The organism is Actinophytocola oryzae (genome assembly GCF_004364325.1).
Taxonomy (GTDB): domain Bacteria; phylum Actinomycetota; class Actinomycetes; order Mycobacteriales; family Pseudonocardiaceae; genus Actinophytocola; species Actinophytocola oryzae.
Genome location: NZ_SOCP01000011.1, coordinates 110,746 through 226,088, shown reverse-complemented (window position 1 = coordinate 226,088; position 115,343 = coordinate 110,746). Strand labels below are relative to the sequence as shown.

Here is a 115,343-nt window from a genome sequence, read left to right as displayed (position 1 = left end):
TCGGTGCCCGGAGGTACGACGAGCCCATGCACAGGCCCGAGGAGACACGCCATGAACCGGTCGTTCAACCCCGCGTCGCCTCGTCGTAGGGTGGTGCCTCGTGGCGGCTGACTCGTTCGTTCATCTCCATGTGCACACCGAGTACTCGATGCTCGACGGCGCCGCCAAGGTCGCGCCGCTGATCACGGAGGCCGCGCGCCTCGGCATGCCCGCGGTCGGCATGACCGACCACGGCAACATGTACGGCGCCGACGAGTTCTACCAGTCCGCCAAGAAGATCGGCGTCAAGCCGATCATCGGCATCGAGGCGTACATCGCCCCCAACAGCCGCTACCACAAGAAGCCGGTCTTCTGGGGCGAGGCCCGCCAGCGCAGCTCCGACGACGAGGGCGTCGGCGGCGACGTCTCGGGCGGCGGCGCCTACACCCACATGACCATGCTCGCCGCCAACGCGACGGGCCTGCGCAACCTGTTCACGCTGTCCTCGCTCGCCTCCATACAGGGTTATTACAGGAAGCCACGCTGCCTCCTGCCTGGTCAGGAGATCATGACCAGGGGCGGCATGAAGCCGATCGAGGACGTCCGGGTCGGCGACGAGGTGCTCACCCACCGTGGTCGTTTCCGGCCCGTCGTCGAGGTGATGCGCAACGACCACGACGGCGACGTCTACGGCATCGAACTCAACAACCACTACCGCCGGGTCACCTGGATGACCGGGGAGCACCCGGTCCTGATCCGTCAGCGCGACGGCGGCAAGTCCTGGGTGGAGGCGCGGGACGTCGTCGCCGGCCGGCCGGGCACTGCCGAGTCAGTGGACGAGTGGAACAGCTGGGTCTGTCTGCCACGGGTGCGTTCGGACACCGAGCCGGTGACATCGATCCGGACGGCCGAGCATGTCGACTGGCTCCCCGTCGATGGTGAACCCGACCGGTTCTTCCGCGTCGCCGCCCGCCGCGACACAGGGCCGACCAAGCACTACGCGACCCTGCAGGGCGAGATCGAACTCGACTACGACTTCGGTTTCTTCCTCGGCTTGTATGTCGCGGAAGGTGGTGTCGACCGCGGTCACACCGTCTCGTGGTACCTCCACGAGGACGAGCATCACCTCGCTGCCCTGTGCGCGAAGATGGTCGAGAAGTACACCGGCGAGGAGGCGGTGGTCCGCGGGCGGGCAGACCGTCCCGACTATCGCGGAACCTCGGTCTCCGTCGGCTCCACACTCTTGGCGCAGCTGCTCGGCTCCCTCTGCGGCAGGGGCGCCGGGAACAAGCACATGCCCGAGTTCGTCTTCGAGGCTCCCGCGGAGTTCATGCGTGGGATGTTCGAGGGTGTGCTTGCCGGTGACGGGTCGCAGACCAGGCCCGAGGTCATCAACCTCCAGCAGGCCTCGGTTCAGCTCCACTGGCAGATGCGCACTCTGGCCGCACGCCTCAACGCCGACTTCGCCACCACGTACTGCCAACCGGACGACAACGAGAACCGTGCGCCGAGCTACCGGGCCGACTTCTCACCGACGCTCGAGCCGAGCCACCGGCGGACGCTGTCGGACGACGAGTTCGTCTACAAGCCCGTGCGAGAGGTGCTGCGCAAGACCTACACCGGCACGACGTACAACATCGAGGTCGAGGAAGACCACAGCTACGTCACCGACTTCGCGGTGCACAACTGCGACCGCGAGCTGATCGCGGAGCATCACGAGGGCATCATCGCGACCACCGGGTGCCCGTCCGGTGAGGTCCAGACCCGGCTGCGGCTGGGGCAGACGGCCGAGGCACTACAGGCCGCGGCGGACTACCGGGACATCTTCGGGCAGGAGAACTTCTTCCTCGAGCTGATGGACCACGGCCTGCCGATCGAACGCTCGGTCCGTGAGGGCCTGCTCGAGGTGGGCAGGAAGCTCGACCTGCGTCCTCTCGCCACCAACGACTCGCACTACGTCACCAAGGACCAGGCCGCCGACCACGCTGCGTTGCTGTGCGTGCAGTCCGGCAAGACGCTGTCCGACCCGAACCGCTTCAAGTTCGACGGGGACGGCTACTACCTGAAGTCCGCCGAGGACATGCGTGAGTACTGGGACAAGGAAGTCCCCGGCGCGGCCGACTCGACCCTGCTGATCGCCGAGCGGGTGGAGTCGTACGAGGAGGTCTGGGCGTACGCCGACCGGATTCCGGCGTTCGAGGTGCCCGAGGGGGAGGACCAGGCCAGCTGGCTGGCCAAGGAGGTCCAGCGCGGCCTCGACTGGCGTTTCCCGGCCGGTATCCCCGACGGGTACACCGAGCGTGCCGAGTTCGAGCTGGGCGTGATCGTCCAGAAGGGCTTCCCCGCGTACTTCCTGGTGGTCGCCGACCTCGTGGCCCACGCGCGGAAGGTGGGCATCCGGGTCGGGCCCGGCCGTGGTTCCGCAGCGGGCTCGCTCGTCGCGTACGCGCTGGGCATCACGAACCTGGACCCGATCCCGCACGGCCTGCTGTTCGAGCGGTTCCTCAACCCGGAGCGCGCGTCGATGCCCGACATCGACATCGACTTCGACGACCGCAGGCGTGGCGAGATGATCACCTACGCCACGGACAAGTACGGGCACGACAAGGTCGCCCAGGTCATCACCTTCGGCACGATCAAGACCAAGGCCGCGCTCAAGGACTCGGCCCGGGTCCTGCACGGCCAGCCGGGCTTCGCGATCGCCGACCGGATCTCCAAGGCACTGCCGCCGCCGATCATGGCGAAGGACATCCCGCTGAAGGGCATCGTCGACCCGAAGCACGAGCGCTACGCCGAGGCAGCCGAGGTCCGCACGCTGATCGAGACGGACGCCGAGGTCGGCAAGATCTTCGAGACCGCGCGTGGCCTCGAGGGCCTGATCCGCAACGCGGGTGTGCACGCCTGCGCGGTGATTCTCTCCTCGCAGCCGCTGATGCAGTCGATCCCGCTGTGGCGGCGCGACGACGGCTCGATCATCACCGGCTGGGACTACCCGTCGTGCGAGGCCATCGGCCTGCTGAAGATGGACTTCCTCGGTCTGCGGAACCTGACGGTCATCGGCGACGCGATCGACAACATCAAGGCCAACCGCGGCGAGGACATCGACCTCGACACCCTCGCGCTGGAGGACAAGGAAACCTACAAGCTGCTGTCCCGTGGTGACACGCTCGGCGTGTTCCAGCTGGACGGTGGCCCCATGCGTGACCTGCTGCGGCGCATGCAGCCGACGGGCTTCGAGGACATCGTGGCGGTCGGCGCGCTGTACCGCCCGGGTCCGATGGGCATGAACGCCCACAACGACTACGCGGACCGCAAGAACAAGCGTCAGCAGATCAAGCCGATCCACCCTGAGCTGCTGGAGCCGCTCAAGGACATCCTGAGCGAGACGTACGGTCTGATCGTCTACCAAGAGCAGATCATGTTCATCGCCCAGAAGGTCGCGGGCTACTCCATGGGACAGGCGGACGTGCTCCGCAAGGCCATGGGTAAGAAGAAGCAGGAGGTGCTGGACGCGGAGTTCGAGCGCTTCCAGGCGGGTATGAAGGCGAGCGACCTTCGCCCGGGCGGCTTCTCGGACGCGGCGATCAAGGCGTTGTGGGACACGATTCTCCCGTTCGCGGGCTACGCGTTCAACAAGTCGCACGCAGCCGCCTACGGCCTGGTGTCGTACTGGACCGCGTTCCTGAAGGCGAACTACCGCGCCGAGTACATGGCCGCGCTGCTCACCTCGGTGGGTGACAACAAGGACAAGTCGGCGGTGTACCTGTCGGAGTGTCGCAGGCTGGGCATCAAGGTGCTGCCGCCGGATGTCAACGAGTCGGGCCTGCGCTTCGCCGCGGTCGGCACCGACATCCGCTTCGGCATGGGTGCGGTCCGCAACGTGGGTGCGCACGTGGTCGAGTCGATCATCAAGACCCGTACGGAGAAGGGCGCGTACACGAGTTTCACCGACTTCCTGGACAAGGCGGAGTTGGTGGTGTGCAACAAGCGGGTGATCGAGTCGCTGGTCAAGGCGGGCGCGTTCGACTCGATGGCCCACACCAGGCTGTCGCTGGTCCAGGCGCACGAGGAGGCGGTGGAGGCGGTCGTCGGCCTGAAGCGCCAGGAGGCGATGGGCCAGTTCGACCTGTTCGGTTTCGGCGACGACGACTCGTCCACCCCGTCGAGTGACTCGAGCCCGTTGGCGCACCTCAAGTTCACCGACGAGGAGTGGCCACGCAAGCAGCTGCTCGCCTACGAGCGGGAGATGCTGGGTCTGTACGTGTCGGCGCACCCGCTGGACGGCGCGGAACGCCTGTTGCGCAAGCACGCCCCGAAGGCGATCGCGGAGATCCTGGACAACCCGCCGAAGGAGGGCGAGATCGTCCTGTCGGGAATGATCTCCGCGATGGAACGCCGGGTGAACAAGCAGGGCGAGCCGTGGTGTATCTGCACGATCGAGGACCTGGACGCCTCGATCGAGGTGCTGTTCTTCGCGAAGAGTTACTCCGTGCTGTCGCAGGACCTGATCGAGGACGCGGCCGTCGCGGTGAAGGGCCGGGTGAACTGGCGCGAGGACAAGATGTCCGTCTTCGGGTCGGGCCTGATCCCGTTGGAGTTCTCGGAGGCCGACCTGTCGGCGGCGGACGAGGAAGTCCCTTTCGTGCTGCTGTGCAACCCGGGCAAGCTGAACGACGAGGTGGTGGGGGAGCTGAAGAACACCCTGACCGCGCACCGCGGTGACACTCCCGTGCACCTGAAGTTCGCCCACAAGGAGAACGGCGTCACGCTCGCGCTGGACGACTACCCGATCAAGGTGTCGCCGGCGTTCCTGGGTGAGATCAAGGCGATCCCGGGCGTCACGGTCGACGCCTGAGCCCTGTTCCCGGATCGACCCCTGTCCGTCGGGTCGCCGCCATGTCTCCGTCGGTGACTTTGTCGGTGCCCTGTGGTTGGGTTGGCCCGACCGCGAACCAGGACGGGGTGTGTCGCATGCGGACTCGGAAGTTGGGTGTGCTCGTAGGGGCGTTGGCGCTCGCCGCTGGTCTGACCACGCCCGCCGTAGCCGATCACGGGCAGGGCCACGGCCTCCCTCTCGGCCCACGCGATCTGGTCGAGACAAGGACCTCCCAGGCCCTGCAACCAGGGGTCACGCTCACGACGATCGTGCGTGGTGAACCCGACCCCGCCGACGTCTGGACCGTGGAGGTCGCGGTGCCCGGCGGCAGCGGTTCTCCGGACCCGGACGCCCCACCGACGGCCATCTCCGCCCGAGAACCCGCCGACCAGCTGGCGGCCAGCCTCGAGGCCGATGGCTTCCAGCCGCGCGTGGAGGACGTCACCACGCCGCGTCTGGCGGACTTCGCGGGCGGCTCACTCGGCTTCCGAGTCCGGACAGGCGCCCACCCCACGAAGGCCGCCGCCGACGCACAGCTCACCCAGGTCCGCGCCGCGGGCTTCACCGCGTCGACCGTCTTCACCGGATGGGACGGCGCCCCGACAGACCGCGGGCCGTGGGTCGTCCGGGTGATCACCATCGACCCGCAGCGGTTCCGGGGGAGCCTGGTCGGCGACTTCGGCGCGGACATCGAACGCCGGGAGACCACGAGTGCCCTGGCGGCGGCACGAGGTGCGACCGCCGGTGTCAACGCGGGGTTCTTCGTACTGGACCCTGCCGCGGGCGCGCCCGGTGATCCCGCCGGCGTGGGCGTCTACAATGGACGCTTACTGAGCGAGGCCGTCAACGGCAGGCCGTCCTTCGTCTTCGCCGCCAACGGCCGGCACGCCGGGGTCACGCGCAACACGTGGACCGGCACAGTCTCGAGCGGACGCCACACGCTGCGACTCGACGGGCTCAACCGCGTGCCCGGGCTAATCCGCAACTGCGGCGGCACAGGAGACGCCCCCACCAACCGGCCGTTGCACGACACCACCTGCACCGACCCGGACGAGCTGATCGTCTTCACCGCCGACTACGGTGCGTCCACACCGGCAGGCCCGGGCGCAGAGGCGATAGTCGACGGCCACGGTCGGGTAACCCAGGTCCGCACGCCACGCGGCGGACCGCTCCCGGCAGGGACGCGGTCGATCCAGGCCACGGGCGCAAGGGCGACAGACCTGGCGACCGTGGCTCAACCAGGCCGAAAACTCACGATCACCAGTCACCTGACAGGCCTGGACGCGGACTACGTGATCAACGGCGGCCCGGAGCTGGTCCGCGACGGACGCCAGCACGCCACCCCGAACCGCGACGGCATGGTCCGCCCGGGAGACCCAAGCTTCTACTATGGCTGGGCCGCAAAACGTAACCCCCGCACCATCGCCGGTGTGGACGACCGCGGACGCGTCCTCCTGGTCACGGTCGACGGCCGCGCCACGACGAGCCTCGGCCTGTCCATCGCGGAGTCCGCGGCACTGGCGCAAGCGCTTGGCATGCACGAGGCCCTGAACCTCGACGGCGGCGGCTCCACCACCATGGTCGCCAACAACAAGCTGCTCAACACCCCGTCCGACGCCACCGGCGAACGCCCCGTCGGCGACGCGCTCCTGGTACTACCCCACCCGGCGCACTGAGGAACGCCTTCCCACGCCGGAGCAGACGGGGGCACGCCGTTGCACCCGGCCCACTCCGCGCCCCGAGCGCAACGCGCCCGGTGCCCTCCGCAGAATGCGTTGGCGTGTGGGCCATGCACTGAAGGACGCCTTCGTAACGCTGGGCGTACTGAAGGAGTCCTTCGTTACGGTGGGTTGGTGGGGGCACGCTGTTGGTGGGTGTGCCTTGCGTGCCGGGTGCGACGTGCCAGGCCGTCCGCAGGATCCGTCGGCGGGGTCGGCATGCACTGAAGGACGCCTTCGTAACGCTGGGCGTACTGAAGGACGCCTTCATAACGTTGGCCTGCGGGGTCGAGCGCGAAAGGTCAGCTCGCGCGGAACGTCCTGCGGTAGGTCATCGGCGAGGTGCCCAACGCGGCTCGAAGGTGGTGGCGCATGGCCGCGGCAGTCCCGAACCCGGCTCGACGGGCCACGGCCTCCGTCGCCAGCTCGGTCGTCTCCAGCAGGTCCCGTGCCAGCTCGACCCGCTGCCGGATGAGCCACTGCCCAGGACTCACCCCCACCTCGTCACGAAAACGCCTGGTGAACGTCCGCCTGCTCATCCCGGCCTTCGACGCCAGCTCGTCCAGTCCCACCGGCTCGTCCAGCCGCGTCAACGCCCACGCACGAGCGGCCGCCGTGCTCGCCTCGGCCGGCTCCCGCACCGCCCGCTCCACGTACTGAGCCTGCCCGCCATCCCGCCACGGCGGTACCACGCAGCGGCGCGCCACCAGGTTCGCGACCGCGCTCCCGTGGTCCCGGCGCACCATGTGCAGACACAGGTCGACCCCGGCGGCGGCACCCGCCGACGTCAGCACGTCCCCGTCGTCGACGAACAACACGTCCGGCCGCACCAGCACGCGCGGGAACTTCTCCCGCAGGTGCTCTGCGTGCATCCAGTGGGTGGTCGCGGGGCGCCCGTCGAGCAGTCCCAGGGACGCCAGCACGTACGCCCCGAGGCAGATCGACACGAGGCGAGTCCCCGGACGCACCGTCGCGAGCGCGGCGGCCACCTCGTCCGGCAGCTCACCGTGGACACCGACCGTCGTCGAGGGGATCACCACGGTGTCGGCACCGGCCAGCACCCGGGCGTCGTGTGCGACGGTGATCGCGAAGTCGGCCTGCGTGTGTACGGGCCGCCCGTCGACCGTGCAGGTGACGATCTCGTAGAACGGTGTGCCGTCCTCGTCGGTGGCTGTCCCGAAGATCCGCGCCGGGATGCCCAGCTCGAACGGGATGACCTCGTCCAGCGCCAGAACCACGATCCGATGCATGGCCCGATCTTGACACACCATGACCTCCGGGCCACTGGCAGACGCCTGCCATCGGCGTCAGGATGGGCGGCATGGCGAACACGATGCGGGCGATGAGCGTCCAGGGCCCCGGCGGCCCCGAGGTGCTGACCGAGGTGGAGCTGCCCAAGCCCGAACCGGGCGCGGTCGAGATCCTGGTGCGCGTCCACGCGGCAGGCGTGAACCCGACCGACTGGAAGGCCCGCGCCCGGGGGCGGACGATGGCGACCTCGGCCCCGTACGTCCCCGGCTACGACGTGTCCGGCGTGGTCGAGGCGGTCGGAACCGGTGTGCGGATGTTCGCCCCGGGCGACGAGGTCTTCGGCATGCCCCTGTTCCCCAACCCACCGGGCGCCTACGCCGAGTACGTGGTGGCCCCACCACGCCACTTCGCCCGCAAGCCCGCGTCCCTGGACCACGTGACCGCGGCAGGCCTCCCGCTGGCGGGCCTGACCGCGTGGCAGTCCCTTGTGGACCACGCGAACGTCCAGCCGGGCCAACGAGTGCTGATCCACGCGGCGGCGGGCGGCGTCGGTCACCTCGCGGTGCAGATCGCGAAGTCGAGGGGCGCGCACGTGATCGCCACGGCGAGCGCGGCGAAACACGACTTCGTCCGCGGCCTTGGCGCCGACGAGGTGATCGACTACCGCACGAAGGACTTCACCGAGGAGACCGGTGAGCTGGACGTGGTGCTCGACACCATCGCGGGCGACTACGCGGCGAAGTCCCGTTCGCTGCTGCGCCCGGGTGGCACCTACATCTCGCTGGCCGACCCGACGGACGAGGCCTTCCTGCTGGTGGAACCCGACCACGCCGGCATGCTGGCCCTGGTCGACCTGGTGGAGCACAAGCAGCTGACGGTCACGCTGGACTCCGTGTTCCCCCTGGCCGACGCCGCCAAGGCCCACGAGCACGGCGAGAAGGGCGGCTCGACGGGCAAGATCGTCCTGAAGGTGGCGGACTAGCTAGCCTGCCTGACGTGACCGTGGATCTCCTCGCGCTCGACCGGGCGCACGTCTGGCATCCCTACGGACCCATGCCGGGACTCGTCGACCCCCTCGTCGTCGAGTCCGCGGCAGGCGTCCGGCTGCGGCTCGACGACGGTCGTGAGCTGGTCGACGGGATGTCCTCCTGGTGGGCGGCCATCCACGGCTACCGCAACCCGGTCCTGGACAGGGCACTCGCCGACCAGGCCGGCCGGATGAGCCACGTGATGTTCGGCGGCCTCACCCACGAACCCGCCGTCACCCTGGCCGCCAAGCTGGTCGAGATCACCCCCGAACCGCTCCAGCACGTGTTCCTCTGCGACTCCGGCTCCGTCTCCGTCGAGGTCGCCGTCAAGATGGCGCTCCAGTACTGGCGCTCCCTCGACCGCCCCGAGAAACGCCGTCTCCTGACCTGGCGCGGCGGCTACCACGGCGACACCTTCCACCCGATGAGCGTCTGCGACCCCGACGGCGGCATGCACAGCCTCTGGCGCGGCGTCCTGCCCACCCAGGTCTTCGCCGACCAGCCGCCCACCGGCTTCGAACACGACTACGTGGCCCACCTCGCCGACACCGTCGAACGGCACGCCGACGAGCTCGCCGCCGTCATCGTCGAGCCCGTCGTCCAGGGTGCGGGCGGCATGACGTTCCACGACCCCCGCTACCTGCACGTCCTGCGCGAGCTGACCCTCGCCAACGACGTCCTCCTGATCTTCGACGAGATCGCCACCGGCTTCGGGCGAACCGGCACGCTCTTCGCCGCCGACCAGGCCGGGATCTCGCCGGACATCATGTGCGTCGGCAAGGCGTTGACCGGCGGCTACCTCTCGATGGGGGCGACGCTCTGCGCCACCCGGGTCGCGGACGGCATCTCCCGGGGCTCGGTCCCGGTGCTCGCCCACGGCCCGACCTTCATGGGCAACCCGCTGTCCTGCGCCGTCGCGAACGCCTCCGTCGACCTGCTGCTGTCGCAGGACTGGCAGGGCACCGTCAAGCGGATCGAGCACACCCTGGGGACCGGTCTCGAGCCTGCGCGTGGTCTGCCGGGCGTCGTGGACGTCCGGGTGCGGGGCGCCATCGGGGTCGTGCAGCTCGACCACGAGGTCGACATGGCGGCGGCGACGCGTGCGGCCGTCGACAGCGGCGTCTGGCTGCGTCCCTTCCGCGACCTGATCTACACGATGCCGCCCTACGTCACCGGACCCGAGGACCTCGAGCGGATCACCTCGGGCGTGCTCGCGGCGGCGCGAGCCGCGTGACCTAGCGGCAGCCGGACCGGCCCCGGCGGGCGCCGTGCGTGGACAGGACCGACGCCAGCTCCACGCTCGTCGGCTCCACCAGCACGGTGCCGTCGGGGGTGAGTACCACCGGGATGTTCGTCCTGCCGCCCGCCAGCTCCTCGGCCCTGGACCGCACGTCCGGGTCGGCGTCGGTGTCGTACTCGACGAACGGGACCTCGTGGCGCCGCAACCAGGACCTCGTCCGCCTGCAGTCGCCGCACCACTCGGCGCCGAACAGCTGCGTCCGGTCCGTCACAGGCCCTCTGTCGCGGACGATCACGCCGCCGACCCTACCGATCACGGGGCGGCCTGGGTTGCGACAAACGGGTGGGACTAATCTGACCGGCCGTGAGTTTCATGGTGCTCACAGGTACCGGAACGGGCGTCGGCAAGACGGTCGTCGTCGCGGCTGTCGCGGCGCTCGGCCTGCACGCACGGCGCAGTGTCGCGGTCCTCAAGCCGGCCCAGACAGGGCTCCAACCGGGTGAGCCCGGCGACGTCGACGAGGTCACCCGCCTCGCCGGCGCCGACGTCACGACCTGGGAGCTGGCGCGCTTCCCCGAGCCGCTCGCCCCGGCCACGGCTGCCAGGCGCGCGGGCATCATGCCCGTGACACCCAAGCAGGCCGCCGCGGCGGCCGTCGAGCTGTCCCGTGGCCACGACCTCGTGCTCGTCGAGGGCGCGGGCGGGCTGCTCGTGCGGATGGACGACAACGGCGGCACGCTCGCCGACGTCGCCTGGTCCGCGGGCGCGCCGGTGCTGATCGTCGCCAACGCCGGGCTCGGCACCCTCAACGAGACCGCGCTCACCGCCGAGGCGCTGCGCAGGCGCGGCATCGAGTGCGCCGGTGTGGTCGTCGGCTCCTGGCCGGACGAACCCGATCTCGCGGCTCGCTGCAACCTCGACGACCTGCCGATAGTGGCCGGCGCGCCACTGGTCGGCGCCATCCCGGCGGGGGCGGGGGAGCTGAGCAGGCCGAAGTTCCTCGACATGGCCATCCACTCGCTCGCGCCGAGCCTGGGCGGCGAGTTCGACGCCAGTGGTTTCGCCGCCGCGAACGCCGCCTAGAGCCCGGCTCGTCCGCGTGACAAACATCGCGTGTCCCTGTCGGCGTCGTGCGGCAGACTGGGCCGGAGCGACCCGATCAAGATGGAGGAGCACGTGACCGCAGCTGCCGAACGGACGACGACCGACCCCATCGCCGCCGCCCGGGAGCAGGTCCTCGAACGCGGTGTCGGACTGGGCGAGGAGCAGATCCTCGAGATCCTGCGGCTCGACGACGACCGCGTCCCGGAGCTGCTCGCGCTCGCACACGACGTGCGGATGCGCTGGTGCGGTCCCGAGGTCGAGGTCGAGGGCATCGTCAGCCTCAAGACCGGCGGCTGCCCCGAGGACTGCCACTTCTGTTCGCAATCCGGCCAGTTCCCCTCGCCGGTGCGCTCGGCGTGGCTGGACATCCCCGGCCTCGTCAGGGCGGCACGGGAGACCGCGGCCACCGGCGCGTCCGAGTTCTGCATCGTCGCCGCCGTGCGTGGCCCGGACCGGCGGCTGCTCTCCCAGGTCCGCGACGGCATCAGGGCCATCCGCGAGGACGGCAACGACATCCAGATCGCCTGCTCGCTCGGCATGCTCACCCAGGAGCAGGTCGACGAGCTCGTCGAGATGGGCGTGCACCGCTACAACCACAACCTCGAGACCGCGCGCTCGCACTTCCCCGAGGTGGTCACCACGCACTCGTGGGAGGAGCGCTGGGACACGCTGAAGATGGTGCACGCGGCGGGCATGGAGGTCTGCTGCGGCGGCATCATCGGCATGGGGGAGACGGTCGAGCAGCGCGCGGAGTTCGCCGCGCAGCTCGGCGAGCTGAACCCGCACGAGGTGCCGATGAACTTCCTCATCCCGCAGCCCGGCACGCCGTACGAGAACTACGAGATCGTCGAGGGCAAGGACGCGCTGCGCACCATCGCCGCGTTCCGGCTCGCGCTCCCACGCACGATCCTGCGTTTCGCGGGCGGCCGTGAGCTGACGCTCGGTGACCTCGGTGCCGAGCAGGGCATGCTGGGCGGCATCAACGCGATCATCGTCGGCAACTACCTGACGAACCTCGGCAGGCCCGCGCAGCAGGACCTGGACATGTTGGCGGAGCTGAAGATGCCGGTCAAGGCACTGAGTGAGCACCTGTGAGCTACTGCGTCCACTGCGGTGTCCAGGAAGGTGAGGGCGACCACGCACGGTGCACCAGCCCCCAGGCGGCACTGGACCCGCCGAGGTACTGCCCCGACTGCGCACGGCGGATGGTCGTGCAGGTGACACCGTCGGGCTGGACCGCCCGGTGCAGCCGCCACGGCGCACGTACTAGCCCGCCTCCCCGAACTTCTCTGCGTGGGTCGCGTCCCGACGAAGGCTCGCCCTCCGAGGTGGATCGTGGCTGGGCGCCGTCACGTTCCCCTGAGGTAGCTGTTGGTCAGCCGCGGACTTCGCACGAAGACCCACGGGACAGGCGCTAGGCTCTACCGTCACGGGCCGTGTTCGGCGGCCGCGGAGCAGTGGGAGGTCGGCGTGTCGGAACAACCGGTCGGGGAACAGGCTTCACCGCACCGGGAGTCCGAGTACCCGATCTTCCCGCCGCCGCAGGTCACGTGGAAACCGCCCACTCCCCGGGTGGTCGTCAAGCGTGACCTCCTGCCCGCGATCAGCATCCTGTCGACGGTCGCGCTGCTGGGGCTGGCCGTCGGCTGGCTGTGGTCGCGGCTCGCGCCGCCGCAGCGCAAGGTGATCACCCAGGACGGTCAGGCCGCGTCGCTCACCGACGAGAGCTACCACCGCTTCGACGACCTCGTGATCTTCATGCTCCTGTGCCTCGCGGCCGGGATCGTGGCAGGCGTGGCGGTCTGGTACCTGCGTGAACGCCGCGGCCCGGTGGTCATGCTCGCCGCGGTGGCGGGCGGCGCACTCGGCGGCTGGCTCGCGATGGCGGTCGGCCGCGCCTGGGCCGACGGCCGCTGGCCCATGCCGAAGAGCGTGAAGCCGCTGGACATCGTGTCGGTGTCGCCGGTGCTCGAGTCGTCGTGGGGCCTGCTGCTGTGGCCGCTGATGACCGCGCTCGCGTACGGCGTGCTGGCCGCGATGAACGGCATGGACGACCTGGGCCGCCGCCTCGGCTAGTTCTCCGTCTGCTGGTGGAGTTCCGCCGGGGGCGCGGGGACCGCGTGCAGGGTGGCCAGGATGCCTGCCTCCCGGCTGATCAGGCTCGTCACCAGCCGTAGGCGGTGCAGGGGCCGGGTCTCCTCGAGGATGTGCTGGCGGTCCTCCAGCGGGAGGATGCAGTCCGTGGCCAGGAGGTGGGCCAGGGCCGAGACCTCGACGTCCTCGGCGGGCTCGGTCCAGTCACCCTGTTTCCAGGCCGCCCGGCAGTAGCGGCGGTACGCGGCCCTGGCGACGGCGACGAGCGACCCGACCGTGTCGGAGACGGCGCGCTGGCCGGGGATCACCGCGGGGATGTCCGGGAGCCACTCGACCATGCCCATCAGGTACGGGGCCGCCGCGCAGTCCAGCTCCAGCAGCCGGAACCGCTGCTCGCCCATCGTGACGATGTCGTAGCGGCCGTCCGGGAGCCGGGCCGCCTGACGAAGTACGGCCGTACACCCGATCGGTTGTAACTGGTCGAGTGACGTGACCTCGATGTCGGCCGACGGGGTCAGAGCGACGACGCCGAAGCGTTTCTCCGGGACCGTTCCGGTCATCAGATCCACGGTGAGCTGCCGGTACCGCGGCTCGAAGATGTGCAGTGGCAGCGGCACCCCCGGCAGCAGCACCGTGCGCAACGGGAAGAGCGGCAGCGGTGATGGCACGGACCAAGGCTAGGTCGACACGCCGCCTCTCGCTTGGTTCGGCGGTCGCAATACTGCGAATGGGTCTGTCACCTCTATGCCTCGTTGGGTGAAACGGAACAGTGCGGCCGGGCGACCGCCGGCCTTGCCCGGTGGCGCTGTGTCACCAGTGGGCTCCAGCAGACCGCGCCTGGACAGCACCCGCTGCAGGTTGGTCGCCGACACCCGGTAACCCAGCGCGGCGGAGTACAGGGCACGCAGCGCGGAGATCGTGAACGTCGGCGGCGCCAGTGCGAAACCCAGGTTCGTGTACGACAGCTTCGCGCGCAGCCGGTCCCTGGCTCGACGCACGATCGACTCGTGGTCGAACGCCGTGCGGGGGAGTGCCGCCACGGCGTGCCACGCCGTGTCGGACGGCAGCTCCGGGTCGACGTCCGACGGCACGAGCCCGAGGAACGCCGAGGCGACCACCCGCTCGCCGGGCACCCGGTCCGGCGCGCTGAACACCGCGAGCTGTTCGACGTGGGACAGCTGCCTGACGTCGACCTTCTCCTCCAACTGGCGCCGGATCGAGGTCTCGACGTCCTCGGTGGCACCGAGGCGTCCGCCGGGCAGTGACCAGCGGTGTGCGTGTGGTTCCTGTGCGCGTTCCCAGAGCAGCACCTGGAGTGATCCCGCTCGCACCTGGAGCACCGCGGCCAGAACTTCGTGGTCGGCCACGGTTAACACGGTGGTAGCATTGCGCATGTTTTCGATCCTAAGGCGAAAACCTCGGGATGGGAAACCGACAGGCGGACCGTGACCCAGGGAGGGAATTGTGGCCGCAACGTTGGCGGACGACCTGACGCCGTTCTCCGGTGTGCAACCGGACGGGGCGTGGCGCGACGAGGTGCGCAGGCTCGCGAGGGAACGCGACGCCGTGCTGCTCGCGCACAACTACCAGCTGCCGGCGATCCAGGACATCGCCGACCACACGGGCGACTCGCTCGCACTGAGCCGCATCGCCGCCGCCAGTGACGCGTCCACGATCATCTTCTGCGGCGTCCACTTCATGGCCGAGACCGCGAAGATCCTCGCCCCGGACAAGACCGTCCTCATCCCGGACGCGCGGGCGGGCTGCTCGCTCGCCGACTCCATCGACGCCGCGCAGCTGCGCGCGTGGAAGGCCGAGCACCCGGGCGCGGTCGTCGTCTCCTACGTGAACACGACCGCGGAGGTGAAGGCCGAGACCGACATCTGCTGCACGTCCTCGAACGCGGTCGACGTCGTCCGCTCGATCCCCGAGGACCGGGAGGTCCTGTTCCTGCCCGACCAGTTCCTCGGCGCGCACGTCAAGCGCGAGACCGGCCGCGACAACCTGCACGTCTGGGCGGGCGAGTGCCACGTCCACGCGGGCATCAACGGCCCGGAGCTTGCCGCGCGTGCCGCCGCGAACCCGGACGCCGACCTGTTCGTCCACCCCGAGTGCGGCTGCGCGACCTCCGCGCTCTACCTCGCGGGCGAGGGCGTCGTCCCGGAGACGCAGGTCAAGATCCTTTCGACGGGCGACATGGTCACCGAGGCCCGCAACACCAGGGCCACCACGGTCCTCGTGGCGACCGAGATCGGCATGCTGCACCAGCTCCGCCTCGCCGCCCCGGAGATCGACTTCCGGGCCGTCAACGAACGCGCGTCGTGCCGCTACATGAAGATGATCACGCCCGCCGCGTTGCTGCGGTCCTTACGCGAGGGCCGCGACGAGGTCCACGTGGACGCGACGACGGCGGCCCGCGCCCGAGGCGCCGTCCAGCGCATGATCGAGATCGGCAAACCCGGAGGCGCGGAGTGACCACCCCGTGCTGGGAGGCGAACGCCGACCTGGTGGTCGTCGGGACCGGGGTCGCCGGGCTGACCGCGGCCCTGCGGGCCCGTGAGCTGGGCCTCGACGTCCTGGTCGTGACCAAGGAGGCCGCGGACGGCGGCAACACCCGCTGGGCACAGGGCGGTGTCGCGGTCGTGCTCGGCGACATCGAGGCCGACTCGGTCGCCCGCCACGTCGACGACACCCTCGTCGCGGGCGTCGGCCTGTGCGACGAGGTTGCGACGTCGCGGATCATCGGCGCCGGACCGGCCGCGGTCGACCGGCTGCGCACGCTCGGCGCGGAGTTCGACCGCGACGGCGACCGGCTGGCCCGCACCCGCGAGGGCGGCCACACGGCGTTCCGCGTCGTGCACGCGGGCGGCGACGCCACCGGAGCCGAGGTCGAACGTGCCCTCCTCGCCGCCTCCCGCGACGACCGGGTGCCGATGCTGGAACACCACACCGCCGTCGACACGCTGCGCACCCCGGCAGGCGAGGTCGCCGGGCTGCTCGTGCTCGACGCGGACGGCGTGCCGGGCATCCTCGTGGCACCCGCGGTCCTGCTCGCGACCGGTGGCCTCGGCCAGCTGTACCAGGCGACCTCGAACCCGGCGGTCGCCACCGCCGACGGGGTGGCCATCGCGTTGCGCTCGGGCGCGCCCGTCGCCGACCTGGAGTTCGTCCAGTTCCACCCGACCGTGCTGTACACCGGCTCCGGCGCGCGGGGTCGCTGCCCGCTGGTCACCGAGGCCGTGCGCGGCGAGGGCGCGGTGCTGGTCGACGCACGCGGCGACCGCGTGATGGCGGGCGTGCACCCGCAGGAGGACCTCGCGCCCCGCGACGTCGTGTCCGCGGCGATCACCCGCCGGATGGCGGCGCTGGGCGACGACCACGTGTACCTCGACGCGACGCACCTGTCCCCGGCCGAGTTCCGGCGGCGCTTCCCGACCGTGCTGGCCGCGTGCCTGCGGGTGGGTGTCGACCCGTCGGAGGCGCCGATCCCCGTCGCCCCCGCGGCACACTTCTCGTGCGGCGGCGTGGTGTCCACAGTGGATGGACGGACCGCCGTGCCCGGCCTGTACGCGGCGGGCGAGGTCGCCAGGACCGGCCTGCACGGCGCGAACCGGTTGGCCTCCAACAGTCTTCTCGAGGGCCTTGTCGTCGGGGCGCGGGCGGCGGAGTCCGTGGCGGCCGACCTCGCGCTGGGCCTGCCGCCCGAGCGACGGCTGGCCGCGTGCCAGCCGGTCCCGGTCCTGCCGGTCGCCGACCGCGACACGCTGCAGCGGGTGATGAGCCGCTATGCCGCGATCGGCCGCGACGCCGAGGGCCTCGCGGTCGTCGGCTCGGTGCTCGACGTGTCGGCCGTCGACCGCCCGCTCGAGACGCGGGCACGGGTGGAGGACGCCGCGCTGACGCTGACGGCCCGCGCGGTCATCGCCGCGGCGGCGGCCCGCGAGGAGTCCCGCGGCTGCCACGTCAGAGACGACTTCCCCGGCACGGCGAGGAGCTGGGCCAGGAGCCTGACGGTGCGCCTCACCCCGTCCGGCCAACCGATGATCGCGGAACCCGCGATGGCGAAGGGAGCAGCGTGACCAGTCTGGATCTCGAGGACCTCCACCGCGTGGTGACCACGGCCCTGGCCGAGGACCTGCGCTACGGCCCCGACGCGACGACCGCGGCCACGGTGCCAGAGGACGCCGTGGCCACCGCGACGATCGCCCCGCGCGCGTTCGGCACGGTGGCGGGCCTGCCGGCCGTGCGGGCGGTGTTCGACGAGGTCATCGGCACCTACGAGGTGCTGTCCACAATGGAGGACGGCACGAAGGTCCGGCCCGGCGACGACGTGCTCGTGGTCCGCGCGCCGGTCCGCGCCCTGCTGACGGCCGAACGCACCGCGCTGAACCTCCTGTGCCACCTGTCCGGCGTCGCCACGGCGACGGCGGCCTGGGTGGACGCGGTGGCAGGCACCGGGGTGGCCATCCGCGACTCCAGGAAGACGCTGCCCGGCCTGCGCCTGCTGGAGAAGTACGCGGTCCGCCAGGGCGGCGGCGTCAACCACCGCCTCGGCCTCGGCGACGCGATCCTCATCAAGGACAACCACGTGGCGGCGGCAGGCTCGGTCGCCGCCGCCCTGCGCGCGGCCCGCGCCCAGGCACCGGAGCTGCCGTGCGAGGTGGAGGTCGACACCCTCGACCAGCTCGACGAGGCGCTGGCGGAGAAGGCGGAACTGGTGCTGCTGGACAACTTCACGCCGGAGAACTGCGTGACCGCGGTCCGGCGCGTCGCAGACCTGGGGGCGCCGACCCGGCTCGAGGTGTCCGGCGGCCTGAGGATCGCCGAGGCCCGCGCCTACGCCGAGACGGGCGTCGACTACCTGTCCGTCGGCGCCCTGACCCACTCGGCACCCGCCCTGGACCTGGGTCTGGACCTGACGTGACGCCCGGCCCAGCGTTATGAAGGCGTCCTTCAGTGCGCCGGGCGTTACGAAGGCGTCCTTCAGTGCGGTCCCGGCACCAGGTCACGCGGTATCCACACGGCGTATAAAGCTGGCATGGCCATGGTCGAGGCAACGCCAGCTCTCCCACCCGGCTCGAACCTGCCGCCGCTCGTGCAGACCGTGCTGTTCATCGCACGGCGCAGGCAGGTCCACGCCCACTGGCGCCGCAAGTACGGGGACGTCTTCACCGCGCGCGTAGCGGCCGGCCGCACGATCGTCACGATCAGCAGGCCCGAGCACATCAGGCAGGTCTTCGCGGGCACGCCGAAGGTCTTCCACGCCGGCGAGGGCAACGGCCTGCTCGCGCCGGTGATGGGCAGGCACTCCCTGCTGACCACCGACGAGGACGAGCACCTCCGTGCCCGCAAGCTCCTCATGCCCGCCTTCAACGGCGCGGCACTGCGCGGCTACCGCGACATGATGACCGAGCTTGCCGTCGAGAACGTCGAGCGCTGGCCGAAGAACACACCGTTCGCCGTGCACCCGCGCATGAACGCCGTGACACTGGAGATCATCCTGCGTGTCGTGTTCGGCATGGCCGACGGCCCGCGACTCGCGGAGCTGCGGCCACGGCTGCGCCGCATCTCCGACATCGGCCCGTTCACCGTCCTCGGCTGGAGCTACCCGAAGCTGCGCAGGTTCGGCGTGTGGCGACGCAACTGGGAGAACCTGCACGCCGTGGACCGCCTGCTGTACGCGGAGATCACCGACCGGCGCACCGCGGGCGACCTGTCCGAGCGCGGTGACGTGCTGTCCCGCCTGCTCACCGCGGCAGGCGACGAGCTGACCGACCTCGAGCTGCGTGACCACATGGTCACGCTCCTGCTCGCGGGCCACGAGACGACCGCGACCGCCCTCGCCTGGTCCTTCCACGAGCTGGCCCGCCGCCCGGCACTTCAACGCACGGCGCAGGAAGGCGACGACGCCTACCTGGAGGCCGTCGCGAAGGAGGCCATGCGCCGTCGCCCGGTCATCCAGAACGTGGCACGCAAGCTCACCGAGCCGACCGAGCTGGCCGGCTACCTGCTGCCCGCGGGCACGGTCGTCGCGCCGAGCATCTCGCTCGTGCACCGCGACGCGTCCGCCCACCCCGACCCGAGGGACTTCCGCCCGGAGCGCTTCCTCGGCAGGTCACCGGAGACCGGCACGTGGATCCCGTTCGGCGGGGGAGTGCGCCGCTGCATCGGCGCGGGCTTCTCACTGCAGGAGGCCGTCGTGGTGCTGCGGGAGGCCCTGTCCCGCTACGACATCCACCCCGAGCACGAACGCGAGGAGCCCGCGAAGGTCCGCAACATCACGCTGATCCCGGCCAGCGGCGGCCGCATCGTCGTCACACCACGCTAGATCCGGCCCGCACTGAAGGACGCCTTCGTAACGCTGGGCGCACTGAAGGACGCCTTCGTAACGGCGGGCGTGCGTGAGGTCGGGTGTGCGTGAGGTCGGGCGTACTGAAGGGCCCCTTCGTAACGCTGGGCGCACTGAAGGACGCCTTCGTAACGGCGGGCGTGCGTGAGGTCGGGTGTGCGTGAGGTCGCGCGTACTGAAGGACGCCTTCGTAACGCTGGCCGTACTGAAGGACGCCTTCGTAACGCTGGCCGTACTGAAGGACGCCTTCGTAACGCTGGCCGTACTGAAGGACGCCTTCATTACGTCAGAGCCGCCGGACGTCAGAGCCGCCGGTTCGCGAGCACCGGGATGTTCGCGCGGGTCTTCTCGACGAGGTCGAGGTCGAGGTCCACGACCAGCAGTTCCGGGCTCGAGCCCGCCGCGGCGACCACCGACCCGTCCGGCGCGGCCACGAGGCTGTGGCCCACCCCCGTCGGCGCCTTGGTAGGCCGACCGGGGTCGGCCTGACCACACGCCACCACGAAGCACGTCGAGTCCAGCGCCCGCGCCCGCACGAGCAGCTCCCACTGCTCGACCTTGCCCGGCCCCGCACCCCAGGACGCGCCGAGCAGGACCACCGACGCCCCCTTGTCCGCCAAACCGGTGAACACGCCCGGGAACCGCACGTCGTAACAGGTGGCGATCCCGACATCGCCCAACACGACCAGCTCCTCACCGGGAGCCACCGTCCGTGACTCCTGGAAGCCGAACGCGTCGTACAGGTGGATCTTGTCGTAGCCGACGTGCCGGTCACGCCCCGTCGCCAGCAGCGTGTTGAACACCCGTCCGTCGGGTGCCGGCGTGAACATCCCGGCTACCACCAGTACGTCGTGGTCGGCCGCGATCTCACGCACCCCCGACGCCCACGGGCCGTCCAGCTGCTCCGCCAGGGGGCCCAGCGACGTGCCGAAACACGCCATCATGGCCTCGGGGAACAGGACGACCGACGCGCCGTCGGCGGCCGCGGTCTTCACCTGCTCGGCGACCGTCGACAGGTTCTCGTCCGGAGACGGGGTGGACGTGATCTGGCTCAGGGCGACACGCACGGCGACCGACCTCCGGGGGTGAGAATCGTTGATCCCTGTCCGCGAGGATATGTCGCCCGACTAGGGTCGGGCCTCGTGCCCACCTGGGAGCAGAGCGAAGGAGCCCTTCGCCGCACTGACCGAGGAGCGTGCTCGGGAGCGAGGTACGAGCGTCGAGCTCGCGACGAGGAAAGGAGGCGAGGCGGATGAGCGGAGCGACCTCATCGACTCGGGCGCGTCTTGTCGTGCCGCTGCTCGCGGTGGCGCTCGTGGGCGCCTGCACCGGCGATCCGGCTCCACCCGCCTCCGGCGACCCCGACGGGACCTCTCTGGTGATCGCCGTCGCGGACGAGCCGACGGACCTCAGCCCTATCGCGGGCTACGGCGAGCACGGCGCCGCGAAGCTCTACGACGGGCTCGTCGAGTACCAGCCCAACCTCGGGCTCCGCCCCGCGCTCGCCACCGACCCGCCGGAGGTCTCGGCCGACGGCCTGTCGTGGACCGTGCCGCTGCGCCCGAAGGTCACGTTCACCGACGGGTCGCCGTTCGAGGCGCAGGACGTCGTGGCCACCTACCGCGCGCTGCTCGACCCGGCGCGGAACTCCCCGCTGCGCCAGCGGTTCTCGATGCTCGAGAACGTGACCGCGGTCAACGTGGCGACCGTGCGTTTCGACCTGTCCGCCCCCTACGCGCCGTTCCCGGAGCTGCTGACGCTCGGCATCGTGTCCAGCGAGTCGGTCGGCACGGACAAGCCCGTCGGCACCGGCCCGTACAAGCTCGAGTCGTGGATCAAGGGCGGCAAGATGGTGTTGAAGGCCAACACCGCCTACTGGGACGACGCCCCCGCGGTCACGAAGGTCACCGTCGAGTTCATCCCGGACGACGAGACCCGCGCCGACCGGCTGCGCGAGGGCAAGCTCGACAGCGCCGCACTGCCACCCGCCATGGCCGCGAAGTTCGAGGACACCGACGGGCTGCGCGTGGTCGCCCACAGCGCGGCGGACGTCCGCGCTGTCACCCTGCCGTCGAACGACCCGGTCACCGGCGACCCGGACCTGCGGCTCGCGCTGAACTACGCCGTGAACCGGGAGGCGCTGGTCGACAAGGTGCTCGACGGCAAGGGCCTTCCCGCCTACACGCCGATGCCCGAGGTGCAGGCCGAGTTCTTCGACCCGGACGCGACGTTCCCCTACGACCTCACCCGCGCGCTCGACGCGTTGTCCACGGGCGGCTGGGAGCCCGGCGTCACGGGGGTGCGCACGAAGAACGGCACCCCCGCCGCGTTCACCCTGCGGTACCGCCAGGGCGACTCGGTCGCGCAGGGGCTGGCGGAGACGTTCGTGACCGACGCCCGCGCGATCGGGGTGGAGGTCACCCCGGAGGCGACGGCAGACCCGGCTGCGCTGGCGCAGGGCCCGGCGCTGGTGGGCTTCGGCGACCCGTTCGACCCGGACACCGCCGTGTACCCGGTGCTGCGGTCGGGGAGCGCGCTCGGTGGGTACCACAATGAGACTGTCGACGACGCGCTGGACACCGGCCGCGCCGCGACGGACCCGGCCGAGCGGGCCACCGCGTACCGCAAGCTCCAGCGCGCGTGGGTAGCCGCACCCGGCATGGTGGTGCTCGCGGCCCCCAACCACACCTACGTCATGCGCGAGAGCTGGGACGGGTACCAGCCGGTGGTCGACGCGTCGGGTGCGGACGCCACCTGGGGCGCGTGGTGGAACCTCGAGAACTGGACCCCGCGATGATCGATCTCGACGCCGTTCGTGGCGAGACCCCCGGCAGCCACCGGGGCGTGTTCCTGGACAGCGCGGGCTCGTCACTGCCGCCCGTGCGGGTCCTCGACGAGGTGGTCAACCACCTCCGCCGCGAGGCCGAGGTCGGCGGCTACCTGGCCGCGGAGGAACGCGACGAGGACCTGGCGGCCGGCTACGGGGTCCTGGCGTCGGTCCTGGGCTGCGAGCCGGACGAGGTCGCCTTCACCGACAGCGCGACCCGCTCGTGGCTCGCGGTCTTCGACGCGATCCCCCTGTCGGCCGGCGACCGCATCCTGTCCACGGAGGTGGAGTACGCGGGCAACGCGATCCCGCTCCTGCGCCGCGCGCGGGAGGTGGGCGCGTCGGTGGAACCGGTCCCGTCGGACGACACGGGCGCGGTGGACGTCGACGCGCTGACGACGATGCTCGACGAGCGGGTGCGCCTGGTGTCGCTGGTCCACGTCCCGACCAACGGCGGCCTGGTGAACCCGGTGTCCCCGGTGGTGGCGGCGGCCCACTCCGTCGGCGCCATGGTGATGCTGGACGCCTGCCAGTCGGCCGGGCAGGTCCAGCTGGTCGGCCTCGACGCGGACATCGTCACGGGCACCGGCCGCAAGTGGCTGCGCGGCCCTCGCGGCACGGGCTTCCTCGCGGTGCGCAGGCGGGTGCGCGACCGGCTGAGCCCGCGCCAGCTCGACCTGCACAGCGCGACGTGGACCGCCCCGACGGGATACGAGCCCCGGCCGGACGCCAGGGTCTACGAGCTGTGGGAGTCGAGCGTCGCGGACCGCCTCGGCCTGATCACGGCACTGCGTTACGCGCTGGAGCTGGGCCTGGACGACATCGAGGCGGCGGTGGCCGCACGCGGCGAACACCTGCGCGGGTCCCTGGCCGAGCTGCCCGGCGTGACGGTCCACGACCTCGGCACCCAGCGCTGCGGCCTGGTGACCTTCTCCGTCGACGGCGTCCCCGCAGCGGCGGTCCGGGACCGCCTGCGAGACAGCGGCGTCACGGTGACGGTCACCGGCGTGACCTCCACCCGCCACGACATGACCCGCCGCGGCCTGACCGACATCGTCCGCGCCTCGCCGCACTACTTCGTCAGCCCGGCCCAGCTGGACGAGGCCGTGGCCGTGGTGGCGGGCCTGTCCTGAAGGACCCGGTCGGGGCCCTCCAGGACGGCCGTCCCCTCCCCAGGGGTCAGGTGGCGTTGGCCAGCAGGATGTCGACCGCGCCGTCGTTGCGGGTGGTCTGCGGGACGATCTGCTCGTCGGGTGGGTAGAAGCCGTCCGAGCCGCCGCTCGTGGGATACATCTCGAAGCAGTACGTCAGCACCTTGTGGGTGCCCCACATCCAGTCGTTGATGTCACCGTCGGTGATGTACATGTCCGAGGTCTGCCCTGGCGTGTACCCGTTCGAGGTCGCCATCTCCTGGCCGATCGACTTCAGGTGGTCGTACTCCGCCTGTGTCATGCCCTCGGTGGCCGTGTCGTGGGTGTGCCCGAACGGCCACAGCACCATCTCCGAGAACGCGTGGAAGTCGATGTGCGCCCTGATCTGCTGCACGCCGCCGACCACCCGCGAGTCCACGTACGCCTGCAGCGCCCGGACCTCCGGCGCCGACGCGGCCGACGGCCCCCGGTAGGTCTCCGCCGACGGCGACGTCGAGGCGCCCTGGCAGCAGGCCCACTTGTACGAGAAGTTCCGGTTCAGGTCCGTGCCGACGCTGCCACCCGCGTTGGGCTGCCGGTTCTTGCGCCAACCCCGGTACCAGCCGCCCGAGATGTCGTACTCCGCGCCATCCGGGTTCAGCGACGGCACCACGAGGATCTCGCGGCTGTCCACGAAGCCGGTGATCTTCTCGTCCGACCCGTACCCGGCCGTGAACCGGTCCACGATGTGCAGGCACATCTCGGTCGTGAGGTGCTCGCGGGCGTGCAGGTTGCACGTGAACAGCACCTCTGGCTCGTCCTCGTCGGTCGCCGCGTTGTCGCTGATCCTGATGACCGGGATCTCGCGCCCCTCGTACGTGTCGCCGATGCTCGACAGGGACGTGATGCCCGGGTGCGCCGAGACCGCCGCACGCAGCGCGGCCCTCAGCTCGTCGTAGGTGTGGTAGCCCTCGTCACCCGAGGGGAAGTCGGCCACGCCCTGCTCGGGAGCGGTCCGCGCCTGTGCGGGTGAACCGGCGAGCGCCACGGCGGCGACCACTCCCGCGGCCACCACGAGCCCCCGACGCTTGCCAAGCATGCCGCCTCCCCGATGTCGCGACAGTGATCGCCAGAAGCCTCCGGCGGTCGCCGCGTGGCGACAACCCGTCATTGGTCGGAAACGGTACGTCAGATCCGCCGACCCGACGACCGGAGTGGGCGGCTCGGCGGCACGGAGCACCACCTAGGCTTGTGCTGGCAACCGTCGTCGCACCAGGAAGGACCATGATGCTCAGCCGCACCGACCTCCGTGGTCGTGTCCCGTCCACCGCCGAGCTGCGCGGGCTGCTCCCGCGCGCCGAGATGGACGTCGACGCGGTGCTGCATCAGGTCCGCCCGCTGGTCGACGACGTGCGTGACCGGGGGGTCGAGGCCGTCCTGGAGCTGTCCGAGCGCTTCGACGGCGTCCGCCCGGCGAAGGTCCGCGTCCCGGTCCGCGAGCTGGTCTCCGGCCTCGCCTACCTCGACGCACCCGTCCGGGTCGCGATCGAGGAGACGATCGAGCGTGCCCGCAGGGTGCACGCCGACCAGCGGCGCACCGACGTGACCACCCAGGTCGTGCCGGGTGGCACGGTCACCGAGCGCTGGGTGCCGGTCCGCCGCGTCGGCCTCTACGCGCCGGGCGGGCTCGCGGTGTACCCGTCGAGCGTCGTGATGAACGTGGTGCCCGCGCAGACCGCCGGCGTCGAGTCGCTCGTCGTGTGCAGCCCGCCGCAGGCCGAGTTCGGCGGCCTGCCGCACCCGACCGTCCTCGCCGCCGCCGAGCTGCTCGGCGTGACCGAGGTGTGGGCCGTCGGGGGAGCGCAGGCGGTCGCGCTGCTGGCGTACGGCGGCACGGACACCGACGGCTCGCCGCTGGAGCCGGTCGACATGGTCACCGGGCCGGGCAACGTGTACCTGACCGCCGCCAAACGCCTGCTGCGCGGCATGATCGGCATCGACTCGGAGGCGGGCCCGACCGAGATCGCGATCCTGGCCGACGAGACCGCCGACCCGGTGCACGTCGCCGCCGACCTGATCAGCCAGGCCGAGCACGACACGCTGGCCGCGAGCGTGCTGGTCACGTCGTCGGCCGAGCTGGCCGACGCGGTCGACGACGAGCTGGCCCGTCAGGTCAAGGCCACCAAGCACACCGACCGCATCACGACCGCGCTGCAGGGCAGGCAGTCCGGCTGCGTCCTGGTGTCCGATGTGGACGCGGGACTGTCCGTGGTGGACGCCTACGCGGCCGAGCACCTCGAGATCCAGACGGCCGACGCCTCTGCCGTGGCCGCCAGGGTCCGTGCCGCGGGCGCGGTCTTCGTCGGTCCGCACAGCCCGGTCTCGCTCGGCGACTACTGCGCGGGCTCGAACCACGTGCTGCCCACCGGCGGCTGCGCGCGGCACTCGTCCGGCCTGTCGGTGCAGACGTTCCTGCGAGGCATCCACGTCGTCGACTACTCGGCGGACGCGTTGCGCGAGGTCGCGGACAAGGTGGTCGCGCTGGCGAACGCCGAGGACCTGCCCGCACACGGTCAGGCGGTCACGGCACGTTTCGGCGGTGCCTCGTGACGGAACGAAGCTTGCGGAGTGACCATGTGCCGGAACGAAGCCTGCGGAGTGACCATGTGCCGGAACGAAGCCTGCGGAGTGACCAGGTCGTCGGTGACGAGGTGTCGCTGTCGGAGCTGCCGCTGCGCGAGGACCTGCGTGGCGCCACCCCGTACGGCGCGCCGCAGCTGGACGTCGAGTTCCGGCTCAACACCAACGAGAATCCCTACCCGCCGCCGCCCGCGCTGGTCGCGGACGTGACGCAGGCCGTGGCGGAGGCGGCGACCGCGCTGCACCGCTACCCGGACCGCGACGCGGTGGCGCTGCGGACCGACCTCGCCGCGTACCTGTCGTCGTCGACGGGGGTGCCGCTGCGCACCGAGAACCTGTGGGCGGCCAACGGGTCGAACGAGATCCTGCAGCAGCTGTTACAGGCGTTCGGCGGCCCGGGCCGCACCGCGCTTGGCTTCGAGCCGTCGTACTCGATGCACCCGATCATCGCGGCGGGCACGCGTACCGAGTGGGCGCCGACACCGCGCCGCGCGGACTTCACCCTGGACACCGACGCGGCCGCCGAGGTGCTCGCCTCCCGTGCCCCCGACATCGCGTTCGTGACCAGCCCGAACAACCCGACCGGCGGCTCGATCCCACTGGACGGGCTGCGCACGCTGATCGAGGCCGCGCCGGGCCTGATCGTGGTGGACGAGGCGTACGCGGAGTTCTCGTCGCAGACCAGTGCCGTCACCGTGCTCGCCGAGTACCCGGCGAAGCTGGTGGTGTCCCGCACCATGAGCAAGGCGTTCGCGTTCGCGGGGGGTCGCCTCGGCTATCTGGCGGCGGCACCGGCCATAGTGGACGCGCTGCAGCTGGTCCGCCTGCCCTACCACCTGTCCGTGGTGACACAGGCAGCCGCCCGCGCCGCACTCCGCCACGCCGACGAGACGCTGGCCTCGGTGCACATGCTGGCCGCGGAACGCGACCGAGTAGTGGAGTCGTTGCGGGGACTGGGTTTCTCGGTGGTCCCGAGCGACGCCAACTTCGTCCTGTTCGGACAGTTCGCGGACGCCCCGACGACGTGGCGGTCCTATCTGGACCAGGGCGTCCTCATCAGGGACGTCGGGATACCGGGACACCTGCGGGTGACCATCGGCACGCCGGCGGAGAACGACGCGTTCCTGGCCGCCAGTAAGGAGATCGTCAGGTGAACAGGATCGGCCGCGTCGAGCGGACCACCAGGGAGTCGTCGGTGGTCGTGGAGATCGACCTGGACGGCGCGGGCAAGGTGGACGTGTCCACCGGCGTCCCGTTCTACGACCACATGCTGACCGCCTTCGGCGTCCACGGCATGTTCGACCTGACCGTGGCCGCGAAGGGCGACGTCGAGATCGACGCCCACCATACGGTCGAGGACGTGGCGATCGTCCTGGGCGAGGCCATCGGCAAGGCGTTGGGCGACAAGCGGGGCATCCGCCGCTTCGGCGACGCGTGGATCCCGATGGACGAGACCCTCGCGCACGCCGCCGTGGACGTTTCCGGGCGGCCGTACTGCGTCCTGACGGGTGAACCCGAGCTGATGACGGGTTTCGTCGTCGGCAACAACTACCCGACGGTGCTCAACCAGCACGTCTTCGAGTCCCTCGCCTTCCACGCGCGGATCGCGCTGCACGTGCGGGTGATCCACGGCCGGGACCCCCACCACATCACCGAGGCGCAGTACAAGGCCGTGGCGAGGGCACTGCGGGCGGCGTCGGAGGCCGACCCACGCCAACACGGGATCCCGAGCACCAAGGGCACGCTCTAGGCTTCGCGGCATGTCCAAGGAAGTCGTCGTCATCATCCTCCTCGCGGTAGCCGGTTTCCTGATCGGCGGCGTCTACTCGACGTACCGGACCGCGAAGCTCCTGGCTGTGATCCTGGGCCTGGCCGCGGCGGTGGCGGTCGGCGGCGCGATCGTCTGGATGGCGTCCTGACTGGCGGGCGCCGCCACACGTCAACGCCTGACAATCTCAGATACCGCCCTCCGTGGCGGCCTTCAGTCTCGGGGCGCCGGGACCGTAGGCGGCCAGCAGGTCGTCCTTGTTGATCAGGTGGCAGGATTTCAGCGACAGGCACCCACAGCCGATACACGCCGTCAGCCGGTCCCGCAGGCGTTGCATCGCGTCTATCCGCGCGTCAAGCTCGCTGCGCCACACGTGGGACAGCCGCGCCCAGTCGGACTTCGTCGGCGTCCTGCCCTCCGGCAGGGTGCCCAGCGCGTCGCGGATCTCCTCCAGGCTCAGCCCGACTCGCTGCGCGGTGCGGATGAACGCCAGTCTCCTCAGCACGGCACGGGCGTATTTCCGCTGGTTGCCCGCCGTACGCTCGGACGTCAGCAGCCCCCGCTCCTCGTAGAACCGCAGCGCGGTGTGCGGCACGCCGCTGCGCCGCGACACTTCGCCGATGGTCAGGTGATCGGGCAGTTTCGACACGGTGCCGACACTACCCGGAACCTCCACCAAGGTCGAGGTCCCTGCGCTTGACCTCCAGTGCGGTCGAAGTCGCATCCTGGACGGCATGACGACCACACTCGACCTCACCGCGCTGTTCCGGCGCATGACCGGCGACGAGAAACACGAATGGGCCGCGGCGTCCACAGTGGACGTACTCTGGGTGCTCTACGACCGCGTCCTCGACATCACCCCGGCCACGGCCGACGACCCCGACCGCGACCGGTTCCTCCTCTCCAAGGGTCACGGCCCGATGGCGTACTACGCGATCCTCGCGGCGAAGGGCTTCCTCGACCCGGCCATGCTCGACGACTGGACCACCTTCGCCTCACCGCTCGGCCAGCACCCGGACCGCAACCTCGTGCCGGGCGTCGAGATCAGCAGCGGCTCCCTCGGTCACGGCATGGCGCTCGCCGTCGGCACTGCGCTCGGCCTGCGTGCGCAGAACCGTGACAAGCCAAGGGTGTTCGTCCTCATCGGCGACGGCGAGCTGGACGAAGGCAGCAACCACGAGGCGATCGCGCTCGCCGCACGGCTCGGGCTCGGGCGGCTCACGGCGATCGTCATCGACAACGGCTCGGTGAGCCACGGCTGGTCTGGCGGCATCGCGAGCCGCTTCACCGTCGAGGGCTGGCACGCGACCACCGTGGACGGTCGCGACCACGACGCCATCCACGCCGCCCTGTCCGCACACCACGACGGCCCGAACGTCGTCGTGGCAACGATCCGGAAGGACTGAGACCATGCGACAGACCTTTGTGGACACCGTGGACCGCGCGCTCGACCACGACGAGCGGCTCGCGGTCGTCACCGCCGACATCTCCCGCGACGCCTTCGAAGCCGCCCGTGCCCGCCACCCGCACCGCGTGATCAACGTCGGCATCCGCGAGCAGTCGATGATCGGCGTCGCGGGCGGTCTCGCGCTCACCGGCATGCGCCCGGTCGTGCACAGCTACACGCCGTTCCTCGTCGAGCGGCCGTTCGAGCAGATCAAGCTCGACCTCGGCCACCAGGACGTCGGCGCCGTGCTCGTCAGCATCGGCGGCTCCTACGACGACCCGGTGTGGGGTCGCACCCACCAGGGGCCCGGCGACGTCGCCCTGCTCGACACGCTGCCCGGCTGGACCGTGCACGTCCCGGGTCACCCGGACGAGGTGGCCGCGCTCCTGCCTGACGCGCTCGCCGGCGACGGCCGGGTCTACCTCCGCCTGTCCACGAGGCAGAACACGCACGCCTACCCCGCGACCGGCCGGATGACCTTGGTGCGCAAGGGATCCAAGGCCGCCGTGGTCGCCGTCGGCCCGCTGCTGGACAACGTCCTCGCCGCGACGGTCGACCTCGACGTCACCGTGCTGTACGCGTCGACCGTCCGGCCGTTCGACCACCGCGGGCTACGGGCCGCCGGTCACCCGGACATCGTGCTCGTCGAGCCGTACCTCGCGGGCACGTCCGCGCACGAGGTCGCCCGCGCGTTCGACGACGTCCCGCACCGGCTGCGCGCGATCGGCGTGCGTCGTGAGCTGGAGGTCAGGGCCTACGGCACCGCCGGGGAACACGACGCCGTGCACGGCCTGGACCCGCAGGGAATCGCGGCCGCGGTACGCACCTTCATCCGATGAACGCAGGGCGTCACGGCGGTCGTCGACCCGGACGTCGTGACCGACCGACACCTTGTCGAGTGAGGGCGTCCCGCCACGGCGAGATATCGAACGTGGTCGCGGAGCGGACCCCGTAACCTGTCGGGGTGGCACGAGTCGTCGTACTGGACTATGGATCAGGCAACCTGAGGTCGGCAGAGCGCGCCCTGCGCAGGGTGGGCGCGGACGTCGAGGTGACTGCGGACCATCGCCCCGCCCTGGACTGCGACGGACTCGTCGTGCCGGGGGTCGGCGCGTTCGCGGCGTGCATGTCCGGCCTGCGTGGTGTCGCGGGCGACCGCATCATCGGCCAGCGGCTGGCGGGCGGCCGACCCGTGCTGGGGGTGTGCGTCGGCATGCAGATCCTGTTCGAACTCGGCATCGAGCACGGCGTGCGCACCGAGGGCTGCGGCGAATGGCCGGGCACGGTCGAGCGCCTCGACGCCGAGATCGTGCCGCACATGGGGTGGAACACGGTCCGCGCGCCCGCCGACTCGGTGCTGTTCGACGGCCTCGACGCGTCGACGAGGTACTACTTCGTGCACTCGTACGCGGCCCGCCGGTGGGAGCTGGAGCCGGAGCCGCCGATGCCCGTCCCGAAGGTGACATGGGCGACGCACGGCGGTGACTTCGTCGCCGCGGCGGAGAACGGCCCGCTGTCGGCGACGCAGTTCCACCCCGAGAAGTCCGGCGACGCCGGCGCGCACCTGCTCACGAACTGGCTGAAGAACCTCTAGGTACGCTGCCCGCGTGACCTTCACCCTCCTCCCGGCAGTCGACGTCCGCGACGGCAGGGCCGTGCGCCTGTTCCAGGGCCGGTCCGGCACGGAGACCGGCTACGGCGACCCCCTGGACGCGGCGCTGGCCTGGCAGGAGGCGGGTGCGGACTGGGTGCACCTGGTGGACCTCGACGCCGCGTTCGGCACGGGCGACAACCGTGCGCGGCTCGCCGACATCGTGTCCCAACTGGACATACAGGTGGAGCTGACGGGCGGCATCCGTGACGACGCCTCGCTTTCCGCCGCGCTCGACACCGGCTGCGCACGGGTCAACCTGGGCACCGCGGCCGTCACGAACCCCGCCTGGTGCACCGAGGTGATCGCGTCGCACGGCCCGAGGGTCGCGGTGGGCCTGGACGTCCGCGCCGACGACGCTGGTGGCTGGCGCGTCGCGACGAAGGGCTGGACCGAGGACGGCGGGGACCTGTGGTCCGTGCTGGCGCGCCTCGAGGAGGACGGCTGCGCGCGGTACGTGGTCACCGACGTCGGCAAGGACGGGACGCTCGCCGGGCCGAACCTCTCGCTGCTGCGCGAGGTGTGCGAACGTGCGAAGGCACCCGTGGTGGCGTCCGGTGGTGTGTCGAGTGTGGACGACCTGCGTGCGCTGGCGGCGTTGGCGCCGCTGGGTGTCGAGGGCGCGATCATCGGCAAGGCGTTGTACGCCGGGGCGTTCACGCTGCCGGAGGCGCTTTCGGCGGTCAGTCGAGCCTGATCGCGAGGCAGACCGTCCCGTCGCGGCCGCGGAACACCTTGCTGGCGCCGATGACCACGCGCCCGGCGATGCCGTACTTCTTCCTGAGCACGCGGCGGCCGTGTTCGGTCCCCTCCGCGTCGAGGATCCGGGCGGTGCCCTTGACGATCTCCCCGCGCGGCTGTCCCCGCAGGTCGCACTCGGCGAGCTCCACCGACGCGTTGTTCCGCACCCGCTTGACCTTGCCGGCGCCGGCCTGGGTCCAGACGATCAGCTCGTCCCCGTCCCGCGCGACCCACACGGGGGTGGGTACCGGTGTGCCGTCCTTCCGGAAGGTCGTCACCAGCAGGTAGCTCCCGCGTCCGAGCCGCTCAACATCCGACATATCCGGAACAATACCGGCCGGTAACTGTGAACGCTCTCAGACGGCCGTCACGGAGTGCGCCTACGCAGCGTGGCGGCGCCCAGAACCAGGGCGAGAACGGCGCAACCTGCGACGATCACCAGATTCCTGACGAACACCCCATCGAGTTCATTCGAACGTGTGACTGATTCGAGCGCGTCCACGGCATAGGATAGCGGCATCACATCCGACAACCATTCCAACGCCGGGGTCATCGAGCTCCTCGGCGCGAACAACCCGCAGAGGAGGATCTGAGGCATCACGATCGCCGGCATGAACTGCACCGCCTGGAACTCGGTACGGGCGAACGCGCTGGCCAACAGGCCGAGCGCGGTGCCGAGGAGTGCGTCGAGCGCGGCGATCAGCATGAGCAGCCACACCGAACCGTCGATCTCCAACCCGAGCCAGGTCAGTGATATCCCGGTGGCCACCAACACCTGGACGATCGCGACCAGCCCGAAGGCGATGGTGTAGCCGAACAGCAGGTCGAGCTTGCCGATCGGCAGCGTCATCAGCCGCTCGAGTGTGGCCGTGGTGCGCTCACGCAGAGTGGTGATCGACGTGACGATGAACATGATCGCGAACGGGAAGACGGCGAGCAGGGCGGGCGCCGCCGCACTGAACGCCTGCTCCGTGTTGAACACGAACCGAAGGAGGACCAGCAGCAACGAAGGAAGCAACACCATCAACGCGACGGTGCGGGGATCGTGGCGCAGCTGGGTGAGGATGCGCCGAGCGGTGGCCAGCGCGAACGTCACGTTCATGCGAGTGTCTCCTGTTGGCGGACCAGCTTCAGGAACGCCTGCTCGAGGTCGCCGGCGGCGGTGGCCGTGCGCAGGGCGTCCGGGGTGTCGTCGGCGAGGATGCGGCCCTCACGCATGAGCAGCAGACGGTCGCACCGGGCGGCCTCGTCCATGACGTGGCTGGACACCATGAGGGTGACCCCCCGAGCGGCGAGTTTGTGGAACAGTGCCCACAACTCCTCGCGCAGCACGGGATCGAGCCCGACGGTGGGTTCGTCGAGCACGAGCAGCTCGGGCCGCCCAAGAAGCGCGACGGCAAGACTGGCGCGGTTGAGCTGCCCACCGGACAACTCACCGACAAGGTGACCGGCATGCGAGCCGAGCCCCACCTCGTCGATCACCCGCGCGACGTCGCTCGCAGGTGCGCGCAGGATCGAGGCGAAGTACCGCAACGACTCGCTGACAGTGAGGTCGGCGTAGACGGACGGGTTCTGCGTGGCATACCCGATCTTGTCGCGCAACCGGGGACTCCCCGCGGGCTCCCCAAGCACGCGAACGGTCCCACCCTCGACAACCTGCACCCCAACGACGGCGCGCATGAGGGTGGTCTTGCCGCATCCACTGGGCCCGAGCAACCCGGTAATGGACCCACGCGCAACGGAAAAGCCGACGTCGTGCAGAACGACCCGCGCTCCACGCCGCACCCGCAACCCCTCAACGACAACGGCGTCACCGACGCCGCCGGCCCTGGAATTAGCCATGCGTTTAATTCTGCGCCCACCAAGCCCCGCAGTCAACCGCGCTCTCGTCCGCGACCCCACTCGCCCCGCTCGGGTCCGCTTGGGTCCGCTTGGGTTCCGCTCGCGCCTGACCGCGTTCGCACCGAACCCAACGCGCTGGCCGTCCTGCCTCCCCGGGGTCCAGGCCAACTCCGGGCGGCGGACCGGGACGCGGGCCTCGAGAGGGCCGACCACAGGCGAGGTGCGCCGGGGCTGGGTGCGGGTGAGAGCAGGGAACGGGCCCAGTCGTGAGGAGAGCAGGAACGGGGCAAGTCCTGAGAGCAGCAACGGGACAAGCCGGAAGAAGAGCAGGAGCGGGCAGGACGGAAGCAGCACAAGAGTGGGCAGGACGTAGAAGCGCACAGCGGGACAGGACGGACGGATCGGAGGAGTGGAGCAGGGCAGGAGGAGCAGAGGAGGGGAGCAAAGGAGCGGAGGAGCGGAGCAAAAGGAGCAGAGCAAAAGGAGCAGAGGAGCGGAGCAGAGCAGAGGGAGCGCAGGAGCGGAGGCAGGACGGAAGGAGAGCAAGAGCGGGGCAAGTTGAAGGAGCGCAAGAGCAGGCAGGCCGTGCTGCGGGCGGAGCAGGTGACCGTCACGGCGAACGCATGTCCGGCGGGAGACATGGTGGTGGCTGACGAAAACGTGCGCTGCATGGCGTTGGCTCGCGAGGTGGCTGTCCCTGGCCGGATCGCCTCCAGGTCGGCCGGACCCGGCATCGGCTTTGAGGCTGGCTCCCCGATTCTGACCGTGCCGGGCTCATGGCTCGCCTCAGTGCGCCTCGATCCGGCGTGGGGCTTTGTCCGGCTCTCCATTCTGGCTCGATCTGGGAGGTCCGGCCCTCGGCCGTGTCGCCCGACGGCATGGTGTTGCGTCCCGGTTCGTTGGTGTCGGGGTCGCGCGTCCGACCCCGGGCGGTGGAGTCGCCACAAGCCGGGTTGGCGCGGGTTCCCTTGGCGGCGAGGGTTAACGTGAGGGTGTGTCAGCCAACCTGATCGACATCGACCCCGAGTCCGGGGTGCCGCCGTTCGAGCAGGTGCGGTCGCAGTTGGCCCGGCAGATCAGCGACCGCACACTCGCGGTCGGCACACGGCTTCCCACCGTCCGGGCGCTCGCCACCGACCTCGGTCTGGCGGCCAACACCGTCGCCAGGGCCTACCGGGAACTCGAGGAAGCGGGCATGGTCGAGACCCGAGGCCGGGCAGGCACCTTCGTCAGCGCCCTCGGCGACAGCAGCCGGACCGCACTGCGTCAGGCCGCGGCCGACTTCGCCGCCAAAGCCAACGCACTCGGGATCGACACCACAGAGGCGCTGGAAGCTGTTCGCGCCGCCTTCGGCGCCTGACCGGAGACCCGCTCGGCCGCCTCCGTGCAGCGGATGCGACTCGGCCGCGCCGTCACACTGCCTGTGCCCGACTCCTGGGAAGCCCGCCACCAGCCTGATCCCCGTCCGACGAGCGAGCACGCTCGGTCCGAGGCAACAAGACGGCACTGGCGCACATGCGTCTGAGTAAATCGTCGCTTCACAAGGTTGCATTTGATTCACGGCCCGTTCGGCGGTTGAGTCAAAGCATGACCAACTACCACGAGTTGTTGCCGGCCGTTGTGGACGCCGCCATGCAGGGCGGCGACCGGCTTCTCGAACTCTTCGACCCCGCCGCCCGACCCGTCGACCGTGCCGCCATGTACGAGGCCGGCATGCGGATAGAGGCCGCATCCCTCACCGCCGTCAGGAAAGCACTCGACGGCGTGCGACCCGAGGCCGGCTGGTTCGACGACGACGTCTCCGGACGCGCCGTGCCACCCGGCGAGTGGTGGATCGTCGACGGGGCCGAAGGCGGCGTCAACCACGTCCACGGGCTGCCCGAGTGGGCCGTCACCATCACCCTCGTCAAGGACCGCACACCACAGCTGGCCGTGGTCCGACAGCCGATCGGCGACCTCACCTACACCGCCGTCAAGGACGCGGGCGCCTTCCTCAACGGCACCAGGCTCCGGGTCTCCGCCAAGACCAGCCTCGACGCGGCCGTCGTCACCGCGAGCCAGGCAGGCGGCAGCACCGACGTACACGCCCGCTTCGGACGGGCGCTCGCCGCCATGTCCGACCACGCCTTGTTGGTACGCAACACGATTCCCACCACCTTCCCCCTGCTCGGGCTCGCCGCCGGACAGTTCGACGTCTTCTGGCAGTACGAGCCCGACCTGCCCGGCACCGCCGCAGGCACCCTCCTGGTCACCGAGGCGGGCGGAGTCGCCACCGAGCTGTCCGGCCAACCCTGGCGACCAGAAAGCCCGGACGTCCTGGTCGCCGCGCCAGGCCTGCACGCCAAGGCCCTCGACGTGCTCGCGGTGGTGCCGGCATGACACTCACGATCCTGGGGGTGTCCGGCGAGCTGGGACAGGAGCTGACCCGGCAGGCCCTGGACGGAGGCCACGACGTGGTCGCGATCTCACGGCATCCCGAACGCGTCGACGGCGGCCACCGCCTCACCCGTGTAGCGGCCGACGTCCTCGACCCCGACGCCATCGCGAAGGCGCTGGCCGGAGCCGAGAACGTCCTGTGCGCCCTGGGAGTCTCGAAAGGGGAGTCCGCCGGGGTGCTCACGGCCGGCGCCAACGCGATCATTGCTGCCGCGCCATCCCGGATCGTCTCGGTCGGAGCATTCGGCACCGGTGCGTCGGCTACCGCAGCCGGCCTGCTCACCCGAACCCTCCTCGGCGTGTTCCTCCGCACCGAGCTCGCCGACAAGATCGCCGCCGACACAGCGATCCTGAGCGCGGGAGGCACGGTGTTCCACGCCGGCCCCATGACCGACGGGCCCGTCAGCACCACCCGCCGCAGCGTTCCGCCCGACCGCGTGCCCCGCCGACTCTTCCCGGCAGGCGTCAGCAGAGCAACGGTCGCGGCCGCGATGATCGAGGCCGTGCACAGGGAAACGCGCGGGGAGATCCTGGTGCCGCTCGCGCGATAACGCAGGCCGACGCCATCCGACAGCGGCCCGGAGCCACCCGTTCCGCCCGGCGAGGATTGCTTCCTGCGGTGGCAGTAGGGCGACCGCCGCCGTCGCGATGGTCGAGGTCGTGTTCGGGGAACATGTGGGGTGATCCCGGTGCCGTTCGCGCGGTGACTCGGGCCGCCGTTCGGCAGTGGCCCGGAGCCACGCGATTCGCTCCATCAGCTGCCTCGTCGGCTGTCCCCGGCGCCACCAGCAGAACGACCGTCCACCGCCTCGGTGCTCGATGTTGCGCAGAACCAGCCATGTGGCGAGATCCTGCTGCCATTCGTGGTGGAGCCGGGCTGGTGGTGACCATGCGCCGGCAGTCCGCCCCGGCCGGGTGCCTCGCCGGCTTTCGGCGGGTCTCGCCGAGAGGGCCTCCCGTTCCGCTCGTGACGGCTGGGGCCACGGCTGTCCGGCAACAGCAGGCGTTTGCTCGATCGGGTGCTTCGTGAGTTGTCATGCGTGGGGCTCAGGCCAGCGCCGACCGGCAGTGGCCGCGCAGCCACGCGTGTGCGGGATCGGAGTCGTAGCGGCTCGGCCACGCGACTACCACCGGCGGGGCAGGCAGGTCGAGGTCCAGGGCATGGGTGCGTAGTCCGAGGCCCTCGCACGCCCTCGCGCAGGCCCGGCGGGCGACCACGACCACCGTGTCGCTGTGTGCGGCCGCCTGCAAGGCTACCGCGCTCGTCGGCAGCGCGGCCACCACCCGTCGCCGCAGGCCGTGCTCCGCCAGTGCCTTGTCGACCCCGTCGCGCAGTCTGCCCCTTCTGGACACGGTCACGTGGTCCGCCGCCGCGAAGTGGTCGAGGGTGAAGTCCTGCGCCAGCGGGTGGTCCGCGCGGAACACCGCGACCAGTTCGTCATGGCCCACGACCTCGTGGCTGATCTCCGACGTGGTCGGGATCGTCGAGCCCACCTCGACGTCGACGTGGCCGCGAGCCAGGTCGGGCGTGTCCACCGGTGACTCCGGCAGGAACCTCAACCCTATGCCCGGCGCCTCCACCACCGCCGTCGCCAGCAGCGCCGGGTACAGCACCCCGACCAGCGCGTCGTGGCCCTGGATCGTGAACGTGCGCCTCAGTTTCGCCAGGTCCAGGACCCGGTTCGGGGCCAGCACCTCGCCTGCCCGCTCGACCAGCGCCCTGACCTCGTCGCGGATCGCCAGTGCCCTGGGCGTCGGGGTCATCGTGCGGCCGGTTCGGACCAGGATGTCGTCACCCGTCGACTTCCTGATCCTCGTCAGTGCGCGGCTCACCGCAGGCGCCGACAGGTGCAGCCGGTCGGCCGCCGCCTGCACGCTGTTCTCCTCGAGCAGGGCGTCCAGCGTGGTCAGGAGGTTGAGGTCCACATGCGTCACGGTAAACCTCGGTCACCTGCCGTTGTTGGGTAGGCACGCAATAGGCCGGGCTACCGGAAGGTCCACACCGCCCTGGCGCCGGGGCCGACGACGAGGGTCGAGTTGCCCAGCTGTTCCACATGGCGGTGGAGGACCGGGCGGTTGAGGGAGAACTCGATCCGCTTCATGCCCGCCGACTCGCGGGGGACCGCGTCGAAGCGCATCGTGGTGCCGCCCCTGGTGGCCAGGATGCCGCCGGGGTACGTGTGGACGGCGAAGTCGCCCGCCCGCAGCAGGGGAACCGTCGCGTCCAGGTCCCGTCGGGTCATGGCTATCCGGATGCCGGTCACGTCGCGCATCAGGTGGTCTCGGTAGGCGTCCGACAGGTAGCGCTCGCGACCGACGTCACCCGGGTAGTTCTCCGGCTCGGTGTTGCCGCGCGGGTCGGCGAAGTACTCCGGGCGGTACTCCATCGCCCAGCCGCTGAACGAGTCGTACGTCTCGGCGACCAGTACCGCGTCGAACCAGGGGACTGGCACTCCGTCACCGAAGTCACGCATCTGGATGAACCCGATCGGGGTGCCGCCCTCGTCGGCCATGCGCTGGGCGACCGTGGGGAGCTGGCCTGCCCGTTCCGTCGACAGGCCCAGGCCGGTCGAGCCCAGGGTGCCGTCCTGGTCCGGCAGGTCGCCCACGCCGAACAGCTCCACGTAGGTCTCGCGGCCCATCAGGTAGCGGCCGGTCCAGCTCACGCCGCCGGTGCCCGTCGACGTGCGGACGCTGAAGTTGGCGAACTCGGGTAGGTACTCCGAGTGCTCGATGGCATCGGCGGTCTCCCGGTCGAAGACCCCGTACGAGTGGTTGTAGTACAGCAGTTGCTGCTGGGGGTCTGTCTCAGCGGCGGCTGTGCCCACGACCGGTTCGGCTGCCCCGACCAGGGCCAGGGCCAGCGTGGGGACCAGGATCATCCGCGAGGCGCGACGAAGCAGCATGTCAGCGATCGTATGGCGGCCCGCACCACGGTACGACCAGATCCGGGTAACCAGCGACTACGGGTCGAAGTAGCGCTGGATGACCGGCGCCACCAGCGCGACCACCTCGTCGTCGGTCGCCGACGCCATCGGCTCGGCCGCCAGCACGTACCGGACCATCGCGAGCCCCATCATCTGCGACGCGGCCGCGGTCAGGCGCAGCGTCGGCAGTTCCAGGGCGGCCGCGATCCTCGACAGGACCGCGGTCTCCATGAACGTCCGCATCTGGGCGGCCACCTCGGGGCTGTTCGAGACCGAGCGGAGCAGGGCCAGGAACGGCGCCCTCGTCTCCTGCCTCCGCCACAGTCCGAGGAACAGCCGCAGCACGCGTTCGCCGATCCGGTCGCGCGGTCCCTCCAGGAGGGTGTCGACCAGTACCGACGGGTTGAACGGCAGGTTCAGCGCCGCCACGAACACCTGGTCCTTCGAGCCGAAGAAGTGGTGCACGAGCGCGGGGTTCACCCCCGCCGCCGCCGCGATGCCCCGGATGGTCGCGCCGCCGTAGCCGCGCTCGGCGAACTGGTCGCGTGCCGCCGCGAGGATGTCCTCCCTGGTCTGGGTCTGCCCCGGCCGCCGCCCGGTCCGCGCCACATCCGCTCCTCTCCGCCAGACCGCAAGTATCCGCCACCTAGACTTGCGGCATGCCAGTAGCGGTCCGCGTGATCCCCTGCCTCGACGTCGACGCCGGGCGTGTCGTCAAGGGCGTCAACTTCACGAACCTCGTCGACGCGGGCGACCCGGTCGAGCTGGCCCGCGCCTACGACGCCGAGGGCGCGGACGAGCTGACCTTCCTCGACGTCACGGCGTCCTCGTCGGACCGCGAGACCACGTTCGACGTCGTGCGGCGCACGGCCGAGCAGGTGTTCATCCCGCTGACCGTCGGTGGTGGCGTCCGCGCGGTGTCCGATGTGGACAAGCTGCTGCGGGCGGGCGCGGACAAGGTGTCGATCAACACGGCCGCGATCCTGCGCCCCGAGCTGCTTTCCGAGGCGTCCCGGCGGTTCGGTGCCCAGTGCGTCGTGCTGTCGGTCGACGCGCGGCGCACACCCGGCACACCGTCGGGCTTCGAGGTGACCACGCACGGCGGCCGCGAGGGCACCGGCATCGACGCGGTCGAGTGGGCCGCGCGCGGGCAGGCGCTCGGGGTGGGGGAGATCCTGCTGAACTCGATGGACGCGGACGGCACGAAGGCGGGTTTCGACCTCGAGCTGATCCGCAAGGTCCGCGCCGAGGTGGACGTGCCGCTGATCGCGTCGGGTGGCGCCGGGGACGTGTCGCATTTCCCGCCCGCGGTCGAGGCGGGTGCCGACGCCGTGCTCGCCGCGAGCGTCTTCCACTTCGGACAGCTGCGCATCGGCGAGGTCAAGGACGCCCTGCGGGAGGCCGAGGTGGTGGTCCGGTGACCACTTTGGACCCGGAGGTCGCCGCACGGCTCAAGCGCAACGCCGACGGTCTCGTGTGCGCGGTGGCGCAGCGCCGGGGGACCGGCGAGGTGCTGATGGTCGCGTGGATGGACGACGAGGCGCTGGCGCTGACGCTGGAGACCCGGAACGCCACCTACTTCTCCCGCAGCCGGGGGAAGCTGTGGGTGAAGGGCGAGACGTCCGGGCACACGCAACGCGTCCACGAGGTGCGCCTGGACTGTGACGGCGACACCATCCTGCTGGTGGTCGACCAGGAGGGCGCCGCATGCCACACGGGCGCGGCCACGTGCTTCGACAAGGACCGCCTGCTCTAGAGGCCGCCGGTGGTCAGCCGCACTGAAGGACTCCTTCGTAACGCCCAGCGTAAGGAAGGCGTCCTTCAGTGCGTTCAGGGCTCAGTCCACCTTGCCCGAGATGTAGCGCTGGATCGTGGGGGCGATCGCGGCGGACATCGTGTCGATGTCGGTCGACGCCAGCGGTTCGAACCTCGCCACGTAGCGGATCATGCCCATGCCGACCAGCTGGGTGGCCACCAGGGTGGCGCGCAAGTCGTAGTTGTCCGGGGCCAGCTTGTGGATCACGTGCTTGAAGATGTGCTTGAAGAAGAAGTCCTTCAGCATCATCCCCGCCTCCTCGTGGCTGGTCACGCTGCGCATGAGCGCGGTGAAGACACCGCCGCCCGTGCTGTCCCACGTCGTGAGGAACCGCCGCACGACGGCCTCGCCGATGTGGTCGGGGTCGGCGGCCAGCAAGTCCTCGACCATCTCCTTCGGGTTGAACGGCAGCTTCAGCACCGCCTCGCCGAACAGGCCCTCCTTGCCGCCGAACCAGTGGTTGACCATCGCGGCGTCCACGCCGGCCTTCGCGGCGATCGCGCGCACGGTCGCGCCGTCGTAGCCCTGCTCGATGAACACCTCGCGGGCCGCGTTGACCAGCGCCTCCCGCGTGTCCGCCCCACCGGGCCGGCGCCCCCGCCGCCGTGCCCCTTGCGTCTTGTCCGTCACCACTCCATGATGCGCGAAGCAGCGAAATTTTTCAACGCTAGATGAATTCACGCCGTGGAAACCGGGAAAACGGACCACGGCACAATGGCCATATGGTCAGTGTGATCGAAGCCGCCGCACCCGCCAGAGGGCTCGGGGTGGTCAGTCCGACGCGGGGGGAGTTCCGCGCGCTCGCCGCCGACCGCCGGGTCGTCCCGGTCGTGCGGCGCGTGCTCGCCGACGCCGAGACGCCCGTCGGGGTCTACCGCAAGCTCGCCGCGGACCGGCCGGGCACGTTCCTCCTGGAGTCCGCCGAGAACGGGCGGTCCTGGTCACGCTGGTCCTTCGTCGGCGTACGCAGCGCGGCCGCGCTGACCGAGGTGGACGGCGAGGCCGTCTGGACGGGCACCCCGCCGGTCGGCCTGCCCTCGGGTGGCGACCCCATGGCGGCTCTGCGCGAGACCCTCCAGCGCCTGCACACCGACGCCTTCCCCGGCCTCCCGCCGCTCACGGGCGGCATGGTCGGCTTCATCGGCTACGACGCCGTCCGCCGCCTCGAGCGCCTGCCGGAGCTCACCGAGGACGACCTGCAGCTGCCCGAGCTGGTCATGCTGCTCGCCACCGACCTCGCGGCGCTCGACCATCACGAGGGCACCATCACCCTCATCTCCAACGCCGTGAACTGGGACGACAGCCCCGAGCGGGTGGACGCCGCCTACGACACCGCGGTCCGCCGCCTCGACGAGATGACCGCCGCGCTGCAGACCCCGACCCCGCCGACGGTCGCCGTCTACGAGCGTCCCAAGCCGGCCTACCTGCGCAGACGCTCCCAGGAGCAGCACATCGCGGCGGTCGAGACGGCCAAGGAGGCCATCCGGGCCGGCGAGGCTTTCCAGGTCGTCCTCTCGCAGCGCTTCGAGATGACCACCGGCGCCGACCCGCTCGACGTCTACCGCGTGCTGCGGGCCACCAACCCGAGCCCGTACATGTACCTGCTGCGGCTCGACGGCTTCGCCATCGTGGGCTCCAGCCCGGAGTCGCTGGTCACGGTCCGTAACGGGCAGGCCACCACTCACCCGATCGCGGGTACTCGATGGCGTGGTGCCGACCCGGACGAGGACGCGCTGCTCGAGAAGGACCTGCTGGCCGACGACAAGGAGCGCGCCGAGCACGTCATGCTCGTCGACCTGGGCCGCAACGACCTCGGGCGCGTCTGCAAGCCCGGCACGGTGCACGTGGTCGACTTCTTCCGGGTCGAGCGGTACAGCCACGTCATGCACATCGTCTCCACCGTTACGGGTGAACTTGCCGAGGGAAAAACCGCCTACGACGCCGTCGCCGCGTGCTTCCCGGCAGGCACCCTGTCGGGCGCGCCGAAGCCGAGGGCCATGGAGCTGATCGAGGAGCTGGAGCCCACCAGGCGCGGCCTGTACGGCGGCGTCGTCGGCTACCTCGACTTCGCGGGTGACGCGGACACGGCCATCGCCATCCGCACCGCCCTCATGCGGGACGGCACGGCCTACGTGCAGGCGGGCGGCGGGATCGTGGCCGACTCGAACCCCGCCGCCGAGGACGACGAGTGCGTCAACAAGGCGGGCGCGGTGCTGGCGGCGATCGCCACCGCCGAGACCATGCGTCCGGCGGCCGATGCGTAGCAGGGGTCCACTGTGGATGGTCGTGGTGTCGCTGCTCGGCACCGCGGCCGCACTCTGGGGCGCCACGAAGGTGAGCTGGGGGTCAGACCACCAGCTCGGCTCGAGCTTCGACGCCGTCGCGTTGCTGGCGCTCGCGAGTGTCGCGGGGGTGTTCGCCGTCAACGGCTGGGTGCGGCGCTGCCTCGGGGCCGTCATCGCGGTCGCGGGTGGTTTCGTGTGCTGGCAGGCGATCGCGGCGCCCGGCGGCGAGAACCTGCTCTCCGGACGGGGTCTCGCGCTGCTCGGCGGCGTGCTCTTCCTCGCAGCGGGCGTGCTGGTCGTGCGGTACGCGACCACGTTGCCCGCGATGGGTGCGCGTTACCAGCTGGTGGACGCCGAACGACGCTCCGGCGACCCGGACAAGGACATGTGGGACGACCTGTCGCACGGCGAGGATCCGACCAGGAACGAGCGGGGAACGTGAACCCGTGCAAAGCGCCGCGACGGCACGGGGTTAGCATCCCTTGAGCGGGAAGGGGCAGGGCTGGTGACGTATAGCACGAGCGATTCATCGGAGTCGGCCACTATGAAGCCGGTACCGACCAGCGAGTGTGGCCAGTGAGTGTCCTCGAGTCGATCATCGAAGGTGTCCGCGCCGACTTAGCGGTCCGTGAGGCGGAGCTGCCGTTCGAGGTCGTCAAGGAGCGAGCGACCAAGGCGCCCGCGCCGCGTGACGCCGTCTCGGCGCTGCGCGGTGCCGACATCAGCGTCATCGCGGAGATCAAGCGCAGGAGTCCGTCCAAGGGCGACCTCGCGCAGATCTCGGACCCGGCGACACTGGCCAAGGACTACGCCGCCGCCGGCGCGCGGGTCATCAGCGTGCTCACCGAGCAGCGCCGCTTCGGCGGCTCGCTCGAGGACTTCGACGCGGTGCGTGCCGTGGTCGACGTGCCGTTGCTGCGCAAGGACTTCGTCGTGTCGCCCTACCAGGTGCACGAGGCGAGGATGCACGGCGCGGACATCGTGCTGCTGATCGTCGCCGCGCTGGAGCAGAACGCGTTGATCTCGCTGCTCGACCGGGTCGAGTCGCTGGGCATGACCGCGCTGGTCGAGGTGCACAACTCCGAGGAGTGCGACCGCGCGCTGGAGGCCGGTGCCTCCGTGGTCGGCATCAACGCGCGTGACCTGCACACCCTCGAGGTCGACCGCGAGGTGTTCGGTCGCCTCGCGCCGGGTCTGCCGTTCGAGACGGTGAAGATCGCCGAGTCCGGGATTCGTGGGCCGGGTGACCTGATGACGCACGCGGGCGCCGGTGCCGACGCCGTGCTCGTCGGCGAGAGCCTGGTCGCCGCGCCCGACCCGAAGGCGGCGCTGGTCCAGCTGGTCACCGCCGGTTCGCACCCGGCGTGCCCGAGGCCCAGTCGGTGACCGAGTCCGTGACCGACAAGCAGCCCCACGACCACGACGAGCACGACCCGGACGAGCGTGGTCACTTCGGCCCGTACGGCGGCCGGTTCCTGCCCGAGGCCCTGATCGCGGCCATGGACGAGCTGGCGACGACCTACGACAAGGCGCGCCAGGACCCCGACTTCGTCGACGAGCTGAACCGCCTGCTCAAGGACTACGCGGGTCGCCCCTCGCTGCTCACCGAGGCGCCGCGCTTCGCGGAGCACGCGGGCGGCGCGCGGATCTTCCTCAAGCGCGAGGACCTCAACCACACCGGCTCCCACAAGATCAACAACGTGCTGGGCCAGGCGCTGCTCACCAAACGGATGGGCAAGAAGCGCGTCATCGCCGAGACCGGCGCGGGCCAGCACGGCGTCGCGACGGCCACCGCGTGCGCGCTCATGGGTCTCGACTGCGTGGTCTACATGGGCGAGGTCGACACCCAGCGCCAGGCACTCAACGTGGCCCGCATGCGGCTGCTCGGCGCCGAGGTCATCCCGGTGACCACCGGCTCGCGCACCCTGAAGGACGCCATCAACGAGGCGCTGCGTGACTGGGTCGCGAACGTCGACACCACGCACTACCTGCTGGGCACGGCGGCCGGTGGCCACCCGTTCCCGATGATGGTGCGCAACTTCCACAAGGTCATCGGCCAGGAGGCCCGCGAGCAGGTCCTGGAGAAGGCCGGCAGGCTACCCGACGCCGTCACCGCGTGTGTCGGCGGCGGCTCCAACGCCATCGGCATGTTCCACGGCTTCATCGACGACCCGGCCGTGCGGCTGGTCGGCTTCGAGCCCGGCGGCCACGGCATCGACTCCGGCGAGCACGGTGCCACGCTCAGCGAGGGCTCGCCCGGCATGCTGCACGGCGCCATGTCCTACCTGCTGCAGGACGAGGACGGCCAGACCGTCGAGGCGTACTCGATCTCCGCGGGCCTGGACTACCCGGGCGTCGGCCCCGAGCACGCGTGGCTCAAGGACACCGGCCGCGCCGAGTACCGCTCGGTCACCGACGCCGAGGCCATGGACGCGTTCCGGCTGCTGTCGCGCACCGAGGGCATCATCCCGGCCATCGAGTCCTCGCACGCGCTGGCCGGCACGCTCGAGCTGGGCAGGGAGCTGGGTCCGGACGGGCTGATCGTGGTGTGCCTCTCGGGGCGAGGGGACAAGGACATGGACACCGCCGCTTCCTACTTCGGGTTCGACTCATGAGCGTGGCACCGATCTTCGAGAAGACCCGTGGCGAGGGCCGTGCCGCCCTGGTGGGTTACCTCCCGGCGGGCTACCCGACCGTGGACGCCTCGGTGGAGCTGTTCAACGGCATGGTCGACGCAGGCTGTGACCTGCTCGAGGTCGGCGTGCCGTACTCCGACCCGGTGATCGACGGCCCGGTGATCCAGGCCGCCGCGAACACCGCCCTGTCGGCCGGCTTCCGGCTGCGGGACGTGTTCACCGTCGTGGAGCGGGTGTCGGCGGCCGGTGGCAGGGCCGTGGTCATGACGTACTGGAACCCGGTGTTCCACTACGGCGTCGACCGCTTCGCCCGCGACCTCGCGGCCGCCGGTGGGCTGGGGATCATCACCCCGGACCTGATCCCGGACGAGGCGGAGGACTGGATCGCGGCCTCGGACGCACACGGCCTCGACCGGATCTTCCTGGTCGCGCCCTCCTCGACCGAGGAGCGCATCGCCTCGACGACGGCCGCGACCACGGGCTTCCTGTACGCGACGGCGGTCATGGGCGTGACCGGCGCCCGCGACGCGGTCGGTGCCGACGCGGCCGGTCTCGTGGCCAGGGCGCGCACGCACACGTCGCTGCCGGTCGGGGTCGGGCTCGGGGTGCGGTCGGGGGAGCAGGCTGCCGAGGTGGCCGGCTTCGCGGACGCGGTCATCGTGGGTTCGGCCTTCGTGTCGAGGGCCGCCGAGGGCGTGACCGGAGTGCAGACGCTGGCGGCGGAACTGGCCGAAGGCGTCCGCCGCCCGCTCGTTGCCCGCTAGTACTCCTTGTTACGCAAAGTGGCTCCTCTCGGTCACGCTCAGCACCCGCAATGGAAGCACAGCGCGTGACCGGTTGCATACGGCCGATCAGGGCCGTATGCATTCAGTCGACGGCTTTCCCGGGACCTGCTTTTTCCGTGACAGGAGTCGCCCGTTACGGTGACGCGCGTGACTGCGGCGTCAAGCGTCTTCCTGGCTACCATTCCGAGCCCTGACCGTGGCGTGTGGGAGATCGGGCCCATTCCGATCCGCGCGTACGCGCTCTGCATCATCGCCGGCATCATCCTGGCGATCTGGTGGGGCGAGCGGCGGTGGGTCGCCCGCGGCGGCACCGCAGGCACGGTGATCGACATCGCGGTGTTCGCGGTGCCGTTCGGCCTGGTCGGTGGGCGCCTGTACCACGTGGCCACCGACTGGCAGCGTTACTTCGGGGAGGGCAAGCACCCCCTCGACGCGTTGCGCATCTGGGACGGTGGTCTCGGCATCTGGGGTGCCATCGCGCTGGGTGCCGTCGGTGCGTACATCGGTTGCCGCGTCAAGGGCGTGCCGCTGCCCGCGTACGCCGACGCCATCGCGCCGGGCATCGTGACCGCCCAGGCCATCGGCCGCGTCGGCAACTACTTCAACCAGGAGCTGTACGGCGCGCCGACGGACCTGCCGTGGGGCCTGGAGCTGTACCGGCGGGTGAACGAGCAGGGTGCGCAGGACAACCTCAACGGCGTCGCGATCAACCACATCCCGATCGACGGCAGCCCGGTTCATCCGACGTTCCTGTACGAGCTGATCTGGAACCTGCTGATCGCCGCGTTGGTCGTGTATCTGGACCGCAAGCTGCGGCTGGGGCATGGGCGAGCGTTCGCCGTGTACGTCATGGGTTACACACTCGGGCGGACGTGGATCGAGCTGATGCGCACCGACGAGGCCACGCACATCGCGGGCGTGCGGATCAACGTGTGGGTGTCGATCCTGGTGTTCCTCGGGGCGGCGGCGTACTTCTTCCTCGCCAGGTCGAGGGGCGAACGCGAGGACCCGGAACTGTTGCGCGGCAAGGACGCACCCCCGCCGGACACCGCAGACGACAAGCCCGAGCCGGACGATGACGACGATGACGACGTCGAGTCGAAGGCCGACAAGGACTCGGACGAAGCCGAGGACCCCGACGCCAAGCCCGACGCGAAACCCGACGCGGAGACCGACGCGAAGGACGACGCCGAGCCCGCCGAGCCCGCGAAGGCCGAGCCCGCGAAGGCCGACAAGCCCGTGACGGCCGACGGACCCACGAAGGTCGCCGAGCCGGACACCAAGCCGGAGGCGAAAGCGGCCGCGAAGCCCGCGGCCAAGGCCGCCGCGAAGGCCACACCAAAGGCCAGCGCGAAGACCACGACGAAGCCTGCCGCGAAGCCCGACGCCAAGGCCACCGCGAGCACCGATGCGAAGCCCGACGACGCGCCGGCGCCAGCGGTCGACGCCACCGACGAGAGGGCCTCGACCGACAGCAAGTGAGCCACCGCCAGTGCACTGAAGGCGTCCTTCGTAACGCTGAGCGTTACGAAGGACGCCTTCAGTGCGTTTGGGGCGGGTTCAGTGTGACTGCGCGGCTTCGGCGCGCTGGGCGCACTTGAGCGCGATCAGAATGGCCCGGTATCGAGGAGAGCGCGGCCTGCTGGGCTGGAGGGCGCTTTCGGCGCGTCCGGTGCGATCGGCGTGCGCGGCGCCGAGGAGGGTAGGCCCACTGCACTGAAGGACGCCATCGGTACGGCCAGCGTTACGAAGGACGCCTTCCTGACGGCCACCGTTACGAAGGCGTCCTTCAGTGCGGGCGGGTGGGGCGTTAGCGGGAAACCAGGCCTCGGCCGGTGATCAGGGGTAGGTCGAGGGCGGTCAGCAGGCCGGGTGCGGCCGCCACCACCGCGGGTACGGCGTTGACCAGTCGCATGGCCGTGGCCTTGAGGCCACCCGTGTTGTGGTCGCCGTCGGAACCGGTGATGCTCAGGTCCAGCCGGTAGTTCGGCTCGCCGGTCACCTCCACGCGGTAGCCGCCCTGGCCGGGCATCGTGGGCCAGTCCGGGCCGAGGTCCGGGTGCAGACGTGTGACGTGCTCCAGCACGAAAACCGGCCGCCCGCCCGCGATGCCGCGCACCTCGAACCTCAGCGCCGCTGTCATGCCCTCCTCGACGACACCCGACGGCAGCTCGATCCGGTGCGGCGCCGGCAGCCGAACCGCCTCGTCCTCCACCCGTTCCAGCGTCACGCCGAGGCCGGCGGCCAGCTGTCGCACCACGCTGCCCCACGCCAGTGACAGCACGCCCGGCTGCAGCAGGATCGGCGTGTCGTCCAGAGGGCGGCCGAAGCCCATGATGTCGAAGAGGACCTTCGCGTTGTCGTACGTCGAGTAGTCCAGGATTTCCAGGCACCGCACCTGGTCGATGCGTTGGCACACCGACGTGAGCACGAGCGGCAGCCAGTCGTTCGCGAAGCCCGGGTCGATGCCGTTGACCCACAGCGACGCGCCGCCCTCGATCGCGGCGGCGTGGATCGGTGCGACGAGGTCCGCTGGGACCACGCCGTGCGGGTACTGCAGGAACACCGGGCCGCTCGCGACGACGTTGACACCCGCTCGCAGGATGCGTGTCAGGTCGGCGATGGCCTCGGGGAGCCGGTCGTCGGCCATCGCGGTGTAGACGACGCAGGCCGGTCTCGCGGCCAGGAGTGTGTCGGCGTCGTCGGTTGCCGTCACGCCAGTTTCGTCGAGGTCGGCCAGCTCACCGGCATCTCTGCCGACCTTCTCCTTTGTGGACACCCAGACGCCCGCGAGCTCCAGTTCCGGGTGCGCGATGATGCCCGCCAGCGCGTGCCTGCCGACGTTTCCGGTGCTCCACTGTACGACCTTCATAGATCCGGTAGCCCCAGTTCGAGGTTGGGTTGCTGCAGTCCGCCGTCCACCTCCAGGATCTTGCCAGTGATGTAGGCCCCGGCGGGGGAGGCGAGGAACAACACGGTCGCGGCGATGTCCTCCGCCGCGCCGATCGTGCCGAGTGGTGTGGCCTTCGACATGCGCTGGCGCAGCTCCTCGTTGGTGAGCACGATGTCCAGCGCTGACGTGGCGACGGAACCGACCGCGATGGCGTTGACGCGGATGCGTGGCGCGAGGTCGTACGCGGCCAGCTCGGTGTAGTGCGCGAGCGCCGCCTTGGCCGTGCCGTAGGCGAGGTAGCCGCGGCCCGCGACGCGACCCATGATCGACGAGATGTTGACGACCGTGCCGTCGGTCATGAGCGGGACCGCCGCCCTGGTGAGCGCGTGCGCGGTGGAGACGTTGAAGTGGAACGCCGCCTCCAGGAAGCCCGTCTCCGTGTCCAGGAACGGGCGGGGATAGGTGCCGCCGACGTTGTTGACCACGATGTCCAGTCGCCCGAACGTGTCCTTCGCGATCGCGGCAAGCCCGGCCGCAGCGTCCACATCGGACAGGTCGGTGGCGACCACCCGTGCGCGCCGCCCTGCGTCCTCGACCCGCTTCGCGACCTTCTCGAGGTCGCCTGCCGTCCGTGCCGCGATGACCACGTCGGCACCGGCCTCGGCGAGCGCGACCGCGGTGGCGGCCCCGATCCCACGCCCCGCGCCGGTCACCACCGCTACCCGATCCGTCACCAGGAACCGATCAAGGATCATCGCAGAACTGTAACACGTTCTAGTTCTGCGTCCAGCCCGCGACCGCACTGAAGGCGTCCTTCGTATCGTCAGGCGTCAGGAAGGCGTCCTTCAGTGCGCCCAGTGTTAGGAAGGCGTCCTTCAGTGCGGTTGGGGCCTGGCCGGCGCCACGACGATGTCGCCGTGCGTGGTGTGCAGGATCTCGACGGTCGCGCTGTAGTGGCGCTCGATGTTTCCCCGGGTGAGCACCTCGGCCGGCGTGCCCTGTGCGACTACCTTCCCGTTGTCCAGCAACAGGAGCTGCGAGGCGTACTGCGCCGAGAGGGTCAGGTCGTGCAGGGTGGTGACGACCGTGGCGCCCTCCTCGCGCCGCAGGCGGTCGACGAGGTCGAGCAGTGCCTGCGCGTGCCCGATGTCCAGGCCCGTGGTCGGCTCGTCGAGCAGCAGCAGCCCGGACTCCTGGGCCAGCACCCGCGCGAGCACCGCCCGTTGACGCTCCCCGCCCGAGAGCGTCTGGAGTGCGCGGTTCGCGAGGTCGCCGAGGTCGAGCCGGTCGAGCACGGTGGACACGACGGCCAGGTCCTGTCTGCGTTCCCTGGCCAGGGGCGACAGGTGCGGGGTGCGGCCGAGCAGCGCGTAGTCGGTGACCGTGAGCCGGTCGGGCAGCTGCGGGGTCTGCGGCGCGTAGGCGACGGCCCTTGCGCGCTGGCGGTGGGTGAGCGACGACAGGGAGACGCCGTCGAGCAGGATGTCCCCGTCGTGGTCCACGACGCCGACCACGGCCTTCAGGAGCGACGACTTCCCCGCCCCGTTGGGCCCGATGACGGCGAGCCAGCCACCCGGCTCGACCGAGACCGACACGTGGTCGGCGACCACACGTGCGCCGTAGCGGGCGCGGACGTCGCGGAGGTCCAGGGCGGTCACCGCAGCTGACCCCGGTTCATCCGCAGCACCAGCAGGAAGAACGGCGCGCCGGTGAAGGCGGTGATGATCCCGATGGGCAGCTCGGCAGGCGCGAACGCGGTGCGCGCTATGTGGTCGGCGACGATCAGGAAGACGGCGCCGCCGACCAGCGACAGCGGCACCACGACCCGGTAGCTGGCGCCGGCGAGCAGGCGGACCACGTGCGGCACCACGATCCCCACGAACCCGATCAGCCCGCTGACGGCGACCGCGGCCGCGGTGGCGAGCGACGCGGCCAGCAGCACGACCATCCGCACCCGCGCCGGGTTGATCCCCAGCGACGCGGCCTCGTCGTCGCCCACGGCCAGCACGTCCAGCAGCCGCGCGCAGACACACAGGACGACCGCCGCCGTGCCGACGTAGGGGAGTGTCACGAGGACCTCGCTCCAGCCGGTCGTGTTGAGGCCGCCGAGCATCCAGCTGTAGACCTGCTTGATGGTGTCGGTGTTGAGCTGCTGGGCGAAGGTCTGCACCGCCGTGAGGAACGAGGCGACGGCCACGCCCGCGAGCAGCAGGACCGCGGTCCCGCCGCCCGCCGACCGGCCGAGCAGCCACGTGAGCGACACGCCCCCGATGGCGCCCGCGAACGCGGCGAGCGGCAGCGGCCCGACCACCCAGCCCGTCGTCTGCGGTGCGGCCACGACCACGATGGTGGCGGCCATGCCCGCACCTGCCGCTGCCCCGAGCAGGTAGGGGTCGGCGAGCGGGTTGCGGAACACGCCCTGGAACGCGGCGCCGGACACGGCGAGCGCCGCCCCGACGAGCCCGGCCAGCACGACCCGGGGGACCCGGACCTCCCAGACGATCGCCGCCTCGGTGGCCGAGAGCGGCGAGGTGCCGCCGGTGAGCTGCGCCCACACCTCCGAGACGACCCGCGTCCAGCCGAGGTTCGCGGCCCCGAGCAGGGCGGAGACCGAGGCCACGACGAGAAGCAGCAGCACCGCGAGACCCAGCACCCACGGTCGCAGCCTCGTGGGGCGCAGCCTGCCGCCCGCCGCGTCGGGGCGGCCGGCGTCGCGACCGGGTTCGGTCGCGACGCCCGCGCTCTTCCGCCCGGTCAGCTCTTGCCGGCCTTCTCCACCGCGTCCGCGATGGACTCGGCCAGGTCGACGATGCGCGGACCCCAGCGGGAGGCCAGGTCGTCGTCGAGCTCGACGACGTTGCCGTCCTTCACGGCCGTCAGCGTGCTCCACCCGGGACGGGCGGCGACCGTCGTGGCGTTCTGCGCGCAGCACTGGACGTCCGCGAGGAAGATCAGGTCCGGGTTGGCGGACAGGATCGCCTCGTTGGACAGCTGTGGGTAGCCGCCGCCGTCCTTGTCGGCCGGGTCGGCGATGTTCTCCAGTCCGAACAGGCCGTAGATCTGCCCGATGAACGTCTTGGACGTCGCGCTGTAGAGGGTCGTGTCCAGCTCGTGGTAGTAGGTCAGCGGCTTCGACGGCTTCGGGGTGTCGGCGACGACCTTGTCCAGGCCCGCCTTCGTCCGGTCCACCAGGTCCGCGGCCTCGTCGGAGTGGCCGGTGGCCCGGCCGATCAGTTCCATCCCGGCGTAGACGTCGTCGAGGGTGGCCGCGGCGGGCACGACCAGGATCGGCACCCTGACCGCGGCCATCGACTCGACGAGGTTGTCGACGTCGTCGGAGACCACCACCAGGTCCGGCTTGTAGCCCGAGATGGCCTCGACGTTCGGGGTGAGGCCGGACAGGTCGGTCTTCGGCGCGTCGGCGGGGTAGTCGGACTGGTCGTCGACGGCCGTGACCTGCTTGCCTGCGCCGACCGCGTACAGCGTCTCGGTGTTGCTCGCCGACAGCGACACGATGCGCTCGGGCTGCCGCTCGATCGTGACCGGGTCACCGGTGGCCGGTGTGATGGTGACGGGGAACGCCGGGGTCGGCGCCTCGGAGGAGGCGGGTGACTGGTCGGTGGCTGCCTGTTCGCGGTTCGCGCAGCCCGCGGCCAACAGCGCGCAGGCGACGGTCAGGGCGGCGAGGCGCCTTGAGGTGGGGGACAACGGCTTCCTCGAGTCGTCGGTCCGGCACGCGGGGCGCGGCCCGGGCCTCCCGTGCCCGAGGACGCCGCATCCCTGCACCGGGGGCGGTTGGCGTCGACGCGCGGGGAGGCGACCTGGCTATGACAGTTGCGGGACAGCGCCGGAATCGCACCGGACTTCGCTACCACCGTCGCGTCGCCGGTCAACATGCTGACCAGCGGACCGACGCTATCACCCGTGCCGGACATCCGGCGCCGACGGTACGGCGGACCGTCAGGGTGGCGGCGCGGAGTTGAGGGTGGCGAAGATGCGTGTGAGGGCCGCCAGGTCGTCGGCGCCGAGCGCGGCGAGTGCCGGTGGCGGGTCGGTGAGGATGTGCCGGGCGGTCGCGGCGGCCCGCTCTCCGGCGTCGGTGAGGTGGACGAGCCTGCGGCGCTTGTCGTCGGGGTGCGCTCGCCGCTCGACGAGACCACGTCGTTCGAGCCGGTCGACCGCGACGGTGGCCGCGGAGGAGTCGACCTCGGCGACGTGCGCGATCTCGCGCAGTGTCATCGGCGCCTGCGCGAGCTTGACCAGCAGTTCCGCCTTCCCGATGCCGAGGTCCAGCTCGAGGCGCAGCGCGCGGAGCCGGTCCTGGCCCGTGACGAAGGTCAGCATCCCCACCCAGGCATGGGTGGCTTCCGTGCGCCCGTCAGTGCGGCCACCGCGATGACCGTCGCCCCGGAGAAGGCCGGGCTGCGGAAGACTCGCGGTGGCTTCAGGCTGACTGCACTGAAGGGCGCCTTCGTGACGTCCGGTGTACTGAAGGGCGCCTTCGTGACGCCCGGCGTACTGAAGGACGCCTTCGTAACGTTCGGGGCGCGTCCAGTGAGGGTCTCGGGGTCGGCCTACCCGGAATCGCGCATCTCGCGGGTGTCGGGCGCGCAGCGCCCGGCACCCACACAGCGGGCCCTGCCTGCCGGGAACGCAGGCGGTTCCGCGCCGCCACCGTCACGTCCCTCGATCGACGCAAGACAGGGACCGCCGGCGCGGCGCTACGCGGACTCGCGTTCCACGAGGACAGTCGGGAGGACCACCGGATCCGCGACCGGGTCGCCGCCTATCTGGGTCAGGAGCAGCTCGGTCATCGTGCGGGCCTGGTCGACGATCGGCTGGTGGATCGTGGTCAGGGGTGGTTCCGTGTGGCGGGCCAGCTCGATGTCGTCGAACCCGACCACCGACACGTCCGTCGGGACCTTGCGGCCCGCGTCGCGCAGTACGCGGATCGCGCCGGCGGCCATCATGTCGTTCGCCGCGAAGACGGCGTCCACGTCGGGGTAGCGGGTCAGCAGCTCGGCCATCGCCTGCTGGCCCGACTCCCTGGTGAAGTCGCCGTGGGCCACCCGGTCGGCCTTGCGGCCCGCACCCGTCAGCGCGTTGCGGTAGCCCGCCAGGCGGTCGATGCCCGCCGTCATGTCCTGGGGCCCGGCGATCGTCGCCACCCGGCGGCGGCCGGCCGACAGGAGGCGTTCGGCCGCCAGCTGGGCACCACCCTCGTTGTCGCAGTCCACATAGGACAGGCCGGGTAGCGGGCGGGACGGTCGGCCGCCGACCACGGTCGGGATGCCCGCCTCGAGCAACAGGCGGGGCAGCGGGTCGTCGTCGTGCATGGACGCCAGCAGGACGCCGTCGACGTGTCCACTTCGGACGTAGTCGGCGAGCTGGGCGTGTTCCGCCGTGTTCTGGGCGTTCACCAGCACAAGCTGCACGCCGGTGTCGATCAGCGTCTGGCTCGTGGCGATGATGATGTTGCCGAGGTACGGGTCGTTCAGCACCGTGGCGTCCGGTTCACGCATGACCAGGGCGATCGAGTCGGTGCGGCGCATCGCGAGACTGCGGGCCGCCCGGTTCGGGACGTAGCCCAGCGCGGCGATGGCCGCCTGCACCGCGGTCTTGACCTCGGGGGACACCCTCGGTGAGCCGTTGATCACCCGGGACACCGTCGCGCGGGACACCCCCGCCTCCGCGGCGACCGTGTCCAGTGTCGGTTTCATTCCAAGCCGTTCGTTCGAATCACCTGTCGGTAGTCGTCCAAGAGCGACCACACGAAGTATCCCCGAAGGTCCACGCCTGCGGAGATCGCCTCGCGCACGACCTCCAGATGATCACGCAGACACCCGGCGGCCTCGGAGGCGGCGCCGTTCTCGGTGACCACCAGCGGGATCGGACGGTACTGGTCGTGCACCCGGTGTACCACGTTGCGCAGCCCCTGCGTGTCGATCGACCGGCCCATCGCCGTCGTGGGGTCGGGAGGAGGGACGAACCGGACGTTCTCGCACGCAGGCCACGGTGACGGGCCGCGCTCGGAGGGGCCGACGTCCACCAGGTTCGGGGAGTAGTAGTTGATGCCCAGCAGGTCGATCGGGGTCGAGATGACCGACAGGTCGTCCGGCCACACGAACGACCAGTCGGTCACCCGCGACGTGTCCTGCCGCACGTCCGCCGGGTAGTGGCCCACGAACAGCGGGTCCAGGAACAGCCGGTTGGCCAGGCCGTCGATCCGCCGGACCGCGCTGGTCGCGGCCGACGACGTCGCCGCGGGCAGCACGGCGGCCAGGTTCAGCGTGATCGAGACCTGTGCGGTGACGGGCAGGACCGAACGCAACGCCAGCGTGCCGAGCCCGTGCGCCAGCAGCAGGTGGTGCGCGGCCCGCAACGCGTGCGCCGGGGTGGACGCTTCCCCTCGGAAGGCCGCACACCACGGTTCGTTCAGCGTGGTCCAGTACGGGACCCGGTCGCCGAGACGCATCCCGACCAGCCCGGCATACTCCGCGAAACGGACGGCGGTGTCCCGCGCTGCCCAGCCGCCGGAGTCCTCCAGCTCCTGCGGCAGGTCCCCGTCGTGCAGTGTCGGCACCGGCGTCATGCCGTGTGCCAGCAGCTCGTCCACGAGGCGTTCGTAGTGGTCGAGGCCCTCGGTGTCGGCCTGCCCCCTGCCGTCCGGCTGGAGCCGCGGCCACGACACCGAGAACCGGTACTCCGGCAGGTCGAGGTCCTTCTGGTAGGCGGCCGTCGGCGAGCCCCACAGGCAACCGCGTGTCGTGTGGTTCACCCCTTCACCGCCCCCTGCATGATCCCGCCGATGATCTGACGGCCCAGCAACAGGAACACGATCAGCATCGGGAAGGTCGCGATCACCGTGCCGCCGAGCACGAGCGAGTAGTCGACCTCGATGCCGCTCGCCGTGTTCGCGATCGCCACCTGCACCGTCGGGTTCTGCGTGTTGAGCAGGATCAGCGGCCAGAACAGGTCGTTCCAGTACGTGATGAACGTCAGCAGCGCCAGCACGGCCGCCCCCGGCCTGGCGATCGGCAGCACGACGTTCCAGTAGATCCGCAACGTGGACGCGCCGTCGACGCGGCCCGCCTCGAGCAGCTCGGTCGGCATGGCCGAGGACAGGTACTGGCGCATGAAGAACACGCCGAACGCGCTCACCAGTGCGGGCACGATCACGCCACGCAGGTCGTTGGACCAGCCGAACCACTGAGTCACCATGATGTACAGCGGGATGATCGAGAGCTGTGTCGGCACCAGCATCGTCGCGACCACGGCGCCGAACAGACCGCCCCTGCCCCGGAAGGTCAGCTTGGCGAACGCGAAACCCGCGAGCGTCGAGGTGAACACGACCGCGATCGTGACCGTGCCCGCCACGACGACCGAGTTCGTCAGCGCCAGCCCGAAGTTGCCCTGTTCGAACGCCGTGGACAGGTTGTCCCACAGCGAACCGCCCGGCACGAGCGGCGGCGGGTAGCTGCCGATCGCGGACTGGTCGCGCGAGGACACCACGATCGACCAGTACAGCGGGAAGACCGAGAAGACGATGATCGCGAACAGGATCGCGTAGGTGCCCCAACGGCCCTCGTCAGGTGCCCTGCGTTGGCGCCGTGGCGTCGTGTGGGTCGCCATGTCAGTCGTCCGCCGATCGGATCCGGCGCGCCAGCAGGAAGTTCACCAGTGCGACCACCACCGTCACCACGAACAGCGTCCACGCGATCGCGGCGCCGTAGCCGTAACGGCCGTTGGTCCAGAACTGTTGGTACAGGTAGAGGACCACGGTCTGGAACTGCCGGTCCGAGCCACCGTTGTTGTTGCGGGTGGTGTCGAACAGGAACGGCTCCGCGAACAGCTGCAGCGCGCCGATCGTCGACACGATGACCGTGAAGATGATCGTGGGCCGCAGGCTCGGGATCGTGATGTGCCAGAACTGCTGCCTGCGGCTCGCGCCGTCGATCGAGGCGGACTCGTACAGCTCGTAGGGGATCGTCTGCATCGCGGCCAGATAGATGAGCGCGTTGTAGCCGGTCCAGTGCCACGTCACCATCGCGGACACCGCGAGCCAGGACGCCCACTTCTCGGCACGCCAGTCGACCGGGTTCTCCGTGAACGGCTGGAGGATCCAGTTCAGCAGCCCGAAGTCCCGCGCGAAGATCTGGTTGAAGATCAGCGCTACCGCCGCCACCGACGTGATGTACGGGACGAGCACGCCCATCCGCAGGAAGAGCCTGCCGCGCAGCTTGTAGTTCAGCAGGTGCGCGATTCCCAGTGCCAGCAACAGCTGCGGCACTGTCGACACGATCCCGATGCCGAACGTGTTGATCAGCGCGTTGTGGAAGTTCTCGTCGGCGAACAGCTTCCCGTAGTTGTCCAGCCCGACGGAGACGTCCTCGCTGCCGGGCCTGCGCGGGCTCCACGCGGTCGTCGAGATCACGGCCGTGTACACCAGCGGGAACAGGCCGAACACCGCGAACAACCCGAAGAACGGGAACACGTAGAGGTAGGGCGAGCCCTTGACGTCGAGGCGGTACAACACAGACCGCCAGGCCCGCCTGCGAGACGGTGGCGCCGGGCGCCGGCCGGAGTCGGCCGGCGCCCCGCGGTCGTCGAGCTGGACCGTCACCCTTCACCCGCGGCGGCCTCGATGTCGTTCATCGCCGAGTCCCACGCCTTGTCGGGGTCGGTGCCCTGCTCGACGCTGTTCAACGCGCCCGCGAACGTGTTGCCGATGACGCCGCTCTGCGGGCCGTACACCTGCTTCGGCGCGTTCTCCAGCGACTCGGGGAAGATCCTGCCCGCCGGTGCGTTCGAGAAGAACTCCGAGGTGAAGTCCGCGATCTCCGGCCGGCTCCAGGTCGACTCCTGGCTCGGGAAGTTGCCGATCGCCTTGAACAGCTCGATGTTCTGCTCCGGCGCGGTCAGCCACTTCGCCAGCTCGACGGCCGCGTCGATGTGCTTGCCCTGCGAGGGGACGGTCACGTACGAGCCGCCCCAGTTGCCGGACCCGCCGGGGATCTTCGCGATGTCCCACTTGCCCTTGGTGTCGGGGGCGTTGCCCTGGATGTAGCCCATCATCCAGGCGGGGCAGGTGATCGTCGCGAACTGGCCCTGCTGGAAGCCGGTGTTCCACTCGGTGCTGAACTCCGCGAGCCCGGCGGACTGACCGGCCTTGATGGCCTTGACCGTCAGGTCCCACGCGTCCTTCACGGCCGCGTTCTTCTCGACGACCAGGTCGCCCTTGGCGTTGTAGTACGTCTCCTCCTCGTTGCCGAGGATGCCGGTGAACACGTGGCCACCCGCGTCGAACCACCTGACGTTCGGCACCTTGCCGCGGAACTGGTTGCCGACCTCGACGTAGGAGTCCCACGTCGACCACAGCGCCGAGACCTCGTCCCGGTTCGTGGGCAGGCCGGCCTGTGCGAACAGGTCCGTGCGGTAGCACATGGCGAGGCCGCCGATGTCCGTCGGCAGGCCGATGAGCGTGCCACCGTCCGGAGTGGACGCCCGCTGCACGGTGGACTCGGTCCACTGCGCGGTGTCGACGTCCCTGTCCCTGAAGTTCACGAACTTGTCCGACTGGCCGACGAAGCCGGACACCTGGCCGACCTCGATCACCTCGAGGTCCGCCGCGCCGGAGCCCGCGGTCAGCCGGGCCTGCAGGTTCTGGTGGTGGTTGCCGAAGTCGCTCCTGTTCTCGACGATCTTGACGTCCTTGTGGGCCTTCTCGTACTCGTCGTACAGGGAACGGTTATCCGGCAACGAGAAGCTGTCGCCGAACACGTTGATCGTCAGCGTGGTCACGCCGTCGGAGCCCGAGTCACCGCCCGAGCCGCAGGCCGTGAGGACGAGGGCGGTCGCGGCGAGCCCCGCGACGATCCCTGAGTTACGCATTACTGGGCCTCCTGCGCGGCCTGTCGGCCACGTCGCTGTGGTCTGTGCGTGAGAGCGCTCTCATGGGTAGGCGAAAGAATCGCGGCTGAGTTGGCGCGTGTCAAGGCGTCGTGACCGGAATGTTGCGGGCGACAACAAAAGTGCCGGCCTCCCGCGCAGGGACAGGCGCGAGAGGCCGGCGATCAGCGGTCCTTGTGCTCCACGTGGCCTGTACGGGTTCGCAGGACCGCCGTTCTCGGGTGTACTACCGGCCGAAGGTCAACCAGTCGATGTTCACGAAGTCGGCTGACTGGCCGCTCGTGAACGTCACGTACACGGTGTGGGTCCCGGTGACGCCGGAGATGTTGGCGGGGATGCTCCGCCAGCTCTCCCAGCCCCCGGTGTTGCCGACCGAGAAGCTGCCGATCGGCGAGTTCGACCTGCTGTCCAGTCGCACCTCGACCAGGCCGCTGATGCCCGAGCCCGCGCCGGAGGCGACCCGTGCGGTGAACTGCCGTGCCGCGCTGGAGCCGAAGTCGATGTTGTTGAACTGGAGCCAGTCGCCGTTCGCGGCCCAGCCGACGTACTGGCCGCCGGTCGCGCTCGACGCGGCGCCGACCTGGGTACCCGACTGCGACTGGAACGCCTCCGCCTGGATCTGGTTGTAGGCGGAGCCGCCGCCCCCGCCCCCGCCGCCACCGGAGCCGCCCCGGGTCCACGCGGCCACGTAGTCCACGAGCATGGACCGGCCGGACACGGTGTCACCCGTCGGCGTGCCGAAGCCCGCGACGCCGTTGGGGAACGCGCCGCCCATCGCCACGTTCAGCAGGATGAAGTAGCCGTTCGCGGTCATCTGGCTCCACGCGTCGTTCCCGATCTGGGACTGGGTGACCGAGTGGAACTGCTGGCCGTCGACGTACCACCGCAGCTGGTTGGGCGAGACGCTCTGGTCCCACTCGAACCGGTAGGTGTGGAAGGCCGACTGGCACGACGAGCTGGGGCACGCACGGCTGGCGCCGAGCCCGTTCGTCTCGTTGCAGGGCCCGCCGGGGTTCACTCCACAGTGGAGCACGCCCCACACGGAGTTGATCCCGTTGACGTTCTCCATGATGTCGAACTCGCCGATGGCCGGCCAGTTCCAGTAGTTGCCCCGGTAGGGCGCGCCGAGGGCCCAGAACGCAGGCCAGTAGCCGAGTGCGGCGTTGCCCGTGACGTTCGGCATCTGGATGCGGCCCTCGAGCCGCAGCACGCCACCCGATGGCGGCCGGAAGTCGCTGCGCTGGGTCTCGATCCGGCCGGAGGTCCAGTTGCCGGAACCGTCCTTGATCGGGGTGATGCGCAGGTTGCCGCCGCCGTCGAGGCTGAGGTTGCTGGTGCTGTTGGTGTAGTTCTGGATCTCACCGGTGCCCCAGTTGCCGGGGCCGCCCGGGTAGGCGTGGCCGGTGTCGATGATCCAGTTGGACGACGACGGCAGCGTGTTGGCGTTGCCGGTGAAGTCGTCGGCCCAGACCTGTGTCCACCCGGAGTCGGGTGGCGGGACGGACGCCTGTGCCTGGTAGGAAAGGGGAGCGAGCGCCAGGACGACAGCCGCGCCGACGGCGAGCCTCCGTCTGTACATGCGGGTGGTTGGCATGCGTGTGACCTCCTTGTCACGCTCGGGCAGGGTTCCGAGTGCCGCACTAAGGCCGCAATAGTTTGCGCTTGCCATGGAAGCGCTCTCACGGAGCTGTTGTCAACCCGTCCGCTGTCCCATTCGTCATCGATCCGATCTGTGTGACATGGGCCGTCGGCTCTGGCGGTCCGGGGCGCCCTCGTGTGACGCTGTCCTGGCCCTGGAGCGGGACGTTTCACCGACCTCACATTCGGGCAACCGTCGACTACCGTGTCCAGGCGGTGCCTGCTCCTGTCAAGCCCCACCAGGGCGAGGGCGGCTTATCGCGCGGATCATCCAAAACGTTACATCGATCGCGGAAATCCGCCCTTTGACGCATGGCTCCTGGGTTTCGGGACTGTTAAGCTCGCGTCAACATGCGGGCCACCGGCGTCCCGCGCCCAGCTTCCAGGTTGAGCGCGAGGACGACGAGGGAGGTCGACGCGTGATCTACTCCGCCATACCCACCGCACAGGGTCTCTACGATCCCACCACCGAGCGTGACGCGTGTGGCGTGGCCATGGTCGCCGACATCCGGGGGCGCCGGTCACATGGCATCGTGACCGACGCGCTGGTGGCGCTGGCCAACCTCGAGCACCGCGGCGCGGCGGGTGCCGAGCCCACGAGCGGCGACGGTGCCGGCATCCTGCTCCAGCTCCCCGACGAGCTCTTCCGCGCCGAGGTCGACTTCGACCTCCCGGCGCCCACAGAGGACGGTGCGCACGCGTACGCGGCAGGCATGGCCTTCCTGCCCCAGGATCTCGACCGGCGTGCCACAGCCGTCACGCTGGTCGAGCGCATCGCCAAGGAGGAAGGGCTCGAGGTCCTCGGCTGGCGGGACGTGCCGGTCAACCCGGAGGCGGCGGACGTCGGACCGACAGCGTCGTCGGTCATGCCGCACTTCGCCATGCCGTTCGTCGCGGCGCCCGCCGACGGGGACGGCAGCAGGTCCGCGGGGGTGGCCCTGGACCGGCTCGTGTTCTGCCTGCGCAAGCGCGTCGAGCACGAGAGCGTGGCCTCCGGCTGCGGCGTGTACTTCCCGTCGCTGTCCGCGCGGACGTTGGTGTACAAGGGGATGCTGACCACCGCGCAGCTGCCGCAGTTCTTCTCCGACCTCACCGACGAGCGGCTCGAGAGCGCGATCGCACTGGTGCACAGCCGGTTCTCGACGAACACCTTCCCGTCGTGGCCGCTCGCGCACCCGTTCCGCTTCGTCGCGCACAACGGCGAGATCAACACGATCCGGGGCAACCGCAACCGCATGCGTGCCCGCGAGGCGCTCCTGGCGAGCGACCTCATCCCCGGCGACCTCTCCCGCCTGTACCCGATCTGCGACCCGGAGGGCTCGGACTCCGCGTCCTTCGACGAGGTGCTCGAGCTGCTGCACCTCGGCGGCCGCAGCCTCCCGCACGCCGTGCTGATGATGGTCCCGGAGGCGTGGGAGAACAACGCCACCATGGACCCGAAGCGGCGCGCCTTCTACAAGTTCCACTCCAGCCTGATGGAGCCGTGGGACGGCCCGGCGAGCGTCACCTTCTCCGACGGCACGCTCGTCGGCGCGGTGCTCGACCGCAACGGCCTGCGCCCGGCCCGCTGGTGGCGCACCGCCGACGACCGCGTGGTGCTCGCGAGCGAGACCGGCGTGCTCGACGTGCCGCCGGACCAGATCGTGGCCAAGGGCCGCCTGCAGCCGGGTCGCATGTTCCTGGTGGACACCAGGGCGGGCAAGATCGTCGACGACGACGAGATCAAGACGGCGCTCGCCGCCAAGCTGCCCTACGGGGAGTGGCTGCACGCCGGTCTGCTGAAGGTCGACAACCTGCCCGACCGCGAGCACGTGGTCCAGACCAACGAGTCCGTGCTGCGGCGCCAGCTCTCCTTCGGCTACACCGAGGAGGAGCTGAAGATCCTGCTCCAGCCGATGGCGGTGACCGGTGCCGAGCCGATCGGCTCGATGGGCACCGACACCCCGCCCGCCGCGCTGTCGAAGCGGTCCCGGCTGCTGTACGACTACTTCAAGCAGAACTTCGCACAGGTGACCAACCCGCCGCTCGACGCGATCCGCGAGGAGATCGTCACCTCGGTGCAGCGCATCATGGGCCCCGAGCAGAACCTGCTCGACCCGGGCCCCGCGTCGTGCAGGCACATCCAGCTGCCCTACCCGGTCATCGACAACGACGAGCTGGCCAAGCTCATCCACGTCAACGACGACGGCGACATGCCGGGCTACGCCTGCACGGTGATCCCCGGTCTGTACGAAGTGGAGGGTGGCGGCGAGGCACTCGCGTCGGCGATCGAGCGCGTGCGGCGCGACGCGTCCGAGGCCATCGCGGCCGGTGCCCGCACGCTGGTCCTCTCCGACCGCGACGCGGACCACCTCATGGCGCCGATCCCGTCGCTGCTGCTCGTCTCCGCCGTGCACCACCACCTGGTGCGCACCAAGGAACGCCTGCGGGTCGCGCTCGTCGTCGAGACCGGCGACGCGCGCGAGGTGCACCACGTGTCGCTGCTGCTGGGTTACGGCGCGGCAGCGGTCAACCCGTACCTGGCGTTCGAGACCATCGAGAACCTGATCCGGCGCGGCACCCTCACCGGCATCGAGCCGCGCACGGCGATCCGCAACTACGTCAACGCGCTGGTCAAGGGCGTCGTCAAGATCATGTCCAAGATGGGCATCTCGACGGTCGGCGCCTACACCGCGGCGCAGGTCTTCGAGGCGTTCGGGCTCGCCAACGACGTGCTGGGCGAGTACTTCACCGGCACCAGCAGCAAGCTCGGCGGCGTCGGCCTCGACGTGATCGCGGCCGAGGTCGCGACGAGGCACCACCACGCGCACCCGGAGAACCCGACCGACCGCGTGCACCGGCGCCTCGAGGTGGGTGGCGAGTACGCCTACCGCCGCGAGGGCGAGCTGCACCTGTTCACGCCGGAGACCGTGTTCCTGTTGCAGCACGCGACGAGGACGCGCCGCGAGGACGTCTACCGGGAGTACGTCGAGGAAGTCGAGCGGCTCAACCGGGAGGGCGGCGCGCTGCGCGGGCTGTTCCGGTTCCGCGGCGAGGAGCGCACGCCGGTCCCGCTGGACGAGGTCGAGCCGGTCGAGTCGATCCTGAAGCGCTTCAACACCGGCGCGATGTCCTACGGGTCGATCAGCGCCGAGGCACACGAGACCCTCGCCATCGCGATGAACCGCATCGGCGGCCGGTCCAACACCGGCGAGGGCGGCGAGGACACCGACCGGCTCTACGACCCCGAGCGGCGCTCGGCGATCAAGCAGATCGCGAGCGGCCGGTTCGGCGTCACCAGCGAGTACCTGGTGAACGCGTCCGACCTGCAGATCAAGATGGCGCAGGGCGCGAAGCCCGGCGAGGGCGGCCAGCTGCCGCCGAACAAGGTGTGGCCGTGGATCGCCCGCACGCGGCACTCGACCGCGGGCGTTGGGTTGATCTCCCCGCCGCCGCACCACGACATCTACTCCATCGAGGACCTCGCGCAGCTGATCCACGACCTCAAGAACGCGAACGAGCACGCACGCGTGCACGTGAAGCTGGTCAGCGAGCTGGGCGTCGGCACGGTCGCGGCTGGTGTCTCCAAGGCGCACGCGGACGTCGTGCTGATCTCCGGGCACGACGGCGGCACGGGTGCCTCGCCGCTGAACTCGCTCAAGCACGCGGGCACGCCGTGGGAGATCGGCCTCGCCGAGACCCAGCAGACGTTGCTGCTCAACGGTTTACGCGACCGGATCACCGTGCAGGTCGACGGCGCGATGAAGACCGGGCGGGACGTGGTCGTCGCGGCGCTGCTCGGCGCGGAGGAGTACGGCTTCGCGACCGCACCGCTGATCGTGGCGGGCTGCGTGATGATGCGGGTCTGTCACCTGGACACGTGTCCGGTCGGCGTCGCGACGCAGAACCCGGAGCTGCGCGAGCGGTACACCGGGCAGGCCGAGCACGTGGTCAACTTCTTCCACTTCATCGCGAACGAGGTGCGGGAACTGTTGGCGTCGCTCGGTTTCCGGACGCTCGACGAGGCGATCGGCCACGCGGAGCTGCTGGACGTCGACGACGCGGTCGAGCACTGGAAGGCGCAGGGCCTCGACCTGACGCCGATCTTCGCGGTACCGGAGGAGACGAACTACGGTGGCGCGAAGCGGCGCGTGCGCGCGCAGGACCACGGCCTGGACCAGGCACTGGACCGCACGCTGATCCAGCTGGCCGAGGCGGCGCTGGAGGACGCGCACCCGCTGCGGCTGGAGCTGCCGGTACGCAACGTGAACCGCACGGTCGGCACGCTGCTGGGTGCCGAGGTGACGCGGCGCTGGGGCGGCGAGGGCCTGCCGGACGACACGATCCACATCGAGCTGACCGGTTCCGCGGGTCAGTCGCTCGGCGCGTTCCTGCCTGCCGGCATCACGCTGGACCTCGTCGGCGACGCCAACGACTACGTCGGCAAGGGCCTGTCCGGCGGGCGGATCATCGTGCGACCGCACCCCGAGTCGCGTTTCGCGGCCGAACAGCAGGTGATCGGCGGCAACGTGATCGGCTACGGCGCGACCGGCGGGGAGATCTTCCTGCGCGGCCGCGTCGGCGAGCGGTTCTGCGTGCGGAACTCCGGCGCGGTGGCGGTGGCCGAGGGTGTCGGCGACCACGCGTTCGAGTACATGACCGGCGGCAGGGCCGTGGTGCTCGGGCCGACCGGGCGCAACCTCGCGGCGGGCATGTCCGGCGGCATCGCGTATGTGCTGGACCTGAACGAGAACACGGTCAACAAGGCGATGGTCGACCTCCAGCGACCGACCGCGGAGGACCAGCGGTGGTTGCGGGAGATCGTGACCGCGCACCACAGGAACACCGGATCGGCGGTAGCGGCGTCGCTGCTCGGCGACTGGACACGGCGCGCGGCGTCCTTCACGAAGGTCATGCCGCGCGACTACCAGCGCGTCCTCGAGGCCATGCGGCTGGCAGCCGCGGAGGGACGCGACATCGACGAGGCGGTCATGGAGGCGTCGCGTGGCTGATCCCGGTGGTTTCATGAAGTTCTCCCGTGCCGAAGCGCCGAAGCGTCCCAAACCGGACCGGCTTGCCGACTGGCACGAGGTGTACGTCGACCAGGACCCGAAGGAACGCGAGAAGCAGGTCCGTGCGCAGGCGTCCCGCTGCATGGACTGCGGGATCCCCTTCTGTCACTCGGGTTCCGCCGGCTGCCCGCTCGGGAACCTGATCCCGGAGTGGAACGACCTCGTCCGGGGCGGCGACTGGTCCGCGGCGAGCAACCGCCTGCACGCGACCAACAACTTCCCTGAGTTCACGGGGAAGCTGTGCCCGGCCCCGTGCGAGACGGCGTGCGTGCTGTCGATCAACCCGCTCTCGGGTGGACCCGTGACGATCAAGCGGGTCGAGGAGGCCATCGCGACGGCGTCCTGGGAGAAGGACCTGATCCGACCACGCCAGGCGTCGGTGTCGTCAGGCAAGCGGGTGGCGGTGGTCGGCTCCGGTCCGGCGGGCCTCGCGGCGGCACAGCAGCTGACCCGCGCGGGCCACGAGGTCACGGTGTACGAGCGGGATGATCGTCTCGGCGGGTTGCTGCGGTACGGGATTCCCGAGTTCAAGATGGAGAAGAAGGTCCTCGACCGGCGCCTCGCGCAGCTGCGTGAGGAGGGCACCCGGTTCGTGACGGGTTGCGAGGTCGGCGGGTCGTCACCCGGTGACCTGTCGGTGGAGACACTGCGCAGCTCGTTCGACGCCGTGGTCCTCGCGGTGGGCGCGTTGCGTGGCCGCGACGCGCCGGACGTGCCGGGGCGGCACCTGAACGGCGTGCACCTGGCGATGGACCACCTCGTGCCGGCGAACAAGGAGTGCGAGGGCGACGGCCCGTCCCCGATCTCGGCGGCGGGCAAGCACGTGATCGTGATCGGCGGCGGCGACACCGGTGCCGACTGCTATGGGACCGCCAGCCGCCAGGGCGCGGAGACCGTGACGCAGCTCGACCAGTACCCGCAACCGCCGTCGGTCCGTGACGACGAGCGGTCGCCGTGGCCGGTGTGGCCGTGGATCCTGCGGACGTACCCCGCGCACGAGGAGGCGGGGGAGCGGCGCTTCGCGGTGGCGGTGGAGGAGTTCGTGGACGACGGCGACGGGAACGTCAAGGCCATCCGCCTGCGCGAGGTCCGTGTCCGTCGTGACCCGGAGACCGGTGTCCGCGAGGTCGTGCCGGTGAACGACCACGTCGAGGAACTGCCCGCGGACATGGTGCTGCTGGCGATCGGCTTCGAGGGTGTCGAGCACATGCCGTTGCTCGACGGGCTGGGCCTGGAACTCTCCCGTCGAGGCAGCCTGTCGTGCGGCACCGACTGGCAGACGACGACCGAGGGCGTCTTCGTCTGCGGTGATGCCCACCGGGGTGCTTCCCTCGTGGTGTGGGCGATCGCGGAGGGCCGGTCGGTCGCACACGCCGTCGACGCGTTCCTGACAGGGCACTCCGACCTCCCCGCCCCGGTCATCCCGACGGCGTTGCCACTCGCGGTGGTGTAGGAGACTCCCCGGGGTGCGTGGCCAAGTTGCGCACCCCGGGTGTTCACCTTCGAACCGCGTCGACCACCAGCTCGGCGGCGGTGACGAGTCGGTCGCACAGCTCGGGTTTCTCGTTGTAGGTGTAGAGATGGCCCAGGATGACGATGCCCTGCCCGTTCCCCGCGCCGACCGTGGCCTCGCACTGGGAGCCGTCGTCCCGGTCTCCCCGTGTCACCGCAGGCAGACCTCGAACGGTGTGTTCCCCGAACGCGATGGTCTGCCATTTGTCCTCGGCTCGATCGGAGTTGAACTTCTGGTACGCCGCCGCGAGCGGATCTCCGGTCGTGTAGATGCTGATGGAGAGGAGAGTGAACGACGCATCTGTGTTGCTGTTGTCGCGGGACCACGCGCAGACCCGGGCACCGTCCTGCTCGTCCTCGATCTGGTCGTCGGCGGGGAACCCAAGCTCGGTCAGCTGTTGTGCGTTCAGCAGAGAACACGGCTGGTCGTAGTAGGGCCCGAGATCGACCGGCCTGCTCACCGAGGGCGCCACGGACGGCATTTCCGAGGTCGGGCTGCTCGTTGGCGGCCTGGGTGGAGGAGCAGGCGTGGCCGTGCACCCGGCCAGTGCCGCCATGACGGCCAAGCCGCAGAAAGCACGGCGGTACAACGGACTCACCCCTCCCCGTCGAGCCGTTCGCTGATGATGCCGCCAGGCTTCGGCTTCTCGTCGACGTACTTCTGGCGCTCGCGTTCGACCTCCGGGCCGTGGACCTGTGGTTCTGGCGAGTAGGAGAACTGGTCGTACCGGAAGTCAGGGCTGTCGACGTCAGTGCACGGCGGAAGCTCGTCGGGCATGGCCACGGTGAGACCGGCGAGAGCGTCACGCCTGTTCTTGATCCAGCCGCGGACTTCGTCGAGGTTGTCCTCGTAGGCGGCGAGGAGCCTGTCGCGCGCCGCCGCGTAGCCGTCCACGACCGGGATCGCCGCCGTGCCCGCGACCGGGGCAGGCTTCAGCGCAGAGCCGATCTGGCTGTAGATCTGGTCGACCGCCCAGTCCTTGATCTTCGACGGGTCCACGTTCTTGATGGCATCGACCGCCGCCTTGAACAGGCCCATCCCCGCCTCGGACCACTCCGGCGGCGGCTTCTCCAGCTCGTTGGCCACGGCGTCGCAGTGCTGTGCGGTCTTCTGCATGAGGTCGAGGCAACTGGCGCGGAACTGCCCGTTGACCGCGTACATCATGCTGACCGCGGTAGCAGCGTGCACGGTGTAGACGTACTGGCTGTCGATGCACTGGACGATCTTGTTGAGCTGCGTGGTGAACGCGTCCGACGCAGGACCGACCCACCAGCTCCCGATGTCGGATCTCGCCAACTCCACGACGCCGTTCGGGTCGCTCTCCCACTTGGTGGTCTCCGCGGCGCCGAGGATCTCCTCGTACTCGTCCTTCAGCAGCTCCAGGTTCATCGACATGTACAGCTCGGCGTCGATCTCCAGGGAGCGGGCGAACACGTCGGAGTCCGTCTGGTCCGGGTTGCCGACGATGTCGGGGTCGAGGCCGTCCGCGGCGAGCATCTGCCTCATCGCGTGGGCGAGGGCGTAGGACGCGCTCCGCAGGTCGTCGTCGCTGACCGGCACGGGTCAGCCCTGCCCGTCGACGCGCCGGTACACCTGTGCGATGTCGTGCAGTGCCAACGCTGTGGCGTCGACGAGGTCGGCGGCCCTGCTCTGGCGGTTCGCGAGGTCCTCGGTGAACGTGCCGTACTCGTGTTCCACCGCCGACACCGCCGCCACCTCCTGTGGCCTCGGCGACGCCGTGTGCTCCCGCAGGATCGACAGCGGCTTGCGCATCGCCGCCGCGACCTGTGGCAGCTCCGCCGCGTGGCGCTCCAGTTCTCCCACTTCCACGGCGAAGCCCGGTGCCGGTGTAGTCATGATCCCCCCAGGGTGACGACTCGTGCACCCGACGTTACCCAGTGACGCGATGATCGTGCGGCTGATTCCGCGAAACCGCCTCCCGCACGGCCGGTGCGATCTCCCGCGCCCACCTGCCGAGCACCGTCTCCACGGGTGTGCCGTCGTCCGCCGGGAAGAGGATGAACCCGCCCGCCCTGTGCTCCAGCACCGCGCCGGTCAGCTCCTCGACCCACTGACCGACGTCGCCCCCGGCCCAGCGTCCGTTCACGCGGGGCTCGTTCAGCGGAGTCTTCGTGATGCGGCCCGGCAGGTTGTAGATGGTGGCCACGTCCTCCGGCGTGCGTCCGGCTCCCGTCGCCGCCTCGTCGACGATCGGGCGGGACTCCCGGTAGCGGGTGCTCAGCCAGTCGGCCGCGTGGCCCGGGATCCAGCCGTCGGCCAGCTCGCCGGTCACCTTCAGCGAACGCGGGCCGACCGAGCCCGTCCAGATCGGCGGGGTCGGCGTCTCGGCAGGCGCAAGATCCGTGAGGCGGTGGAACTCGCCCTCGAAGGTCACCGGCTCGCCGCCGCCGGACAGCAGCCGCACGACGGTGATCGACTCGGCGAACGCCCGGACGGCCTCCGCAGGGCTCAGCTGCCGCGCGCCGAGCCGCGCGATGTCCTCCCACGAGCCGCCCGCGCCCATGCCCAGCACGATCCGGCCGCCCGTCATCGCCGAGAGGGTGGTCACCGTGCGGGCGAGCATGGGTGCCTGCCGGATCGCGTTGGTGACGTTGACCAGGCCGGACACCTGGCTCGTCCTGCCGAGCAGCACGCCGATCGCCGCGTAGGCGTCGAGGCGGTCGCCGAAGTAGGGGTGGTCGGACACGCTGACCAGGTCGAGCCCCTGATCGTCGGCGAGCCGTGCGTGGTGGAACAGCGTCTCGGTCAGGCCGACCGCCTGGTCGAGCCCCGCACCGAAGATCGTCATCAGTCCTCCAGTAGTCACGCCCATGTCAGATGTCGGCGAGGGTCTCCAGCAGTGCCGCGGCCTTGGTCAGGTCGTCCGAGAACGGGCGGTCGGCGGTCTCCCGGTCCAGGGTGGCGTCGGCGAGGTCGAACGCGTCGCGGACGGGGAGGTCGACCAGGTCCGCGGGACGCATGTGCAGTGCCCGGACGGCCGCGACCAGCTCGCACGCCAGCACCTGCCGGTAGGCGTCCGCTGCCGCGCGTGCCTGGCGCGCCGCCTGCGTCGAGAAGCTCGCGTGGTCCTCGACGCCACGGGACACCACCGCCGTGCCGAGGGTGACCGGGAGCGCCACCTGGCGAAGCGACGCCAGCGCGTCGTGCGCCACGTACTCCAGGATCATCACCCCGGAGCTGCCCGGCGGCCCGTCCGCCAGGAACGCGGGCAGGTCCGTGAACGACGGCTCCACGAGGTCACCCAGCCGCGCCGCCGACAGCTCCGCCACGTGGTGGACCGTCGCGCGGGCCTGGTCCAGGGCCGTCGCCAGGTAGGCCATGTGGAAGTGGGCGTGGTGGTACACGTCCCCGGCGGCCAGCGACACCATCGGGTTCTCGGCGCTCGCGTTGATCTCCACCGTCAGCACGTTGCGCAGGTACGCCAGCGCGTCCACCGCCGGACCCTGCACCTGCGGGAACGCACGCAACCCGTACGGGTCCTGGATCCGGCGCCCCGGCGGCGGGGTCGTCCCCGCCATGCCGAGCAGCCGCCGCATCTCCGCCGCGCACCACACCTGGCCGGGGTGCGGCTTCGCGGCGTGCACGGCCGTCGCGTACGCCTCCGGCGAACCACCCAGCACCACGTACGACAGCGCCGTCACGACGTGGCTCGCCCGCAGCAGCCGCTCGAGCGACAGGCACGCGAGCACCGCCTCGGCGAGCGTCGACGCGTTGCTGCTCATGAACGCCAGCGCGTCGGCCGTGTCCAGCGGGATCGGCGCGAGGTGCCCCATCGCCCACGGGCGCTCGCCCGCCAGCGTCAGTCCGGTCTCCGCGAGCACCGTCAGGTCGCCGGTGCCGATCGCGCCCGTCGCGTGCACACGGGGGAGCGCACCGCTCGTCAACGCGTCGGCCAACGCCGTCAGCAGCCTGGGGTGCGCACCGGAACCACCCGCGGCCAACTGGTTCAGGCGGATCAGCATCATGGCCCGCACGTGCGCCGAGGGCAGCAGGTCGCCCGCGCCGCCCGCGTGGCTGCGCAACAGCCTGCGCCCGTGCTCCGGGCTCGAGTCCGCGTCGATGGTCAGGTCGCGGTTCGCGCCCACCCCGGTCGTCCTGCCGTAGATCTCGCGGCGCGCCGACAGGTCCGTCACCAACCGCCACGCGTCCGCCGCGCGGCGCATCGCCGCCTCGTCCACCGTGACCGCGACGTTCTCCTCGGCCACCTGCCGCACGTCCTCGCAGCGCAGTGTCCGACCGTCCACTGAGAACATGCGACAAGCGTAGTTGTCATCCCCCCGACCGACGTGTCCGCGTCCTCGGTCCGCATACTTGTGGCCCATGGGGTTCAGCGGTTTCGGCGAGCACGCGATCGACTTCTACGACGGCCTCGAGGTGGACAACTCGAAGTCGTACTGGGAGGACAACAAGCACCTCTACGCGGCGGACGTCCGCGCGCCGATGGAGGAGCTGCTCAGTGAGCTGGCGCCGGAGTTCGCCGACGACGCCAGCCGTGTCACCGTGTTCCGTCCGTACCGCGATGTCCGGTTCGCGAAGGACAAGACCCCGTACAAGACCCACTGCGGCGGCGTGATCGAGCACGGCCGCGGCGCGGGTGCCTACTACGTGGAGGTCGGCCCGCCGGGGCTGCGCGTCGGCGGTGGCTGCTTCCACCTCCAGACCGACCAGCTCGCCCGCTTCCGTACGGCCGTCGCGGAGGACCTCCACGGCAAGGCCCTGGCGGACATCGTCGCGAAGCTGGAGAAGACCGGCTGGGAGATCAGGGGCGAGCGGCTGAGGACGAAACCGCGCGGCTACGACGTCGACCACCCGCGCATCGACCTGTTGCGGCACAAGGCCCTGTACGCCATGCGGGTCTGGCCGCCGGACGACGCGCTGCACGAGCGCGAGACCCTCAGCCGTGTGCGCAGGGCCTTCCGAGGGCTGCGTGACATCAACGAGTGGGCCCGCGACCACGTCGGCGTCTCGGAGGTACCGCGCCGCTAAGGCGTCTTCACCGGGCCTTCCGGGCTCTTCGTGGCAGGCGGCGTGGTGTTCGGCGAGGTGCGCGGTGCCGTCGTCCCCGACGGTGGCACCGCCGGTTCGACCGGACCGGGTGGTGTGGTGGCCAACGCGATGCCGAGGACGATCGCGATGATCGCCGCGACGGTCGCCGCCGCGGCGACCAGCACCGGGAAGTGCGGACCGAGCCGCTTGCGGAGCGTGGCGAGACCGCGAGCGCTCTGGCTCTTCACCGTCCCGGTCGACAGGCCGAGCTCCTCGGCGGTCTCCTCGACGCTCAGGTCGTGCAGGTACCGGAGCACCAGCACCTCCTGCTGCCTGGGCGCCATGCCGGACAGCGCCCTCAGCACGAGCGTCCGGTCCTCGAAGCCCTGGGGTTCCACACTGTTCTCGGGCACCACGTCGGTCAGCTGCTCACGGCTGCGCCACGACCGCCTGCGGTCGTCGAGGTAGACCCGCAGCAGCACCTTGCGGACGTAGGCGTCGCGGGTCTCGTCGTCGATCCTCGGCCAGACGCGGTACAGCGTGAGCAGCGCGATCTGCGTGATGTCCTCGGCGTGGTGCCAGTCGCCGCACATCGAGTACGCGGTGGCCCGCAGCGTCCGTGCCCGCACACCGACATACCGGGCGAACTCGTCGTCCCACGACGAGCCCCGCCCGGCATCTCGGTTCACGGCGTCCAGTGTCACCGAGCCGTGCTCTTGGTCGGCGACGGCGTGGTCTCGGGCTGTTCGGTGGCGGGCGGTGTCGTGTCCGGAGCCTTGGTCGCCGGCGTCGTGCCGGGAACCGTGGTCTTGGTCGGCGCCGTGTCGGGGACCTTGGTGGCCGGCGGGGTCGTCGCCGGTCCGCCCGTCGCGGGCGGGGTCGTCGCCGGTCCGCCTGTCGCGGCGATCGCCGTCCCCGTCACCGCTCCCGCCACGATCACGAAACCAGCCGCGACCAGCCCGATCCGTGCCCCTCGTCCTGGCAAGGGATCCTCCTCGTCTTCGGGGCGTGGCCCGGTGCCGTGCCCCCTTCACTGTTGATAGGGGGAACAGGGGGTGGGAGGTTGCAGCGAGTTCCCGGGCCGGACGAGGAGGCCAGTGGACCAACTCCCGGATAACTTTCTGGATCGATCCCGGGGTTACTGGCCAGTAGTTCGGGATCGTTCCAGCAAGGAGAGCTAAGCTACGGTCCCGTGAGTCGACGAGCGAAGATTGTCTGCACTCTGGGGCCAGCGACGGCCACCCCGGAGAAGGTGCGCGACCTGGTCGCGGCCGGCATGGACGTCGCGAGAATGAACTTCAGCCACGGCAGCCAGAGTGACCACAAGCAGGTCTACGACCTCGTGCGCGCCGCTGCCGACGAGTCGGGGCGGGCCGTCGGCATCATGGCCGACCTGCAGGGCCCCAAGATCCGCCTCGGCACGTTCGCGGGCGGCAAGGCCGAGTGGCGGATCGGTGACGTCGTACGCATCACCGTCGAGGACATCGAGGGCACCCACGACCGCGTCTCCACCACCTACAAGGGGCTGGCCAAGGACGCGAAGGCGGGCGACCGCCTCCTGGTGGACGACGGCAACATCGGCCTGACGGTGCGGTCCGTCGAGGGCCCCGACGTGGTCTGCGAGGTCACCGAGGGCGGCAAGGTCAGCAACAACAAGGGCATCTCACTGCCCGGCATGGACGTCTCCGTGCCCGCGATGTCCGAGAAGGACATCGAGGACCTGGAGTTCGCGCTCCAGCTCGGCGTGGACTTCGTCGCGCTGTCCTTCGTGCGCTCGCCGGCCGACATCGACCTCGTGCACCAGGTCATGGACCGGGTCGGCCGCGGCCGCCTGCCGGTGATCGCCAAGCTGGAGAAGCCGGAGGCCGTCTCGAACCTCGAGGCGATCGTCCTGGCGTTCGACGCGGTCATGGTCGCCCGTGGTGACCTGGGTGTCGAGCTGCCGCTCGAGCAGGTGCCGCTGGTGCAGAAGCGCACGATCCAGATCGCGCGCGAGAACGCCAAGCCGGTGATCGTGGCGACCCAGATGCTGGAGTCCATGATCCAGAACTCGCGCCCGACGCGCGCCGAGGTCTCCGACGTCGCCAACGCCGTGATCGACGGCGCGGACGCGGTCATGCTGTCCGGCGAGAGCAGCGTGGGCCGCTACCCGATCGAGGCGGTCCGGACCATGGGCCGCATCATCGAGGCGGTCGAGGCCGAGTCGACGGTGGCGCCGCCCCTGGCCCACGTCCCGAGGACCAAGCGCGGCGTGATCTCCTACGCGGCCCGCGACATCGGCGAACGCCTCAACGCGAAGGCCCTGGTCGCGTTCACCCAGTCCGGCGACACCGTCCGGCGGCTCGCGCGGCTGCACACGCACCTGCCGCTCCTGGCGTTCACCCCGGAGCCGTCCGTGCGTAGCCAACTGTCGCTGACGTGGGGCGTCGAGACGTTCATGGTGCCCGAGGTGGACACGACCGACCGCATGGTCCGCCAGGTCGACAACTCGATGCTGTCCATCGGCCGGTACCAGCCGGGTGATCTCGTGGTGGTCGTCGCAGGCTCCCCGCCAGGGACCGTCGGCTCGACTAACCTCATCCGAGTCCACAGGCTCGGCGAGGAAGACCACGCCTGAGAGCCCGTTTCCGGCTCGGAGGTTTCAGTTGACCGAAGCGGCACGTCAGGCAGCCGCTGATCTCGACGCGGCCATGGCGCAGCGTGGCCAGCCGGTACTGGACCGGCTGGTCGCGCTCCTGGACCTCGAGAACATCGAGGAGAACATCTTCCGAGGCGTGAGCCCGGCGCACTCGACCGTCCGCGTGTTCGGTGGGCAGGTGGCCGGTCAGGCGCTGGTGGCCGCGGGCCGGACCGTGCCGCCGGAACGCAAGGTGCACTCTCTGCACGCGTACTTCATCCGACCGGGCGATCCCAGTGTGCCGATCGTGTACGACGTCGACCGGATCCGTGACGGCCGGTCGTTCACCACCCGCCGTGTGGTCGCGATCCAGCACGGCAAGGCGATCTTCGCCCTCTCGGCGTCGTTCCAGCTGGTCGAGCAGGGTGTCGAGCACGCGGAGACCATGCCGGACGTGCCGCCGCCCGACGACCTCCCGTCGCGCCAGGACAGCATGCGCGAGTACATCGAGAAGCTCGGACCCGCGGCGACCATGCCGCGCCCGATCGACGTCCGCTACGTCACCCGGCCGCCGTGGGAGATGCGCGGGCAGGGTCCCAACGAGGCCCGCAACCAGGTGTGGATGCGTGCCGACGGCGTCCTGCCCGACGACGACCTGCTGCACGTGTGCGTGCTGACCTACGCGTCGGACATGACGCTGCTCGACTCGATCCTCGTGCGGCACGGCGTCTACTGGGGCTTCGACAACGTGCTCGGCGCGAGTCTCGACCACGCGCTGTGGTTCCACCGGCCGTTCCGCGCCGACGAGTGGTTCCTCTACGACAGCGTCTCGCCGACCGCCTCCGGCGCGCGCGGCCTGGCCACCGGCCGGTTCTTCGGCCAGGACGGCACGCTGATCGCGACCGTCGTACAGGAGGGGCTGCTGCGGGTTATACCCGACTGAGCCGACATGTGGGCGATTGTCAACACCGTCGCGGGGTAGGACGATTCTTCACGAGTAGCCCTGCGACGCTTGGAGACGCCTGTGCGTGCCCGCTTGGTCGGCCTGTTGGCCCTGATCGCATTGGTCTTCGGTGGTGCCTCTCCTGTGTCAGCACAGGACCGGGGCGCGCTCACCGCCGACCTCGACGCCATTCTCGCCTCGCCCGGCATGGACGGGTCGGACCCCGGCCTCGTCGTGCGCACCGCCGACGGCGAGCTCGTCTACAACCACGCCTCTGACCGGCGGCGACAGCCGGCGTCCAACGAGAAGCTCGTCACCTCCGCCACCGCGCTCGACGTCCTCGGCCCCGACTACCGGTTCTCCACCACCGTGCACGCCGCGGGCAGCCGTCGGGGCGCGGTCCTCCACGGCGACCTCGTCCTGCGGGGCACCGGCGACCCGACCATGCTGGCCGCCGACTACGACGCGCTCGCCGCGAAGGTCGCCGACGCCGGCCTGCGTGTCGTGACGGGCCGGCTCGTCGCCGACGACACGTGGTTCGACGACGTCCGCCAGGGCGTCTCGTGGGCGTGGGACGACGAGCCGTACTACTACAACGCGCAGGTGTCCGCCCTGACCGTGGCGCCGGACACCGACTACGACGCGGGCTCGATCATCGTCAGGGTCGCGCCGGGTCCGAACGGCAAGGCCGTCGTGACGACCGAGCCACCCACCGACTACGTGACCGTCGCGAACACCGCTGTCACCGGACCGGCTGGTTCGGCCAACACGATCAGTGTCGACCGCGTGCACGGCACGAACACCTTCACCGTGACAGGGTCCATCCCCTCGGGTGGCGCCACCACGAGCGAGTGGATGGCGGTCTGGGAGCCCACCGACTTCGCGGCCTCCCTGTTCCGTGCCGCGCTCGGCAGGCACGGCGTGCAGGTGGTCGGTCAGACCACCAGGGGAGCGGTGCCCGCGGCCGCGACCGTCGTCGCGACCAGGACGTCGATGCCGCTGCGCGAGCTGCTCGTGCCGTTCCTGAAGCTGTCCAACAACCTGCACGCCGAGATCCTCGTCAAGGCCATGGGTCGTGCCACGAGCGACCAGGGCACCTGGACCGCGGGCCTCGACGCCGTCTCGAGCAAGCTCTCCGCGTACGGCATCAACCCGGCCAGGGTGTCCCTCCGGGACGGTTCCGGCCTGTCCAGGATGGACCAGATCTCACCCGACCAGCTGGTGTCCCTGCTGGGTGCCGCGCGCAACAGGCCGTGGTTCCACGACTGGTACGAGGCGCTGCCGATCGCGGGCGAGACGGACAAGCTCGTCGGTGGCACCCTGCGCAGCCGCATGAGGGGTACCCCGGCTGAGGGAAACGTGCACGCGAAGACCGGCTCGCTCACCGGCGTGAGCAGTCTCTCGGGCTACGTGACGACGGCTGACGGGCAGCAGTGGGTGTTCTCGATGGTGACCAACAACGGCCTCGGGGTGACGCTCAAGAACCTCGAGGACGCGGTCGCCGTCCGGTTGGCGCAGGAAGGGAGCACGGCTCGGATGGTCATACCATCGACCTCGCCGTCCTCGGCAGTGTCCGAACTGGAATGCAGCTGGGTCAAGGCATGCTGAAAGCGAATCGCATATGGACAGACGTCTGACGGGTTGTCCGAGGAGCTGGGGGCGGGTCCGGGACCGGTCGGGGGGCGGTCCCAGACCCGCCGCACGCCGGGCGGCACGGGGAGAGACGGGGAAAGCGTGCCGTCCGGACCGAACCGCGGTGGCCGTCAGATGGGCACTGCCACGGTCCGGGAACTGCGGGGTCGGTCGCGTCGCTGATCCGTCGTCAGCTGCCGAGCGCGACCTGCCTCCTGACGGGCACCGGCGTGTCCTCGGCGTCCGCCGGAGAGTCCTCGTCGGTCGCCACCAGGCACAAGTGGGCGGAGAGGTAGGCGCGGCACGGTGCGGGCGCACGGCCGAGCCGGTTGGTGCGGCATCGGTTGCAGCGGCCGGACTCGTCGGGCGCGTGCTCGTCGAGCACCGCCCGCAGAGCCGTGACCAGACGGGGCAGCTCGCACCTGGCGACGGTCGCGGCGGTCCTCTGGTCGCCGAACTGCGCGCGGTACGTGATGCCCGTCAGGTAGTCGGCCAGGGATCTCTCCAACTGGCCAAAGATCGGACTACTACTCACCGTGACTCCCTGTGGTGTGCAGTGAAGAGTTACTCTCTGTCCGGTTCGGGTTGTGGCGCCTCGACCCACGCGTCAAGTTGCCACCCGGACAGGCACTCGAATGACCGGCCTTCCACGACACCGTTCGAGTTCGCAAGCAGCTTGCGCTGCGCCAGCCGCATATTGCAACTTGCACCACACGATTGGGTGAAGGACGCGTGGATGTCGTGCGGTCGCCTACGCTCTGCGTACACGCTTGGTCGGCGTTTGCGAGTACTCCTCGTGATGGGACCCGTCCAAGTGAGAACATCAGTTTCCGCATTCCATCCACTGAAGAGGTGAACCATGTCGCGAGGTCCAAGCCCGACGGTGCGCCGTCGTCGGCTGGCGGCCAGGCTGCGGGAGCTGCGCGAGAACGCGAACCTGACGATCGACGAGGTCGGCGAGAAGCTCGAGTGCTCGGCGTCGAAGATCAGTCGCATCGAGACTGGACACGTCGGCGTGACCCCGCGCGACGTTCGGGACATGCTCGAGGTGTACGGCGTGAGCGACGAGGAGCGCGACACGCTCGTGCAGCTGGCGCGTGAGGCACGCAAGAAGGGTTGGTGGCACGCCTTCAACGAGGCGTTCACCGGTGCCTTCGTCGGTCTCGAGGCAGACGCGTCGTTCCTGCACACCCACCAGGCCCTCCTGATCCCCGGGCTGCTCCAGACCGAGGCCTACACACGCGCCGTCATCCGGGCCATCAGGCCGGACATCGGTGAGGCCGATGTGGAGCTTCGCGTACGGGCCAGGCTGAGCAGGCAGAAGCTCCTCACCGAGGAGTCGAACCCGCCGGAGTACTGGGCGGTGCTCGACCAGGGCGTGCTGGAGCGGACGGTCGGCGGTCCCGAGGTCATGCGCGAACAGCTCAAGCAGCTGGTCGAACTGGCGTCGCTGCCGCACGTCACGCTGCAGGTCGTGCCGTTCTCCGCCGGGGCGCACGCCGGGATGGAGGCGCCGTTCCTCATCCTCGGGTTCCCGGAGCAGGCGGATCCCGACGTCGTCTACGTCGAGTACTCGACCTCCGGGGTCTACTTGGAACAGCCGGAGGACGTGCAGCGCTACACGTTGATCTTCGACCACCTGCGTGCGGCGGCGTTGAAACCCGACGACACCGTCGAAGTAATCGACAGGACAGCCAACCGGTTGTCCTGAAGGAGAAGGAACGAAGGGATCAGGGTATGACCGTTTCCGACCTGTCCGGTGCGCGCTGGCGCAAGAGCAGCTTCAGCGGCGCCCAGAACGACTGCGTCGAGCTCGTGGTCGCCGGAATCGGCGCAGCGGTGCGTGACTCCAAGAACCCGGAGGCCGGCGCCGTTTCGTTCGAGACGCCGGGCTGGGACTTCTTCCTCGGAGTCGTGAAGGAGGGTCGCCTCGACAGCTGAGGCTGACCGTTCGGCTGTGCCGGTCTGACTCGCAGCCAGGTGCTCTCCTGACCCCGGAGCACCGCCTCGGTGGCCGGCCCGTGCTCGTTACCCCTTACCCGGCCTCACGTGCCGGAACGACGTGAACCACCGATGCCCCGCGCTCCTCCTCAGCATCACGCTGAGGGTCCTGTCACCAGACCGGGAGCGCCGCCAGTGGACACGACGTCTCGCAATCCGAAAATCACGCGCGCCCGACCCGGTCGGGCGTGACAGGATGCAGGGCGTGGCTCGTCTGGGATCCGGAATACCCATGGTGGCGCGTGACCGCGAGCTGGAGCGCCTCCGCGCCGTGTTCGAGCGGTCGGCGAAGGGAACCGCGACCGCGGTCCTGATCTCCGGGGACGCCGGCGTCGGCAAGACGAGAGTCACCGAGGAGCTGGCCACCGTCGCCCGCGACAAGGGTGCGGTCGTACTCGTCGGCCGGTGCCTGGACGCCGGGGAGACCGGCCTTCCCTACCTGCCCTTCGCCGAAGCGCTGTCCCAGATCCCGGACCGCGAGCAGGCCGTGCTCGCCCACACCGCGCTGGCCAGGCTCTTCCCCGACGTCTCCCTGCCGACCAGGGAGCGCAGGGAGAACAACCTGTCCGCCATCACCGCCGTCGTGCCCGGCGCGGGCGGGCGGGTCGGCAACCGGCCCGAGCAGGACATCGGCCAGCTCCAGCTCTTCGACGCGGTGCACGGCGTGCTCACCGACCTCGCCGCGACCCGCCCCGTGCTCCTGATCATCGAGGACCTGCACTGGGCAGACGGCTCGACGCGGCGACTCCTGTCGTTCCTGGTCTCGCGGCTGCGCGAGCAGCGGATCATGATCGCGGGCACCTACCGCAGCGACGACCTGCACCGCCGCCACCCACTGCGCCCGCTGCTCGCCGAGCTGGTCCGCCAGCCCGCGCTGGAGCGGCTGGACCTCACCCCGTTCAGCGCGGCCGACTCGCGCCAGTTCGTCACCGCTCTCGCCGAGGACGGCCTGCCCGACGACCTCGTCCGCGAGGTCGCCGGCCGCTCGGAGGGCAACGCGTTCTTCGCAGAGGAGCTGCTCGCCGCCTACACCGAGGACGGCGAGAGCCTGCCCGCCACGCTCGTCGACGTGCTGCTCGCCAGGGTCGAACGGCTCAGCGAGACCGCACAGCACGTGGTCCGCGTGGCGTCGGTGTCCGGGCGGCGCGTGCCGCACGCCGACCTGCTCGCGGTGTCCGAGCTGCCGGAGCCGGAGCTGGAGGAGGCACTGCGCGAGGCGGTGCAGCACCACGTGTTCGTCGCGAAGCAGCACCAGTGGATGGACGTCTACGCGTTCCGGCACGCGTTGCTGCGCGAGGCCGTCTACGGCGACCTGCTGCCGGGCGAACGGGTCCGCCTGCACGCCGCGTACGCCCGCAACCTCGCGGCCAACCAGGGTCCGCGTGGTGCGGCAGGGGCGCTGGCACACCACAGCATGGAGAGCCACCAGCTGCCGCAGGCGCTGTCGGCGTCGATCGCGGCGGCACGCGAGGCGAAGGACGCCGGTGCGCCCGCCGAGTCGCTCGACTACTACGAGCTGGCGCTGAAACTGTGGGAGGCAGTCCCGCCCGCCGACCGGCCTGCGGACAAGGACGAGGTGACCCTGCTGCGCAAGGCGTCCTACATGGCGGGCCGGTCGGGCGAGCCGGAGCGCGCGGTGTCGTTCGCGCGCTCGGCCGTGAAGCTGGCCGACGAGTCCGGCGACCGGGCGACCTCGGCGATGATGCGCAGGCGGCTCGCGTCCGCGCTGTTCGTGGTCGAGGGCCGGGAGCGGGAGGCGCTGCAGGTCATCGAGCAGGCGTGGGCGATCGTCGACGGCTGGCCGCCGGACTGTGAGAAGTCGTGGATCCTCGCGGTGTACGCGTTGATCCTGCGCAGCATGCGAGAGCCGGAGGAGGCGCGGAAGTTCGCCGAGCTGGCCGTGCAGGAGGCAAGGGCGTGCGACGAGACCGGCGTGGTCGCCGACGCCCTGGTCACCCTCGCCGCACTGGACGAGCAGAACGGCCGCACCGAGGAGAGCCGCGAACGCCTGCGCGAGGCGATCCGCCTGGCACACGACGACGGCGAGCTGAGCGTGGAGCTGCGGGCCAGGTACTACCTGGGCATCAGCACCTACGAGCAGGGCGAGTTGGCCGACGCGGTGCGGATCATCGAGGAGGGTATCGACCGGGCCAGGAGCACCGGTCTGGCGTGGAGCACCTACGGCTTCGAGCTGCGGGCCATGAAGGTCATCTCCCGCTACGCGACCGGCGACTGGGACGACAGCGAGGCGGCCGCCGAGCCGCCGGGCATGCGGGTGTCGAGCACCGTGTCGGCAAGGCTGGCGGCGGTGGGCAGCTACGTGATGGTCGGCAGGGGCAGACTGGCCGAGGCCACCCGGCTGGCGGCCGAGCTGAGGTCGGAGTGGCACAGGGACTTCCAGATCGGCGCGGCGATGGGGGCCGTGGGTGCGGAGCTGGCGCTGTGGCAGGGCAGACCGGAAGAGGGCGCGAAACTGGTGCGGGAAGCGCTGGAGTGGGCGTCGCGCGTGGGCGGTCAGTGGGTGCTGGTGAACATCCGGCTGGGTGCGCTGGGTGCGGCACTGTGCGCGGACCTGGCCGAACGGGCGGCGCGCCGCAAGGACGAGGCGGAACGGCGCGCGGCGGTGGAAGAGGGCACGCGCCTGGTGGAGCTGACCCGCCAGACGGCCGAGTTCGGCAGACCCCGCACGGGGACACTGGGCCCGGAGGGCCTCGCATGGGTGGCGAGAGCCGAGGCGGAGGAAAGCAGACTGCGTGGGGCGAGCGACCCCGGGCTGTGGGCGGCGGCGGTGGCGGCGTTCGACTACGGCGCGATCTACGAGCAGGCCATCTGCCGCTGGCGTCTGGGTGAGGCACTGCTGGGCGCCGAACGCCGTGAGGAGGCGACCAGTGTCCTGCGCACCGCGGACGAGGTGGCAACGCGCCTGGACGCCCGCCCGCTGCGGGACGCCCTGCGCAAGCTGGCCCGCCGGGGCCGGGTGGCGCTGACGGACGGCGCGGTCCCGCGCGAGACCCTGGACCCGTTCACCCCACGCGAGCGCACAGTGCTGAAGCTGGTCGCGCTGGGCCGAACCAACCGCCAGGTGGGCGAGGAACTGTTCATCAGCGAGAAGACGGTAAGCGTCCACCTGTCCCGGATCATGGCGAAACTGGGCGCCACCCGCAGGGCGGAGGCAGTGGCGATCGCCTACGACAGGGGCCTACTGGTACAGCAGGAAGTGCACTGAAGGACTCCTTCCTGACGCTGGGCGTTCCGAAGGAGTCCTTCACAACGTCGGCGGCACTGTCGGTGCATGGGCTTACAGTCTGCGCGTGAACTGCGAGTGCTGGCTCTGCTCGGGTGGCGACCCGGCGGAGATGGACCACTACATGCGCGACATCGCGTGGCACGTACAGAGCCACGGGTGGAGCGTCGTCGCCCTGCCCGAGGACGGGGCGTTGCCCGGTTGGGCGTACAGCGTCGGCATGTGGCACACCTTGCGTGCGCCCGAGGTGTGCATGTTCGGCTTACGGCTGGCGGACATGCACCACTGGGTCAACCGCGTCGGGGACCGGGTGCGCGGCGGTCTCTCCCTGGCACCCGGCACGTCCGTCGACGGGATCCTCGACGGGTACGCGCTGGCGGTCCGGCCGGTGCACTCGTCCTGGCACGCCGACCTCTTCGCCTACGGGCTGGACTTCCACCGAGGGCCACTGCCCATGGTGCAGCTGGTGTGGCCGGAGTTGGGCTCGGCGAACCGCCAGCCGTCGCTGTGGTTACCCAAGGACGACCACCCACCGAGCCTGTGGACCCGGCTGGACCAGCTCGTCGACTCGCCGTTCCCCGGTGCGGCACCGGACTCGCTCGTGCTCGGCTCCCGCGCGGTGATCGACGGCTCGGCGCCGGTGGCGGGTGTGGTCCACGGCTCCGACGGATCGTGGAGCTTCCTCGACGGCTCGGGCGGACCCGAGGTCGGTGTCGTGCACCTGCGCCACGTCGTCGCCGACCACCCGTACGTCTGCGACTTCGCCGACCTGCCACCGGGTTACGCCGCCTGGCAGGAGCCCGACGGCAACTGGTCGCGGTCCAGGGTGGACTGATCAGCCGGTGAGGTGCGCGGGCACCACGGGCACGGCCACGAGGAGGAGAAGGCCGATCGACGCCAGCTCCTTCTCGTGGCGGCGGAACCAGCCCTGCGGTGCCCGTGCCGACGGCGGGCGCTCCGCCGTGACCTCCAGCGAGTAGGTGAGCTCGCCGCTGACGGTCACCGCAACGGCGTCGGCCCGGTGCGTGAAGTCGACCGCGCAGTCACCCGTCGACGTGACGGTGTTCGGCGCGCGGAAGTCGTGGTGCCGCTGGGTGAACAGATGTCCTGCGGCGGCCGACACGCTCGGTGTCGCCGAGCCGAGGTCGCGGATCATCACGCCCCGCGCCACGGCGCCGACCGCGGCCAGCGCCGCCGCCCTGCTCACCTCGGCGGGCGCCGACGCGACCAGCACCTCCAGCTCACCGGTGAGCAGCAACCCGATGGTGACGGTGACGTGGCCGATGTCGACGGCGGTGCCGGCGACCGGGCCGGCCGGCAACGTGTAGCGGTACGCGGCAGGTGGTGGTTCGGGCAGCAGTGCCGCCATCGTCATGGCTCTCCTTCGCAAACCGGCACGCCCCCCACAACAGACCGTAGGTCCTGGTTGATCACACATCCGATGGCCGAAGGGGCAGCACTTCGGGCGGAAGGTTCAGCCGCCGACCATGACCGTGCCCGCGGCGACGATCGAGCCGGTCGGCGCAGGCGCCGGGTCGTTGCACGTCATCACCGTGTCGCCGGTGCGGGCCGCGGGCTTGTTGTTGATCAGCACGGTGCCGCTGCCCTTCGTGATCGTGCCCTGGTTCGTGGGCGGCGCCTGGAACGGGCCGCCCTGGGGGACGTGCGGCGGCGCGTTCGTCGCGGTGCTGCCCACCACCGCGGCGGGCTGCCCGCCGATCATCACGTTGGTGCTGCACCCGCCGGTGATCGTGCCTGCGAACGGGTGTGGCAGCGGCGTCGGCACCGGGCCACCCGGCGACGGGACCATGATGATGTGGATGTCGGTCCCGACGACCTTGTCGCCCATCTTGGCAGCAGGCTGACTCACGACCCCTCCTCGCTCACGGCGTACGCACCCACTGTCGTGGCTGTGCCGGGGCCAGGGGCCCGCGCGGCGCGGCCTTCTTCTTCTGGTTCGCGTCCAGGCGGATCTTCTCGGCGGGCGGTGCGATGTCCGTGTCCGGCTCCGGCAGGAACGGCGCGCTGACCGTGATCGCGAACGCCGCGCGTGCCGGCATGCCCAGGTTGCTCCACAGTGGACCGGGATCGGTGTCGGCGATGCGGATGAACACCGGCGCGCCAACAGCGGCCAGCTCCTTCGGCATGCAGTCACCCGGCAGCGAGTCCGTGAACATCATCGTACGCAGCGCCACCGACAACAGCCGGTGTTCCTCGCTGATCTTGGGGGCCCGCGCGGTCACGAGGTAGGACAGCGAACAGCGCCGGTTCGGCTCCTGCCGCGCCAGCACGGTGCCGCGCTCGTTGCGCTGGTCGGCCACCCCCGACTCGCGCCCGTCGCGGTCGTCACGCAACCCGTACAGGAACAGGTCGATCGCGTTCGACGGACGTTCGGTCTCCCACGTGGGCTTGGGCGGGTCGAGCCGGACCATCGTGCCCTCCGGCAGCGAACGGCCGAGCAACACGCACAGTGCCTCGTCAACCTCGGTGATCACGGCATCGAGTGTCACCTGCGCGGACGAGCGGGAACACCGTCCGCTGCCCGTCCTTTGGGTGCCTCGGATCCGCCCCAAAGGGCAGCGCACCCGCGGCTGCCCCAATGGGCGATACCGGCCGCCCTCCGTACCGCCCCGCGACGACTGAGCCGCGCGGTGCGGAAAGAACAAACTCATCGAAGCCGCGTGTGCGGCGGACGCTTTACCACGCAACGAGGGAGAAACCCGAGATGGCCAGCAGCTACCTCGCGCCCGGTGTGTACATGGAGGAGGTTTCCTCGGGTTCGCGGCCGATCGAGGCCGTGGGCACCGCGGTTGCCGCCTTCGTGGGCTTCGCCGAGCGCGGCCCCCTGCACGAGCCCGTGCTCGTCACCAACTGGACACAGTTCAAGGCGAGCTTCGGCGACTTCGTCGAGGGCTACTACCTCGCCCACGCCGTGTACGGCTACTTCCAGAACGGCGGCGGCACCGCCTACGTCGTGCGCGTCGGCGGCGAGTCCGCCAACGTCTCCGAGAACGGCCACGTCGCGCTGCCGGTCGCCGAGCTGCCCGCCGCGGGCGGGGAGTCGCGGCCGGGCCTGACGATCTCCGCGCGCTCGCAGGACGCCGGTGACCTGACCGTCGAGGTCGCGCCCGCCAGCGAGCAGAGCGACGACACCTTCAAGCTCGTCGTCAAGCAGGGCGGCAACCCGGTCGAGACGTTCGACAACGTGACCACCAAGCGCGGCACCAACAACGTCGCGACCGTGGTGCGCCAGCAGTCCAAGCTGATCACCGTCGAGGAGACCAAGGGCAAGGCGCTGGCACTCCCGCGCCCCGGTGAGGTCGCGCTGGCAGGCGCGCCGGCGCCGGCTCCCGTCAAGGTCGAGGCAGGCGCGTACGTCGGCAACTCCGCCGACCGCACCGGTTTCGGTGGCCTGGAGGCCATCGACGAGGTCACCATGCTGTGCGTGCCGGACCTGATGGCCGCCTACCAGCGCGGCGCGCTGTCCACTGAGGACGTCAAGGCCGTACAGCTCGCGATGATCGCGCACTGCGAGCTGATGGCCGACCGCGTCGCCGTCCTGGACACCCCGCCGGGCCTGTCCGCCCAGGAGGTCAAGGACTGGCGGATGGACGTCACCGGCTACGACTCGAAGTACGCGGCGATGTACTGGCCGTGGATCAAGGTCGCCGACCCGGTGGCGGGCAAGCAGGTCTTCGTCCCGCCGTCGGGTCACATGGCAGGCATCTGGGCACGCAACGACACGACCCGGGGCGTGCACAAGGCGCCCGCGAACGAGGTCGTGCGTGGCGCGGTCACCCTCGAGCTGAACATCACCAAGGGCGAGCACGACGTGCTGAACCCCATCGCCGTGAACTGCATCCGCAGCTTCCGGGGACAGGGCATCCGGGTCTGGGGCGCGCGGACGCTGTCGAGCGACCCCGAGTGGCGCTACCTCAACGTGCGGCGCCTGTTCAACTACGTCGAGAAGTCGATCCTGCAGGGTACGAACTGGGTGGTGTTCGAGCCGAACGACCCGAAGCTGTGGGACTCCGTGAAGCGCACGGTCACGATGTTCCTCCGCCGCGTGTGGCGTGACGGCGCCCTGTTCGGCCGCCAGCCCGCGCAGGCGTTCTTCGTCAAGTGCGACGAGGAGAACAACCCTCCGGAGAACCGGGACGCGGGGATCCTGACCGTCGAGATCGGCATCGCGCCGGTGAAGCCGGCCGAGTTCGTGGTGTTCCGCATCTCGCAGTTCGCCGAGGGCGCCGGCCTCGAAGAGTGACGCTCTTTCCCACCCCCTTTCGTCCTAAGGAGCAAGAGGCATGGCAGGCACGACCGACCCGATCACAGCCTCCCGGTTCTCGATCACCATCGACGGCTACGAGATCGCCGCGTTCTCGGAGCTGCAGGGCATCACCACCGAGGTGAAGCCGGTCGAGCACCTGGAGTCCACCGACAAGGAGCTCATCCTCAAGAAGCTGCCCGGCAAGCGCGAGCCCGCGATCGTGAAGCTCAAGCGGGGCAAGACCGCGGACATGGCGCTGTGGGCGTGGCACGAGGCCGTGCTCCAGGGCGACATCATCGCGGCCCGCAAGAGCGCGTCGCTCGTCATGTACGGCGCCGACGGCAAGCCCGTCGCGCGCTACCACATGGAGAACGCCTGGCCGTCGGTCGTCGAGATCGGCGCGCTGAAGGCGGGCGCCAACGACGTGCTCATGGAGACCGTCACGATCGTGTGCGAGACCCTCCAGCGGGTGTCGGTGTGACCGCGATGGCCGAGCAGGCGACCGGGCTGCGCACCGAGTACCCGTTCACGCTGCCGCGTGGGTACGTGGACGAGCACGGCCGCATGCACCGCGAGGGGGTCATGCGGCTGGCGACGGCCCGCGACGAGCTCACGACGCAGGCCGACCAGCGGGTGCGCGCCAACCCGGCGTACCTCACGGTCCTGCTGCTCGAGCGGACCGTCACCACGCTCGGCGACCTGGCCGCCGTGGACACGTTCGTGATCGAGAGCCTGTTCGCCTCGGACATGGCGTTCCTGCAGGACCTCTACCGGCGCATCAACGCCGACGGGCACACCGAGGTCGCCGTCAGCTGCCCGAACTGCGGCAGCGACTTCGCGGTGGACGTCGCGGGTGATGCGCCGGGGGGATCGTGACGTACGCGACCGACCGGGTCTGGGAGGAAGTCGCGTACGTCGCCTACTACCTGCACTGGGACCTGGACAAGATCCTCGACCTCGAGCACCCGGTGCGCAACCGGGTGATCACGGAGATCGGGAAGATCCACTCCAGATCCTCCGACGACTGAAGGGGAAAGCCACATGCGCTGGCCATTCCGGCGGAAGGCGGCCGAGCAGGCCGTCGAGGCCACCGTGGAGCGCGACCGTCCACAGGAGAGCGTCGCCGCTCCCTCGGACAAGGCTGCCGGCCTGCGTGCGCCCGCTCGTCAGTGGGCCACGCTGCCGGTGATCCCCACCGTCATCCCCACCTCGGTGCCGCTCGTGGTCGGGCCCGCCCCGGTCGTGCCGCTGCTGCGGCTCGACCGGCGCGGCACGAGCGCCGTCGAGCCGCCGACCGGCACGGTCACGGGCCTCGCGAGGCCCGTCGTGCGGGTCACGGAAACCGTTGTGCACCAGGGGGTCGACCTGCCGGTGCCGACCGTGCGGCGGCCCGTGGTGGCCGCGCCGCGCGAGGTGGTGCCACTGGTCGACGCGGTCGACGAGTACGTCGGCGAGCCGAGGGAGCCCGCCACGCCGCACCGGGCGCCCGGCTGGCTGCGGTTCATGCCGGACTGGGCCAAGGCAGGCCAGTCCTCGCCTGCGCTGCCCGCGATCCCGGGCCTGCCCAGCCTGCCCGCGCTTCCAGCCCCGGCGCCGAGTTCCGAGCCCGCGATCGAGGAGGACATGGTGGTGGCCGAGCCACCGTCGTTCCTGCCGCCGGAGCTACGCAACCCGCCCAAGCCAGACCTTCCCCCGCGCATGGAGGAGGACGTGCGACCGGCGGATCCGGTGTCGCCACCGGCACGCAGGCGGCGGCCCAACCTCGGCCAGTCCCGGCGCCTGGGTCTCGGTGCGCCGATCAGTGGACCGCAGCTCGTGCACCCGGAGGCGCCACCGTCCGTAGTGGACGGCGCGGTGGAGCCGCCACCGGCACCGCAGCCACCACCACAGCCGTCGCAGGAGCCGCCGCCACCGCAGGCGGCCCCTGCGCGTGTGGTGACGGAACCAGCGCGGGAGCCGGTCGCGGAGACCGCACCAGAACCTGCCCCCGAGCCGGCACCGGTTCCCCTTCCGGAAGCCCCGCCGGTCGCGCGGGAGGTTCCCAAGCCGCCGAGCGAGCCGAGTCCCGGCACACCGAACGTCGAGCAGAGCCGGCCTGACGTGCCTGCCAAGCCCGTGGCCGCGACCTACCGCGCCACGGCGGAGCTGCGTCCGGCCCCGCGTCGGACGCGTCCACGTGCGACGGTCGTGGACCGAGTGCCGACCGCACTGGCCAACGAGGTTCGCAACCGGCAGCGCGCCGACGTCGCGGACGTGCCGGTGTACCGCGGCCCCAAAGTGGGTGAGGCGGCGAAGTCCCGAGGTGCCAGGGCCTTCGCGGCAGGTGGCGCGGTCTTCCTGCCGGACGAGGCCGGCCCGACCGACTCGCCCCGCACCCGCGGCCTGCTCGCCCACGAGCTGGTGCACGCCGTCCAGCAACGCACCCTCGGCGCGCACCTGCCCGCCCCCGACTCGCCGCTGGGCCGGCAGCTCGAGGCCGAGGCACAGGACGCGGAACGCTTCTACGGCGGCGAGTCCGGTGCCGTCGAGCCGCAGCCCCTCATCCACGCCCCCACGGCTGCCCCCGCGGTCTCCACCTCGGCTCCCGAGCCCGACCTCTCCATGGCCGCGCAGCTCGCCACCGAGCTGACCTCGGCCCGGGCGACGACGAGCACGGCCACCCCGCCGCAGCACCTCGACAGCCCGTTCGACGCGGCCACGACAGAAGAGGTGGGCAAGATCGCCACCGAGTCGGCGCGACACGTGGTCGCGGAGTGGACGAACCCGTTGCTGCAGCAGGAGAACGGGGAAGGCCGGCACGCTCCGGACCGCCCCGGCGCGCACACCGCCCAGGGTGGTGGCGGGTTCAACGCCGCCGCGCGCCGCGACCAGCTCGTGGCCGCCGCGATCGCCACGCACAACCGCAACCTCGCCCCCGGCGCGATGCCGGTGACGAGCCTGTCGCACGAGGAGCTGACCGCGATCGACCGCCAGGTCTCGTCGGAGTCGGGTCACGGTGGCCACCACGGCACGGGCACGCACCACGGCTCGCGCTCGCACTCCACCCCGCCGAGCCAGCCGCCCGCACAGCGGTACGAGCCGAACTCCGCCGCGTCCTGGATGCACGCCGTCACCGGCATGAACATGAACTACGGCTTCGGCGAGCACGGCCTGTCGGCCCGCGTCGGCAGCTCGGACAGCTGGTTCAGCGGTCGCACCAACGACCGGCGCCCGGTCGGGGAACGCGTGGCCGACCAGATGGGCATCACCAACGCCGCCACCGCCACCCAGTTCGACACCGACACGTGGTGGCAGCCCGAGGAGGACGAGGCCGGGCAGCGGGACGGCGGGCACGACGACGACCAGAACGCGCGACACAACGGCGGTTCCGGGCTGGACCTGGAGAACGTCGACCTCGACGAGCTCGCGACCCGCCTCTACGACCGGCTGCGCAGCCGTCTGCGCACCGAGCTGCTCGTCGACCGTGAGCGGGCCGGCCTGCTCACCGATTTCCGTTAGGAGTACGCAATGCCTCTGTCAGACACGTCGAAGGTCGGCCTGTCGAACCGGTTCGTGGTGAGCATGTCGGGCATGAAGAAGTGGGACCTCGGCAGCTGGTCCAAGGCCGAGGGGCTCGACGTCACCTGGGACGTCGCCGAGTACCGCATGGGCGACGGCGGCAACGACCGGCTCTACTTCCCCGGCAACACCAAGTACACCAACGTTCGGCTCTCCCGAGGGGTCTCCGAGGAGTTCGAGAAGACCAAGGAGTGGCTGGACGGCACGTCGTGGAAGTGGGAGCCGTTCGAGGGCTTCATCGAGCTGTACACCTCCGGCGGCGACCCGGTGCCCAAGGCCAAGTGGAAGCTGCGTGACGTCATGCCCGCCAAGTGGGCCATCAACTCCTTCGACGCAGGCGCGAGCCAGGTGGCGATCGAGACGCTCGAGCTGGTCCACAAGGGCTTCCTCGAAGACGAGAACAAGCTAGAGCCGTAGGGGCACCGACGATGACCGCCAGCTTGCAGACGATGCTCGCCCTGACCGCACGGTTCCACGTGTCGGTCCAGGGCGTCGACCTCGGTGGCTGGGCCCGCTGCCAGGGCCTCGAGGTGAAGTTCAACCCGGAGCGCCAGGCGGAGGGCGGCAACTACCAGTACGAGACGATCATGCCGGGCATGATCAAGTACTCGCCGGTCATCCTGTCCCGCGCCATCAAGAAGGACGACACCGACAAGGTCCTCGGTTGGCTGCAGGACCAGGCGGCGAACTGGGTGGACGCCAACAAGAGCGGCGGCGGGGGCACCGCGACGATCACGCTGTTCGACTCGCGGGGGATACCGGTCACGAAGTGGACGCTGCGCAACGTGTACCCGGAGAGCTGGAAGGGCCCGGACCTCGACGCGATGTCGATCGGCATCGCGATGGAGCAGCTGGTGCTCGCACATGAGGGTTTCCTGTGAGTAGAGGGGCTTGACGATGACCGTGGCCATGGTTGCCGGAGGGGCGAACATCGCCGCCGGCGTGGCGATCGGAGCCGCGGCGCTGGCAGGCGCACGCGTGCCCGCCATGCTCCGCTGCACGACGCTGCCGAACATCGGGTTGGTGTACTTCGACTTCAACCCGACGGAGATCAGCGTGGCGCGCACGGCGGTGACCTCGGACAAACCGTCGCCAGCGCGAGGTGGCAGCAGGCGGACCACCCCGAAGGTCAAGCCCATGACGATCTCGGTGAACAACGTGATCTTCGAGGGCCTCGACACGAAGCTGCGCTGCGACACGCTGCTCACGTGGACGAACCCGAGCGCGGGTTTCCTCGGTCAGGTCCTGTCCGCCGCGCTCGGCAAGAACCTCAAGACCGAGCCGCCGGAGCTGACGTTCCAGTGGGGTCCGCCGATGATCGGCTTCATGTACACGGTGAAGCTCTCGAACGTCAAGATCAGCTACACGCGGTTCACCTCGGCGGGCATTCCCATCCGCGCCAAGCTTTCCATCACCATGAACGAGCAGCCCTCGCTCCTGGGCACCCTCCCGCAGAACCCGACCTCGGGTGGGCTCACCGGCCGTCGCGCGCACACCGTCGCGCACGGCGAGTCGCTGCAGTCGATCGCGACTGCCAACTACGGCCACCCTGGCGCGTGGCGGCGCATCGCCGAGGTGAACGGCATCCAGGACCCGAACCGAGTGCGTCCCGGCGCGACGGTCTACCTGCCCAACCCGGACGAGCTGGACCAGGGGCGTGCGCGATGACACTGGGCGGACTGCTCGGCGGTAGCTCGACGGCGATCGTCTGGCCGACCGTGAAGGTCGGCAAGGTGCTCGGGATCCCGTTGCTGCCCAACGTGATGGAGAACCTGATCCGGGCCGTGGTCGACACACACCTGCACCTGCCGGACATGTTCGAGCTGACGTTCCTCGACGAGGAGGGCTCGATCGTCAAGGACGCGGGCCTGTCGATCGGCGCGACGGTGGAGGTCTTCGCCGGGGCGGCGGACAGCGACTCGACCGAGTCGCTGATCAAGGGCGAGGTCACGTCCGTCGAGGCGATCTGCCAGGAGGGCGAGATCTTCTCGATCGTGCGTGGTTACGAGAAGGCGCACCGGTTGCAACGTGCCAAGCGCACCAGGACGTTCCTGAACATGAAGGACTCGGAGATCGCGACGCGGGTCGCCGAGAGCGCGGGCCTGGAGAAGGGCGAGGTCGAGGAGACCTCGGTCGCGCACGACCACGTCGCGCAGATCGCCCAGACCGACTGGGAGTTCCTGACGCAGCGGGCCCGCGAGATCGGCTACGAGACCGGGGTGGTCGGCGGGAAGTTCTTCTTCCGCAAGGCGTCCGGCCGCAAGGACGGCGGCGGTGGTCTGCTGGGCGGGATCGTGGACGCCATCGCAGGTGCGCTCGGGCTCGGCGGCAAGCTCACGTTCAAGGACAACCTGCACACGTTCCTGCCCCGCCTGTCCGCGGCCAACCTGACGCCGGACGTCGAGGTCCGGGTGTGGGACTCGAAGGACGCCCGCGTCGCGGTGGCCAAGGTGGGCACCGCGACGGGCACCGCGACGATCGACGGCCAGGACCCGGCGAAGCTCGCCAAGTCCTTCACCGACGGGTTGATCTCCCTGCCCGCTCTGCCGCCCCTGCCGTCGATTCCCGGCATGCCGAGCCTGAACCTGGGGCAGGCGGCCAGCAACACCGCGTACCTGATGGTGGACCGGCCGCTCGGCGTGGGTCCGGCGGCCGACACCGCGGCGGAGGCGGCGGCCAAGGGGCTCGCCGACCACATCGCGAGCACGTTCGCCGAGGCGGAGGGCGACGCGGACGGGGACCCGAAGATCCAGGCGGGCGCGGAGGTCGAGATCGACGGCGTGCCCGAACAGTTCTGCGGCAAGTGGTTCGTTACGAACGCCAAGCACGTGTTCGACGCGAACGAGGGTGGCTACCACACGCGGTTCTTCGTGTCCGGCAGGCAGAACCGGTCGCTGCTCGGCCTCGCCTCCGGCGGCGCGAAGACCAGCGACGCCGGCTTCGGCGGGTTGGTGTGCGGCATCGTCACCAACGTGTCCGACAAGGACAAGCTCGGCAAGGTGAAGGTCGCGCTGCCGTGGCTGTCGCCGAACTACGAGTCCGACTGGGCACGCGTGGTGCAGTTCGGCTCCGGCGCGAAGACCGGCGCGTTCTTCGTGCCGCAGGTCGGCGACGAGGTGTTGGTCGGCTTCGAGTTCGGCGACTCGCGCCGCCCGTATGTCCTGGGTGGACTGACCAACAGCAAGACCGACTACGGCGAGCTGAAGACCGCGGTGTCCGGCTCGGGCGTGGTCACCAAGCGCGGCTTCGCGACGCCCGCTGCGAATCAGCTGATGTTCACCGACGAGCTGCCGCCCGGGCCGCCGGGAAGCCTGCCGCCGATCGCGTCGAAGATCCAGCTGGGTACCAAGGGCGACAAGATGGGTCTCGTGATCGACCAGGTCGCGGGCACTGTCACCCTGGCGTGCAGCCCGAAACCGCCGGAGTCCAAGTCGCCCAACGGCTCCCTGACGATCGAGTGCGGTGAGCTGGGTGGCATCACGATCAAGGGTGGCACGGGCGGGATCAAGATCGAGACGGACGGCCAGCTCTCCCTCAACGGCAAGATGGGCGTGAAGATCGAGAGCAGCGCCATCGTCGAGGTCAAGGGTTCTCTGATCAAGCTGAACTAGGGAAGGAGGTGGCCCGCGGATGAGCGGAACGAGCCATTCGACACAGCAGGACTTCATCGGCGCCGGGTGGGCGTTCCCACTGGGTGTCGCCTCGCAGGGGGGCATCGCCCTGGTGCGCAGGGAGGTCGAGCTGGAGCAGGCCATGCGCCTGATCCTGTCGACCTATCCCGGCGAGCGGCCGATGCGCCCGCAGTTCGGCAGCCGGATCCGCGACTTCGTGTTCCGGCCGGTGAACGTGGAGACCACCGCGGAGCTGTCGCAGGTGGTGCACGACGCGCTGCTGCGCTGGGAGCCGCGCGTGGACGTCGAGGGGGTGCTCGTCACGCCGCACCCCGAGGAGGACGGCGTGCTCTACATCGACATCCAGTACCGGCCCAAAGACACCAACGACCGGCGCAACCTGGTCTTCCCCTTCTACACCATCCCAGAGGACGGGAGTGACTACTGATGGCGCTGCCTGCCCCCAATCTCGACGACCGGCGCTTCCAGGACCTGGTCGACGACGCGAAGCGCATGGTCATGCGCCGCTGTCCGGAGTGGACGGACCACAACGTGTCCGACCCCGGCGTGACGCTGATCGAGACGTTCGCGTTCATGACCGACCAGCTGCTGTTCCGGCTCAACCAGGTCCCCGACCGGCTGTACGTGAAGTTCCTGGAGCTGATCGGGCTGCGGCTGATCCCACCGACCCCCGCGCAGGCGGGCGTCACGTTCTGGCTGTCCGCGCCCGCCATCACGCCCGTCGGCGTGGTGACGGGCACGAACGTCGCGACGCTGCGCACCGAGCACGACGAGTCGGTGGTGTTCTCCACGAGTGAGGACCTGCAGATCCTGCCGTGCTCGCTCAGTTTCGTCGCGACGCAGGCCGCCGACGCGGACGGCCAGGTCGACCACACCGACGAGCTGCGGATGGGCCAGTCGATCCCGGCCTTCTCCCCGGTGCCGCGCGTGGACGACGTGCTGCTGGTCGGCCTGTCCAACCCGGTGCCGAACTGCGTGGTGCGCCTGGACTTCGACTGCCGTGTCGAGGGCGTCGGCGTGCACCCGGACCACCCGCCGCTGCGGTGGGAGGCGTGGAACGGCACGGAGTGGCGGCGCTGCCGGGTCAGCACGGACGAGACCGGCGCGCTGAACGCGAACGGCGAGATCCACGTGCACGTGCCGGGCGACCACGAGTCGGCCGTGCTCGGTGGGAACGCGGCGGGCTGGCTGCGTGCGCGGGTCGTCGAGGTCGACGCCGACTGGCCGACCTACGAGGCGTCGCCGTTCGTCGCCGCGCTGTCGGCCAGCACCATCGGCGGCACGGTGGTGGCGAGCCACTGCGAGATCGTCGAGGAGGAGATCCTCGGCGACTCGGAAGGCGTGCCGGGACAGCAGTTCTCGGTCGCGCGGGCGCCGGTCGTGATCGGCGCGGGCGATGCGGCCCTCGAGATCATGTCCGACGACGGCTGGCAGGAGTGGACGCGGGTACACAACTTCGCGGCCAGCGGCCCTGACGACCGGCACTACATCCTGGACGGCACCTCCGGCACCGTCCACTTCGGACCCGCGATCCGCGAGCCGGACGGCGGCCTCCGCCAGTACGGCGCGGTTCCCCCGTACGGCACGACCCTCCGCCTGCGCAGGTACGCGACGGGCGGCGGCAGGGTCGGGAACGTCGGCAAGGGCGCGATCCAGACGCTGAAGTCGTCGATTCCCTTCGTCTCCAGGGTGGAGAACATCGAGGCCGCGTGGGGTGGCGTCGACGGTGAGGACATCGAGGAGGCCAAGGCGCGCGGCCCGATCCTGCTGCGCACCCGCAGCCGCGCGGTGACGGCGGAGGACTACGAGGCCATCACGCAGGAGGCGGCCCCGGACGTGGCCCGCGTCCGCTGTGTGACGGCAGGTGACGAGGACACGGACGCGGGCTCGGTGCGCATCCTGGTCGTCCCGGCCGCGGCCGAGGTCGAGGGCAAGATCGACTTCGCCGAGCTGGTGCCCAGCGAGGAGACCCTGTCCCGCATCTCCGAGCGCCTGGACGAGGTCCGCCTGATCGGCACGCGCGTGCTGGTGTCCCCGCCACGCTTCCGCGGCGTGACGGTGGTGGCCAGGGTGATCGCCAGGCCGCGCCTGGACGCGGCCAGGGTGCGTGCGGACGCGCTGGAGGCGCTGTACCGGTACCTGAACCCGATCAGCGGTGGCCGGGACGGCCGGGGCTGGGAGTTCGGGCGGCCGGTGCAGTCGGGTGACGTGTACGCGCTGCTGCAACGGGTTCGCGGCGTGGACCTGGTCGAGGATGTGCGGCTGTTCGGTGCGAACCCGGTGACGGGGGAGCGGGGCGAGGAGACGCAGCGGCTGGACGTCGACCCGCACAGCCTCATCTTCTCCTACGAGCACCACGTGAAGGTGGAGGACCACTGATGCGCGGCTTGGTGACGGGCATGGCGACGGCGTCCCCGATTATCGAGATGCTGCCCGCGGTGTACCAGGAAGACCCGTTCACGGAACGGTTCGTGGGCGGCTTCGACGACGTGATGGCACCCATCCTGTCCACTTTGGACTGCATAGTCGACTACTTCGACCCGTACCTGGCCCCGGAGGACTTTCTCGAGTGGCTGGCCGGCTGGGTGGGGATCGAGCTTGACGAGGGCTGGCCGATCGAGCGCCGCAGGGCCGTGGTGGCCACGGCGGTGGAGATGTACCGGATGCGCGGCACGGTGGCCGGCCTGCGGGCCAACCTCCAGGTGCTCACCGGCGGCCGGGTGGAGATAGCGGACAGCGGCGCGGTCGGCTGGTCGAAGAACCCCGGCGCCGCGATGCCTGGGCAGGCGTCCCCAAGACTGGCCGTGCGCATCCGGGTGCACGACCCCGCGAGCGTCCCGATGGATCTCGTCGACTCGGCGGTAGCGGCAGCCAAACCAGCACACGTTGTGCACAGAGTGGAGGTGGATCGGCCGTGATCGTCTGCAAGACATGCGGCTTCCACAACAAGGAGGCGGACGCGTTCTGCGGTTCGTGCGGCGCGTTCCTGGAATGGACGGGGGAGAAGCTGGCGCCCGCGCCGGTCCCGGCCAAGGCTGTCGAGGAAGAGGAGGAGCAGCCGAAACGGGGCTGGTTCGCCCGCCTGCAGTCGGCCCTGTACCTGGATGTCGGTGACCGGGACCCGGTGGCCGAGACGCCGAAGCCGGGTGTCCCGGGGCGTCCGGGTGCCGGGGTGCCGCCGAGGCCGGGTGTTCCCGGGGCGCCGAAGCCGCCCGGAGCGCCTGGGCCGCCGAAGCCCCCTGGCGCGCCGGGGGCGCCGCCGCCACCGCCAGGGGCACCGAAACCCCCGCCCCCGCCGGGAGCACCGAAGCCGCCTCCGCCACCGGGTGCGAAGCCTCCGCCTCCTCCGGGTGCGAAGCCTCCGCCTCCGCCGGGTGCCAAGCCACCGCCCCCACCCGGCGCGCCACCCCCGCCTCCCGGCGGGGCGGCCAAGCCGCCGCCTCCTCCGGGTGCGACACCCCCACCGCCGCCTGGCGCGGCGGCGAAGCCACCCCCGCCCCCTGGCGCGGCCACACCTCCCGGTGCGGCGCCGCCCCCTGGCGCGGTGGCCAAGCCGCCCCCGCCCCCTGGCGCGGCGCCCTCGCCGCCGGCGGGTGCGGTAGCCAAGCCCCCACCACCGCCCGGCGCGACCCCGCCTCCACCTCCAGGTGCGGTGGCCAAGCCCCCACCGCCTCTTGGTGCGGCGCCGCCACCACCCCCTGGCGCGATGCCGCCTCCTCCCGCATCACCTGCCGCTCCGCCAGGCGTCTCTGCCGGTGCGGTAGCTGCGCCCGTCGCCTCGGCGTCAACGCCAGGCACCCATGGCGGTCCGGCGGTGCCACCGCCCCCTGCCGGGGGGCCGGCGTTGCCTCCTCCGCCGGGCGGGTCGGCGTCGCCGTCGCGTGTGTCCGGTGGTTCCGCACTCCCTACTGCGGGTTCGGCCTTGCCTCCTGCCTCTGGCGGTCCAGCGCTGCCTCCTCCGCCAGGTGGGTCGCGGTCGGGCGGTCCTGCGTTGCCTCCGACGCCGGGTGGAACGGGCTCGTCCGGCGGTCCCGCACTGCCACCACCTACGGCCGGTCCAGCGCTGCCTCCGCCAGGTGGGTCGAAGTCGCCTGGCGGTTCCGGTGGTCCGGCGTTGCCGCCCCTGCCGGGGGCGGGGCCTGCACTGCCTCCTCCACCCGGTGCGGGTGCTCCCGCCGCGCTGGCTTCGCGGGCCGGCGCGGGACCCGAGCTGCCGCCGAACGCCCCGGGCGGGGTGGCGAACCCGTTCGTCCTCCCGATCTCGGGGGTGGCGCCCGCCGGCAACGGCTCGTCGCCCGCGGATCTGGTCGCGTCGACCCCACCCGCGCCCAAACCGCCACCACCGGCGTCCGGCGGTCCGGCATTACCACCCCCGCCCGAGCCCGCGAGACCAGCCGCCACCGCGGCCGAGGCCAGTGACCTGGTCGCCCCGGTCACCGGAAAGGCCACCACCCAACCGGACTCCGTCGTCCCCCAGGAGGCGACCAGGAAACCGCCTCCGGTCCGGCGTCAGCCCCCTACCCGCAAGCTCCAGCCGGGCGACCTCGTCTGCGGTGAGTGCGGTGAGGGCAACACCGTCGCGCGTAAGTTCTGTAGTCGGTGTGGCACCTCCCTCGCCGAGGCGGAGACCGTCAAGACGCCGTGGTGGCGCAAGCTCCTGCCCAGGAGCGGCGCGAAGGTCCGCAAGTCCGGCGAGCGTCCCAAGCGCGGCGGCCGGGCAGGCAAGAGCAAGCTTGGCGTGTTCGTCAGCACCACGTTCAAGACGATCCGTCGCGTGGTGGCGCTGGCACTCGTCATCGGCGGTGTCGCCTACGGGCTGTTCGCGCCCTTCCGCGGCTGGGTCAACGAGCAGGCCGCCGAGGCCAAGGGCACCTTCGAGCAGATCTTCTTCCCCCAGTACGCACCCGTCTCCGCCGCGGAGGCACCGGTCGCGTCGGTCGCGTTGCCGGACCACCCGGCCAACATGGCCGTCGACGGTCAGTCGGACAGCTACTGGGCGGCACCGGTCGGCGGCGTGGAGCCGAACATGGTGGTGAAGTTCGACCGCACTGTCGACCTCGCGAAGATCATCGTGCACAACGGGGACGGCGCGGGCTTCAAGGAGTCGCACCGGGCGCAGAAGCTGCACCTGGTGTTCTCCAACGGGAAGACGACCGACGTCAACGTCCAGGACCGGCCGGACCCGCAGACACTCGAGATCGAGAACGGCGAGGGCGTGAACAGCGTGGAGATCCACGTCGTGTCCACGTTCAAGTCGGTCAGCGGCACCAACCTCGCCATCAGCGAGATCGAGTTCTTCGAGGAGTTGTAGCGTGGCGGGGTGATCGAACTCGGCCACCGCACCACCGGCGAGCCCGACGGCGGCCCGCCGGTGGTGCTGCTCCACGCACTCGGCAGCTCGGCGCGGACCTGGGCGGACCTCGCGAAGCGCCTTCCCCGCCACTCGGTCGCGCTCGACCTTCGCGGCCACGGCACCTCCCCGCACACCGACGACTACACCTTCACCGCCATGGCCGACGACGTCCTCCACTTCATGGACCGCCACGGCCACGACACCGTCGACCTGGTCGGGCACTCACTGGGCGGCGCCGTCGCCATGCACGTCGCGATGAAGGCGCCGGACCGGGTGCGCCTCATGGTCGTCGAGGACATCGCCCCGCCGCCCCACGAGCGCACCGAGCCGATCGAGGTCCCGGCGGCGCCCCCGGAGCCGGTCGACTTCGACTGGGCGGTGGTCCACACGGTCAAACACCTGGTCCGCACGCCGGATCCGACGTGGTGGGCCGGCCTCCCCCGGATCCCCGCGGACACCCTGTGGCTCGCGGGCGGCCAGGGGAGCCACGTGGACCAGGGACGCCTGCGTGAGGCCGCACAACTGATGCCGACCGCGACCGTGGTGGAGATCCCGGTGGGGCACCGGATCCACAGCGAGGCACCGGACGACTTCGCGGCCGTCGTCGTCCCGTTCCTCAGTCGAGCAGCGTCCTGAGGTCGACGGCCGACCTCGCGATGCGGTAGCCCTCCGGGGGCATGCCGTTCGGCGAGTTGATCCAGTCGGCGCGGCCACGCATCTGGAACTTCGCGTTGTCGAGCATCAGCGACACGTAACAGCCGTAGTCGATGGCGAAACCGTCGTAGAGCGCGCCGGGGTGGTTCGGGTCCGCGATCCCGCGCCGCAGCAGGTGGAGCAGGCGTGCGTCGTGCAGGTCCTCGATCACGCCTGCCCGTTCGCGCGTCAGCTGGTCGACCACGAACGTGCGGGCGCGGCGGTGCCCGATCACCTCGTCGATCAACACCCGCAGCGCCTGGCGGGCGGGCTCGTTCGTCGCGATGGCCGTCTGCTTGTCCCGCAGGTACCAGTCCCGCGCGGCCCTGCGCACGTCCGACACGCCGATCGGCTTGTCGTGCGCGTGCTGGGCGGCCAGCGCGGCGATGTTGATCGCGTCGCGCGGCACGCCCTGCGCGGCACGCACCAGCTCCGTGAACGCGTTGCGGCGGAAGCACTCCGCCACGAACGCCGCCGCGTCCTCCGGCGGTGCCTTCACCCGCAGCCACACCGACGTGTGGTTGTGGAACAGCCGCGCGAAGAACTCCCTGGCCTGCGGCTCGCTGTTGTCGAAAGCGAGGAACGCGTCGAGGTCCACCGAGGACGCGGCGTCCGAACCGACCTCGATGCCGACGTACTCGCCGCAGCCCGAGTACGCCGCGAACTGGGACCGCCGTTCGATGGCCGCTATCTTCACGGTGAGGCCGCCGACCGGCAGCACCGCCCGGCGCAGCAGGTCCGCGAGGAACGGCTGCAGGTCGCGGGGCACGCTGCTCCACTCGTCGAGCAGCAACCACAGCCGCGCCGGCTCCAGGGCTCGCACGATCGCGCGCACGGCACGGCTCAGCGGCCCGAACATCACGTGGTGCCGCTCGACCCCGGACCTCAGTGTCCTGCTCCGCGCCGACAGCGACTGCCGTGTGCTCGCCGTGGCACGCGCACCGGGCGAGGTGCTCAGCGAGACCTCCGCGCTGCGCACCGACTCCGCCGCGCCGCCGACCGTGGTCTCCCGCTCGACCGCGCCGACGACCTGCACGGAGGTGGCCGACTCCGCGAGGCGGTCCAGCCCGCGCAGCAGCTGGTCGGGCTCGGCCACGTCCTGTTCCATCGCGACCGACAGCAGCCCGTCGTGCAGCTCCTCGATCGTGTCGATCAACAGGCGCGTGCCGCGCTCGGCCGCGGGCAGGGTGCTGTCGGAGTGGATGCCGCCCGCCGACCCGATGGTCCGCAGGTCCACGTACACGGCGACGTCACCGATGGCGCCGACCAGGTCGGAGAGGTGCAGCAGCGCGTGGGTCTTCCCGGTCCCACGCCGCCCGTACAGGATCTGGTGGTCGCTCGAGTGCAGCAGCGCGGCCAGCGAACCCGCCTCGACGTAGGTGCTCGACACCGAGTGCCGCGCGGAGTTCTCCGCGCGGCGCGGTATGCGCAGCAGCGCCTGGTTGAGGTGCTGATGCCGACCTGTGCCAACCACGAGTCCCCCGGGAGCCTGAGGGGTCCCAGCGTGCCCGTCGGACATCGGGGTGGAAACCCCCCAGCCGGGTGACGCTCGGTGCGGTGTCGACTACTCAGCCGACACCGCACCTGCTCGATCGTGTCAGCTGCGGACCACGAAGTCCGACGCCGTGACCGACGGGGTCACGATCAACAGCGGCCGTTCGGCCTTGATGGCGGTGCCGTCGATGGTGGCGATCACCGGGCGGTTGCCGATCGTCGACTTCGGCAGGATCAGCAGGCCCTGGGAGAACGCGCCCGTCGCGTCGGCGACGGCCTTCGCGGTCTCGGTCGAGCCCGTGATCGTGATCGTGACCGGCTTGTTCGGCGCGAAGCCCGTGCCGCCGACCGTCACCACGCGGCCCGGCTGCGTCACGCCGGGCACCACCTGGATCGTCGGTGTGCTTCCCTTGCCCGTCAGGCCGATCAGGTGCGCGGCGCCGCCCGGCGCGTCGTCGGTGAACCGCAGGACCGCCGCGCGGTCGCCGGAGGCGGCAGGCGAGAACGCCACCGTCACCTGGCAGGTTCCCTTGGGTGCCAACGGTTTCCCGGTGCACGTGTCGGCGGTGACCGGGAAGTCGGCCTGTGCCGTCGCGGACACGATCTCGACGGTCTTGACGGTCAGCGGCGAGCCACCGGTGTTCGTCACCGTCACGGTCTGGGTCGGGCCGTCCGAGAGCAGCAGCCGGTCACCGAAGGCGAGCGGGTCGGGCCCGGCGGCGAAGCGTGCCTCCTCCGGCGGGACGGCCTCCCTGGTTCCCCTGCCGCGCAACGGAACCGTGAACTGGCGGCCATCACGCAGCGTCAGCCGCAGCGTGCCGTCCCGGTCGCCCTCGTCGGTCGGCGCGAACGTCACCGACACCTCGCAGTTCCCGGCCTGCTGCAGGACCACGGCCTCGCCGGCACACGTCTGGGCGCCGAGCGCGAACTCGTCCGACCCCTCGACCACGACGTCCGTGATCACCATCGGCCCAGTGCCGACGTGGTCGAACCGCACCACCCTGTCGAACGTGTCGCCGAGCTCCACCTCGCCGAAGTCCAGCGGCGTCGGGTCGGCCCGCAGGTCCGGCCGGAACGTCCGCACGAACACGTCCGTGCGCCCGTTGCCGTCGGTCTCGCCGCTCGGCAGCAGGTTCGTCGCGTCCGAGTCGAACGCGACCGTGGACCCGTTGTGGGACAACGAAGGCGTCGTCCTCGTGTACGGCGGCGAGTCGTCGTCACCACCGCAGGTGGCGCCATCGGGCACCTCCTCGGCGCAGTCCGTGCCGGTGCCTGCCGACGCGAGCGTGCCGGGGAGCCGGGGCTGCTCCTCCCGCAGACGCGCCCGGTCGACGACGAGGTCCCGCACGACGACCTGGCAGACCACGCGCTCGTCGCGGGTCTCCGAGGTCGGTGGCAGGCCGGACAGGTTGAGCATCTTCCCGCGCGCCAGGTCGCCCCGGTAGGTGAGGCAGCTGTAGCCCTCGCCGACCGACACGTCGATGCCGTCGTGCGCGTTCGCGTTGTCGGTGGCGAACGCGAGGAACCGGCCGTCGCCCGACAGCGCGGGCGTGGCCCCGTTGATGATCTCGTTGTCGTTGTCGCGGGAGGCGACGATCGAGTCGACCGGCGTCGCGTCCGAGGAGATGCGCACCACGTACACCATCGGCTGCGACGCGACGGACGACCAGCAGCTGCCCTCGGAGCAGTAGTTCTCGTACTCCTCTGCCTCGAACGCGATCTCCCCGCCGTTGGCCGAGATCGAGGGCCCGGTGAGGTTGACCGACTCGTCCGCCGACAGGTACGTGACCGCCTCGGCCGTCGTGTTGACGTCCCAGTCGACCCGCAGCACCGCGTCGGACTCCATGTCCCTGCGGATCACCGCGTGGAACGGGACGTAGTCCGGGAACTCGCCGCCGCCCTCGGCACGCACGTAGTCCGCGACGAGCACGATGTACCGGCCGTCCGCCGACACGTCGCCCCAGTACTGGGACGTCGGCTGCTGCCCGTCGAGCGGGGTCGACACGAGCTGGGCGCCGCTGCCCGGCGCCGCGACCGCGCTCGCCACCCCGCCGACCTCGGCCCGCAGCCGCGCGGTGCGCACGGCGTTGACGTACCCCTCGCCGGTGTCGTAGTAGTCCTCCCACACGATCCGGCTCGCGTCGTCCGACAGCTTCGGGTAGGACGGGTAGTCCGTGCGGTAGTGGGCGCCGCTGTCGCTGTCGTACCACTGCGGCACGTTCACCCGGAAGTACCGGTAGTCGAGGTCGCCGCCGTCGCGGGCCTCGTCGAACGTCCCGTCCCCGTCCGGGTCCCGGTCGCAGACGAGGATGTCCCCGTCGGTGTCGTCGTCCTCGGGCACGATGTTGTCCGCCGACGTCACGAACGCGACGTACCGGCCGTCCCCCGAGATCGTCGGCTGGTAGCTGGCGCCGGTGGCCGCCACCTCGCCGAGGTCCAGGGTCGGCTGCGCGCCGTTCAGTGACAGCAGCGGGTCCCCGGTGAGCCTCGGCCTGCCGATGGGAGGCTCGTCGGGCGTCGGGTCGGGTGTCGGGTCCACCGGCGGCCTGGTGAACTGGCCCCGGCTGATCAGCACCGTCCTGTTGTTCCGCAGGTCGCGGACGTAGACGTTCTGCTGGTCACCGGTCTCGACGGTGTCCAGCCGCGAGGACGACGTGAACACCACCGCCGTGCCGTCCGCCGACAGCTCCTGGTCGTAGCCGCCGCTCGGGGACTCCGGCGGTGGAGTGCCGTTCCCGACCGAGGCGCGTACGGTCGAGCCGGGTGCTGCCGCCGCCTGGGCCGGCGAGCTCTGGCCGGACAGCAGCACGACGGCGGAAACGCCCGCTACCGTCGCGGCGACTGCCATCGCGACGGCGCGTTTGCTGCGGAGTATGGAAGTGGGCACGGCTCGACCTCACAGATAGGCGTGGTTCACCGCGCCTGACGGTATGGCGAACGGCCCTCACCCGGTCCCGGCGCGCGGGTGGCGTAGTGGACGCCCGGACGCGCCCGATGGGGCAGCCCGCCCCGCCCTGCCACGCTCCCTTGCGCAAGCTGCCCGCGACCGTTGTGGAGAAGACACTCCATTGCCATGGGAGCTACCACGTCGCTGGCGAGCAGGCAGCTGTCCGTGACCCCGGGCCAGTCGATCGAGGCAAAGATCCTGGTACGGAACAACGGCACGCTTGTCGACCAGTTCACTTTGGACATAGTCGGCGATTCTCGGGAGTGGACCGAGGTCGAGCCGCGCGTCATGAACCTGATGCCGGGGGCGGACGGCGAGGCCACGGTGCGGTTCACGCCGCCGCGTAACTCGTCGGTGCCTGCCGGGCAGGTGCCCTTCGGGGTGCGGGTGCTCTCGCGTGAGGACCCGCAGAACTCGTCGGTCGCCGAGGGCGTCGTCGACGTCGAGCCGTTCATGGACCTGCAGCTCGAGCTGTCGCCCAAGACCTCGAAGTGCCGCACCAGGGCGGTACACGAGATCGTCGTCGACAACTCCGGCAACTACCCGATCCCGGTCGAGGTGATCACCAACGACCCCGAGGAGCAGCTGAAGCTGACCCTCGACCACAGCTCGCTGGTCGTCCAGCCGGGCACGTCGGCGTTCCTGAAGCTCAAGGCCAAGCCGCACGACCGGTTCATGCGCGGCCAGGACAAGCGGCTGCCGTTCGGCGTGACCGCGACCTCCGGCGAGCTGCCGCCGATCAACGCCGAGGGCACGGTCGTCCAGCAGCAGCTGCTGCCGAAGTGGCTGCTGCCGGTGGCCGTCGCGGCCCTCGCGGCCGCGGTGGTGTTGACCGTCCTGTGGTTCACGCTCGTCAAGCCGACCGTGCAGACGGCCGCGCGCGAGGCGGGCAAGCAGCAGGCCCAGGCGGAGAACGCCGCGATGATGGAGCAGGTCGACCAGGCCGAGAAGAAGGCAGACACGGCCGAGGACAAGGCCGTCGCCGCGGAGAAGAAGGTCGACGACATGGCCGCGGGTGGTGGCCCCGGCGGTGCCGGCGCGGACGAGGGTGCCCGCGGCGCCACAGAGGACTCGAAGGGCGTGAACATCCGCACCGGACAGGCCGTCGACTTCCGCATCACCACCGACGCCGACGCGCGGCCAGACCCCGAGGAGTTCGACGCGTTCGACGTCCCGGAGGGCGCCATCCCCGCGGACAAGACGCTGGTGATCACCGACATCATCCTGCAGAACCCGCGCGGCGACGCGGGCACGCTGCAGATCAAGCGCGGCGACGACGTGCTGTACGAGACGGGCCTCGCGAACTTCCGGGACCTCGACTTCCACTTCCTCGAGCCGCTGGTGTTCAGCCCGGACAAGCCGCTCACGATCGACGTCAGCTGCCAGCTGCCCGGCGCACCCGAGCCCGCGACGGGGAAGTGCCGTCCGTCGGTGTCCTTCTCCGGCAGGCTCTCCGGCCCCTCGGCGGGGTAGAATTACTTGTATCTGGGGCCCCCGACGCTGCTCGGGGGCCCTTCTGCGTGACCGGCCGGCCACGTTCGGTGTCACCGGCGGGCAAACCCGGGACACTGGTCCCATGTGCCCGGGACGCACCATGGGGCAGTCTTTCTCCTGCGCGGGCTTCGACGTGCTGGGCGTCGAGTCGGGGGCGTGCTAGGGAGAGCAGAAAACAGATGTTGGAGCAAAGCCGTATCCCGGTCGTCGTGCGGGCGACCGACCCGATCCTGCAGAGCGGCGTCCAGATGGCGCTGCGCACGCGGCAGGAGGTGTGGCTGGTCGACGAGGAAGCCGCCGTGGCTCCCGACTCCGTCGCCCTCGTGGTGACCGACCGTTTCGACGACCGGGGGGCACAACTGCTGCGGACGCTTCAGGTCCGGGGCTTCACGCGCGTGGTGCTGATCGCGGGGGAACTGGAAGACACGGAGATCCTGACGGCCGTCGAGGGCGGCGTCTGCGCGGTCGCCCGCCGCGCCGACACGACCCCGGATGTCCTGGTGCGACTGGTGAAGGCCGCTGCCGCGGGCGAGGGGGCACTGCCCCCGGACCTGCTGGGCCGACTGCTGAACCGGGTTTCCCGCCTGCAGCGCCACGTACTGGAGCCGAGGGGGCTCCACCTGGCGGGCATCACGAACCGGGAGACCGAGGTGCTGCGCCTGGTCGCGTCGGGCCTGTCCACGAAGGAGATCGCGGACAAGCTGTGCTACTCGCAGCGGACGGTCAAAAGCATCCTCCACGACGTGACGAACCGTTTCCAGCTGAAGAACCGCTCCCACGCGGTGGCCTACGCCCTCCGCGAAGGGTTGATCTGAACTGATGTCCTCTGTGGGCGGTCCCGATCGGGACCGCCCACCTGCATGCACTGAAGGACGCCTTCCTAACGTTGGGCGCTCTGACTGGCCGTACTGAAGGCGTCCTTCGTAACGCTGGGCGTTCTGATGGGCGCCTTCGTAACGTTGGGCGCTCTGACTGGGCGTACTGAAGGCGTCCTTCGTAACGCTGGGCGTTCTGATGGGCGCCTTCGTAACGTTGGGCGCTCTGACTGGCCGTACTGAAGGCGTCCTTCGTAACGCTGGGCGTTCTGATGGGCGCCTTCGTAACGTTGGGCGCTCTGACTGGCCGTACTGAAGGCGTCCTTCGTAACGCTGGGCGTACTGATGGGCGCCTTCGTAACGTTGGGCGCTCTGACTGGCCGTACTGAAGGCGTCCTTCGTAACGCTGGGCGTACTGATGGACGCCTTCGTAACGCTGGGCGCTCTGACTGGGCGTACTGATGGACGCCTTCGTAACGTTGGCCGTACTGAAGGCGTCCTTCAGTACGGCCGGTCCGGCCTACTGCCCGTGTGAGCCCTCACCCATGCCTGCCTTCCGCGCCCGCACGATGGCCTGTGCGCGGTCGGCGACGTGGAGCTTCGTGAAGATGCTCGACACGTGGTTGCGGACCGTCTTGGGGGACAGGGACAGGCGCCGCGCGATCGTCGAGTTGCTCTCGCCGTCGGCGATGAGTGCCAGCACCTCCCGCTCCCGGGAGGTCAGCTCCGGGAAGATCGGGTCCGAGGTCTGCACGGGCCCCGCGTTGAAGAAACCGAGCACCCGGGTGGCGATGTCCGGCCCGAAGATCGCCTCGCCTCGGCCCACCGCGTGCACCGCGCGGACGATCTCCTCCTGCCCCGCCCCCTTCAGCAGGTACCCCCTGGCTCCGGCCCGCATGGCGGCGAAGACGGACTCCGTGTCGTTGAACATGGTCAGCACCATGATCCCGATCGTCGGCCGTTCGCTCACGATCTGGCGGGTCGCCTCGATGCCGTCGATGTCGGGCAGGTGGAGGTCCATCACCACGACGTCCGGCTCGAAGGTCCTCGCGGCCGACACCGCGTCCCGGCCGTTCGCGGCCTCGCCGACGACGTCGAGGGACGGCTCGTCCGACAGGACCGTGCACAGGCCGAACCGGAACAGCGGGTGGTCGTCGACCACCAGCACCCGCAGCCGCGGAGTCGTCTCCATCACCCGCCCTCCTTTGGCAGGGGAAGCGTAGCGAACACCCTTGTCCCACCGTCGTGATCCGCCTCGACCAGGCACTCGCCGCCCAGTTCCGTCGCCCGTTCGCGCATCGAGGACAGCCCCACGCCACCGCCCGGCACGGCGGGCAGCCCGATGCCGTCGTCCACGACCTCGATGTGCAGGTCGTCGTCGACCCACAGCCGCACCGCGCACGACTTCGCCGACGCGTGCCTGGTCACGTTCGTCAGTGCCTCGCAGATGATCCGGTACGCGGCCACGTCGACCGGCGCGGGCAGCTTCGGCATGCTGGCCGGTACCTCCAGCACTATCGTCACCCCGTCCTCCTGTTCGTCGCGGCCGCCGGTCCGGCTCGCGAGTGCCCCGGCGTACTCCCGGATTGCCGGGATCAACCCGATCCTGTCGAGCACCGGCGGGCGCAGGCCGTGCGCGAGCCTGCGGATCTCGACGATCGCCGCCTGCAGCTCGTCCCGTAATCGCCCCAGGAGTTCACCCGTCGGTGTGACGTCACCGACCGTCCGCCTGCTGACGTCCAGCCCCAGCGCGATCGCGGCGAGCGTCGGGCCCACTCCGTCGTGCAGCTCGTGCAGTATCCGCCGCCGTTCCATCTCCCGCGCCTGCACGAGCCGGTCCCTGCTGCGCCGCAGGTCCCTGGTGAGCCGCGCGGTGTACACGGCCGCGCCTGCGTGCCGGGCGACCTCGGCGAGTGCGATCCGGTCCGGTCGCGTCAGCTCGCGCTGCGCGGACCGCCGTCCCACGACCAGGTTCCCGACGCGCTCGCCGTGGTAGGTCAGCGGCATCCGGTACAGCTCCCCGGTCGGTGTGCCGACGCTCGCCGCCGTCTCGCTGCGCCCGCGGGCCTGGATCTCGATCGCCATGTGGGGTAATCGAAGCGCGGCGGCGACGGTCTCGATGATCTCCGGCAGCAGCGCGGGCACGATCGGCGTGTTCTCCAGCCTGGACGCGAGTCCGGACACCACCCGGTACGGGTCCTCCCTGTCCCCGTACAGCCGCTTGTTGACCAGCGACTGCAGACGCGCCCGAACAGGCTGGGACACCACGGCGATGGCCGCCGCCACCGCGGCCTGCCACCACACGCTCGTGATGGGCCCGAACAAAGCCGACCACAGGCTGACCACCGCGACGTACAGGCCGACGGCTCCGATCGTGAGCGCGCCGTAGACCACGGTCCTGCTGACCGCGACCTCGATGTTGAGCGCCCGGTGCCGCAGCACGGCCGCCGACATCGCGACCGGCACCGCCATGAACGGCAACGCCTGCATCTCGTAGGACACAAGGGGTTTGCCCGCCACGATCACCGGGACCACCCAGATCACGAAGTACGCCACCACACTGCCGATCAGCGCGGCCAGGAGCCACAGCGTCGGCCGCCGCGTCGGCACGCCCCCGCGCCGGAACTTGCGGACCAGCAGCGTGGTGATGACCGGCGGGTACACGAACAGCGCGGGCAGCACGGGCACGATCAGGATGTAGAGCCGTTCCAGGGGCCCCGGCAGCAGGAGCACGGTGGCCAGCCAGACAAGGCCGTAGAGCACGACCGGTCCGGCGTACCCGGCGAGCACCTGCCACCGCTGCCGTCGCGTGAGCGTCGTCGCGGGATAGGCGATCGCGAAGTGCAGCACCGCGCCCCACAGCAGCGCGAACGCGACCTGTCCGGTGTAGTGCCGCCAGAACTGGTTGCCCGCGACGAGATCCACCGCGGTCAGCGGGAAGAACCCCGCCCCGACGATCGCGACGATCCCGATCGCCGAGGTCAGCAGCGTGGCGTGCGCGGACGGATCCCTCGGTCTGGCCCAGAAGACGGTGACGGTGGTGGCCACGAGCAGCACCCCCACCAGCATCATGGGCCACCAGTCGGCGATGGCGGGCAGCAGCGGGAAGTGGTGGAGCGTGACGTCGACGACCAACTGCCTCCCGTTGCGCTCCACCCGGTAGGAGAGGACGTCACCCGCGCTGGTCGTGGCACCCCCCGGCGGCCGTTCGAGCCGCTCGGCGAGGCGCTGCCCGTCAATGGCGAGAACCTCGTCCCCCAAGCGGAGCGGGCTGTCGGTCCCGATGGCGGAGACGACGATGTGCCCCATGGACACAGCACTGTCCGCGGGGCTGATGGTGGCGCCGTCCGTTGGCGAGGCAACCCTCGACCAGACGCACCATCCGGCAGCCCCGAAGAGGGCAAGGGCGATCAGTAGGAGCGAGGCGGGTACACGCCGCGCGCCCGCCGGGTCGAACACGTCTGGATCATCTCGCAATCCCGTTCCGCAAGACAGGGCACAACGACACCGTTGCCCAATGGTGCGGCACAGTGTGACCGCTGGTCAGTGCCCTTTGGGGCCGGGCGGGTCGATCTTGCGAAAAGGGCCGCCAGGAACACGTGGTGCTCCGGGCGGCCCTTCCGTGGATCCGGCTACTTCTCGTCCTTCTCGCCGTCCTTGACCAGCTCCGGCGCGGGAGGAGCGGCAGGCAGGTCGCCGAGCCCCTTCTCCGTGTCGTCCTTCCCGGCGTCCGCCTTCTCCGCCGCCGCGTCGGAAGTCCCGTTGGTGGCGGCGTTCTCCTCCGAGGCACTCGCCGCCGCCGCGGTCGCGGCACCCGGTGCGCTCGCGGGAGCAGGCGCCTCGACCGACGCGGGCGGGGCAGGGGGAGCGGGCGGCGTGACCGGTGCCGCCTGCGCCGGGGTCTGCGTTTCCTCGGCGGACGCGGACGAGTCCTGTGCCGCGACGGTGGCCCCGCTGACCACGACCGTGGTGTCCGACGAGTTGTCGTCCTCGTCGGCTGCCTTGTCCGCCCACTCCGCGTCCGTCGCCCGCTCGGCGGACAGGTCCTTGGCGGGCGCCGCACCGACGGGCATCTGCGCACCGGGAGCCCCGGCAGGCGCGGGCCGGTACCCGTAGGGCGCCGGGAAACCCATCTTCGGCGTGTTCGGCTCCTCGCGGAACGCCCGCTGCCGCTGCCCCACGTGTGCCAGCACCACCGCGACCAAGCCGACCCCGAGTCCACACAGCGGCAGGACCAGCCCGAGTCCCACCAGGTAGTCCAGCGACTCACCCGACTCCAGCGGCCGGTTGTCGTAGGTGGACGACTCCCTCAGCACCTGCAGCGACTCGAGCAGCAGCACCCCCAGCAGCACACCGACCCCGGCGGTGATGAGCGAGCGACTGCCGGTGGTCGGGCCGGGCGACCGCGTGGACGAGGCCACGAAGGCGAACACCGCGCCGAGCACCAACAACGCCGCCACCAACAGGAGAACCAGCCAGAAGAGCAGGTTCTCCGTCTCGAACGGCGTCGAGCTGCCGTCGTCGGTGAGGCTCCACCAACTGATCTTGCTGGCGGTCACCGTGGTCTGGTCGCCACCCTCGAAGGTGTTGCGGAAGGTGGTGATCGGCGCGAACGACCCGCCGAAGGCGAGGCCGGCGGCCACCAACGCGAGGATCCCGGCCAGCATGCTGGTCAGGCCACCACCAGCAGCCTTCGGCGGCGCGGCACGCATCATCGGCGGCGGCAGGGGCTGGTAGCGGGGGTAGCTGGGTGCGGGCTGAGTCACACGGGGCATCTTGCCAGTGCCCCGAAGTGACCTGACCGTCGCCCGAACGGACACCCGGTACCCACTGGGACACCACCAGCCGACGTGACTGACTGGGTCCATGAGCGAGGACACCGTCGTGCTCGGCACGGCCATCGTCCGTGAGTCCCGGCTGTTCGTGGCGTGCCGCTCGCAGCCCCCGTCCATGGCCGGCTACTGGGAGCTGCCCGGCGCCGAGACGAGGGGCGACGAGCGCGACACTCTCGACGACTTCTTCAAGCACGAGTTCGGTGTCGGCCTGAGCTGCGTGGACCAGCTGCTCTCCGACCGCACGATCCTCGGCTGGCAGGACGCCGACGACAACCCGGTGCGGGCGGTACTGCGGGTGTGGCGCTGCCAGCTCCCCAGCGAGGCCACCTTCGACCTCGATCTCGGCGACCCCCGGCCGAGCGGCTACCGCTACGACGACGCCGGGTGGGTGCCGCTCGACGACCTCGACTCCATCGGCCCGTGGCGGGACGAGGCGCGGATGGCGGCAGCCGAGATCGCCGACTACTACTTCGCTGACGTCGTGTGGCAGAGCGCGGACTGACTGTCATTCGTTGCTAGAGCAAACGTCACGTATCGCGTCCGCGACCCTCTTCTCTGTTAGTGCGGTGAGCGGCCCGCGCGAGGGCCGGGCCGCTCACCGCCTTCCGAACTGGTCGACGACCAGCGTCTTCCACTCCGTGAGCAGTGCGGCGCGCCGCCGCTCGTCCCCGCCGATCATGGCGTCGAGGGCAAGCCCCCGGACCAGGTTCACGGTCAGCAGCACCAGCGCCCTGAGCCGCTCGTCGTCCATCGGCGCGCCGAGGAGCTCGCGGTAGAACTCCAGCGTCGCGTGCCCGAGCGCCCGGTCGACGGGCAGCAGCGTCGCCCGCAGCTCGGGGTCGGTGCGCGCCGCGACCCACAGTTCGACGGCCGCGGTCGACAGCGTCCCCGAGTACGCCCGCCACAGCAGGTCGATGCCTGCCTCGATCCGCTCCTGCCCGGCGGGCAGCTCGGTCGTCGCCGTGAGGATCTCCTCCGACAGCCGCTTGAACAGGTGCTCCAGCGCGCTCGTCATCAGCTCGGCCTTGGTCGTGAAGTGGTGCTGCTGCGCGCCACGCGACAACCCGGCCCGCTGGCAGATCTCCTGCACGGTCGTGCGTGCGTACCCCAGCTCGACCAGGCACTCGATCGTGGCGTCGAGCAGCAGCTCACGCGTGCGCTCGCTGCGTTCCGCCTGGGTGCGGTGCTTTCTCGTGGTCGGCGACGCCATGCTGGCTCCCGTTTGCTTTACGTGCAGGAGTGCACGCAGGTACATTCAAAGCAGACTTTACATGCCGTACGGATTGTTTTTGGAGGTTTCATGCCGCTCACCCAGCGTTCCTCGTGGCTCGACGCCGACCTCGACTCCTTCCGCGACCTGGCGCACTCCTTCTGCCAGAAGGAGCTGGCGCCGAACCAGGAGCGCTGGTCGGCGGCCAAGCAGGTGGACCGCGAGCTGTGGCTGAAGGCGGGCGAGGTCGGCCTGCTGTGCCTGTCGATCCCCGAGGAGTACGGCGGCGGTGGCGGCACGTTCGCGCACGAGGCCGTCCTGCTCGACGAGCAGGCCAGGGCGGGGGACGACGCGTGGGGCCACGTCGTGCACTCCGGCATCGTGGCGCACTACGTCAGCTCCTGTGGCACCGAGGACCAGAAGCGCCGCTGGCTGCCGAAGCTGGCGTCCGGGGAGCTGGTCGGCGCCATCGCGATGACCGAGCCCGGCACCGGCTCCGACCTGCAGAACGTCAAGACGAAGGCCATCCGCGACGGTGACCACTACGTCATCAACGGCGCCAAGACCTTCATCACCAACGGCCACCAGGCCGAGCTGGTCGTCGTGGTCGCGAAGACCGACCCCGGTGAGGCGGCCAAGGGCGTGTCCCTGCTCGTGCTGGAGACCGAGGGGGCGGAGGGCTTCCGGCGGGGCCGCGTGCTCGACAAGATCGGCATGCACGGCCAGGACACGTCCGAGCTGTTCTTCGACGACGTCCGCGTGCCGGCCGAGAACCTGCTCGGCGAGGTCGAGGGGCAGGGCTTCGTCCAGCTCATGCGGCAGCTCCCGCAGGAACGGCTGCTCATCGCCGTGTCCGCGGTCTCGGCCATGGAGATAGCGCTCGAGCAGACCGTGCGGTACACGAAGGAGCGCAGCGCCTTCGGCCGTGAGATCTTCAAGTTCCAGAACACCCGCTTCAAACTCGCCGAGTGCGCCACCGAGGTCGCGGTCGCCAAGGCGTTCCTCGACCAGTGCGTCGAACGGCACCTGAAGGGCGACCTCGACGTGACCGGCGCCGCGATGGTCAAGTGGTGGACCACCGACCGCCTCTCACGGGTGGCCGACGAGTGCCTGCAGCTGTTCGGCGGCTACGGCTACATGAGCGAGTACCCGATCTCGCGGGCGTGGACCTCCGCGCGGGTGCAGCGGATCTTCGGCGGCACGAACGAGATCATGAAGGAAATCATCTCTCGTTCCCTGTAACAAGGAGAAGAACTTGGGACCGCTCGCAGGTCTGAAGGTCGTCGAGCTGGTCGGGCTCGCGCCCGCGCCGTTCGCCGCGACGGTGCTCGCCGACTACGGCGCCGACGTGGTCCGCGTGGACCGCGTCAGGCCGGGCTTCGACGTGCCGGTGTTCCCGCGCGACCCGCTGTCGCGCAGCAGGCGGTGGATCGGCGTCGACACGAAGTCGCCCGAGGGCCGCGACATCGTGCTGCGGCTGGTCGAGGAGGCTGACGTTCTGGTCGAGGGATACCGACCGGGTGTCACCGAACGGCTCGGCCTCGGTCCCGACGACTGCCTGTCACGAAACCCGCGCCTGGTCTACGGCCGGATCACCGGGTGGGGCCAGGACGGCCCGCTCGCGCAGACAGCCGGGCACGACATCAACTACATCAGTGTTTCCGGCGCGCTGGAGCCGATCGGCAGGGCCGGAGAGCGGCCGGTACCGCCGCTGAACCTGCTGGGCGACTTCGGTGGCGGCGGCATGCTGCTGGCCATGGGGGTGATGGCGGCGCTGGTGGAGCGGTCGGTCTCCGGGCGGGGCCAGGTGGTCGACGCGTCGATGGTCGAGGGGTCCGCCCTGCTCACGGCGGGCATGCACGGCCTGCGCAACCTGGGCCTGTGGGGGAGGGGGCGCGGCGCGAACATGCTCGACGGGGGCGCCCCGTTCTACGACACGTACGAGACCGCCGACGGCCGGTACGTCGCGGTCGGCGCGATCGAGGAACGCTTCTGGACGGCGCTGCTGCGGGTGCTGGAGATCGATC

At 70.5% G+C, this 115,343-nt stretch carries 104 protein-coding genes and 1 pseudogene (1 of these 105 running past the window's edge); 62 read left to right on the top strand and 43 right to left on the bottom strand.

Annotated features, from left to right (window positions below):
* Positions 1-100 precede the first annotated feature (100 nt).
* A complete protein-coding gene (gene dnaE, locus CLV71_RS28350) occupies positions 101-4,834 on the top strand; it encodes a DNA polymerase III subunit alpha (protein WP_243866749.1) in 4,734 nt (1,577 codons plus the stop codon).
* A 116-nt stretch (positions 4,835-4,950) separates the two neighbouring features.
* Positions 4,951-6,531 (top strand): phosphodiester glycosidase family protein, encoded by a 1,581-nt coding sequence (locus CLV71_RS28345; protein ID WP_133905913.1) that lies wholly within the window; start codon positions 4,951-4,953, stop codon positions 6,529-6,531.
* A gap of 344 nt (positions 6,532-6,875) precedes the next feature.
* Here the strand turns inward: CLV71_RS28345 and CLV71_RS28340 are convergent, their stop codons facing one another.
* Entirely contained in the window at positions 6,876-7,823 is a 948-nt protein-coding gene (locus tag CLV71_RS28340) for a GlxA family transcriptional regulator (RefSeq protein WP_133905912.1), read from the bottom strand.
* A gap of 71 nt (positions 7,824-7,894) precedes the next feature.
* On the opposite strand from CLV71_RS28340, the gene CLV71_RS28335 reads away from it, so the two are divergent.
* Entirely contained in the window at positions 7,895-8,806 is a 912-nt protein-coding gene (locus tag CLV71_RS28335) for an NADP-dependent oxidoreductase (RefSeq protein ID WP_243866748.1), read from the top strand.
* 14 nt (positions 8,807-8,820) lie between these two features.
* Complete coding sequence (locus tag CLV71_RS28330; RefSeq protein ID WP_279588759.1) at positions 8,821-10,086, top strand: adenosylmethionine--8-amino-7-oxononanoate transaminase; 1,266 nt, start codon at positions 8,821-8,823, stop codon at positions 10,084-10,086.
* Between the two features lies 1 nt (position 10,087).
* Here the strand turns inward: CLV71_RS28330 and CLV71_RS28325 are convergent, their stop codons facing one another.
* On the bottom strand, positions 10,088-10,363 hold the full coding sequence (locus CLV71_RS28325; RefSeq protein ID WP_133905910.1) for a glutaredoxin family protein: 276 nt from the start codon (positions 10,361-10,363) through the stop codon (positions 10,088-10,090).
* A 101-nt stretch (positions 10,364-10,464) separates the two neighbouring features.
* Here CLV71_RS28325 and bioD point away from each other — a divergent pair, with 101 nt between their 5' ends.
* The 4 genes from bioD (at position 10,465) to CLV71_RS28305 (ending at position 13,272) form a co-directional block, all read left to right on the top strand.
* The gene (bioD, locus tag CLV71_RS28320; RefSeq protein WP_208297791.1) at positions 10,465-11,175 is read left to right on the top strand and encodes a dethiobiotin synthase; all 711 of its coding nucleotides are present in this window, start codon (positions 10,465-10,467) and stop codon (positions 11,173-11,175) included.
* 93 nt (positions 11,176-11,268) lie between these two features.
* A complete protein-coding gene (bioB, locus tag CLV71_RS28315; protein ID WP_166664290.1) occupies positions 11,269-12,291 on the top strand; it encodes a biotin synthase BioB in 1,023 nt (340 codons plus the stop codon).
* The gene (gene bsaP / locus CLV71_RS50885) at positions 12,288-12,614 is read left to right on the top strand and encodes a biotin synthase auxiliary protein BsaP (RefSeq protein ID WP_481734389.1); all 327 of its coding nucleotides are present in this window, start codon (positions 12,288-12,290) and stop codon (positions 12,612-12,614) included. The genes bioB and bsaP overlap by 4 nt, the downstream gene beginning before the upstream one ends.
* A gap of 52 nt (positions 12,615-12,666) precedes the next feature.
* On the top strand, positions 12,667-13,272 hold the full coding sequence (locus tag CLV71_RS28305) for a DUF2567 domain-containing protein (protein WP_133905908.1): 606 nt from the start codon (positions 12,667-12,669) through the stop codon (positions 13,270-13,272).
* On the opposite strand, the gene CLV71_RS28300 is transcribed toward CLV71_RS28305, so the two are convergent.
* Both CLV71_RS28300 and CLV71_RS28295 read right to left on the bottom strand, forming a co-directional pair.
* Positions 13,269-13,958, bottom strand: a complete 690-nt coding sequence (locus tag CLV71_RS28300; protein ID WP_133905907.1) for an LON peptidase substrate-binding domain-containing protein — start codon at positions 13,956-13,958, stop codon at positions 13,269-13,271. The genes CLV71_RS28305 and CLV71_RS28300 overlap by 4 nt on opposite strands.
* A 9-nt stretch (positions 13,959-13,967) precedes the next feature.
* The gene (locus tag CLV71_RS28295; protein WP_166664289.1) at positions 13,968-14,684 is read right to left on the bottom strand and encodes an NUDIX hydrolase; all 717 of its coding nucleotides are present in this window, start codon (positions 14,682-14,684) and stop codon (positions 13,968-13,970) included.
* A 67-nt stretch (positions 14,685-14,751) separates the two neighbouring features.
* Here CLV71_RS28295 and nadA point away from each other — a divergent pair, with 67 nt between their 5' ends.
* The 4 genes from nadA (at position 14,752) to CLV71_RS28275 (ending at position 19,618) form a co-directional block, all read left to right on the top strand.
* Positions 14,752-15,765 carry a quinolinate synthase NadA gene (gene nadA / locus CLV71_RS28290; protein ID WP_424923916.1) on the top strand — a complete coding sequence of 338 codons (1,014 nt, stop codon included), beginning with the start codon at positions 14,752-14,754 and terminating at the stop codon, positions 15,763-15,765.
* A complete protein-coding gene (locus CLV71_RS28285; protein WP_133905905.1) occupies positions 15,762-17,369 on the top strand; it encodes an L-aspartate oxidase in 1,608 nt (535 codons plus the stop codon). Before nadA ends, CLV71_RS28285 begins: the two co-directional genes overlap by 4 nt.
* Positions 17,366-18,214, top strand: a complete 849-nt coding sequence (nadC, locus tag CLV71_RS28280; protein ID WP_133905904.1) for a carboxylating nicotinate-nucleotide diphosphorylase — start codon at positions 17,366-17,368, stop codon at positions 18,212-18,214. The genes CLV71_RS28285 and nadC overlap by 4 nt, the downstream gene beginning before the upstream one ends.
* Positions 18,215-18,328: 114 nt before the next feature.
* Positions 18,329-19,618 (top strand): cytochrome P450, encoded by a 1,290-nt coding sequence (locus tag CLV71_RS28275; RefSeq protein WP_133905903.1) that lies wholly within the window; start codon positions 18,329-18,331, stop codon positions 19,616-19,618.
* Between the two features lie 323 nt (positions 19,619-19,941).
* On the opposite strand, the gene CLV71_RS28270 is transcribed toward CLV71_RS28275, so the two are convergent.
* Positions 19,942-20,706: a carbon-nitrogen hydrolase family protein gene (locus CLV71_RS28270; protein ID WP_133905902.1), complete on the bottom strand. Its 765-nt coding sequence runs from the start codon at positions 20,704-20,706 to the stop codon at positions 19,942-19,944.
* Positions 20,707-20,891: 185 nt separating this feature from the next.
* Between CLV71_RS28270 and CLV71_RS28265 the strand changes: the two genes are divergently transcribed.
* Together CLV71_RS28265 and CLV71_RS28260 are read left to right on the top strand one after the other, a co-directional pair.
* Positions 20,892-22,436, top strand: a complete 1,545-nt coding sequence (locus tag CLV71_RS28265; protein WP_133905901.1) for an ABC transporter substrate-binding protein — start codon at positions 20,892-20,894, stop codon at positions 22,434-22,436.
* Complete coding sequence (locus CLV71_RS28260; protein WP_133905900.1) at positions 22,433-23,599, top strand: aminotransferase class V-fold PLP-dependent enzyme; 1,167 nt, start codon at positions 22,433-22,435, stop codon at positions 23,597-23,599. The genes CLV71_RS28265 and CLV71_RS28260 overlap by 4 nt, the downstream gene beginning before the upstream one ends.
* A gap of 46 nt (positions 23,600-23,645) precedes the next feature.
* Here the strand turns inward: CLV71_RS28260 and CLV71_RS28255 are convergent, their stop codons facing one another.
* Positions 23,646-24,695 (bottom strand): M14 family metallopeptidase, encoded by a 1,050-nt coding sequence (locus CLV71_RS28255; RefSeq protein ID WP_133905899.1) that lies wholly within the window; start codon positions 24,693-24,695, stop codon positions 23,646-23,648.
* 188 nt (positions 24,696-24,883) lie between these two features.
* Between CLV71_RS28255 and hisD the strand changes: the two genes are divergently transcribed.
* The 4 genes from hisD to CLV71_RS47985 are packed head-to-tail and all read left to right on the top strand — an operon-like array spanning position 24,884 to position 28,155.
* Entirely contained in the window at positions 24,884-26,206 is a 1,323-nt protein-coding gene (gene hisD / locus CLV71_RS28250) for a histidinol dehydrogenase (RefSeq protein ID WP_133906056.1), read from the top strand.
* A gap of 56 nt (positions 26,207-26,262) precedes the next feature.
* On the top strand, positions 26,263-27,390 hold the full coding sequence (locus CLV71_RS28245) for a histidinol-phosphate transaminase (protein WP_243866747.1): 1,128 nt from the start codon (positions 26,263-26,265) through the stop codon (positions 27,388-27,390).
* A complete protein-coding gene (gene hisB, locus CLV71_RS28240; protein WP_133905898.1) occupies positions 27,387-27,986 on the top strand; it encodes an imidazoleglycerol-phosphate dehydratase HisB in 600 nt (199 codons plus the stop codon). The genes CLV71_RS28245 and hisB overlap by 4 nt, the downstream gene beginning before the upstream one ends.
* Positions 27,987-27,996: 10 nt before the next feature.
* On the top strand, positions 27,997-28,155 hold the full coding sequence (locus CLV71_RS47985) for a hypothetical protein (RefSeq protein WP_166664288.1): 159 nt from the start codon (positions 27,997-27,999) through the stop codon (positions 28,153-28,155).
* A 36-nt stretch (positions 28,156-28,191) separates the two neighbouring features.
* Here the strand turns inward: CLV71_RS47985 and soxR are convergent, their stop codons facing one another.
* Entirely contained in the window at positions 28,192-28,653 is a 462-nt protein-coding gene (gene soxR, locus CLV71_RS28235) for a redox-sensitive transcriptional activator SoxR (RefSeq protein WP_133905897.1), read from the bottom strand.
* Positions 28,654-28,738: 85 nt separating this feature from the next.
* On the opposite strand from soxR, the gene CLV71_RS28230 reads away from it, so the two are divergent.
* The 4 genes from CLV71_RS28230 (at position 28,739) to priA (ending at position 31,799) form a co-directional block, all read left to right on the top strand.
* Positions 28,739-29,410 (top strand): thiamine pyrophosphate-dependent enzyme, encoded by a 672-nt coding sequence (locus CLV71_RS28230; protein WP_166664287.1) that lies wholly within the window; start codon positions 28,739-28,741, stop codon positions 29,408-29,410.
* Between the two features lie 4 nt (positions 29,411-29,414).
* Positions 29,415-30,290 (top strand): transketolase family protein, encoded by an 876-nt coding sequence (locus tag CLV71_RS28225; protein ID WP_133905896.1) that lies wholly within the window; start codon positions 29,415-29,417, stop codon positions 30,288-30,290.
* A gap of 125 nt (positions 30,291-30,415) precedes the next feature.
* Positions 30,416-31,045 (top strand): imidazole glycerol phosphate synthase subunit HisH, encoded by a 630-nt coding sequence (hisH, locus tag CLV71_RS28220; protein WP_133905895.1) that lies wholly within the window; start codon positions 30,416-30,418, stop codon positions 31,043-31,045.
* Between the two features lie 13 nt (positions 31,046-31,058).
* Positions 31,059-31,799, top strand: coding sequence for a bifunctional 1-(5-phosphoribosyl)-5-((5-phosphoribosylamino)methylideneamino)imidazole-4-carboxamide isomerase/phosphoribosylanthranilate isomerase PriA (priA, locus tag CLV71_RS28215; RefSeq protein ID WP_133905894.1), 741 nt, complete (start codon positions 31,059-31,061; stop codon positions 31,797-31,799).
* Here priA and CLV71_RS28210 read toward each other — a convergent pair.
* Genes CLV71_RS28210 through CLV71_RS28200 form a run of 3 tightly spaced genes read right to left on the bottom strand, consistent with a single transcriptional unit; the run spans position 31,786 to position 33,685 of the window.
* Complete coding sequence (locus CLV71_RS28210; RefSeq protein ID WP_133905893.1) at positions 31,786-32,163, bottom strand: PPOX class F420-dependent oxidoreductase; 378 nt, start codon at positions 32,161-32,163, stop codon at positions 31,786-31,788. The two genes, priA and CLV71_RS28210, sit on opposite strands and share 14 nt — an antisense overlap.
* Before the next feature lie 47 nt (positions 32,164-32,210).
* Positions 32,211-32,945, bottom strand: a complete 735-nt coding sequence (locus CLV71_RS28205) for an ABC transporter permease (RefSeq protein WP_133905892.1) — start codon at positions 32,943-32,945, stop codon at positions 32,211-32,213.
* Positions 32,942-33,685 carry an ABC transporter ATP-binding protein gene (locus tag CLV71_RS28200; protein ID WP_133905891.1) on the bottom strand — a complete coding sequence of 248 codons (744 nt, stop codon included), beginning with the start codon at positions 33,683-33,685 and terminating at the stop codon, positions 32,942-32,944. The genes CLV71_RS28205 and CLV71_RS28200 overlap by 4 nt, the downstream gene beginning before the upstream one ends.
* 1,006 nt (positions 33,686-34,691) lie before the next feature.
* On the opposite strand from CLV71_RS28200, the gene CLV71_RS28195 reads away from it, so the two are divergent.
* The 3 genes from CLV71_RS28195 (at position 34,692) to CLV71_RS28185 (ending at position 36,672) form a co-directional block, all read left to right on the top strand.
* Positions 34,692-35,045 (top strand): GntR family transcriptional regulator, encoded by a 354-nt coding sequence (locus CLV71_RS28195; RefSeq protein WP_133906053.1) that lies wholly within the window; start codon positions 34,692-34,694, stop codon positions 35,043-35,045.
* Positions 35,046-35,272: 227 nt separating this feature from the next.
* Positions 35,273-36,064, top strand: a complete 792-nt coding sequence (locus CLV71_RS28190) for an inositol monophosphatase family protein (RefSeq protein ID WP_133905890.1) — start codon at positions 35,273-35,275, stop codon at positions 36,062-36,064.
* Positions 36,061-36,672, top strand: a complete 612-nt coding sequence (locus CLV71_RS28185; RefSeq protein WP_133905889.1) for an NAD(P)-dependent oxidoreductase — start codon at positions 36,061-36,063, stop codon at positions 36,670-36,672. The genes CLV71_RS28190 and CLV71_RS28185 overlap by 4 nt, the downstream gene beginning before the upstream one ends.
* Positions 36,673-37,168: 496 nt before the next feature.
* On the opposite strand, the gene CLV71_RS28180 is transcribed toward CLV71_RS28185, so the two are convergent.
* Genes CLV71_RS28180 through CLV71_RS28170 form a run of 3 tightly spaced genes read right to left on the bottom strand, consistent with a single transcriptional unit; the run spans position 37,169 to position 39,657 of the window.
* The gene (locus CLV71_RS28180; RefSeq protein WP_208297789.1) at positions 37,169-38,047 is read right to left on the bottom strand and encodes a LysR family transcriptional regulator; all 879 of its coding nucleotides are present in this window, start codon (positions 38,045-38,047) and stop codon (positions 37,169-37,171) included.
* 59 nt (positions 38,048-38,106) lie between these two features.
* A complete protein-coding gene (locus CLV71_RS28175) occupies positions 38,107-39,027 on the bottom strand; it encodes a DUF5829 family protein (RefSeq protein WP_208297788.1) in 921 nt (306 codons plus the stop codon).
* A 57-nt stretch (positions 39,028-39,084) separates the two neighbouring features.
* Positions 39,085-39,657 carry a TetR/AcrR family transcriptional regulator gene (locus tag CLV71_RS28170; RefSeq protein ID WP_133905887.1) on the bottom strand — a complete coding sequence of 191 codons (573 nt, stop codon included), beginning with the start codon at positions 39,655-39,657 and terminating at the stop codon, positions 39,085-39,087.
* A 50-nt stretch (positions 39,658-39,707) separates the two neighbouring features.
* On the opposite strand from CLV71_RS28170, the gene hisF reads away from it, so the two are divergent.
* Positions 39,708-40,469, top strand: a complete 762-nt coding sequence (gene hisF, locus CLV71_RS28165; protein ID WP_133905886.1) for an imidazole glycerol phosphate synthase subunit HisF — start codon at positions 39,708-39,710, stop codon at positions 40,467-40,469.
* Positions 40,466-40,804: a phosphoribosyl-AMP cyclohydrolase gene (gene hisI, locus CLV71_RS28160; RefSeq protein WP_133905885.1), complete on the top strand. Its 339-nt coding sequence runs from the start codon at positions 40,466-40,468 to the stop codon at positions 40,802-40,804. Before hisF ends, hisI begins: the two co-directional genes overlap by 4 nt.
* A gap of 81 nt (positions 40,805-40,885) precedes the next feature.
* Here the strand turns inward: hisI and CLV71_RS28155 are convergent, their stop codons facing one another.
* Positions 40,886-41,494 (bottom strand): TetR/AcrR family transcriptional regulator, encoded by a 609-nt coding sequence (locus CLV71_RS28155; protein ID WP_133905884.1) that lies wholly within the window; start codon positions 41,492-41,494, stop codon positions 40,886-40,888.
* 92 nt (positions 41,495-41,586) lie between these two features.
* Between CLV71_RS28155 and CLV71_RS28150 the strand changes: the two genes are divergently transcribed.
* The 6 genes and pseudogenes from CLV71_RS28150 to lgt form a co-directional block, all read left to right on the top strand.
* The gene (locus CLV71_RS28150; RefSeq protein WP_133905883.1) at positions 41,587-43,128 is read left to right on the top strand and encodes an anthranilate synthase component I; all 1,542 of its coding nucleotides are present in this window, start codon (positions 41,587-41,589) and stop codon (positions 43,126-43,128) included.
* Positions 43,121-43,591, top strand: a complete 471-nt coding sequence (locus CLV71_RS28145) for a Trp biosynthesis-associated membrane protein (RefSeq protein WP_133905882.1) — start codon at positions 43,121-43,123, stop codon at positions 43,589-43,591. The genes CLV71_RS28150 and CLV71_RS28145 overlap by 8 nt, the downstream gene beginning before the upstream one ends.
* Before the next feature lie 134 nt (positions 43,592-43,725).
* Positions 43,726-44,535 carry an indole-3-glycerol phosphate synthase TrpC gene (gene trpC / locus CLV71_RS28140; RefSeq protein ID WP_133905881.1) on the top strand — a complete coding sequence of 270 codons (810 nt, stop codon included), beginning with the start codon at positions 43,726-43,728 and terminating at the stop codon, positions 44,533-44,535.
* A complete protein-coding gene (trpB, locus tag CLV71_RS28135) occupies positions 44,532-45,764 on the top strand; it encodes a tryptophan synthase subunit beta (protein WP_243866746.1) in 1,233 nt (410 codons plus the stop codon). Before trpC ends, trpB begins: the two co-directional genes overlap by 4 nt.
* Positions 45,761-46,549 (top strand): tryptophan synthase subunit alpha, encoded by a 789-nt coding sequence (gene trpA / locus CLV71_RS28130; RefSeq protein WP_133905879.1) that lies wholly within the window; start codon positions 45,761-45,763, stop codon positions 46,547-46,549. Before trpB ends, trpA begins: the two co-directional genes overlap by 4 nt.
* Before the next feature lie 168 nt (positions 46,550-46,717).
* Positions 46,718-47,806 (top strand): annotated as a pseudogene (lgt, locus tag CLV71_RS28125) (prolipoprotein diacylglyceryl transferase); the annotation flags it as partial.
* Between the two features lie 574 nt (positions 47,807-48,380).
* On the opposite strand, the gene CLV71_RS28120 reads toward lgt, so the two are convergent.
* From CLV71_RS28120 to CLV71_RS28065, 12 genes are all read right to left on the bottom strand, one after another.
* On the bottom strand, positions 48,381-49,442 hold the full coding sequence (locus CLV71_RS28120) for an NAD(P)H-dependent amine dehydrogenase family protein (protein WP_133905877.1): 1,062 nt from the start codon (positions 49,440-49,442) through the stop codon (positions 48,381-48,383).
* The gene (locus CLV71_RS28115; RefSeq protein ID WP_133905876.1) at positions 49,439-50,218 is read right to left on the bottom strand and encodes an SDR family oxidoreductase; all 780 of its coding nucleotides are present in this window, start codon (positions 50,216-50,218) and stop codon (positions 49,439-49,441) included. Before CLV71_RS28115 ends, CLV71_RS28120 begins: the two co-directional genes overlap by 4 nt.
* A 120-nt stretch (positions 50,219-50,338) precedes the next feature.
* Positions 50,339-51,121, bottom strand: a complete 783-nt coding sequence (locus CLV71_RS28110) for an ABC transporter ATP-binding protein (RefSeq protein WP_133905875.1) — start codon at positions 51,119-51,121, stop codon at positions 50,339-50,341.
* Positions 51,118-52,116 (bottom strand): FecCD family ABC transporter permease, encoded by a 999-nt coding sequence (locus CLV71_RS28105; RefSeq protein WP_424923911.1) that lies wholly within the window; start codon positions 52,114-52,116, stop codon positions 51,118-51,120. The genes CLV71_RS28110 and CLV71_RS28105 overlap by 4 nt, the downstream gene beginning before the upstream one ends.
* A gap of 101 nt (positions 52,117-52,217) precedes the next feature.
* Entirely contained in the window at positions 52,218-53,171 is a 954-nt protein-coding gene (locus tag CLV71_RS28100) for an ABC transporter substrate-binding protein (RefSeq protein WP_133905874.1), read from the bottom strand.
* Positions 53,172-53,423: 252 nt separating this feature from the next.
* Positions 53,424-53,807, bottom strand: a complete 384-nt coding sequence (locus CLV71_RS28095; protein WP_243866768.1) for a MarR family transcriptional regulator — start codon at positions 53,805-53,807, stop codon at positions 53,424-53,426.
* A gap of 377 nt (positions 53,808-54,184) precedes the next feature.
* Positions 54,185-55,183, bottom strand: coding sequence for a LacI family DNA-binding transcriptional regulator (locus tag CLV71_RS28090; protein WP_133905872.1), 999 nt, complete (start codon positions 55,181-55,183; stop codon positions 54,185-54,187).
* Positions 55,180-56,241: a glycoside hydrolase family 1 protein gene (locus tag CLV71_RS28085; RefSeq protein WP_133905871.1), complete on the bottom strand. Its 1,062-nt coding sequence runs from the start codon at positions 56,239-56,241 to the stop codon at positions 55,180-55,182. Before CLV71_RS28085 ends, CLV71_RS28090 begins: the two co-directional genes overlap by 4 nt.
* Positions 56,238-57,095: a carbohydrate ABC transporter permease gene (locus CLV71_RS28080; protein WP_133905870.1), complete on the bottom strand. Its 858-nt coding sequence runs from the start codon at positions 57,093-57,095 to the stop codon at positions 56,238-56,240. Before CLV71_RS28080 ends, CLV71_RS28085 begins: the two co-directional genes overlap by 4 nt.
* A gap of 1 nt (position 57,096) precedes the next feature.
* Positions 57,097-58,086, bottom strand: coding sequence for a carbohydrate ABC transporter permease (locus CLV71_RS28075; RefSeq protein ID WP_133905869.1), 990 nt, complete (start codon positions 58,084-58,086; stop codon positions 57,097-57,099).
* A complete protein-coding gene (locus CLV71_RS28070; protein WP_133905868.1) occupies positions 58,083-59,354 on the bottom strand; it encodes an ABC transporter substrate-binding protein in 1,272 nt (423 codons plus the stop codon). Before CLV71_RS28070 ends, CLV71_RS28075 begins: the two co-directional genes overlap by 4 nt.
* 244 nt (positions 59,355-59,598) lie before the next feature.
* On the bottom strand, positions 59,599-60,966 hold the full coding sequence (locus CLV71_RS28065; protein ID WP_133905867.1) for a carbohydrate-binding protein: 1,368 nt from the start codon (positions 60,964-60,966) through the stop codon (positions 59,599-59,601).
* A gap of 463 nt (positions 60,967-61,429) precedes the next feature.
* Here CLV71_RS28065 and gltB point away from each other — a divergent pair, with 463 nt between their 5' ends.
* Positions 61,430-66,001 carry a glutamate synthase large subunit gene (gltB, locus tag CLV71_RS28060; RefSeq protein ID WP_133905866.1) on the top strand — a complete coding sequence of 1,524 codons (4,572 nt, stop codon included), beginning with the start codon at positions 61,430-61,432 and terminating at the stop codon, positions 65,999-66,001.
* Positions 65,994-67,514 carry a glutamate synthase subunit beta gene (locus CLV71_RS28055; RefSeq protein WP_133905865.1) on the top strand — a complete coding sequence of 507 codons (1,521 nt, stop codon included), beginning with the start codon at positions 65,994-65,996 and terminating at the stop codon, positions 67,512-67,514. The genes gltB and CLV71_RS28055 overlap by 8 nt, the downstream gene beginning before the upstream one ends.
* Positions 67,515-67,557: 43 nt before the next feature.
* Here CLV71_RS28055 and CLV71_RS28050 read toward each other — a convergent pair whose 3' ends face one another.
* The 5 genes from CLV71_RS28050 to CLV71_RS28030 are packed head-to-tail and all read right to left on the bottom strand — an operon-like array spanning position 67,558 to position 71,848.
* Positions 67,558-68,130 carry a DUF3558 domain-containing protein gene (locus tag CLV71_RS28050; protein WP_243866767.1) on the bottom strand — a complete coding sequence of 191 codons (573 nt, stop codon included), beginning with the start codon at positions 68,128-68,130 and terminating at the stop codon, positions 67,558-67,560.
* Between the two features lie 38 nt (positions 68,131-68,168).
* Positions 68,169-69,134 (bottom strand): hypothetical protein, encoded by a 966-nt coding sequence (locus CLV71_RS28045; protein ID WP_133905863.1) that lies wholly within the window; start codon positions 69,132-69,134, stop codon positions 68,169-68,171.
* Positions 69,135-69,137: 3 nt separating this feature from the next.
* Complete coding sequence (locus CLV71_RS28040) at positions 69,138-69,431, bottom strand: hypothetical protein (RefSeq protein ID WP_133905862.1); 294 nt, start codon at positions 69,429-69,431, stop codon at positions 69,138-69,140.
* Positions 69,432-69,465: 34 nt separating this feature from the next.
* Positions 69,466-70,383: an LLM class flavin-dependent oxidoreductase gene (locus CLV71_RS28035; protein ID WP_133905861.1), complete on the bottom strand. Its 918-nt coding sequence runs from the start codon at positions 70,381-70,383 to the stop codon at positions 69,466-69,468.
* Positions 70,384-70,408: 25 nt separating this feature from the next.
* Entirely contained in the window at positions 70,409-71,848 is a 1,440-nt protein-coding gene (locus tag CLV71_RS28030) for an aromatic amino acid ammonia-lyase (protein WP_133905860.1), read from the bottom strand.
* 67 nt (positions 71,849-71,915) lie between these two features.
* Between CLV71_RS28030 and CLV71_RS28025 the strand changes: the two genes are divergently transcribed.
* The gene (locus tag CLV71_RS28025; RefSeq protein WP_133905859.1) at positions 71,916-72,581 is read left to right on the top strand and encodes a DUF2461 domain-containing protein; all 666 of its coding nucleotides are present in this window, start codon (positions 71,916-71,918) and stop codon (positions 72,579-72,581) included.
* Here the strand turns inward: CLV71_RS28025 and CLV71_RS28020 are convergent.
* Both CLV71_RS28020 and CLV71_RS28015 read right to left on the bottom strand, forming a co-directional pair.
* Complete coding sequence (locus CLV71_RS28020; protein WP_341771676.1) at positions 72,578-73,270, bottom strand: SigE family RNA polymerase sigma factor; 693 nt, start codon at positions 73,268-73,270, stop codon at positions 72,578-72,580. The genes CLV71_RS28025 and CLV71_RS28020 overlap by 4 nt on opposite strands.
* Positions 73,271-73,281: 11 nt before the next feature.
* Positions 73,282-73,566 (bottom strand): superantigen-like protein SSL4, encoded by a 285-nt coding sequence (locus tag CLV71_RS28015; RefSeq protein ID WP_133905857.1) that lies wholly within the window; start codon positions 73,564-73,566, stop codon positions 73,282-73,284.
* Positions 73,567-73,773: 207 nt separating this feature from the next.
* On the opposite strand from CLV71_RS28015, the gene pyk reads away from it, so the two are divergent.
* The 3 genes from pyk to dacB all read left to right on the top strand — a co-directional run bounded on the left by pyk (position 73,774) and on the right by dacB (position 77,749).
* Positions 73,774-75,198: a pyruvate kinase gene (gene pyk, locus CLV71_RS28010; protein WP_133905856.1), complete on the top strand. Its 1,425-nt coding sequence runs from the start codon at positions 73,774-73,776 to the stop codon at positions 75,196-75,198.
* A 28-nt stretch (positions 75,199-75,226) separates the two neighbouring features.
* Positions 75,227-76,141 (top strand): acyl-CoA thioesterase II, encoded by a 915-nt coding sequence (gene tesB, locus CLV71_RS28005; protein ID WP_133905855.1) that lies wholly within the window; start codon positions 75,227-75,229, stop codon positions 76,139-76,141.
* A gap of 144 nt (positions 76,142-76,285) precedes the next feature.
* Positions 76,286-77,749 carry a D-alanyl-D-alanine carboxypeptidase/D-alanyl-D-alanine endopeptidase gene (gene dacB / locus CLV71_RS28000; RefSeq protein ID WP_243866745.1) on the top strand — a complete coding sequence of 488 codons (1,464 nt, stop codon included), beginning with the start codon at positions 76,286-76,288 and terminating at the stop codon, positions 77,747-77,749.
* Between the two features lie 214 nt (positions 77,750-77,963).
* On the opposite strand, the gene CLV71_RS27995 is transcribed toward dacB, so the two are convergent.
* On the bottom strand, positions 77,964-78,281 hold the full coding sequence (locus CLV71_RS27995; protein WP_133905854.1) for a hypothetical protein: 318 nt from the start codon (positions 78,279-78,281) through the stop codon (positions 77,964-77,966).
* A gap of 351 nt (positions 78,282-78,632) precedes the next feature.
* Here CLV71_RS27995 and CLV71_RS27990 point away from each other — a divergent pair, with 351 nt between their 5' ends.
* The 4 genes from CLV71_RS27990 to CLV71_RS27975 all read left to right on the top strand — a co-directional run bounded on the left by CLV71_RS27990 (position 78,633) and on the right by CLV71_RS27975 (position 83,853).
* On the top strand, positions 78,633-79,484 hold the full coding sequence (locus CLV71_RS27990; RefSeq protein WP_133905853.1) for a helix-turn-helix domain-containing protein: 852 nt from the start codon (positions 78,633-78,635) through the stop codon (positions 79,482-79,484).
* A gap of 26 nt (positions 79,485-79,510) precedes the next feature.
* Positions 79,511-79,714, top strand: coding sequence for a DUF397 domain-containing protein (locus CLV71_RS27985; RefSeq protein WP_133905852.1), 204 nt, complete (start codon positions 79,511-79,513; stop codon positions 79,712-79,714).
* Positions 79,715-79,970: 256 nt separating this feature from the next.
* A complete protein-coding gene (locus tag CLV71_RS27980; protein WP_133905851.1) occupies positions 79,971-83,000 on the top strand; it encodes a helix-turn-helix transcriptional regulator in 3,030 nt (1,009 codons plus the stop codon).
* Between the two features lie 85 nt (positions 83,001-83,085).
* A complete protein-coding gene (locus tag CLV71_RS27975) occupies positions 83,086-83,853 on the top strand; it encodes a DUF4262 domain-containing protein (RefSeq protein ID WP_133905850.1) in 768 nt (255 codons plus the stop codon).
* On the opposite strand, the gene CLV71_RS27970 is transcribed toward CLV71_RS27975, so the two are convergent.
* The 3 genes from CLV71_RS27970 to CLV71_RS27960 all read right to left on the bottom strand — a co-directional run bounded on the left by CLV71_RS27970 (position 83,854) and on the right by CLV71_RS27960 (position 85,513).
* A complete protein-coding gene (locus CLV71_RS27970) occupies positions 83,854-84,393 on the bottom strand; it encodes a hypothetical protein (protein ID WP_133905849.1) in 540 nt (179 codons plus the stop codon).
* Positions 84,394-84,492: 99 nt separating this feature from the next.
* Positions 84,493-84,888, bottom strand: coding sequence for a PAAR domain-containing protein (locus CLV71_RS27965; protein WP_133905848.1), 396 nt, complete (start codon positions 84,886-84,888; stop codon positions 84,493-84,495).
* A 13-nt stretch (positions 84,889-84,901) separates the two neighbouring features.
* A complete protein-coding gene (locus CLV71_RS27960) occupies positions 84,902-85,513 on the bottom strand; it encodes a Pvc16 family protein (RefSeq protein WP_133905847.1) in 612 nt (203 codons plus the stop codon).
* Between the two features lie 230 nt (positions 85,514-85,743).
* Between CLV71_RS27960 and CLV71_RS27955 the strand changes: the two genes are divergently transcribed.
* The 14 genes from CLV71_RS27955 (at position 85,744) to CLV71_RS27890 (ending at position 100,464) form a co-directional block, all read left to right on the top strand.
* Positions 85,744-87,282 carry a phage tail sheath family protein gene (locus CLV71_RS27955; RefSeq protein WP_133905846.1) on the top strand — a complete coding sequence of 513 codons (1,539 nt, stop codon included), beginning with the start codon at positions 85,744-85,746 and terminating at the stop codon, positions 87,280-87,282.
* Between the two features lie 40 nt (positions 87,283-87,322).
* Positions 87,323-87,766 carry a phage tail protein gene (locus CLV71_RS27950; protein ID WP_133905845.1) on the top strand — a complete coding sequence of 148 codons (444 nt, stop codon included), beginning with the start codon at positions 87,323-87,325 and terminating at the stop codon, positions 87,764-87,766.
* Between the two features lie 5 nt (positions 87,767-87,771).
* Positions 87,772-88,161 (top strand): phage tail assembly protein, encoded by a 390-nt coding sequence (locus CLV71_RS27945; protein ID WP_133906049.1) that lies wholly within the window; start codon positions 87,772-87,774, stop codon positions 88,159-88,161.
* Entirely contained in the window at positions 88,158-88,313 is a 156-nt protein-coding gene (locus tag CLV71_RS47980) for a DUF6760 family protein (protein ID WP_166664286.1), read from the top strand. The genes CLV71_RS27945 and CLV71_RS47980 overlap by 4 nt, the downstream gene beginning before the upstream one ends.
* A gap of 13 nt (positions 88,314-88,326) precedes the next feature.
* Positions 88,327-90,783 carry an eCIS core domain-containing protein gene (locus tag CLV71_RS27940; RefSeq protein ID WP_133905844.1) on the top strand — a complete coding sequence of 819 codons (2,457 nt, stop codon included), beginning with the start codon at positions 88,327-88,329 and terminating at the stop codon, positions 90,781-90,783.
* Between the two features lie 9 nt (positions 90,784-90,792).
* Positions 90,793-91,260, top strand: a complete 468-nt coding sequence (locus tag CLV71_RS27935; RefSeq protein WP_133905843.1) for a phage tail protein — start codon at positions 90,793-90,795, stop codon at positions 91,258-91,260.
* Between the two features lie 11 nt (positions 91,261-91,271).
* Positions 91,272-91,724, top strand: coding sequence for a phage tail protein (locus CLV71_RS27930; protein ID WP_133905842.1), 453 nt, complete (start codon positions 91,272-91,274; stop codon positions 91,722-91,724).
* Between the two features lie 16 nt (positions 91,725-91,740).
* Positions 91,741-92,511 (top strand): LysM peptidoglycan-binding domain-containing protein, encoded by a 771-nt coding sequence (locus CLV71_RS27925; protein ID WP_133905841.1) that lies wholly within the window; start codon positions 91,741-91,743, stop codon positions 92,509-92,511.
* The gene (locus tag CLV71_RS27920) at positions 92,508-94,454 is read left to right on the top strand and encodes a phage baseplate assembly protein V (RefSeq protein ID WP_133905840.1); all 1,947 of its coding nucleotides are present in this window, start codon (positions 92,508-92,510) and stop codon (positions 94,452-94,454) included. The genes CLV71_RS27925 and CLV71_RS27920 overlap by 4 nt, the downstream gene beginning before the upstream one ends.
* 19 nt (positions 94,455-94,473) lie before the next feature.
* On the top strand, positions 94,474-94,902 hold the full coding sequence (locus CLV71_RS27915; RefSeq protein WP_133905839.1) for a GPW/gp25 family protein: 429 nt from the start codon (positions 94,474-94,476) through the stop codon (positions 94,900-94,902).
* A complete protein-coding gene (locus tag CLV71_RS27910; protein WP_133905838.1) occupies positions 94,902-96,854 on the top strand; it encodes a putative baseplate assembly protein in 1,953 nt (650 codons plus the stop codon). Before CLV71_RS27915 ends, CLV71_RS27910 begins: the two co-directional genes overlap by 1 nt.
* The gene (locus tag CLV71_RS27905; RefSeq protein ID WP_133905837.1) at positions 96,854-97,393 is read left to right on the top strand and encodes a phage tail protein; all 540 of its coding nucleotides are present in this window, start codon (positions 96,854-96,856) and stop codon (positions 97,391-97,393) included. Before CLV71_RS27910 ends, CLV71_RS27905 begins: the two co-directional genes overlap by 1 nt.
* Positions 97,394-98,589: 1,196 nt before the next feature.
* Positions 98,590-99,786 carry an NADase-type glycan-binding domain-containing protein gene (locus CLV71_RS27895; RefSeq protein ID WP_133905836.1) on the top strand — a complete coding sequence of 399 codons (1,197 nt, stop codon included), beginning with the start codon at positions 98,590-98,592 and terminating at the stop codon, positions 99,784-99,786.
* Between the two features lie 9 nt (positions 99,787-99,795).
* Positions 99,796-100,464: an alpha/beta fold hydrolase gene (locus tag CLV71_RS27890; protein WP_133905835.1), complete on the top strand. Its 669-nt coding sequence runs from the start codon at positions 99,796-99,798 to the stop codon at positions 100,462-100,464.
* On the opposite strand, the gene CLV71_RS27885 is transcribed toward CLV71_RS27890, so the two are convergent.
* The gene (locus CLV71_RS27885; protein WP_243866744.1) at positions 100,445-101,995 is read right to left on the bottom strand and encodes a hypothetical protein; all 1,551 of its coding nucleotides are present in this window, start codon (positions 101,993-101,995) and stop codon (positions 100,445-100,447) included. The genes CLV71_RS27890 and CLV71_RS27885 overlap by 20 nt on opposite strands.
* A 123-nt stretch (positions 101,996-102,118) precedes the next feature.
* Positions 102,119-104,902: a choice-of-anchor D domain-containing protein gene (locus tag CLV71_RS27880; protein ID WP_133905833.1), complete on the bottom strand. Its 2,784-nt coding sequence runs from the start codon at positions 104,900-104,902 to the stop codon at positions 102,119-102,121.
* A 186-nt stretch (positions 104,903-105,088) separates the two neighbouring features.
* On the opposite strand from CLV71_RS27880, the gene CLV71_RS27875 reads away from it, so the two are divergent.
* Both CLV71_RS27875 and CLV71_RS27870 read left to right on the top strand, forming a co-directional pair.
* Entirely contained in the window at positions 105,089-106,435 is a 1,347-nt protein-coding gene (locus CLV71_RS27875; protein ID WP_133905832.1) for a COG1470 family protein, read from the top strand.
* A gap of 200 nt (positions 106,436-106,635) precedes the next feature.
* Positions 106,636-107,271: a helix-turn-helix transcriptional regulator gene (locus tag CLV71_RS27870; protein ID WP_133905831.1), complete on the top strand. Its 636-nt coding sequence runs from the start codon at positions 106,636-106,638 to the stop codon at positions 107,269-107,271.
* Between the two features lie 520 nt (positions 107,272-107,791).
* On the opposite strand, the gene CLV71_RS27865 is transcribed toward CLV71_RS27870, so the two are convergent.
* The 3 genes from CLV71_RS27865 to CLV71_RS27855 all read right to left on the bottom strand — a co-directional run bounded on the left by CLV71_RS27865 (position 107,792) and on the right by CLV71_RS27855 (position 112,037).
* On the bottom strand, positions 107,792-108,463 hold the full coding sequence (locus CLV71_RS27865) for a response regulator (protein WP_133905830.1): 672 nt from the start codon (positions 108,461-108,463) through the stop codon (positions 107,792-107,794).
* On the bottom strand, positions 108,463-110,580 hold the full coding sequence (locus tag CLV71_RS49495; RefSeq protein ID WP_133905829.1) for an ATP-binding protein: 2,118 nt from the start codon (positions 110,578-110,580) through the stop codon (positions 108,463-108,465). The genes CLV71_RS27865 and CLV71_RS49495 overlap by 1 nt, the downstream gene beginning before the upstream one ends.
* Positions 110,581-110,903: 323 nt before the next feature.
* Complete coding sequence (locus tag CLV71_RS27855) at positions 110,904-112,037, bottom strand: hypothetical protein (RefSeq protein ID WP_133905828.1); 1,134 nt, start codon at positions 112,035-112,037, stop codon at positions 110,904-110,906.
* A gap of 100 nt (positions 112,038-112,137) precedes the next feature.
* On the opposite strand from CLV71_RS27855, the gene CLV71_RS27850 reads away from it, so the two are divergent.
* The gene (locus CLV71_RS27850; RefSeq protein ID WP_133905827.1) at positions 112,138-112,608 is read left to right on the top strand and encodes an NUDIX hydrolase; all 471 of its coding nucleotides are present in this window, start codon (positions 112,138-112,140) and stop codon (positions 112,606-112,608) included.
* 93 nt (positions 112,609-112,701) lie between these two features.
* Here CLV71_RS27850 and CLV71_RS27845 read toward each other — a convergent pair whose 3' ends face one another.
* Complete coding sequence (locus CLV71_RS27845) at positions 112,702-113,316, bottom strand: TetR/AcrR family transcriptional regulator (RefSeq protein WP_133905826.1); 615 nt, start codon at positions 113,314-113,316, stop codon at positions 112,702-112,704.
* Positions 113,317-113,406: 90 nt separating this feature from the next.
* Between CLV71_RS27845 and CLV71_RS27840 the strand changes: the two genes are divergently transcribed.
* Both CLV71_RS27840 and CLV71_RS27835 read left to right on the top strand, forming a co-directional pair.
* Positions 113,407-114,558 (top strand): acyl-CoA dehydrogenase family protein, encoded by a 1,152-nt coding sequence (locus CLV71_RS27840; protein ID WP_133905825.1) that lies wholly within the window; start codon positions 113,407-113,409, stop codon positions 114,556-114,558.
* Positions 114,559-114,571: 13 nt separating this feature from the next.
* A protein-coding gene (locus CLV71_RS27835; protein WP_133905824.1) for a CaiB/BaiF CoA transferase family protein crosses the window boundary here: on the top strand, positions 114,572-115,343 show its 5' portion. It continues 365 nt past the right edge of the window; 772 of the gene's 1,137 nt are visible here — the first part of the coding sequence; its start codon is at positions 114,572-114,574; its stop codon lies beyond the right edge, outside the window.

Coding starts and splice junctions, on each gene's coding strand:
- CLV71_RS28095 (WP_243866768.1), bottom strand. CDS start 53,807: ATGCTGACCTTCGTCACGGGCCAGGACCGGCTCCGCGCGCTGCGCCTC.
- trpA (WP_133905879.1), top strand. CDS start 45,761: ATGAGCGTGGCACCGATCTTCGAGAAGACCCGTGGCGAGGGCCGTGCC.
- CLV71_RS27940 (WP_133905844.1), top strand. CDS start 88,327: ATGCGCTGGCCATTCCGGCGGAAGGCGGCCGAGCAGGCCGTCGAGGCC.
- CLV71_RS28150 (WP_133905883.1), top strand. CDS start 41,587: ATGGTCAGTGTGATCGAAGCCGCCGCACCCGCCAGAGGGCTCGGGGTG.
- CLV71_RS28200 (WP_133905891.1), bottom strand. CDS start 33,685: ATGGCTAATTCCAGGGCCGGCGGCGTCGGTGACGCCGTTGTCGTTGAG.
- CLV71_RS27950 (WP_133905845.1), top strand. CDS start 87,323: ATGGCAGGCACGACCGACCCGATCACAGCCTCCCGGTTCTCGATCACC.
- CLV71_RS27930 (WP_133905842.1), top strand. CDS start 91,272: ATGACCGCCAGCTTGCAGACGATGCTCGCCCTGACCGCACGGTTCCAC.
- CLV71_RS27840 (WP_133905825.1), top strand. CDS start 113,407: ATGCCGCTCACCCAGCGTTCCTCGTGGCTCGACGCCGACCTCGACTCC.
- CLV71_RS28230 (WP_166664287.1), top strand. CDS start 28,739: ATGACGACCACACTCGACCTCACCGCGCTGTTCCGGCGCATGACCGGC.
- CLV71_RS28050 (WP_243866767.1), bottom strand. CDS start 68,130: ATGGCGGCACTGGCCGGGTGCACGGCCACGCCTGCTCCTCCACCCAGG.
- CLV71_RS28145 (WP_133905882.1), top strand. CDS start 43,121: ATGCGTAGCAGGGGTCCACTGTGGATGGTCGTGGTGTCGCTGCTCGGC.
- CLV71_RS27845 (WP_133905826.1), bottom strand. CDS start 113,316: ATGGCGTCGCCGACCACGAGAAAGCACCGCACCCAGGCGGAACGCAGC.
- CLV71_RS28205 (WP_133905892.1), bottom strand. CDS start 32,945: ATGAACGTGACGTTCGCGCTGGCCACCGCTCGGCGCATCCTCACCCAG.
- CLV71_RS27945 (WP_133906049.1), top strand. CDS start 87,772: ATGGCCGAGCAGGCGACCGGGCTGCGCACCGAGTACCCGTTCACGCTG.
- CLV71_RS28090 (WP_133905872.1), bottom strand. CDS start 55,183: ATGAAACCGACACTGGACACGGTCGCCGCGGAGGCGGGGGTGTCCCGC.
- CLV71_RS28070 (WP_133905868.1), bottom strand. CDS start 59,354: ATGCGTAACTCAGGGATCGTCGCGGGGCTCGCCGCGACCGCCCTCGTC.
- CLV71_RS28175 (WP_208297788.1), bottom strand. CDS start 39,027: ATGCTGCTTCGTCGCGCCTCGCGGATGATCCTGGTCCCCACGCTGGCC.
- CLV71_RS27970 (WP_133905849.1), bottom strand. CDS start 84,393: ATGACGATGGCGGCACTGCTGCCCGAACCACCACCTGCCGCGTACCGC.
- CLV71_RS28340 (WP_133905912.1), bottom strand. CDS start 7,823: ATGCATCGGATCGTGGTTCTGGCGCTGGACGAGGTCATCCCGTTCGAG.
- CLV71_RS28210 (WP_133905893.1), bottom strand. CDS start 32,163: ATGTCGGATGTTGAGCGGCTCGGACGCGGGAGCTACCTGCTGGTGACG.
- CLV71_RS28345 (WP_133905913.1), top strand. CDS start 4,951: ATGCGGACTCGGAAGTTGGGTGTGCTCGTAGGGGCGTTGGCGCTCGCC.
- CLV71_RS27850 (WP_133905827.1), top strand. CDS start 112,138: ATGAGCGAGGACACCGTCGTGCTCGGCACGGCCATCGTCCGTGAGTCC.
- CLV71_RS28260 (WP_133905900.1), top strand. CDS start 22,433: ATGATCGATCTCGACGCCGTTCGTGGCGAGACCCCCGGCAGCCACCGG.
- CLV71_RS28115 (WP_133905876.1), bottom strand. CDS start 50,218: ATGATCCTTGATCGGTTCCTGGTGACGGATCGGGTAGCGGTGGTGACC.
- CLV71_RS27985 (WP_133905852.1), top strand. CDS start 79,511: ATGACCGTTTCCGACCTGTCCGGTGCGCGCTGGCGCAAGAGCAGCTTC.
- CLV71_RS27920 (WP_133905840.1), top strand. CDS start 92,508: ATGACACTGGGCGGACTGCTCGGCGGTAGCTCGACGGCGATCGTCTGG.
- CLV71_RS27925 (WP_133905841.1), top strand. CDS start 91,741: ATGACCGTGGCCATGGTTGCCGGAGGGGCGAACATCGCCGCCGGCGTG.
- CLV71_RS28275 (WP_133905903.1), top strand. CDS start 18,329: ATGGCCATGGTCGAGGCAACGCCAGCTCTCCCACCCGGCTCGAACCTG.
- CLV71_RS28035 (WP_133905861.1), bottom strand. CDS start 70,383: ATGACGATCTTCGGTGCGGGGCTCGACCAGGCGGTCGGCCTGACCGAG.
- CLV71_RS49495 (WP_133905829.1), bottom strand. CDS start 110,580: ATGGGGCACATCGTCGTCTCCGCCATCGGGACCGACAGCCCGCTCCGC.
- CLV71_RS28185 (WP_133905889.1), top strand. CDS start 36,061: ATGACACTCACGATCCTGGGGGTGTCCGGCGAGCTGGGACAGGAGCTG.
- CLV71_RS27980 (WP_133905851.1), top strand. CDS start 79,971: ATGCAGGGCGTGGCTCGTCTGGGATCCGGAATACCCATGGTGGCGCGT.
- CLV71_RS28065 (WP_133905867.1), bottom strand. CDS start 60,966: ATGCCAACCACCCGCATGTACAGACGGAGGCTCGCCGTCGGCGCGGCT.
- CLV71_RS27910 (WP_133905838.1), top strand. CDS start 94,902: ATGGCGCTGCCTGCCCCCAATCTCGACGACCGGCGCTTCCAGGACCTG.
- CLV71_RS28080 (WP_133905870.1), bottom strand. CDS start 57,095: ATGGCGACCCACACGACGCCACGGCGCCAACGCAGGGCACCTGACGAG.
- CLV71_RS28190 (WP_133905890.1), top strand. CDS start 35,273: ATGACCAACTACCACGAGTTGTTGCCGGCCGTTGTGGACGCCGCCATG.
- CLV71_RS27935 (WP_133905843.1), top strand. CDS start 90,793: ATGCCTCTGTCAGACACGTCGAAGGTCGGCCTGTCGAACCGGTTCGTG.
- bioD (WP_208297791.1), top strand. CDS start 10,465: ATGGTGCTCACAGGTACCGGAACGGGCGTCGGCAAGACGGTCGTCGTC.
- CLV71_RS27865 (WP_133905830.1), bottom strand. CDS start 108,463: ATGGAGACGACTCCGCGGCTGCGGGTGCTGGTGGTCGACGACCACCCG.
- CLV71_RS28335 (WP_243866748.1), top strand. CDS start 7,895: ATGGCGAACACGATGCGGGCGATGAGCGTCCAGGGCCCCGGCGGCCCC.
- CLV71_RS28265 (WP_133905901.1), top strand. CDS start 20,892: ATGAGCGGAGCGACCTCATCGACTCGGGCGCGTCTTGTCGTGCCGCTG.
- CLV71_RS28295 (WP_166664289.1), bottom strand. CDS start 14,684: ATGCGCAATGCTACCACCGTGTTAACCGTGGCCGACCACGAAGTTCTG.
- CLV71_RS28255 (WP_133905899.1), bottom strand. CDS start 24,695: ATGCTTGGCAAGCGTCGGGGGCTCGTGGTGGCCGCGGGAGTGGTCGCC.
- CLV71_RS27955 (WP_133905846.1), top strand. CDS start 85,744: ATGGCCAGCAGCTACCTCGCGCCCGGTGTGTACATGGAGGAGGTTTCC.
- CLV71_RS28030 (WP_133905860.1), bottom strand. CDS start 71,848: ATGTTCTCAGTGGACGGTCGGACACTGCGCTGCGAGGACGTGCGGCAG.
- hisD (WP_133906056.1), top strand. CDS start 24,884: ATGCTCAGCCGCACCGACCTCCGTGGTCGTGTCCCGTCCACCGCCGAG.
- CLV71_RS28120 (WP_133905877.1), bottom strand. CDS start 49,442: ATGAAGGTCGTACAGTGGAGCACCGGAAACGTCGGCAGGCACGCGCTG.
- CLV71_RS27905 (WP_133905837.1), top strand. CDS start 96,854: ATGCGCGGCTTGGTGACGGGCATGGCGACGGCGTCCCCGATTATCGAG.
- CLV71_RS28025 (WP_133905859.1), top strand. CDS start 71,916: ATGGGGTTCAGCGGTTTCGGCGAGCACGCGATCGACTTCTACGACGGC.
- CLV71_RS28040 (WP_133905862.1), bottom strand. CDS start 69,431: ATGACTACACCGGCACCGGGCTTCGCCGTGGAAGTGGGAGAACTGGAG.
- CLV71_RS27870 (WP_133905831.1), top strand. CDS start 106,636: ATGTTGGAGCAAAGCCGTATCCCGGTCGTCGTGCGGGCGACCGACCCG.
- CLV71_RS27990 (WP_133905853.1), top strand. CDS start 78,633: ATGTCGCGAGGTCCAAGCCCGACGGTGCGCCGTCGTCGGCTGGCGGCC.
- CLV71_RS27875 (WP_133905832.1), top strand. CDS start 105,089: ATGGGAGCTACCACGTCGCTGGCGAGCAGGCAGCTGTCCGTGACCCCG.
- hisF (WP_133905886.1), top strand. CDS start 39,708: ATGCCAGTAGCGGTCCGCGTGATCCCCTGCCTCGACGTCGACGCCGGG.
- CLV71_RS27915 (WP_133905839.1), top strand. CDS start 94,474: ATGAGCGGAACGAGCCATTCGACACAGCAGGACTTCATCGGCGCCGGG.
- CLV71_RS28225 (WP_133905896.1), top strand. CDS start 29,415: ATGCGACAGACCTTTGTGGACACCGTGGACCGCGCGCTCGACCACGAC.
- CLV71_RS47985 (WP_166664288.1), top strand. CDS start 27,997: ATGTCCAAGGAAGTCGTCGTCATCATCCTCCTCGCGGTAGCCGGTTTC.